The organism is Azospirillum brasilense (genome assembly GCF_001315015.1).
GTDB lineage: Bacteria > Pseudomonadota > Alphaproteobacteria > Azospirillales > Azospirillaceae > Azospirillum > Azospirillum brasilense.
In genome coordinates this window covers 1,160,172-1,272,017 of record NZ_CP012915.1, presented here as the reverse complement: position 1 = coordinate 1,272,017, position 111,846 = coordinate 1,160,172, and the positions used below count along the sequence as shown (strand labels likewise).

The following is a 111,846-nucleotide window of genomic DNA, read 5'->3' as shown; positions in this document are numbered from 1 at the left end:
TGGGGTTCAAGGTGCTGCCCTCCGCCGGCACCTATTTCGTGGTCGCCGACGTGTCGCCCTTCGGCTTCGACGGAAACGACGAGGATTTCTGCCGCCGTCTGACCGTCGAGGCCGGGGTGACGGCCATTCCCGTCGGAGCCTTCTTCGTCCAAGACGCGCCGCGAAGCTTCATCCGCTTCTGTTTCTCCAAGAGGGACGAGATCCTCGATGGGGCGGTTGAGCGGCTGAGGGCGTATTTCACGCAAAAATGACATGATGGCATTCGCTGTCAACGCTGGATGGAGAGGCTTGCCGGGGACTTCGGTGGCGTGATACCCCTTGTTCTCTAGGGTCGATACCGGGCCGGAACGGATCATCGTCCGGACCCGCCCCGGTTGACCGCCTGTGGAAAGACCGGGATGCGTCTGCCGATCTCGTTCCGCTGGTGCGTGTTCGCCATCGCCGCCGTTGCGATCACGGTGGTCTGGGGAGCCTACGCGCAGGTGGCGCGCGAACTGCTGGACGGCCAGACGCGGGAAGCGGTGGCGAAGGCCGAGATCATGGTCCGGGCCTTCGCCAAGAGCACCCACCGCGCGGTGCATGAGGTGGACATCACGCTGCGCTCCCTGGCGCTGGAGTTCGGGGAGAACGGCCTGCCCGGCATCCGCAACTTCCTCGACCAGACGCTCTACGATCCGACGCTGATCCATCACTTCACCGTGCTCGACGCCGACGGGACCGTGCTGTTGCGCAGCGAAGGGCCGGGTGGGCGGGCGAACGAGCGGGACGAGGCGGCCTTCACCTTCCATCAGGGCACCGGCCGCGACCTGATGCACATCGGAACGCCTTTTCCCGGGACGACCGGCGGCGGCCCACTGCTGCGCCTCAGCCGGCGGTTGACCGACGGGGATGGCGGCTTCGCGGGCATCGTAATCGCCAACATCGATCCCGACATCCTGGCGGAGTTCTACCAGCAGGCCAATCTGGGGCCGCAGGGGGTGGTGACCCTGATCGGAATGGACAGGATAATCCGCGCCCGCGGCGCCTCGCGGGGCGTCGAGGCGGTTGGCTTCGCCATTCCCCAATCCCGCCTGTGGGACGAGCTGGCTCGCTCGCTCGCCGGCGTCTATTGGCAGGAGTCGCAAACCGACGGCGTCCTGCGCGCCTTCGCCTACCGTTTGGTGGAGAGCTATCCGCTGGTCGCCACCGTCGGCGTCGCGCAGGTGGACATCGAGGCGGGGGTGGCCGACCTGCGCAACACGCTGTTCCTGCTGGCGGCGATCCTGACCGTGTCCATCCTGCTGGTGACGCTGTTCCTTCTGGTGCAGCACCGCACCGCGGAGCGGTTGCGCGCCGCGCTGGCGCTGAACCGCAATTTCCTGGCCCGCGTCAGCCATGAGCTGCGCACGCCGCTGAACGCCATCCTCGGCTTCTCGGAGGTCATCCGCGATCAGATGCTGGGGCCGCAGGCCGGCGGGCGTTACGCCGACTACGCCCACGACATTCATGAATCGGGGCGGCACCTGCTGGGGCTGATCAACGACATCATGGATCTGTCGCGGCTCCAGGCGGGGACGTTGTCCCTGCATCGGGAGGATCTCGACGTTGCTCCGGTCGTCGACTGGGCGTTCCGCATGGTGGCACCGCAGGCCGACGCCAAAGCCATCCGCTTGGACATGCATGTCGAGCCGGGGCACCACAGCGTCTCGGCGGACGAACGCGCTTTGAAGCAAATGCTCCTGAACCTGCTGACCAACGCCGTCACCTTCACGCCGGACGGCGGGCGCATCCTGGTGACGGTCGGCGGCGGAGCGGACGGCGGATGCCGCGTGCGGGTAACGGACAACGGCATCGGCATGACGCCGGAACAGCTCCACCAGGCTGCGGAGCCCTTCGGGCAGCCCGCGGTGCATGTGGCGCTTCCAGGGCAGGGCGGCGGGCTGGGGCTGTCCATCGTCAAGTCATTGATGGAGGCCCATGGTGGACGCCTGCGCATCGACAGCCGGCCCGGCGAGGGCAGTCAGTTCACGCTGGAATTCGCCGCCTGATCCACACCCGATCCACGTTGCGGGATTTTCCGGGCGGGGCCGCAAAGCCGTGGCGAAACCAGGGGCGCTTCGGCATACTCCGCGCCGGTTTGCCGAAAACAGTGTTTTCGCAGGCCCCAAGTTTTCGCATAGGCCCGCGCGCGCCGCGCCGGGCGGCTGGTCCAGGGAAGATCGAATGTTGCGTGCAGTGGCGCGTGTCTGTGCCGTCCTCGTCGCGTCCTCAACCCCCGTCATTGCCGCCGACGCGCCGCCCGAGCCGGTGCCCTTCGGCGTCTCCTCCGCCGAGGTGGCGGCGGAGCGCGACGTGCCGCAGGCCTGCTTCACCTTCACCGACCGGCTGGAGAAGTCGCGCGCGGTGAACTACCGCGACTATGTGGAGGTGACGCCTGCCGGGGGCGGGGCAGCCTTCGACGGGACCGCCGTCGCCCGCGACCGCACGCTCTGCGTCGAGGGGCTGAAGCACGGGCAGAGCTACCGCATCACCCTGCGCGACGGTCTGCCGGGCAGCGACGGGAAGCGCCTGCCCAACCCCGACGCGCGCGACATCGAGGTGCCGAACCGCAAGCCGGCGCTGGCCTTCCGCGGGGCAGGCTACATCCTGCCGCGCATCGGCGCCGACGGTCTGCCGCTGCGCTCCATCAACCTCGACCGGGCGAAGCTCCAGGTGCTGCGGATCAACGACCGCAGCCTGGTGGAGAAGATCTATTTCGGCCGCATCGGCCAGCAGATGTCCGACCACGAGGTCGGCGAGATCCTCGACCGCTCCGGCCAGGAGGTGTGGCGCGGGGAAATGGCGATCAGCAACAGCCGCAACCAGGCGGTGGTGACGCCCTTTCCCATCGACGCCGTGCTGGGCCGGCTGGAGCCCGGCGTCTACATCGCCGTGGCCAGCACCGAGGACATCAAGCCCGGCGGCTGGGACCACAAGGCGACCCAGTGGTTCGTCGTCTCCGACCTCGGCCTGAACGCCATCACCGGCGAGGACGCGCTGGTCGTCTTCGCCCGCTCCGTCAAGGGTGCGACGCCGGAGGCCGGCGTGGAACTGCGCCTGCTCGCCCGCAACAACGAGGAGCTTGGCAAGGCGCTGACCGGCGCGGACGGGCTGGCGCGCTTCGACCTCACCGCCCTGCGCGCCGCCGGGCGTGAGCCGGTGCAGGCGCTGTTCGCCTACCGTGGGGCGGGGGACTTCGGCTTCCTTGACCTCGTCACGCCGACGCTGGCCAACGCCCCTCCGGCGGCCGGGGCGCCGAACGCGGCGCCGGGCGGCGTCGCGGCGGCGGTCCCGGCGCGCCCGGTTCCCGGCCAGCCCGACGCCTTCCTTTACACCGAGCGCGGCATCTACCGCCCCGGCGAGACGGTGCATCTGGCGATGCTGCTGCGCGACGCCGACGCCAAGCCGGTCACCGGCCGGCCTGTCACGCTGAAGATCCAGCGCCCGGACGGCTTCGAGGTGGACCGCCGCCCGCTCGCCGAATCCGGCGGCGGCAGCTTCGCCGCCCGCGTCGAGATCCCGGCCAACGCCATGACCGGCACCTGGGCCGTCACCGCCCACGGCGAGCCGGAGGCGGGCGCGCAATCAAGCACGACGGGGCCGAACACGACGGGGCCGGTGCTGGGCCGCGCCGAATTCCTGGTCGAGGACTTCGTGCCGCCGCGTCTTGAGGTCGCCCTCGCCGCCGAGGCGGCGGAGCTTCCGGCGGACGGCAAGACGACGCTGACCGTCGACGGGCATTTCCTCTACGGCGCTCCGGCGGCGGGCCTGCCGGGCGAGCTGGCGGTGACGCTGCGCGCCGCGGCGAATCCCTATCCAAACCTGCCCGGCTACCGCTTCGGCCTCACGCAGGAGGAGGTGAAGCCGCTGCGCAGCGACCTGCCGGGCTTCACGACCAACCGCAACGGGCAGGCCAAGGCCGACCTCGCGCTGCCCAAGGCGCCGGAGAGCACCAAGCCGCTGGAGGCGGTGGTCCGCGCCACCCTGCTGGATATCGGGGGCCGCTCGGTCAGCCGCGATCTGGTCCTGCCGGTGCGCCACCAGCCCTTCGCCGTCGGCATCCGCCCGCGTTTCGAGGGCGACGGGGTGCCCGAGGGCGCCACCGCCGGATTCGACGTGGTGGCGGTCGGGCCGGACGGCCAGCCGATGGACAAGGAGGACCTCTCCTACGAGCTGTTCGAGGAGGAGTACGACTACGCCTGGTTCGAGGCCAACGGGCGCTGGGACTACAAAGTCACGGTGCGCGACCAGCGGGTGACCGGCGGCACGCTCGCCGCCCAGGCGGCCAAGCCGGGCTCGGTCGAGGCCCCGGTGACCGCCGGCCGCTACCGTCTTGAGGTGTTCGATCCCAAGACCGGCGTGGCGAGCAGCCTGCGCTTCGCCGCCGGCTGGTGGATGACCCCGACCGCCGGCGAGCGTCCCGATCAGGTGGACGTGACCGTCATGCTGCCCGCCTACAAGGGCGGTGACACCGCCTGGGTCTACGTCAAGCCGCCCTACGACAGCGAGGTGCTGATCACCGTCGCCGACCGCAAGATCCGCCACGCCTCGACCCGCCGCATCGGGCCGGAGGGCGCCTTCCTGGAGATTCCCGTCGATCCGACCTGGACCGGCGGCGTCTATGTGCTGGCGACCGCCTTCGGCGCGCCGGACGCGGCGGGTGGCCCGTCGAAGGGCGTGGCGCGCCGCGCCGTCGGCCTGTCCTGGCTGGCGGTGGACGGGGACGAGCGGGCGCTGGACGTGCGCGTCGCCGCCCCGGCCCAGACCGAGCCCCGCCGCTCCGTCACCGCGGAGGTGGTGGTTGAGGGCGCGCCGGAGGGCCAGCCGGCCTATGTGACGGTCGCAGCGGTGGATGACGCGGTGCTCCAGCTCACCGACCAGCATTCGCCGAATCCCATCGACCATTATCTGGGCAAGCGCCGCCTCGGCGTGGAGCTGCGCGACTCCTTCGGGCGGCTGATCGATCCGGCGGTCCTGGACGCCACCCGCACGCGTCCCGGCGCCGCTCCGCGGCTGCGTCAGGTCGGCGTCACCGTCCCGCAGAAGTCGGAGCGCGTCGTCTCCCTGTTCTCCGGCGTGCTGACCGTGGGGCCGGAGGGCAAGGTGGCGGTGCCGCTGGACGTCCCCGATTTCCAGGGCCGGCTGCGCCTGATGGCCGTGGCCTGGAGCGGGGACAAGCTGGGCCGCTCCGAATCCTCCATGCTGGTCGCCGATCCGGTGCTGGCCGACCTGGGCCTGCCGCGTTTCCTGGCGCCGGGGGACCGGGCGGTGGTCCCGGTGACGCTCGACAACGTCGCCGGGCCGGCGGGTGCCTACACCATCTCCCTGATCGCCAGCGGCGCCGTGTCGCTCAGCGAGGGCAGCATCGCCGTGCCCGAGCTGGGCCGGGGCAAGCGGGCCACCGCCGGGCGGGTCCTGACCGCCAACGGCGTCGGCACGGGCCACCTCGCGCTGGACGTGACCGGGCCGGACGGCCTGCGCATCACGCGCCAGTGGGAAATCCCGGTGCGTCCGGCCTCGCCGCTGGTCACCCGCCGCACCGCCTCCATGCTGGCCCCGGAGCGCAGCGTCGAGTTGCCCGCCGACCTGCTGAACGGCCTGCGTCCGGAGACCGCGACGGCGGCCCTGTCGCTCGGCAACCTGCCGGACCTCGACATTCCCGGCCTGCTGACCGCGCTGGAGCGCGGCGGCCCCGGCGGGCTGGAGATGACGGCCAGCCGCGCACTGCCCCTGCTGTCGCTGGGCGACGTGGCGGTGGCGCTGGGCGTCGCCTCGGACGAGCGGGTGAAGGCGCGGGTGCAGCGGTCGGTGGACCGGGTGTTGACCTTCCAGCGGACGGACGGCGCCTTCGCCGCCTGGTCGCCGAAGGGGGAGGCCGATTCCTGGCTGACCGCCTACGCCCTGGACTTCCTGGGCCGCGCCAAGGCCGCCGGCTACCGCGTGCCGGAGGGTCCCTACCGCAAGGGGCTGGACGGGCTGCGCGGCGCGCTCGACAACGCCTGGGTGGAGGCCGACGAGCAGCCGGCCCGCGCCTACGCGCTCTATGTGCTGGCCCGCGCCAAGATGATCGACGCCGGTGCCGTCCGCTACTTCCAGGAGACCTTCTGGGACAAGCTGCAGACCGACTTCGCCCGCGCCCAGGTGGCCACGGCCATCGCCGCGTTGGGCGACAAGGACCGCGCGGCGGAAGCCTTCGGGCGGCTGTCCGGCGCCCGCGTCGTGTCGGCCAGCCTGCGCGACTACGGCTCGTCGCTGCGCGACGAGGCCGGCGTGGTGGCGCTGATGGGCGAGAGCGGCGTGGTCGAGCGGGAGCGCCTGACCCAGGCCACCGAACGCCTGTCCAAGACCTACGCCGCCGTCCGCACCACCGGCGTGCAGGAGCAGGCGTGGCTTCTCCAGGCGGCCAAGGCGCTGATCGACCGGGCGCCGGGTATGAAGATCGCCCAGAAGGACCAGCAAGGGGCCGATCAGGTCGCCGAGGGCGTCAAGCCGCTGTTCCAGCGCATCGACCCGGCGGCTCCGCCGGCTATCCGCAACGCCGGGGGGGAGCCGCTGCGCCAGATCCTGTCGGTGTCCGGCATCGCCGACGCGGCGCCGGGGGCGGAGGAGCAGGGCATGACCGTCACGCGCAGCCTGTTCGACATGACCGGCCGCCCCGCCGATCCGGGCGCCGTCCGTCCCAATGACCGGTTGGTGGTGATTTTGGAGGGCAGCGCTTCCGATCCGGTGGACCGGCAGGTTCTGGTGTCCGACCCTCTGCCCGCCGGCTTCGAGATCGAGGCCGCCCGCTTCGCCGGGGGCGGGGCGCCGCTGGGCGACCTGTCCTGGCTGGGCGAGCTGACCGCGCCCCGCGCCGTCGATTACCGTGACGACCGCTTCGTCGCCGCGCTGGACATGACCAAGCAGGCGCCGCGCTTCCGGCTGGTCTATCTGGTGCGCGCGGTAACGCCCGGCGATTACGCCCAGCCCGGTGCGACGGTGGAAGACCTTTACCGTCCGCACCAGTCTGCCCGCACCGCCGCGTCGCGCCTGCGCGTCCTGCCGGAGTAAGCGGCCGAATGGAAAAAGCCCCATCGTCCGCCGCGCGCGGGCGAGGGGGCTTTTGCTTTTCCCGGACGGGCTCTTTCGCTGGCTTTTCCGGTTCGGCCGGTCTCAGACGATCTTTTTGTGTTCGTCGTCGCGCTGGCGGGTGACGAGCATCAGGATGGCCACCACGACCGCAAAGAAGGCGGTCAGCGCCACGTAGAACAGCAACGCGACCCCGACCGTCAGGGTGCCGATCAGCACCATGGCGAGTATCCAGACGCCCAGCGATACGATGGCGCGCGACGACATCGGCTGTCCCAACCCTGCTTGCCGTGACTCCGGTTTGTCCTGCCCTGTAACCGGCCGTTGCGTCCGAGCATTCCTGGCCCGGGTTCGTCGGCGGTTTTTTGTTGAATGCCCCGAGCCTGCCATAGCTGGGGATGTTTACTGCCCGTGGCATGCTGTCACAGCGCGCCCGCGCCGCACCCCGGATGGGCATCGGAAGTAGAGCAGGCTGCCCGCTTGACAGCAAATGGCAAGCGCCTTACCTTTACGTAAACGTCAACCAATGACGATAAAGGGAAGGGTGGGGAATGCCGCAACCCGCAAGGTTGATGGGGCTGGGCGCACGTGACGACGACGGACTCGCCTCCGGCGCGGACGGCGCCGGGCGCTCCTTCGCCATCGGTGAACTGGCCGACGAGTTCGGGCTGACTCACCGCACCATCCGCCATTACGAGGACGAAGGGCTGCTGGCGCCGCAGCGCGACGGCACCTCCCGCGTCTACGGCCACCGCGACCGCGCGCGCCTCGCGCTGATCTGCCGGGGCAAGCGGCTGGGCTTCAGCCTCGCCGAGATCAAGGAATTCCTCACCCTCTACGACGCGGACGAGATCCAGAAGGAGCAGATGCGCTTCATGCAGCGCATCGCCCGCCGCCGCATCGCCGACCTGGAACGGCAGCTTCAGGACGTCCAGCAGACGCTGGGTGAACTGCGCATCATCGACACCCAGATCTCCGACCATTTCCGCAGGAACGGAATCACGGAGACGCACTTCCCGGAGGACACGCAACCATGACCTCGGCGCCTTTGACCACGCCCGCCAATCCGGTCGTCATCGCCGGCTACGCCCGTTCCCCCTTCGCCTTCGCCAACAAGGGCGAGCTGGCGAAGGTCCGCCCCGACGACCTGCTGGCCCATGTCGTCGCGGCGCTGGTCGAGCGCACGGGCGTCAACCCGCAGGACATCGAGGATGTGGTCGTCGGCTGCGCCTTCCCCGAGGGCGAGCAGGGCATGAACATCGCCCGCACCGTGTCCTTCCTGGCGAAGCTGCCGCTGACCGCCGGGGCCACCACGATCAACCGCTACTGCGGCTCCTCCATGCAGGCGATCCATCAGGCGGCCGGCGCCATCCAGATGGGGGCGGGCGAGGTCTTCCTGTGCGGGGGCATCGAATCGATGAGCCGCGTCCCGATGATGGGTTACAACCCGCTGCCCCATCCGGGCCTGAAGGACCATTATCCGGAAGCCTACTGCTCGATGGGCGTCACGGCGGAGAACGTCGCCCGCCGCTATGAAATTTCCCGCGCCGACCAGGAGGCGATGGCCGCCGAGTCCCACGCCAAGGCCGCCGCGGCCCAGCAGGCCGGGCGCCTCGCCGAGGAGATCGTCGCCATCCAGACCGCCGCTGGCCTCGTGGAGCGCGACGGCTGCATCCGCCCCGGCACCAGCGGCGAGACGCTGAGCGGCCTGAAGCCCGCCTTCCTGGCCGACGGCTCGGTCACCGCCGGCACCTCCTCCCCCCTGACGGACGGCGCCTCGGCGGTGCTGGTGACGACGGAGGCCTACGCCAAGGCCAACGGTCTGCCGATCCTCGCCCGCATCCGCTCGGTCGCGGTGGCCGGCTGCGCGCCGGAGGTGATGGGGCTCGGCCCGGTCCCGGCGGCGCAGAAGGCGCTGGCGCGCGCCGGCCTGTCCATCCGCGACATCGACGTGATCGAACTGAACGAGGCCTTCGCCGCCCAGGCCATCGCCTGCATGCGCGACCTCGACATCGACCCGGCCAAGGTGAATCTGGACGGCGGCGCCATCGCGCTCGGCCACCCGCTCGGCGCCACCGGCGCCCGCATCACCGGCAAGGCCGCGGCCCTGCTGAAGCGCGAGGGCAAGCAATTCGCCCTGGCCACCCAGTGCATCGGCGGCGGCCAGGGCATCGCCACGGTTCTGGAAGCGGTCTGACGGCGGCGGCACAGGGAGGCACCAACCATGCAGATCAAACGCGCCGCCGTGATCGGCTCCGGCGTGATGGGCAGCGGCATCGCCGCCCATTTCGCGAACGCCGGCATCCCCGTCGTCCTGCTCGACATCCCCGCCAAGGAGGGTGACGACCGCAGCGCCATCGCCAAGGGGGCCATCCAGAGGCTCCTGAAGACCGACCCCGCGCCCTTCATGCACCCGAAGAACGCCCGGCTGGTGACTCCGGGCAATCTGGAGGACGACCTCGCCCTGCTGGCCGACGTCGACTGGATCGTCGAAGCCATCGTCGAGAACCCGGCGGTCAAGGCCGACCTCTACCGCCGCATCGACCCGGTGCGCAAGGCGGGCTCCGTGGTGTCGTCCAACACCTCGACCATCCCGCTGGGCGTGCTGGTCGAGGGGCAGTCGGACGCCTTCAAGCGCGACTTCCTGATCACCCACTTCTTCAACCCGCCGCGCTACATGCGGCTTCTGGAGATCGTCGGTGGCGAGGCCACCCGGCCTGACGCGCTGGCCGCCGTCGCCGACGTCGGCGACCGCGCGCTGGGCAAGGGCGTGGTCCGCTGCAAGGACACGCCGGGCTTCATCGCCAACCGCATCGGCGTCTATTGGATCCAGACGGCGATCAACGCCGCCGTCGATCTCGGCCTGACGGTGGAGGAGGCCGACGCCATTGTGGGCCGCCCCATGGGCATCCCGAAGACCGGCGTGTTCGGTCTGGTCGATCTCGTCGGGCTGGACCTGATGCCGCACATCGCCAAGAGCCTGCTGGCGACCCTGCCGGAGAACGATCCCTACCGCGCCGCCTTCCGCGAGCACCCCGTCATCACCAAGATGATCGCGGAGGGTTACACCGGCCGCAAGGGCAAGGGCGGCTTCTACCGCCTGAACCGGGACGGCGGCGCCAAGGTCAAGGAGGCCATCGACCTGACCACCGGCGCCTACCGCCGCTCCGACAAGCCGAAGCTGGAGAGCGTGTCCGCCGCCGGGCGGGACCTGCGGGCGTTGGCCGACTTCCCCGACAGGACCGGGCAATACGCCCGCCGGGTGCTGGCCCACACGCTGGCCTACGCCGCGTCGCTGGTGCCGGAGATCGCCGATAGCATCGTCGCGGTCGATGAGGGCATGCGGCTTGGCTACAACTGGAAGCAGGGGCCTTTCGAGCTGATCGACCGGCTGGGCACCGCCTGGTTCGCCGACCTCTGCCGCAGCGAGGGCATCCCCGTCCCGCCGCTGGTCGAGCAGGCCGCCGGGCGGCCCTTCTACCGGGTGGAGGACGGCAAGCTCCAGCATCTGACCACCGCCGGCCTCTATGACACGGTGGTGCGTCCGGACGGCGTTCTGCTGCTGTCGGACATCAAGCGGGCGTCGAAGCCGGTGTGGAAGAACGGCTCGGCCAGCCTGTGGGACATCGGCGACGGTGTGCTGTGCGTCGAGTTCACCAGCAAGATGAACGCGCTGGACGGCGATGTCATGGCCGCCTACGGCAAGGCGATGAAGCTGATCGGCGACGGAAAAGGGGATTGGAAGGCGCTGGTCATCCACAATGAGGCCGACAACTTCTCGGTCGGCGCCAACCTCGGCCTCGCCCTGTTCGCCCTGAATGTCGGGCTGTGGCCGCAGATCGAGGAGCTGGTGGAGGGCGGCCAGCGCGCCTACCGCGCCCTGAAGTATGCCCCCTTCCCGGTGGTGTCGGCGCCCAGCGGCATGGCGCTCGGCGGCGGCTGCGAGATCCTGCTGCACTCCGACCATGTGCAGGCCCACGCCGAGACCTACATGGGGCTGGTCGAGGTCGGCGTCGGGCTGATCCCCGGCTGGGGCGGTTGCACCGAGATGCTGGCCCGCCACGCCGCCAACCCGAAGACTCCCAAGGGTCCGATGCCGCCGATCGCCGGGGCCTTCGAGACCATCAGCCTCGCCAAGGTCGCCAAGTCGGCGGCGGAGGCCAAGGACCTGCTGTACCTGCGCCCCGGCGACGGCATCACCATGAACCGCGACCGCCTGCTGGCCGACGCCAAGGCCAAGGCGCTGGAACTGGCCGCGAACTACACCCCGCCCGTGAAGGTCACCTACACGCTGCCCGGCCCCAACGGGCGTGCCGCGCTGGAGCTGTTCCTCGAAGGCTTCGCGTTGCAGGGCAAGGCGACGCCGCACGACATGGTCGTCTGCGGCAAGCTGGCCGGCATCCTGACCGGCGGTCCGAAGGCCGACGTCACCCAGCCGGTGACCGAGGACCAGATGCTGGCGCTGGAGCGCAAGGCCTTCATGGAGCTGGTGCGCACCGAGGGCACCATCGACCGGGTGGAGCACATGCTGACCACCGGCAAGCCGCTGCGGAACTGATGGGGGAGGATTGAGCAATGCCGATCTACAAGGCTCCGCTGGAGGATGTCCGCTTCGTCCTCGACGAGATCGTCGGCGCGGGCAAGCTGGCCGAACTGCCGGGTTACGAGGACGCCACCCCCGACCTGATCGCCCAGGTCCTGGAAGAAGGCGCCAAGCTGTGCGAGGAGGTGCTGTTCCCGCTGAACCAGTCTGGTGACGGGGAGGGCTGTACGTTCGAGAATGGCGTGGTGCGTACGCCCAAGGGCTTCAAGGAGGCGTACAGCACGTACATCGAGGCGGGCTGGCAGGGTCTGTCCTGCGATCCGGCCTATGGCGGGCAGGGGTTGCCGAAGCTGGTGAACACTATGCTGGAGGAGTTCATCTGCTCCGCCAACCTCAGCTTCGGCATGTATCCGGGCCTGTCGCTGGGGGCCTACAACGCGCTCTCCACCTATGGCTCCGAGGAGTTGAAGCAGCGCTTCCTAGGCCGGCTGGTGGACGGCACCTGGGCGGGCACCATGTGCCTGACGGAGCCCCATTGCGGCACCGACCTGGGGCTGATCCGCACGAAGGCGGTCCCGCAGGAGGACGGCAGCCACAAGATCACCGGCACGAAGATCTTCATCTCCGCCGGCGAGCATGACCTGACCGAGAACATCCTGCACCTCGTGCTGGCGCGCCTGCCCGATGCGCCGGCCGGGACGCGCGGCATCAGCCTGTTCCTGGTGCCCAAATTCCTGCCCAAGGAGGACGGTTCGGTCGGCCCGCGCAACGGTGTCGCCTGCGGCTCCATCGAGCACAAGATGGGCATCAAGGCGTCCGCCACCTGCGTGATGAACTTCGAGGACGCCACCGGCTGGCTGGTCGGCGAGCCGCACAAGGGCATGCGGGCGATGTTCGTGATGATGAACGCGGCCCGCCTCGCCGTCGGCATCCAAGGGCTGGGGGTGGCCGAGGTCAGCTACCAGAACGCGGTGGCCTATGCGAAGGAACGGCTCCAGGGCCGCTCCCTGAAAGGCACGGCGCACCCCGACAAGCCCGCCGATCCGATCATCGTGCATCCCGACGTGCGGCGGAACCTGCTGACCGCCCGCGCCTACACCGAGGGCGCGCGCGCTCTGGGCGCCCTGGTCGGCTACAAGCTGGACGTGGCGGAGAAGCACGCCGACGAAAAGACGCGCAAGGAGGCGGACGAGTTCGTCCAGCTCATGACGCCGATCGTCAAGGCGCTGTTCACCGACATCGGCTTCGAGTCGGCCAACATCGCCGTGCAGGTGCATGGCGGCCACGGCTTCATCTGGGAAACCGGGGTGGAGCAGTATGTCCGCGACGCCCGCATCTGTCAGATCTACGAGGGCACCAACGGCATTCAGGCGCTGGACCTCGTGGGGCGCAAGCTGCCGCAGGATATGGGCCGGCTGCTGCGCCGCTTCTTCCACCCTGTCGGGGCCGAGATCGAGGCCGACATGGAGAGGGAGGAACTGGCCGAGTTCGTGCTGCCGCTGGCCAAGGCCTTCGCCAAGCTCCAACAGGCGACCGCCATCATCGCGCAGAAGGGGCTGAAGGACCCGGAGGAGGCGGGGGCCGCCGCCACCGATTATCTGCGACTGTTCGGTCTGGTGGCGCTGGGCTGGATGTGGCTGAAGATGGTCAAGGCCGCCACGGCAAAATTGGCGGCAGGGGAGGGCAATGCGATCTTCCTTGAGGCCAAGATCAGGACGGCCCGTTTCTACATGGCGAAACTGCTGCCGCAGACCAACGCCCTGTTCATCACCATCATGGCCGGGTCCAAGCCACTGATGGAGATGGAGGAGGCCGCCTTCTGAGGATCAGCCTTACGGGGTCTATGTCTTTGGGCCGGGATCGGTGTATGCTTCACCCGTTCCGGCCCTTTCGCTTCGAGAGATGCGAAAGATAGAAAGTATGAAAACCACGGTTCTTTGTCATGAGCAACCCGGTGGCCTGATACATTCGTGCTCACTTTCGTCATGGGTGGAGGTCGCATAAAATGGATATTGCTGTCACGCGGCAATGCCATTGCTCAGAGCCTGCAATGTGACAAAGGTTAAATTCGGGTTGTCCACCCCCACCGAAACGTGGTACATCTGATGTGACATTACCCTGCATAAGGACTTTCTATACCTTTTGGAATTGGGTCATATGATGCTTGAAAATGGCCTGCATTTTTTCCGAAACTGAGGGTTGGAACACTGGCCTTGTGTCAGGGCTGTACGTTCGGACCATTGAAAGCACTGAGTACGGGGGCACCACCAGATGAAAATCCTGATCGGAGACGACCATGTGCTTTTCCGGGAGGGATTGCGCAGGCTGCTTGAGCAGCTGAAGGAGGGTGCCAGCTTTGAGGAAGCCAGCAACTTTGATGAGCTTCTGGAAAAGGCTGGCAAGGGCGAGACCTACGATCTCGTTCTGACCGATCTGCGCATGCCCGGTTGGCCCGGTTTCTCCGGCATCCAAGACCTGCGGGGAAAGCAGCCCGACTCCAAAGTCGTGGTCGTGTCGGCGTCCGAAGCGCATCACGACGTCCGCGACGCGCTGGAGCATGGCGCTGCAGGCTACATCCCGAAATCCTCCAGCGTGAAAATCATGCTGAGCGCGCTGGATCTCATCTTCTCCGGTGGCGTCTATGTGCCGCCGACTGTGCTGCGCGAGTCTGGGGAGACGGAGGTGCGCGTCGGCGCCATCCCGCCCAGCGACCCGCAACTCGACCATCTGCTGACCCAGCGTCAGCGCGAGGTTCTGGACCGCCTGCGCGAAGGCAAGTCCAACAAGCAGATCGCCCATGAGCTGGGCCTGTCGGAAGGCACGGTGAAGATCCACATGACCGCGATCTTCAAGTCGCTGGGTGTGCGCAACCGCACCCAGGCCGCCATGGCCTTTCCGCAGTCGCACTCCGCCTGACCGTCCAGACTGGCTGTCCGGCTGTTCTACCTTTGAAAACGCCCGCGGGATCTCCCGCGGGTGTTTTCGTTTTTAGGCTGGTGGCGTCGCCTTATCCCATTCCGGCGACGTAGCCGCGCAGGGACTCGACCTCCAGTTCTGCGTCGTCCAGCCGCGCCTTCACGATGTCGCCGATGCTGACCAGCCCGACGAGTTCGCCGTCCTCCAGGATCGGCAGATGGCGGATGCGGCGCTGCGTCATCACGCCCATGATCTGGGACACCGTGTCGGCCGGGCTTCCGGTGACGAGGTCGCGGGTCATCAGATCGCCGACGGGCCGCTCCAGGGCGGCGGCGCCATCCGCGGCCACGGCGCGGACAATGTCGCGTTCCGACAGGATACCGGCGGGCCGGCCGTCATCCCTCATCACCAGAACGGCGCCGATTTTGTGTTGGGCGAGCTTGCGGGCGACCGCGTCGATCCGGTCCTCCGGATTGGCGGTGATGATCTCCGTGCCCTTCCTCTTTAAGACGGCGGCAATGTGCATGGCTGTGCTTCCTCCCGCGCGGATTCACGAAAGGGAATGCTCACCCACTGTTGCCGCTCTAGGAAGTCGCAAAAAGGAACAGGCCGGATACCCCTTTCGAGGTAGCCGGCCTGAATCCCATGGCCTTGCGGGGCCTCCCATGGGAGGCCCCGCAGAAGCTGATTAGAAGCGGTAGCCGACGCCGATGCCGATCAGCCACGGATCGATCTTGACGTCCGAGGTGACCGGAACGCCGCTGACGTTGGCGGTCACGTCGGTCTTCAGGAAGATCTTCTTGACGTCAAGGTTCAGCGACCAGTTGCCGGTCAGGGCGACGTCGACACCAGCCTGCAGAGCCCAGCCGAAGCGGTTCTTATAGTCGACGGTGTTGGTCGTGAAGCCGTCCGCGTTGGTGCTCCGGGCGGCGGTCTCGTCGTAGAACCAGGTGTAGTTGATGCCGGCGCCGACGTACGGGCTGACACGCTCCTTCGTGAAGAAGTGGTACTGGGCGGTCAGGGTCGGCGGCAGGAGCGAGACCTTGCCCACGTCGATGTCGTGGCCGGTGATCAGCGAACCGGAAACCTTGTGACGCGTGGTGCCGGCGATCAGCTCCAGCGCGATGTTGTCGGTGATGAAGTAGGAGACGTCGAGTTCGGGGATGTAATCGTTCTCGATATCCACGCTGCCGATGTTGCTGCCGCCGAACGGACCGCCGCCGATCAGGTCACCATTTTCCTGCGGGATCACGGCCAGGGCGCGCGCGCGCACCAGGATGTCACCGGCGGACTTGCCCTTGAAATCCTGGGCCAGCGACGGGGAGGAAACGGCGGCAAGAGCCGTGGTCGCCAGCAGGGCGGCGGCGGCGCGCTTCAGGAAAGTCATGGGATTCGCTCCAGGGCAGAATTAGCTGATGTCGTTTTTTTGGCTTAATGCCTGGAGATGTATTACCAGAGTTTTTCTAGGGTTGCTATGGCAGCTCAACCAATCCGTCATGGTGCGGCGGCTTTGCAACAGCGACGAGTTGTCGCATGGACTGGAACTCTTAACGCGCTGGGGCCATGGAGGGTTGTGGTGACTGTGAAGGGACTTGCGACAGGCAGTTCTGTACGATTGCGTAGCACTGGCCGAGTCGGCTTCCGCCGCTGGATGATCCGCCATAGACGATGCGTTCCACCGCGCCATTGCGCAGGGTGAAAGTCGCATCGCAGTCGACGCTTCTCACGTCATAGCCGTAGCCGCCCCAGGCGCCGTAGGGATAGCCCCAGTAGCCGCCATAGCCGCCCCAGGACGGGTAGGAATACAGCCGGTTGCTGCGGTAGGTGAAGAATTCCAGATCCCCGGCGGTGGTCTGTCGTTCCGGAACCCCGGCGCAGGACAGCAGCGTCTGCTTCGGCATGCCGATCAGCGCGTTCTGCGCGACCATCGCCTGATCGGCGGCTGGGTTGGCGCAGCCGCCCAGAAGGCCGGTGGTCAGAAGAACCGCAACGAAACCGCTTCCGCTCATCGTCCCGCGCATCGCCGTGTCTCCTGTCAGGGGCGCCGCAGCCGGGCCGGCGCCAGATCCTCCGCACGCACGCCGAGGGCCGCAACCTCCGGCGGCAGGCCGCGTCCGGTCGCCAGGGCCGCCGCGGTGCGGCCCATGGCCGGCGCCGTCTGGATGCCGTAGCCGCCCTGGCCGGCCAGCCAGAAGAAGCCATCCACCGACTCGTCGTAGCCCGCCACCATCACCTTGTCGGCGACGAAGCTGCGCAGACCCGCCCATTTGTGCGTGATACGTCGAACGGAAAAGCGCACCGCCTGTTCCATGCGGTCGATGGCGACGGCGATGTCCAACTCCTCCGGTTGAACGTCGCATGGCTCCACGGGCGTCTCGTCGGCGGGGGAGAGTAGCAGCCGGCCCGACTCCGGCTTCATGTAGAACCGCTCGTCCACATCGATGGTCATCGGCCAACCGGCGAGTCCCGCCCCGTCTGCCGGATCGGCGAACACGGGATCGAAGGTGATGGCGGTGCGCCGCTTCGGCACCAGCCCGACGGCGCGCGCGCCGGCCATCCCCGCCAGAACGTCGGCCCAGGCGCCAGCGGCGTTGACCAGCACCGGCGCGGCGAAATCACCCGCCGGGGTGGAGGCGATCCACAGCCCGTCGCGCCGTTCCAGCGCCGTCACTCCGGCATCGGTCACCAGCCGCCCGCCGCGCGCCTTCAGCCCCCGCAGATAACCGCTGTGGATGGCGTGGACGTCCATGTCCATGGCCTCCGGCTCCCACACCGCGCCATCCACGTAATCGGGGTTCAGGAAGGGCGCGCGGGCCAGCGTCTCGGCGCGGTCGAGGCGTTCGACGGTCGGGGTCAGGCGGCGCCCCTCGGCGAAGTCGCGGTCCAGCGCGGCGGTCTGGTCGGCCCGCCCGATCAGCAGGACGCCGCGCGGAGTCAGAAGCGGGTGCTCCGAAAAGCCGTCCGGCGGGTTGGTGTAGAAGTCCCAACTCGCCACCGTCAGCGCGCGGACCACCGGATGCCCATAGGTTTGGGTGTAGAGCGCCGCCGACCGGCCCGTGGAGTGGTAGCCGGGCTGGCTCTCCCGCTCCAGAACGGCGACGCTGCCGTGCGCCGCCAGCTCATAGGCCGCCGAGGCGCCGGCCATGCCGCCGCCGACGATCAGGAAATCCACCCGTTCCACGTCCATTCTCCCTTTCCGGCGACCGGGCCGGTCGTTCATCCGCGTCATCTTATGCGTCAGAGGGAGCGGAATGAAGCCGTGAAAGCCTGCGGATGGGAGATCGGGGCCGGTTACGCCGCGCCGCGCAGTTCCTCGGCCTTTTGCAGGTCCACGCTGACCAGTTGCGACACGCCCCGCTCGACCATGGTCACGCCGAACAGCCGGTCCACGCGGGCCATGGTCAGGCGGTGATGGGTGATGATGAGGAAGCGGGTGTTGCCCTCCCGCGCGATGTCCTCGACCAGATCGCAGAAGCGCCCGACGTTGGCCTCGTCCAGCGGCGCGTCGACCTCGTCCAGCACGCAGATCGGCGCGGGGTTGGAGCGGAAGACGGCGAACAGGAGCGACAGCGCGGTCAAGGCCTGCTCGCCGCCGGACAGCAGCGACAGCACTTGCAGCTTCTTGCCCGGCGGGCTGGCGTAGATCTCCAGCCCCGCCTGCAGCGGGTCCTCGGCGTTGACCAGCTCCAGATGCGCCTTGCCGCCGCCGAACAGGCGGATGAACAGCTCCTGGAAGTTGCGGTTCACGGTGTCGAAGGAGGCGACCAGACGCTCCCGCGCCTCGCGGTTCAGGCTGGCGATGCCCTGGCGCAGGCGGGCGATGGCGCTGACCAGATCCTCGCGCTCGGTCTGCAGCGTGCCGATCTGCGTTTCCAGCTCCGCGGCCTCGATCTCGGCGCGCAGATTGACCGGCCCCATGTTCTCCCGCTCGCGGGTCAGCTTGTCGAGGCGCGATTCCACGACCGCCACGTCGGGCATCGCCTCGTCGGCGGGAAGGTCGGCGGCGGCGCGGGTCTGTTCGGGGCGGCAGTTCAGCCGCTCGGCGATGCGCTCCGTCAGGGTCTGGCCGTTCTGCAGCGCGGCGGAGACGGCGGCCTCGGCGTGGGCGCGGGCCTCGCGGGCGTCGGCCAAACCGGACTCGGCCTGCTTCAACAGCTTTTCGGTCTCGGCCAGCCGGTTCTCGGCTTCGGCCAGGGAATCGGCGGCGCGCTTACGGGCGCGTTCGGCCTCGCTGATCCGGCCGAGCAGCGCCTGACGGTCGGCCTCGATCGCCGCCGGGCGGCTTTGCAACTGGGCGAGGTCGGCTTCGGCGGCGGCGGCGCGCTGCTTCAGTTCGGCCACGCGCCCGCCCGCACCGGCGGAGCGGGTGCCCCAGGAGGCGACGTCCTGCTGGATGGCGGCCAGACGCTGGCGGCGGGACTGCGCCTCGCGGGTCAGGCGGTCCAGCGCGTTCTGCTTCTCGGCCAGGACGGTGCGGTGTTCGGCGAGGGTGGCGCGGCGGTCGTTGACGGCGTCGCGGCCCTCGCGCGAGTCGGGCAGGGCGTCCAGCAGCTCCCGCGCCTCCTCCAGGGCGGCCTCGGCCTCCTGCCGGTCGGTTTCCAGCCGCGCGATGCCGTCGACCACGGCCGCCAGCTTCGATGCGGCGGCGTCGGCCTCGCGGGCCAGCTTGGCGTGGCGGTCGCGGGCGGCGGTCACCCCGGTGAAGGCCTCGCGCACCGCGTCGCGGGCGCGGCGGTCGGCCTGGGCGGCTTCCTCGACGGCGCGCTTGGCCTCGTCCAGGGCGTCGCGGGCGACCTCCAGCCGCTCGTCGGCGAGGTCCAACTCGCCGCGCAGCTCGTTCAGGCGGTTGCGCTGCTTCAGGCGGACGGCGGCGGCGGTTGGCGCGCCCGCTTGAACGGTCAACCCGTCCCAGCGCCATGCCCCGCCGTCGCGGCTGACCAGGGTCTGGCCGGGGGCGAGGCCGGCGGCCAGGGCCGCGCCCGCCGCGTCGTCGGCGACAACGCCGATGTGCGACAGGGCGCGGGCGGCGGCGTCCGGTCCCTGCACGCGGTCGGCCAGCGGCTCAGCCCCGGCGGGCAGGGCGGCGGCGGCCGGGTAGGGCGGCAGGCTACGCCAATGGACCGGGGCGGCCTCGTCCAGCGGAGCGGTCAGCGCGTCGCCCAGCGCTGCCGCCAGGGCGCCCTCGTAGCCCGGAGCGACGGTCACCGCATCGACCAGCGGCGGGAACAGGTCGCCCGCCCCGGCGGAGAGCAGCTCGGCCAGCGCCTTCTCCTCCGCCTTCAGCTTGGCGCGGGCGGATTCGGCGGTTTGTAGGGCCTCGCGGGCGCGGGCTTGGGCGGGCTCGGCGTCGGTCTTGGTGCGCTCGGCCCGTTCGGCGGCCTCGCGGGCGTCCTCCAACCGCTGTTCGGCCAGTTCGACGGCCAGTTCGGACTCAGCCACATCGGCGCGGGCGGCGATCTCGCGCTCCAGCGCGTCGCGCTGCGCCTGCTGTTCGGCGAGGCGCTTGGCGAGCCCGGCAGCGCGTGTTTCAAAATCAGCGACCTGCCGCAGGGTGGCGGCGCGGCGGGCCTCGTCGGCGGCGGTTTGCTCGGTCAGGCGGGTCAGCTCGCGGTCGAGCGCGTCCACCGCCTCCCGCGCGTCGGCCAGCGCGTCGCGCGCGGCCTCCTCCAGCATCTCCTCGTCGGCCTGGGCTTCGAGAAGCCGGTCGCGCTCGGCCTCCAGCCGGGCCAGGGCGTCGCCGGCGTCGGCGGCCAGAGCCTCCTCGCGGCCGAGGTCGCCGGCGATCTGCTGAAGGCGGGAGAGCAGGGCGCGCTGCTGCTCGGCGACCCGCTTCTCCTCGGCGTCGAGCTGTTCCTTGGCGATGACCAGCCGTTGCAGGGCCGCTGCCTCCGCCGCCTCGGTCTGGCGCTTCTCCGGCAACCCGGCGGCGTCATCGGTGCGGCGGGTGGTCAGTTGGGTGACCGCCAGCATCAGCTCCCGCACCGCGCCCTCGGCCTTGGCGAAGGCGCCGCGGGCGCGCGCCAGTTCGCCTTCATGGGCGATCCAGCGCAGGTGCCAGAGCACCGCCTCCGCCTTGCGGATCTGCTCCGACAGGTTGCGGTAGCGGGCGGCCTGCCGCGCCTGTTTCTTCAGGCTTTGAAGCTGGGTGTCCATGGCCCCGATCACGTCGTCGAGGCGCATGAGGTTGGCTTCGGCCGCCTTCAGCCGCAGTTCCGCCTCGTGCCGGCGGGAGTGCAGGCCGGTGATGCCCGCCGCCTCCTCCAGCAGCATGCGGCGGTCCTGCGGCTTGGCGTTGATGATCTGGCCGACCTTGCCCTGGCTGACCAGCGCCGGGGAGGCGGCGCCCGAGGCGTTGTCGGCGAAGAGGAGCTGGACGTCGCGGGCCCGCACCAGCTTGCCGTTGATGCGGTAGTCGGAGCCGTTGCCCCGCTCGATCCGCCGCGTCACCTCCAGCTCGTCGTGCTCGTTGAAGCCGGCGGGGGCGGTGCGCGTGCGGTTGTCGATGAGGAGGGCGACCTCGCCCAGATTGCGCGCCGGACGATTGGCCGTGCCGCCGAAGATGACGTCGTCCATGTCGTCGCCGCGCATGCGCTTGGCGGAGGTTTCCCCCATCACCCAGCGCAGCGCCTCCACCAGATTCGACTTGCCGCAGCCGTTGGGGCCGACGATGCCGGTCATGCCCGGCTCGATCACCAGATCGGTGGCGTCGACGAACGACTTGAAGCCGGACAGGCGGAGGCGCGTGAAGTGCACGGGATCGAAGCCTTCTGCCCGGTCCTTACTTCACCAGCTTGTCGATGGCGGCGGCGAAGGTCTCGAAGGACTGCGCGCCGCTGATGGTGGCCGCGCCCTCGTTGAGGACGAAGGTCGGGGTGGCCTCCACCTTGTACTTGTCCTGGCCGACCAGACGGCTCTGCAGGATGCCGTTTTCCAGCGCCTGATTGGCCATGCATGCGCTGATGGTCTGCTCGCTCATGCCGGCGAGTTTACCGAGTTGGGCCAGCGCCTTGACCGGATCGGCGGCGCGGCTCCACTGGCCCTGGCTCTTGAACAGCACGTCGAGCAGCGGGTAGTAACGCTCCGCCGGAGCGCAGCGGGCCAGCATGGAAGCGCGCAGCGCCGTCTGGTCGAAGGGGAAGTCGCGGAAGATCAGCTTCGCCTTGCCGGTGTCGATGTAGGCTTCCTTGATCTTCGGCAGCGTCTCGGTGTGGAAGGCGGCGCAATGCGGGCAGGTCATCGACGAGTAGTCGAGGATCGTCACCGGCGCGTTGGGGTTGCCGAGCACCCGGTCGGCCAGCAGGTCGGCGGTCGAAACGGCGGGAGCCTGCGCCATCTGCACCGGTGCCGTCTGCACGGGCAGAGTCTGCCCGTTCGACGGCCGGGAGCCGACGACGGCGAGCCCGACGATCAGCGTCATGCCGACCGCGATCAGAGCAACGATGCCCAAAAGGTTGCGGTTCACTTTGGCCTCATCCCTACCAGATGTTGATGGTATAATCGAAACTCCCCTTTTGCGGCAAGAGTATGGCCCAGCCCGAGCCGGCTCTTGCGCCAAGGGATCGCATGATGGCTAGCGGCGGCGCGGTGCCGGACGCGGGCGGGCCAGAAGCGAGCGCCCGAAGCGCTCCAGCGTGGCCCGCAACTCCTCATCCTCCACCGTCGCGGTGGTGGTCATCACCGACAGTTCCTCGTCCATGGTCAGGTCGCGCGGGCGCACCGTCGGCTTCTGTATGGTCAAAGGGGCGGCGTGGATCAGCTTGATCTTCGCCACCGCGCGGTAGCCGAAGAAGCTGTTGATCCGCTCCACGATCTGCGGTTCCAGATGCTGAAGCTCCAGCGCGATGGCGCCCATGGCGCGGATGTGCAGGACGGCGTCCTCCCGCTTGCCGCGCGGGAAGCTCAGCTTGTCGGGGGCGGTGCGAAGGCTCAGCTGGTGGCCGACGATGGACGGCCAGTCGTTGATGAGCGAGCCGAAGGCCAGCCCGCGCTTGCCCAGCGCCTTTCCGGCCACCTCGGGGACGGTCTGGCCGATACGCCGCGGTCCGTTCATGTCAAGGCTTCCTGGTCGGGGCTTTCTGGTGATCGTCCGCGCACCCTAGCGCAAGCGGACCGGACTTCGCCAGCGTGCCCGCGGGTGCCCCGTTATCGGCAGGCCTTTATCGGCGTCCCGGTTCGCCCTATGTCTTGCCGCCATGACGACGTCTCCCCACACCGCCCCAAAAAGCGCCCCCAGGGACGCCGCCCCACGGCTGCTAACTTGGTACGATCACAACCGCCGCGACCTGCCCTGGCGCGCCAAGCCGGGGGAGGTCGCCGACCCCTACCGGGTCTGGCTGTCGGAGATCATGCTGCAGCAGACCACGGTGCCCGCGGCGGCCCCCTACTTCCGCGCCTTCACGGAGCGCTGGCCGACGGTGCGCGACCTCGCGGCGGCGCCGCTGGATGATGTTCTGGTGGCCTGGGCCGGGCTCGGCTATTACGCGCGGGCGCGCAACCTGCACAAATGCGCGCAGGTGGTGGCGACGGAGCGGGCGGGGCGCTTTCCCGACAAGGAGGTGGCTCTGCTGGAATTGCCGGGCATCGGCGCCTACACCGCGGCGGCGATCACCGCCATCGCCTTCGGCCACAAGGCGACGGTGGTGGACGGCAACGTGGAGCGGGTGGTCTCCCGCGTGTTCGCCGTCGAGGAACCGCTTCCCGGCGTGAAGCCCAAGCTGCGCGCGCTGGCCGCCCTCCTGACGCCGGACGAGCGGCCCGGCGACTACGCCCAGGCGATGATGGATCTGGGCGCCACGGTCTGCACGCCGCGCAAGCCGAAATGCATGCTCTGCCCCTGGTCGGACTGGTGCGCCGCCCGCGCCGCCGGCATCCAGGAGCAGCTTCCACGCAAGGTCGCCAAGGCGGACAAGCCGACCCGGCGCGGCGTCGCCTTCTGGCTGCTGAACCCGGAGGGGGACGTGCTGCTGCGCCGCCGGGCGGAGGAGGGGTTGCTGGGCGGCATGACCGAGGTCCCCTCCACCCCCTGGGCCGGCCATGCGCCGAGCGATGCCGAGATCGCGGCGGCGGCCCCGCTGGATTTGACCTGGCGCCGCCTGCCGGGCGTGGTCCGCCATACTTTCAGCCATTTTCACCTCGACCTTGAGGTGGTCACGGGCAAGGCCGGCGACGGCTGGCGGATGGCCGAGGGGCTGTGGGTTCCGGTGGACCGACTGGGCGGGCAGGCTCTTCCCTCCGTCATGATGAAGGTGGTGCGTCACGCGCTGGCACACGCATAGACGGAAGGTGGACTGAGCGACATGAGGCGGCGATCGATCCTGGCCCTGCCGGCATTCCTGGCCGGGGTGTGGCTTGCCGGACCCCTGCGGGCGGAGCCTAAGGCGAAGAAGGCTCCGGCCCCCGGCGGGCGTCGTGTCGCCCTGGAGCTGGTGCTGGCCGTCGACGGGTCGGCCTCGATCACCGATGGGGATCTGGAGTTCCAGTTGCAGGGCCACGCCGCGGCCTTCCGCGATCCGGATGTCAGCGATGCGGTGACCGCGGGTGGAACCGCGGCGACCCTGGTGGTCTTTTCCGGCCCGCACAGCCTGCGCGTCCTGGTGCCCTGGACTCCGCTGACCAGCGCGGAGGAGGTCGCCGCCTTCGCGACCCGGATCGACAAGGCGCCGCGCGGTTTCCAGGGCGACTCCACGGCGTTGGGCAGCGCCATCGAAGAATCGGCGAAGCTGTTCGCCGGCAACGGCTTCGACGCCGCGCGCAAGGTTATCGACATCGTGTCGAACGGCTTTTCCAACAGCGGCCCGGACCCTGCGGGCGTCCGCGACCGGGTCGAGCGGCAGGGGATCACCATCAACGCCCTGGCCATCCTCGACGAGTTTCCGTGGCTGGAAGAGTATTACCAGGAAAACGTCGTCGGTGGAGTGAACGGATTTGTGAAGACGGCGATGGACCGCAGCAGCTTCGTCGAGGCGCTCCGGCAAAAGCTCATCCAGGAAATCGCCGCTTTTCCAGCCCCGCACTCGGTTATCGCCGCAGCTAATTTCTGAGCGCCGCCGCTCAACACCCCCCGAATTTTGGAAAATCGTCTGGAGGAACAACGCCGGGTCGGGCTAATTTACCGTTGCGTGCACAATGTCGATAGAAAACCCCCTTGGGGTGTTTTCCGTCGCACGTTGCGTCCCGAATGGTGCGCTGGAACGGTGGCATGGACGATCATAGGCCGGTGGAGCCGGGCGACATCGGGGTAGCGGACATCGTAGCGGCGGCCGGCGCGGCTGTTAGCGGAAAAGCCATCGCCCATGATGCGGCTCTCATTCCCGACGTTCAAACGGCTGCGGTGGCCGACCGCTCCAGGGGGAAGCCCCGTTTGCAAGCTGTGGCGATGATGCTCGCCGCCATCCTCGTCCTGGTGTTGGGGGTGCTGACGGCCGTGGTGGGTTCGGCCTTCGTCGGCATCGTCGGAATTGCGGAGGAGGCACGCACCGTCACCGTGCCGCGTGTCGACGCTCAACACCGCGATGCCCTGACCGCCGCCGAGCTGAGCCGGCTGGCCGAGGTGATCCTCAACAGCCGGGACCGCACCCGCCGCGCCGCCGCCCTGGAGGAGGCGGAGGCGTTGGCCAGTCGATTCGCCCTGGTGGTCGATGCCGATGTTTTGGACAAGCTCGATCGCGCTCTGGACGCCGTGCGGCGCAGCAACCATCGCGCCGACCTGATCGACGCGCTGTCCGCCAGCATCCGCGAACAGATGGCCGGGGCGGACGACGCGCTGGCCGGCGCCACCGCGCTGCTGGCCGAGCCGGACAAGGCGGTCCAGGATTATGCCTTCCTCAGCAACCTGTACCATCTGCGCCGGCTCTATGGGCAGGCGGCGGCCAGCGAAACGGCGGAGCAGCTCGCGCTGGTGGACAGCGAGATCATCGGGCTGCTGCGCAACCAGCAAGCCCTGCTGGGCAGCCTCTCCAGCATGAGGACGGGGCCGGCGGCTCAGCCCAACCGGCTCGCCATCCTCCTGGACCAGTTCACGGCGGCACACGCGGTGATCGACCTGCAGCGTGGGCGTCTCTCCGTGCTGGCCCAGGTTCGGCAGGACGGCGATCTCGCCTATCGTCAACTGAAGACGCTGGCCGGCAGTCTATCCAGCGACGCCGCCGTGACCACCCTGTTGATGGCGGACCGCATCGTCGCGGACGGCTGGCGCGGCTTGTGGACCGGGGTGGCCGGGGTCGCCGCGGCCGTCCTGCTGCTGGGCATCGCGACGGCGCTGCTGCGCCGCCATGTGGTGGCTCCGGTGCTGCGCGTCAGCGACACGCTGCACGCCTTGCAGGGAAACCCGCAGGCGGTGGCTCTGCCGCCCGCCTTGCTGGAGGAGTTCGACCGCATCGGCGCGGGGGTGGAGCGGTTCGCCGGAGTGATGACCACGCTGCGCCGCCAAACCGCGGCTTTGCAGGCGAGCGAGGGGCGGCTGAACGCCATTTTGCTGTCCTCGCCTTTTCCCATCGTCATCGCGCGGCGTGGCGACGGACGCATCCTGTTCTCCAATGCTTCCGCTGCAGAACTTCTGGAGATCACCGGTTCCGCTCTGCTGGAGCGTACGGTGCCGGATTTCATGGAGGTGGCGGCCGATTGGGAGGTATTCGCCGACGGTGTGTTCCGCCCTGGACGGCGGCCGGATGTCGAGACGCGTCTGAGAACCGCGGAGGGGCGTCCCTTTTGGGGCGTGTTGTCGGCGATGGCGATGGATCACGACGGCGTGGAATCGCTGTTCGTGGCGCTTCACGACATCTCCGCGCGCAAATACGCCGAAAAAGCGCTGGTCGCCGCGAAGGAAAAGGCGGAACGCGCGCTGCACGACCTCCGGCGGACTCAAAGAAGCCTCGTCCAGGCGGAGAAGCTGGCGTCGCTGGGGGCGCTGGTGGCCGGAGTGGCGCATGAGATCAACACGCCCGTGGGGGTCGGCGTGACCGCCGCCAGCCATCTTTGCGAGCAGGCGCGGCAGTTCAAGGCCGGCCTCGCGGATGGACAGCTGCGCCGCCGCGACCTGGAGGAGTTCGTGGACCGGGTCGAGGAGGGGGGCTCGATCATCCTGGGCAACCTGGAACGCGCCTGCACGCTGGTGCAGAGCTTCAAGCAGGTGGCCGTGGACCAGACGTCGGAGGTGCGGCGGCCCTTCGAGCTTCGCGGCTATCTGGACGGCGTGCTGGGCAGCTTGGCTCCGCAGATGAAAGGCACCGGGCATCGGGTGACGCTGGACTGTCCGGACGGGCTGCTTATGGACAGCTACCCCGGCGCCCTGTCTCAGGTCGTGTCGAATCTGGTCATCAACGCGCTGCTGCACGCCTTCCGGCCCGACATGCCGGGCACCATCGCCATCACCGTGCGCGCCGACGGTCCGGCCTCCGCCAGCGCGACGAGCGTCGTGCTGGACATCGCCGACGATGGCCGCGGCATTCCTCCCGACCACATCGAGCGCATCTTCGAGCCCTTCTTCACCACGCGCCGCGCCGAAGGCGGCAGTGGGCTCGGTCTGCACATCGTCTACAACATCGTCACGGGGACTCTCGGCGGGCGCATCGCCGTGGCGTCGCAGCCGGGGGCCGGCTGCCGCTTCACCATCCACCTTCCGCTGACTGCGTCACCCATTGCGCCGCCCGCCGTCACCGCCGGCCGCGTCGCGGTGGAGAAGAAGGAGCCCGCCTGACGGGTCAGGCCCGTGCGCGTTCGATTTCGACGCCGACGCTGGCGGCATCGGGGAACACGTCAAGCTTCTCCACCCGCACCTTGACGCTGGCGATCCGCTCGTCGGACAGGCAGCGTTCGGCGATCCGTTCGGCCAGTGTTTCGATCAGTGTGACGTGCCCCTGGCTGACCAGCCCCTTCACCACCGCCGCCATGTCCTCGCCGGTGACGCCGGGGGCGGCGACGTCCAGGTCGAGGCTCAGGCGGATGCGCTGCGGCTTGATCCGTTCGTGGGCATAGACGCCGATCAGCGCATCCATGACCAGATCGCGCACGAAGCAACGGGTGGAAAGCGCCGTCGGGGCCGAACGGGGCGCCGGAGCGGTGACGGTGGCGAAGAGCTTGTTCATGGCGCACACGCCTATCACGCCGTCCCCGTCCTGCCAAGGCATGCGGGCGGCGTTCGATGAGGGGCTCCAATGCCGAACTTGCGGGAGCGGGGCGGCGCGATCGGCCGCCCAGCCCCAAGCCCGGCGCCGGACGTCAGGCGGAGGCTTCGGAGCGGATGCGCTCGCGCAGCACGTCGATGGGGCGCAGGTCGCCGCCGTCTTCGTAGTGCCAGAAGGTCCAGCCGTTGCAGGCCGGCAGCCCGGCCATGGCGGCGCCCACCTGATGGATGGAACCGCGATGCTCGCCGCGCGGGCCGGCCCCGATCAGTGTGCCGTCGGCGCGCACGCGGGCGACCACGCGGCGGCGCAGGTCGAACAGCGACGTGCCGGGGCGCAGCAGGCCACGCTCCACCACCCAGCCGAAGGGAATGCGCGGCGCCGACCGCTTCGGCGGCGTGTCGAGGACGGCGGCGTCGGGCGCCTCCTCCACCGCCGCGATGCGGGCGGTGGCGGCCTTGGCGTAGGTCGGGTCGCGCTCCAGCCCGATCCAGTTGCGGCCCAGCCGCTTCGCCACCGCCCCCGTGGTTCCGGTGCCGAAAAAGGGGTCCAGCACCGTGTCGCCGGGGCGGGAGGAGGACAGGATGACGCGGTAGAGGAGCGATTCCGGCTTCTGCGTCGGGTGGGCCTTGCGGCCGTCCTCGTCGCGCAGGCGCTCCGCGCCGTTGCAGATCGGCAGCAGCCAGTCGCTGCGCATCTGCAGATCGTCGTTCAGCGCCTTCATGGCGTCGTAGTTGAAGCGGTAGCGGGCGTCCTTCTCGCGCGAGGCCCAGATCATGGTCTCATGCGCGTTGGCGAAGCGCGTGCCGCGGAAGTTCGGCATCGGGTTGGTCTTGCGCCACACGATGTCGTTCAGAATCCAGAAGCCCAGATTCTGCAGCGTGGCGCCGACACGGAAGATGTTGTGGTAGCTGCCGATCACCCACAACGATCCTTCGGGCTTGAGGATGCGGCGGGCCGCGGCGAGCCAATCCCGCGTGAAGCGGTCGTAGGTCTCGAAATCCTCGAACTTATCCCAGTCCTCTTCCACTCCGTCGACACGGGAGTGGTTCGGGCGCAAGAGTTCGCCCCCCAATTGGAGGTTATAAGGCGGATCGGCAAAGACAAGGTCCACCGATTCAGCCGGCATTTCATTCATGAGGGCGATGCAATCGCCCACGAGAATTTTGTTCAGGGGGAGCATTGACGAAACCAAAACAGCGAATCAGTCGTTGGGACAATGATTCGCCGCCGAGTCGCCGTCAACTGATTTCTTGTCCGGGAATCGCGGCGTTCAGCCCGCCCCTTCGATTTGGGCGCGGACTGGTGCAAAAGTGACTCGGTGGTGGGGCGTCACGCCGTGGCGGCGCAGCGCCTCCAGATGCTCCGGCGTCGGGTAACCGGCGTTGCGGTCCCAACCATACTGCGGGTGAAGCTCCGCCAGCCGGATCATCTCGCGGTCGCGCGCCACCTTGGCAACGATGGAAGCGGCGGCGATCGACTGGCTGCGCCCGTCGCCCTTGACGATGGCCTCCATCAGGCAGGACAGGTCGGGCTTGAACTTCCCATCGATCAGCGCGACCGCGGGCGCCTCACCGGGCAGCGCCTCGTAGGCGCGCTTCATGGCCAGCAGCGTGGCCTTGTGGATGTTCAGGTCATCGATCTCCGCCGCGGACGCCTCGGCCAGCGCGACGGCCAGGGCGTGGGCGCGGATTTCCGGCTCCAGCGCCTCGCGGGCGCGCAGGCTCAGCGCCTTGCTGTCGTTGATGGCGCGGGCCAGCGCGTCGGGCAGGCCGCCGGCCGGCAGCACCACGGCGGCGGTGACCACCGGGCCGGCGAGCGGGCCGCGTCCCACCTCGTCGATTCCGCAGACCAGCCGCCCCTGGCCCAGCGCGATTTCGAAGGACAGGTCGGGTTGCGGGCGGGGGGCTTTGACGCGGACGGCTTTGGTGGTGGTCTTGGAGGTCATGGGGAGTCGGTTCTTGCGGGTTCGGCGTGGCGGGGCAGGAGCCGTCCGCCGGACAGCTGCTCGATGTAGATGCGGGTCAGCGAGCGCAGGATGGGCGGCATCGTCTCGATGGCTTTGGCGAACTGGTCCTTGCGGATGATTTCGCAGACCGTGGCTTCCAGCGCAACGACGGTGGCGGCGCGGGGGCGGTTGGCGAGGAGGGCAAGTTCCCCGAAGATACGCCCCGGCCCCAACACGCCGAGGTCGGCCCCGTCGCGCCGAACGCCGACCGAGCCGGACTGGATCAGGTAGGCCGCCGTTCCCTCGTCCCCCTGGCGGAAGAAGCTGTGGCCGAGGCGGAACATGCGCCGGTCCGCCACCGTGGCAAAGGAATCGGAGGAGCGGATGCCGGCGCCGCCCTCCTGCCGCTCGGGCTGGGGCAGGCCGTAGCTGCGGCGGATCGCGGCGACGAGGCTTTCCAGCAGGTAGGAGGCCAGCGGCGGGCAGCGGCCGCGCAACGCGCGGAATGTCCCGCGCGACAGCTCCACCGCCTCGACGGTGGTCAGTGCACGCACCGTGGCGCTGCGCAGCCCGTCGTCCAGCAGCGCCATCTCCCCGACTATGGCGTTGGCGCCGACGGTGCCCAGGCGGATGGGGCCGTCCGGGCCGTCCAGCAGAACCTCCAGCTCGCCCGACTGGATCAGCCATGCGCAGTCCCCGGCCTCGCCCTGGCGGAGCAGCACGGTGTCGGCGGCGATGCGCCGCGTGGGAAGATCGGGTCCGCTTCTGCTCATCGCCGGTTCCATCGCTCCGGGCCGGGTGCCCCTGTTTTGTAAAGGTTAGCGCGAATGCCGGTCCGGTTCAGGCGAATTTCCCGTGGCCCATATCGTGGTGGCGGTGACGCTTGGCGGAGGGCGCCGGCTGCGCTATGCATGGCGCCCTCAAATCGAGAGGCCGGAAGTCATGACCACCATCGCCACCACCGAATGCCCCTGCCGTTCCGGCAAACCCCTGGACGCCTGCTGCGGCCCCTATCTGGACGGCACCGCGCCGGCGCCGACCGCCGAAGCGCTGATGCGGTCGCGCTATTCGGCCTTTGCCTGCGGGAGGATCGATTACCTGCAGGAGACGCTGCTGCCGGAGACCCGCGAGGACTTCGACCGCAAGGAGATCGAGGCTTGGGCCGCCAACAGCCAGTGGACCGGCCTGGAAGTCCGTGCCACCGAGGCCGGCCGGGCGGAGGACGAGGACGGCGTGGTCGAGTTCGTCGCCCACTTCACCATGAACGGCAAGCCGCAGAAGCATCACGAGACCAGCCGTTTCACCAAGCGGGACGGCCGCTGGTACTATGTGGACGGCACGCTGGGTGCCCGTCCGCGCAGTGGCCCCAAGGTCGGCCGGAACGATCCCTGCCCCTGCGGCAGCGGCAAGAAGTACAAGAAGTGCTGCGGGGCGGCCTGACGGCCCAATCTTGAAGGGGCAGTCTTGGAGCGCCCGGACTTGACCGGGAATCCGCCGATTCTCGCAGCAATTGCGATATTTTTGGTCGCCCGGTGACCATCGGGCGGCCTTCGGCCGTGTTTTGGCCGAATCTTTCTTTCCGACGCGCGCGATCTCAATTGAAAAGCGCGGCGGAACGGATCATCTTCGGGGGGCCATGTTCCGCCGGTTGGGGCATGGCCTATCACGACAGATGAGACCACGTATGTTCGACCGTCCGCAGCGCAACAGCTTCCGCGCTCCCGAGATCACCCAGCGCAACATCCGCGCCACCGTCAAGTGGTTCAACGCGACCAAGGGCTTCGGCTTCGTCACGCCCGAAGACGGCTCGCCGGATGCCTTCCTGCATTCCACGGTTCTGCAGTTCTGCGGACACGACAGCCTGCCCGAGGGTGCCACCATCACCTGTGACCTGTCCCGCGGCCCGAAGGGCCCGCAGGTCGCCACCATCCACGACGTCGACACCTCGACCGCCAGCGAGTCCCCGCGCCCGGCGGCGCGTGCTCCGCGCGGCGACAGCTACGGCGGCGGCTACGGCGGTGGCAGCAGCTACGGCGGCGGCGCCGGCGGCGCCGAGGAGACGGTCGACGGCACCGTGAAGTGGTTCAACGTGTCGAAGGGCTTCGGCTTCATCGCCCCGTCGACCGGCGGCAAGGACATCTTCGTCCACATCCGCGCTCTGGAGCGTTCGGGCCTGGACGTGCTCGCCGACGGCGAGCAGGTGCGGGTGACCGTCCGCCAGGGCGTCAAGGGTCCGGAAGCGCAGCGCGTCGAAGTGGTCTGACGTCGAACAGCCGGGTGTGAGGGGGCGGGGCGGACCCATCCCCACACGTCCGGTCGCGGAAGCAGCACCATTCCCATCACCGTCACGATCCGCCAATAGGGTCTGAAACGGTGCGCGGGGCACAAAGAAAAGCCCGCCGTTCCATTGGAGCGGCGGGCTTTTTTGTTAGGCATCGTTGAAAGGGGTGGGGTTTACGGCCGCCCGATCAGCGTGCCCATCAGGCGGGTGCGGATGGCGGCGACGGCGCAATCCAGCGGGCGGTCGGCGTCGGGCTTCGACGGGGCGGCGGCCACATCCGGGCACAGATCCTCGATCCGCCAGGCGCGAGGCGGCGGCGGCGGGGTGGCGTGCGGGTCGCAGGTCGCCGGGTCGGGATGCGTTTCCTCGCTGTTGTCGTTGGCCGGCTTGATCTCCAGGTTCGGCGACACGCCGAAGCAGTCGACCAGCCCGCCCGACGGGCGGAAGTAGCGCGCCGTGGTCAGGCGGATGCCGATGTCGCCGGACAGCGACGAAATCGTTTGCACCGAGCCCTTGCCGTAGCTGCGCGTGCCGAACAGAAGCGCGCGGCTGTGGTCCTGAAGGGCGCCCGCGACGATCTCGGAGGCCGAGGCCGACCCGCTGTTGATCAGCAGAACGATGGGCAGCCCGGCCAGCAGGTCGCCCGGCGTGCCGGTGTAGCGGCGGTTCTCGTCCGGGTCACGGCCGCGCACCGACACGATGTCCACCGCCTCCAGGAAGCGGTCGGCGACGTTCACCGCCTGATCGAGCAGGCCGCCGGGGTTGTTGCGCAGATCCAGCACCGCCCCGGCCAGCCGGCCGTGAGCCTGCCGGCGCATCTCCTCCACCGCCTCGTCCAAGGCGTGGGAAGTCTGCTGGTTGAAGGCGGCGATGCGGATGTAGGCGACGTCGCCCTCCAGCCGGTAGCGGACAGGCTGGATCTTTACGATCGCGCGGGTCAGCGACACGCGGAAGGGAGCGTCGGGGCCACCGTTCCCGCTGTTGCCGCCGTTGCGCCGCATGGTCAGAGCGACCGAGGTGCCGACCGGGCCGCGCATGCGGGCCACCGCGTCGCGCAGGTTCATGCCCTTGACCTGGGCCTCGTCGATCCGGGCGATCAGATCGCCGGTGCGCAGCCCGGCGCGGGCGGCGGGGGAGCCGTCGATGGGGGACACGACGCGGATCAGGCCGCTGTCCTCGTCCATCGTCACCTCGATTCCCAGCCCGCCGAACTCGCCCTGGGTCTGCTCCCGCATGTAGCGGAAATGCTCCGAATCGAGGAAGGCCGAATAGGGGTCGAGGGAGGTCAGCATGGCGTCCAACGCCGCCTCGGTCAGAGCCCGGTCAGTAACCCCCGGCTCCTCCTTCTTCTTTTTCTGGAGGCCGGCGACGGCCTTTTCGACCAGAACCTGCGGCGTGCCCGGCTTCACATGCTCAGCCAGCACGCGGCGCAGGACGTCGGAGAAGAGAAGGTAGTTGCGGTCCGCCGGGGAGGGGAGGGCGGAGGTGCCCTTGGCCTTCGCGAACTCCTGCCGGTAATGCTCCAGCGCGATGCTGGTGTCGGCGCGGGAGGCGGGCACAACCGCGCAGGCGGGTCCCATCGCCACCATCAGCAGCAACAGCGCCGCCAGCAGTTTCGCCATCCTGCGCCCCTCTTGACTGACCGGCCCGGCCGGCGGAATCAAAGCCATCAACGCGACTGCAAGCCTTATTGTACCAGGGGTTTCGCCTGCCGGACGCCCGAGGCCGGTGCATATGTGCGTCTGTACAGCGGAACATGGCCTTCCGGCCGGTCCCGCCGGTCGTCCATCCGCAACCTAGCACGTTGACCGGGCAATCTCAAATCCTGCCCCCTGGTGCCGCGGGGCCCGTCGCCTCGCGCAGGATAGGATATATGTCTCCACCCGCCGCGCCGCCACTCTCCGGGCGGGGGAGGGCGGCGGCGCGGGGATTCTACGCCTTAATAGGCACCTTTTCCGCTGAGCATCACGCCGACCGTGCGCAGCAGGATGCGGATGTCGCCCCAGAAGCTCCAACCCAGCAGATAGGCGGTGTCGAGCTGGACGCGCCGGCCATAGTCCACGTCGTTGCGGCCGCTGACCTGCCACAGCCCGGTCAGGCCGGGACGGCAGCGCGTGTAGAAGGGGAAGCAGACGTGATAGCGCGCCACCTCCTCCTGCACGATGGGGCGCGGACCGACCAGACTCATGTCGCCGGTCAGGACGTTGAAGAGCTGCGGCAGCTCGTCCAGGCTGGTGCGGCGTAGGAAGCGGCCGATCCAGGTGATGCGGGGATCGTTGCGCAGCTTGCGCGTGGCCTCCCACTCGGCGCGGGCCTCCGGGTCGGATTCGATCAGCGTTTCGAACACTTCCGGCGCGTTGACGACCATGGAGCGGAACTTCCAGCAGGTGAAGTCGCGGCCCTCCGTCCCGATGCGCCGGTGGCCGAACACCGCGGGGCCGCCGTCCAGCGTGATGAGGAGCCCGACGATCAGCATCAGCGGTCCGAAGAACAGAATCAGCCCGACCGCCCCCACGAGGTCGAAGGCCCGTTTCACCCGGTTGCGGTGCAGCGGTACCATCGCCGGCAGACGCGCGACCAGTTCCGCGGCGGACGCCGTGCCGGCGAGCGTCGCCGGCTCCAGCGGTGCAGCACCCAACTGGATGGACTGCGGAATACCCATCGATCCCCCGTACTCGCAATTCGGCTGGCGGAAACACGACCGCCTTCCGGGGGAGGCAACGCGTGAGGCGCGTCCGGGGTCCCCCGGCTGGGCCGATCCGCCGCAGTTCCATTGCGGTACGCCGGGTGGTGCGAGCGAAGCCGACGGAGTGCCCCTTTCAGCGCAAGCGGAGGCTCAGCAGATGCGAGGAAGCTGCTCGCCGGACAGCCAATCGACGATGCGCTTGCCGCCGAAGCGCGTTTCCATCTGCACGAAGCGGTGCGAATCCTCGACCACCCGGCCGACGACTGCGGCATCGACCCCCAGCGGATGGGCGCGCATGGCCGCGAGAAGGCGTTCGGCGTCCTCGGCTGCGCAGATGGCGATCAGCTTGCCCTCGTTGGCGACGTAGAGCGGGTCGAGCCCCAGGAGTTCGCAGGCCGCGGCGACCTCCGCCTTCAACGGGATGTCGGCCTCGCGCAGCAGCATGCCGACTCCCGACTGGTGGGCGATCTCGTTCAGCGTCGTCGCCAGACCGCCGCGGGTCGGGTCGCGCAGCACATGCACGTCCGGCACCGCCGCGACCATGCCGGCGACCAGCCCGTGCAGCGCGGCGCTGTCCGACCGGATGTCCGTCTCGAAACTCAGATTCTCGCGGGTGGACATGATGGCGACGCCGTGGTCGCCCAGGGTGCCGCTGACCAGGATCGCGTCGCCGGGCCGCGCCCGCTCGCCGGACGGGGCGACGCCGGGTGGCACCACGCCGATGCCGGTGGTGGTGATGAAGACGCCGTCGCCCTTGCCGCGCTCCACCACCTTGGTGTCGCCGGTCACGATGGACACGCCGGCCTCGTTCGCGGCGCGCGCCATGCTGTCGACCAGCCGCTTCAGGTCGGCCAGGGGAAAGCCTTCCTCCAGGATGAAGCCGGCGGTCAGATAAAGCGGCACCGCCCCGGCCATGGCGACGTCGTTCACCGTGCCGTGCACCGCCAGCGAGCCGATGTCGCCGCCGGGAAAGAACAGCGGCGAGACGACGAAGCCGTCGGTCGTCACCACCATGCGCCCGGCGGGCGGGTCGAAGGCCGCCTGATCGTTGCCCTGGTCGAGCAGGGGGTTGGCGAAGGCGGCGGCGAACAGTTCCCGCACCAGCTGGGCCATGGCCTTGCCGCCCGATCCGTGGCTCATGTCCACGGCGCCGCGGGCGAGGTCGAGCTTGCGCGTGAAGAGACGGCGGTCGGTCATGTCGGAGTCCTCAAAGTCAGGCGGCGTCCGAGGCGGGCGGCACGGTGCCGGTTTCGGCGAGCAGGACGAGCGTGCGCTCCGCCTCCTCCGGGTCGAGCTTGGACAGGGCGTAGCCGACATGCACGATGACGTAGTCGCCCACCGCCACCCCCTCGACCAATGCCAGGGAGCAGGCGACCTTCACCCCGCCCAGGCTGACGGTGGCGCGGTCGTCCTCCAGAAGCTCGATCACGCGGGCGGGAACGGCGAGGCACATGGGGGCGGTCCTTCCTCAAGCAAACTCTGCATGGCGACCCAGGCCTGTCCCAGGCTGAGCCCGCCGTCGTTGGCCGGTGCCTGGCGCGGCAGCAGCGCGGTGACGCCGCGCGCCGCGAAGCAGGCGCTCAGCTCCTCCGCCAGGACGGCGTTCATCAGGCAGCCACCGGACAGGGCGACATGGTCGAGACGGCGCGCCGCCAGTTCGGGCATGGCCCAAGCGACGAGCGCCGCGGCCAGGGTGCCATGGAACCGGTCGGCCCCCTCCTGCGCATTGATCTGCAACAAGTTTTCCAGAAGGGGGGTGAGGTCCAGCACGCCGCCCTCGATCCGCCAGCCGCCTTTCAGCACCGTGGGGCGGCGGACCAGCGATTCCAGCGCCATCGGCGCCTCGCCTTCGAAGCCGGCGACGGCGCGAACCCCCAGCAGGCCACAGGCGGCGTCGAACCAGCGCCCGCAGGAACTGGTGGGCGGTGCGTTGATGCCGCCCTCGATCATTCGACGCACGCCGTCCGCCGGGCCGCAGGCGGCGAAGCGCCCGGTGATCTCCACGCCGCGCCCCATGCGGGCCAGTGCTGCCGCCGCCATGCGCCAGGGCTGACGCGCCGCCACGTCGCCGCCCGGCTGGGCCAGCGGCGCCAGATGGCCGAGGCGCGTGAAGCCGGCGCCCTTTACCAGCAGCATTTCCCCACCCCAGGACCCGCCGTCCGCCCCAAGCCCGAACCCGTCCAGCGCCAGTCCCAGAGCCGGGCCATCCACCCCGTGTTCGGCCAGCACCGCGGCGATGTGGGCATGGTGATGCTGCACTGGCAGCGTCGGCAGGCCGAGCGATTCGGCGAAGCGGGTGCTCTGGAAATCGGGATGCAGGTCGTGGGCGACGGCCACCGGCTCCACCGCCAGAATGCGGCGCAGATGGGCGACGCTCTCCTCGAGAAAACCTAGAGTCGCGGCGTTGTCGAGGTCGCCGATGTGCTGGCTGAGGAAAGCTTCGTTGCCGCGGGTCAGGCAGACGGTGGCCTTCAGATGCCCGCCGACCGCCAGCACCGACGGTCCGGAGCGCGGCAGGCGGATGGGCGCCGGTGCATGGCCGCGCCCCCGCCGCAGGAGCGCCGGCGCCCCCGCCACCACCCGCATCACGCTGTCGTCGGCGCGGATCAGGATGTCGCGGTCATGGTCGACGATCAGGTCGGCGAAGCCATGCAGCCGTTGCCTGGCTTCGTCGTTGTCGATGGCGAGCGGTTCGCCGCCGGGGTTGGCGGAGGTCATGACCAGGGTGAGGTCCTGCGGCCGCTCCAGCCACGCTGTGCCGTCCGGGCGTCCGGCGGCCTCGTGGAACAGCAGATGATGGATCGGCGTGTAGGGCAGCATGACGCCCAACCAGGCGAGGCCGGGGGCGATGGAATCGGGAAGCGTCGTGGCGCCGTCCCGCCGCCGCAACAGCACCACCGGCCGCACCACACCTTCCAACAATGCCCGTTCCGCCGCTCCGACCTCCACGAACCGTTCCGTGGAGGCAATGTTGGCGACCATCAGGGCGAAGGGCTTGCCGTTGCGCTGCTTGCGCGCGCGCAGCCGCTCCACCGCCGCCGCGTTGAACGCGTCGCAGGCGAGGTGGAAGCCGCCCAGCCCCTTGATGGCGACGATCCGTCCGCCACGCAGCGCGGCCAGCACCTCCGCGATGGAATGGGACAGTCGTGGACCGCAGGCCGGGCAGGCGGTCGGCTGGGCGTGGAAGCGGCGGTCGGTGGGATCGGCATATTCGGCGGAGCAGTCCGGGCAGAGCGGAAAGCCCGCCATGGCGGTCTGCGGCCGATCGTAGGGCAGGGCGCGCGTGATGGTGAAGCGCGGCCCGCAATGGGTGCAATTGAGGAACGGATAGCGGTAGCGCCGGTCCGCCGGGTCGAACAGCTCGGCCAGACAGGCTGGGCAGATGGCAGCGTCGGGGGCGACCCCGGTGGTCACTGCGCCGTGATGCGACGCAAGGATGGCGAAACCCGCCTCGTCGCGGCGGATGGGGCAATCCTCCGCTTCGACCGCGTCGATCCGCGCCAACGGCGGGGCGTCTTCCGCGAGCGCCGTCAAAAAGCGCTCCAGAGCATCGCCCTGCACTTCCGCCAGCACCCCGGCCCCGTCGTTCAGCACCCAGCCGGTCAAGGCGAGGCGGTGCGCCAGCCCATGCAGGAAGGGCCGGAAGCCGACCCCCTGCACCTGCCCGCGGACCCGGAGGCGAAGCCGCTTCACCGCGCGGCGACCGCCACGCCTGCGCCGATCATCAAACTGCCGGCGCCCTGATTCAGCGCCTTCATGGCCCGCTCGCTGCGGAACAGATGACGGGTGCGCGACGCCGCCATGGCGTAGGTCAGCAGGACGGTGCTCAACACGCCCACCACGATGCCGGCCATCAGCATGGCCTCGGTGGCGGAGACGCGGGTCAGGTCCACGAAGGCCGGGAGAAAGGCCATGTAGAACAGAATGGTCTTCGGGTTGGAGAGGGTCAGGGCCAACCCGCTCGCGAAGCCCCGCAATTGTGCACCTTCGGCCTCCGGCAGATGTCCACCGAGGGTGACGGGGGCGCGCCACGTGCGGATGCCCAGCCAGATCAGGTAACCGGCGGCGGCGAAGCGCAGCAGCGTGAACAACTCCTCGAAGGCGTGGGCGACGGCGGCCAGCCCACCAAGGGCGAGCGCCAGCAGCACAAGGTCTCCCACCACCATTCCGGCGAGGAAGCCCAGATTGCGCCGCCATCCCAGGGCGAGGGAGCGGGCGACCACGGCGAAGATGCCGGGTCCGGGGGTGGCCATGAAATACAGGCAGGCCCCGGCCATCAGAAGGAAATCGGCGGGGCTCATGCGCCGCGTCCCGCCACGGCCGTCGCAAGCCCCTCCTCGATCCAGCCGTACCAGTCCTCGAGCCCCTGGCCGGCGGTTGCGGAAACCTCGATCACGCGCAGGGTCGGCTTCAACCGACGGGCGTAGGCGATCATGCGCGCCACGTCGAAGGTCAGGTGCGGCAGCAGATCGACCTTGTTGACCAGGAGCAGGTCGGCGCCGGCGAACATCGCCGGGTATTTCAGGGGCTTGTCCTCCCCCTCCGTCACCGAGAGCACGACGACCTTGTGCGCCTCGCCGAGGTCGAAACCGGCCGGGCAGACGAGATTGCCGACATTCTCGATGAACAGCACGCTGCCCGTTGCAACCGGCAGGCGTCCGACCGCCTGGGTGACCATCTGGGCGTCGAGGTGACAGCCCTTTCCGGTGTTCACCTGGATGGCCGGCGTGCCGGTGGCGCGGATGCGGTCGGCGTCGAAGGAGGTCTGCTGATCGCCCTCGATCACCGCCATCGGGAAGCGTCCCTTCAGGTCGGTCAGAGTGCGGGTCAGCAGGGTCGTCTTGCCCGAACCGGGGCTGGACATCAGGTTCAGCACGAACACGCCCTTTGCCGCGAACAGCTGGCGGTTCACCGCGGCGAAGCTGTCGTTCTTGGCGAGGATGTCCTGTTCGATGGCAACCAGCCGGGTCTGCGACATGCCCGGAACCTCCGTCCCAGCCGGACCGCGGCCGAGGTCGATGGTCCCGTGGCCATGCCCATGGCCGTGGTCGTCGCCGTGGGTGTGCCGGTAGACCTTGCCGTCCGGGCCGACATGCTCGTGGCTGTGGTCGTGATGATGGTGGTGGTCATGATCATGTTCGTGAGGATGGTCATGACCATGGTGGTGATGATGATGGCCGTGCGCGTGGCCGGCTTCGATTTTCGTTTCGCCTTCGGCGCAGCCGCAGACCGTGCACATCACTCCACCTCCAGTTCCTTGACGCGCATTTCCTCGCCGCCGGTCACCATCAGCTGGTGGCCGCCGCATTCCGGGCAGGGGGCCGACCGCTCGGGCAGCGGGACCGGCTTCTCGCAGGACAGGCAGAAGGCCTGACCGGGCGGGCGTTCGATGTCCAGCACGGCGCCCTCCGCGATGGTGCCGCGGCTGACCGCATCGAAGCCGAAGGCAATGGCCTCCGGTTCGACATGGGACAGGGTGCCGATGACCAGCCGCACCGTCTTCACCGTCGTGAATCCCTGGGCGGCGGCCTGATCGCGGATCACGTCGATGATGCCTTGGCTGAGCGCCAGCTCGTGCATGAGTCAGTCCTCGTCCTGAATCGTGATGGCCGGGGCCACGCAGGGGTCGAGCGCCCCCACCAGCAGAGCCGTGCGCTCGGCCAGCGCGCCGTCGGCCGAGGCGTCGGCCAAGCCCTGAGCCAGCGGTCCGTCCGCTGCGAAGTTCCATTCGGTCGGTGCTGCTATGCGGTAATCCGCGATGCGGCCATCCTCAAGCCGCAGCCAATGCGCAAGGCGACCGCGGGCCGTTTCGACGACACCGTTTCCCGCGCCGCGCCGCGTGGCGCCGGTGTTCGGCGCCGGTTCGGCGTCGTCGAGGCGGTCCGCCCAGGATGCCAAACGCTCCGCCAGTCCCGCCAACTCCACCAGCCGGGCGGCAGCGTGAGCGGCGAGGCCGGAGCCGTGCCGGGCCAGCAACGCGGCGACCAGCGGATGCGCGGTCCGGCGGGCCAGCGGGCCGGTGTGGGCCGGGGCACCGCCCTGTCGGGGGGTCTTGGAAAAGGCCGCGTCGGCGGACAGCCGCTCCCCGAACCAGTCGGCCGGATGCGGCTCCAGAGCCGGCACGCCGCAGGCGCCGAAACCCGCCATGCCCGGCGTCAGGAGGCGGCGCATCAGCCGGGCCGCAGGCGTCGCACCGGCACCGGCCCAGCGCTCCAACGCCGCCTCGTCGGTCGGGGCTGGGGAGGCGAAGACGGCGCGCTCCACCCCCTCGCGCAGAGCCGCGATGGCGGCGGTTAGGGCGGTGCGGTCGGGCCGCAGCGAGCCGCCGCCGAGGCGCAGTCCGTCGCGGGCTGGGTAGAGCGCGGGATGGATCGCCGCCGCCGCAGCGCGCAGGCCCGCCAACTCCCTGGGCTGCGGCGCTTCGCCCTGCCGCGCCGGCCAGTCCATCAGAACCTGCCACGCGTGGTTCGTCGCGGCTTCCGCCTCGGCCAGCAGGGCGCGGGCGGTGGAGTGCGGGCGGGCGTCGAAACCGAGCGCATCCTCCAGAGCCTCAAGCGCGGCCAGCGACTGGGCGGTGCCGCACAGGCTGAACAGCAGCGGCACGAGACGCATCGCCTCGTCGGGCGTGCGTCCGCACAGCGCGCGGGCGGCAGCCGGACGTCGGACCTGCACCGACACGGCGCGCATCCGCCCGGAGGCGGTTTCCAGCCGCACCGACACGGCGCCTTCCAGCCCGGCGCCCGTCCCACTCATCGGCGCGCCCTTCCGAAAAGGGAACGGCGGGACAGGGCGGGCTTGGTCGCCTCTCGGTTGCTTGCGTCCGGCCGATCGGACTGCGGCGCCGGCTGTGGCTCCCGCATCAGATGGTCGAGCGCCAGGACGGCGGCGGCGCGGGCGTCCTCCTGATCGGTGAACACGTTCATGGCCGAGGCCAGCGGGATTACTGCCAGCGTTCCCAGAACGCCCACCCGCGCCGCGGTGAAGCGGTAGGCGCCGGAGGGCAGGTCGATCTCCACTTTGTCGCCGTCGCGCCGATCCGCCCACAAGGCCGGATCGCGCGGGATCAGCACGGCATTGAGGAACCAGGGAGCGGTGATGCAGCCGATCCAGCCCGGCCCATGGGGGCGGAACCCCAGCGCCTCCACCGCCAGGGCAGCGTTGCAGATGGGAACGCCGGCCATGTCGCGCTCCGCGATCAGGCGATAGCTGGCGGTCAGGGCGGCGACGCGCGTGCCCATCGCGTTGCCGCCGGGCGGCACCGCGACGGTGAAGCCATGCTGCGGACCGCCGCAACCTGGACAGCGCCAATAGTCGGGCAGACCGCCGAAGGGCGTTCCCGGCGGCACCTCCCGTCCCGGATCGCCCGCCGTGGGATCGTAGACCACGCCGCAGGACCCGCAAGTGGGACGCGCGTCGGCGGCGAAGCCCGCCTCGGGGCCGCCGGGGGTCATGCTGTTGCCTTTTCCATGAGATCGGCGAACAGGTGGTCCACATTCTCCCCCTTCGCGGCCAGCAGGATGGCGTCGAGCGCGCGGTTCAGCGGCTCCACCTCATCGACTTCCAGCGGACGGACGGCGCGGTCGAGATGGACGAGGACCCAGCCGCCTTCCGGCACCTCCTCGATCAGCATGACGTTGACGCGCCGCTCCTCGCCGCGGCCGGTGCAGCGCGCGGTGAAGCCGTCGGTCTCCAGGACCTGCATCGGAATGCCGAGACACATGCGCGCGCCCTCACGCGGGGAAGGCCGGTTCATCGGGGCGATGTCCGTTCAACTGCGGCATCTTGACCGGGGGTTGAATTCGCACATTGATATGCGTCAAACATGCGGTCCGACGTAATTTCATGGCGCTCCGCCATTTCCAATCGGAACGGTTCTGCTAAAGTGGCGACCGCTTCGCGCGCGATGGGGTAGGGGTCGGTCGTGCGCCGCTCAACGATACAGCAGGGGTTTTCACGGATGAAACGTTTCGCTCTCGCGTCGGTCACCGCGGCGGCGGCCCTGGCCGCGCTGCCCAACGCGGCGCTCGCCCACACCTTCGGCGCTCACGACGCCGGGTTCGTCCATGGGTTCATGCACCCGGTCGGCGGCTGGGACCACCTGCTGGCGATGGTCGCCGTCGGCCTGTGGGCCGCGCAGCGTGGCGGCAAGGCCCTGTGGGCGTTGCCGACGGCTTTCGTCGGCGCGATGATCGGCGGCGGCCTGCTCGGTCTGGCCGGTATCGATCTGCCGCAAGTCGAGCTTGGCATCGTCCTGTCCGTGGTCGCTCTGGGCGCCCTGATCGCCCTGCAGTCCCGCCTGCCGCTTCTGGCTTCCGCCGGTGTGGTCGCCCTGTTCGCCGTGTTCCACGGCCACGCCCACGGCGCCGAGATGCCGGAGGCGGCGCAGCCGCTGCTCTACGGCCTGGGTTTTGCCCTGTCGACTGCCCTGCTGCACGGCGCCGGCATCGGCGCCGCCCTGTCGCTGCGCCGTTTCGTCGAGGACCGCAAGGGTGCCCTGGCGTTGCGCGGCACGGGCGCCGTGGTCGGTCTGGCCGGCGTGGCGCTGCTCGCGCTGGGCTGATCGTCGAAAGAATGAAAGGGGGTGGCTGGGCGGCCATTCCCATGGGAAGGCTCGGCGACGCGGTTCGCCGGGCCTTTTTTATGGGTTTTGGAAAATTTAACGAAAATACGCTCTTCTCCTGCTGCTCTGTTTTGCCGCCGCTCCTATATTTGGTTGCCGGTTTTGGCGGAATTCCAATCAGGAGTCGTGCGTTGCCGATGATGCCGCCAACCTTTGTCACCCTGCGCAACGCCCTCCGCGCGCTGGCCCTCGCCCTTCCTGTCGGCGCCGCCCTGCTTCCGGCGGCACCGGCGCTGGCGGAGGTGCCGGTACAGCAGCGGACCCAGGCGCCGGGCTTCTACCGCATGGCCATCGGCGAATTCGAGATCACCGCGCTGTTCGACGGTTTCATCGACCGCGACCGCAAGTATTTCGTCGGCGCCAAATCCGAGGACATCATCGGCCTGCTCGACCGCATGTTCCTGGCGGAGCGGCCGGAAATCCAGACGGCGGTGAACGCCTATCTGGTGCACACCGGCGCGAATCTGGTCCTGGTGGACGCCGGAGCGGCCAAGTCGCTGGGGCCGACGCTCGGCTTCATCGCCGACAACATCCGGGCCGCCGGCTACAGCCCGGATCAGATCGACACCGTCCTGATGACCCACCTGCATCCGGACCACGCCAACGGCCTGCTGCGCCCGGACGGGACCATCCTGTTTCCCAACGCCGAGGTCCGGGTTGCCAAGGCCGAGTTCGATTTCTGGCTGGGCGGGGAGGCGGTGGCCAAGGCCCCGGCGCCGCTCAAGCCCTTCTTCGCCATGGCCCGCGCGGCGGTGGCCCCTTACGAGGCGGCGGGCAAGCTGAAGCCCTATCAGCCCGGCGACGGCCTCCTGCCCGGCGTGGAGTCGGTGGCAGCTTACGGCCATACACCGGGGCACAGCGGCTACCTGTTCCGCTCGAAGGAGCAGAGCATTCTGCTGTGGGGAGACACCGTGCACAGCCACGCCCTTCAGTTCGCCCGTCCGGAGGTCGTCATCGAGTTCGACGTCGACAAGGACGAGACCATCGCCTCGCGCCGACGGCTGCTGGCCGAGGCGGCTGCGCAGAAGCTGTGGGTGGGCGGCGCCCATCTGCCCTTCCCCGGCATCGGCCATGTCCGCACCGAAGGGGACGGCTACGCCTGGGTTCCCGTGGAATTCGGCCCGATCCGCAGCGATCGCTGAGCGGCCCGATTCGGTGCCATGGTTCGGCGGGACCCCCGCCGAGCCGCTTCCGCGTGTGTAAAAGTCACAAAATCTCAGAATTATTCCAATCGGTTGGCGCATTCCTCCCGGGACACTTCCCCGGCGCGTCCAGGACGGCCATGCTGGGCGCCGACCGTCCTGAAGGGGAACCACGCCGATGACACCGCCGACCTTCGCCTCTCTGCGCAACGCCCTGCTCGCCTTGGCGATCGCTTTTCCCGCCGGTGCCGTCCTGGCCCCCGCGGCGCCGGCGCTGGCGGAGGTTCCGGGCCAGCAGCGGACCCAGGCGCCGGGCTTCTACCGCATGGCCATCGGCGACTTCGAGGTCACCGCGCTCTATGACGGCTTCATCGACCTCGACCGCAAGATCCTCAGCGGCGCCAGCGCCGACGACATCCAGAGCCTGCTCGCCCGCATGTTCCTGGCCGACACGCCGGGCGTCCAGACGGCGGTGAACGCTTTCCTCGTGCACACCGGCACGAACCTCGTCCTGGTGGACACCGGGACGGCCAAAGCCTTCGGTCCGGCGCTGGGCTTCATCGCCGACAACATCCGCGCCGCCGGCTACAACCCGGAACAGGTCGACACGGTTCTGCTGACCCACCTGCACCCGGACCATGCCAACGGCCTGCTGCGCCCGGACGGCGCCATGCTGTTCCCCAACGCCACGGTGCATGTCGCCAAGGCCGACGCCGATTTCTGGCTGAGCGAGGAGGTGGCGGCCAAGGCCCCGGCGGACAGCCAGCCCTTCTTCGCCATGGCCCGCGCGGCGGTGGCCCCCTACGCGGCGGCGGGCAAGCTGAAACCCTACCAGCCCGGCGACAGCCTCGTGCCGGGCGTTGAGTCGGTGGCGGCCTATGGCCACACGCCGGGGCACAGCGGTTACCTGTTCACGTCGGGGGAGCGCAGCATCCTGATGTGGGGCGACATCGTGCACAGCCACTCCGTGCAGTTCGCCCGCCCGGAGGTCGTCATCGAGTTCGACGCCGACAAGGAGCAGGCCGTCGCGTCCCGCAAGAAGCTCTTCGCCGACGCCGCGGCGCAGAAGCTGTGGGTGGCCGGCGCCCATCTGCCCTTTCCCGGCATCGGCCATGTCCGCACCGAAGGCAAGGGCTACGCCTGGGTCCCGGTGGAGTTCGGGCCGATCCGCGCCGACCGCTGACGTGAGGTGAACAGCGCCGCCACGCTCAGTTTCGGGGCGTGGCGGTCACACCGAGGCGGGCCAGCTCCTCGACGATCATCGTCACCATCCGCGGGATCACCGCCTCGATCTCCGGCGACATCATCAGGCCGGTGCCCAGCGCCATCGGCACGCAGCCGACCACCGTCACGCTCTCCGGCGCCTCGTCCTGCAGGCGCAGCGAGGCCAGCAGGTCGCTGAGGCCGAGCTGGTGGGGCGACAGCTTGCCCTTGAAATAGGCCGGAACCTCGTCGCCGCGCAGCACGGTCAGGCTGGCCGGCGGCGCGCCGGTCTTCACCGCGTCAACGGCAATCAGGTGCCTGTGGCTGGCGATCAGGTCCAGCATGTCCATGCCGCAGGTGCCGCCGTCCACCACGCTGACATGGTCGGGCACGCTCCAGGCGGCGTCGAAGGCTTCCATGGCGCGCACGCCCACCCCTTCGTCCATCAGGAGGATGTTGCCGAGGCCGAGGACGAGGATGGACATGGGCGTGGACATGGGACGCGCGCTCCGTTCGCAGATTTTGAAACAGCAGGATGAAACGGGACCGGCGCCGGGCGCCGTGAACTGGATCAATCGCCCGGCCTGGGGGACGCGAAAAGCCCCTCTTCCACGGGGAAGAGGGGCTTTCGGCCGGTCAGAAGGCTTGGATCAAACGACCTTCACCTGATAGTGCGACTTCGTTTCCGTGTCGGTCAGGTGCACGGCGCAGGCCAGGCACGGGTCGAAGCTGTGCAGGGTGCGGATGATCTCCAGCGGCTGGTCGGCGACCGCCACCGGGTTGTCGATCAGCGCCGCCTCGTAGGCCGAGATGTTCCCGTCCTCGTCGCGCGGGCCGGCGTTCCAGGTGGTCGGCACGACCGCCTGGTAGTTCTTGATCTTGCCGTTCTCGATCACGACCCAGTGCGAGAGCATGCCGCGCGGCGCCTCGTGGAAGCCGAAGCCGCGGATCTCGCCCTTCGGGAACACCGGCTTGTTGAAGGTCTTGGTGTCGCCCTTCGCGATGTTCTCCATCAGCAGTTTCCACTGGTTCTGCAACTCCTCGTGCAGGACCACGCAGCGCACCGCGCGGGCGGCGTGGCGGCCGATGGTGGAGTGCAGCGCGTCGACGCCGACCTTGCTGCCGAGATGGCCCGACACCGCGTCGAGCACCGCGTTGACCCAGAACTGCGTGCGCTGGTGGCCCGACGCGTACATGCCCAGAACGTTGGCCAGCGGGCCGACCTGGGCGCGCTTGTCGTAGAAGGTCGGCGACTTGATCCAGCTGTACTTGCCGTCGTCCTGCCAGTCGGTGAAGTTCGGGATCGTCTCGCCGTCATAGGGGTGCAGGGGACCCTTGCCGCCCTGGTACCAGGAATGCTTCACGCTCTCCTTCACGCCCTTCTCGAAGTAGGGGTCGTGGAAGTCCTTGATCGGGGTGAACTTGGTGAGGTCGCCGCCGTCGATGTAGCCGGCGGGCAGGGCGAAGGTGGTGCCCTTGGTGTCCAGCGGCATGTCCGGGATGGACAGGTAGTTCACCACGCCGCGGCCGTACTGCGTCCAGTCGGCGTAGAAGGCCCCGATGGCCGCCACGTCGGGGATGTAGACCTGGGTGATGAAGTCGCCCACCTCGTCGATCAGCTGCTTGATGTACATCAGCTTTTCGAGCGTCAGGGTGGACTGGCTGTCCATGTTGATCGGGTTGGTGACGCCGCCGACCGCCATGTTCTGGATGTGCGGGGTCTTGGAGCCGAGGATCGCCACCACCTTGTTCATGCGCCGCTGGTAGTCGAGCGCCTGGAGGTAGTGGGACGCCGCCATCAGGTTGGCTTCCGGCGTCAGCTTCATCGCCGGATGGCCCCAATAGCCCGAGCCGAAGATGCCGAGCTGGCCGGAGTTGATGAAGGCCTGCAGCTTCTTCTGCGCGGTGGCGAATTCCTGCGTGCTGTTCTTCGGCCAGCCGGAGATCGACTGAGCCAGCTTGGCGGTCGCCGCCGGGTCGGCCTTCAGCGCCGAGACGATGTCCACGAAGTCGAGCGCGGACAGGTGATAGAAATGGACGATGTGATCGTGGACGTTGTGGGCGCCCTGGATCATGTTGCGGATGTACTGGGCGTTGAGCGGCACCTCCAGCTTCAGCGCGTTCTCCACCGCGCGGACGGAGGTGATGGCGTGCACCGTGGTGCAGACGCCGCAGATGCGCTGGGCGAAGACCCAGGCGTCGCGCGGGTCCTTGCCCTGGAGGATCAGCTCGATGCCGCGCCACATCTGGCCCGACGCCCAGGCGTTGGTGACCTTGCCGCCGTCCACTTCACAATCGACCCGCAGGTGACCCTCGATGCGGGTGACCGGATCTACAACAACTCGCTGAGCCATAATGAAACTCTCCTAAACTCAGCCGTGCTCGGGATGGACGGCGTGCATGACGGGCAGCTTCTTCACGAAGAGGAGATACAGCGCGATCTCCAGCGCGAAGACGCCGACGGTGACCATGATTTCCTTGACCGAGGGGAAGTAGTGCCAAGGACCGACCGCCGGCGTGAAGCCGATGAGATAGACGTTCAGGCGGTAGAGGATGCCCGCCGCCAGCAGGAGCGAGGCCGACAGGAACAGCGCCCGCGACCGGTTGCGGTTGGCCTTGGGGATCAGCAGCGCGAGGCCGGAGATCATCAGCGCCATCTCCGCCACGAACCAGCCGGACTGCGGCCCGCCGAAGATCTGGCCGATCTGGCCGCGCACGATCAGGTCGACGAAGCGCAGCACGACGAACAGCGAGGCGACGACCAGCATCAGGCCCGACAGCTTCGACAGCACCGGCGTTTCCATCGGGCGGCGGAAGTTCAGCGAGGCCATGACCGATTCCCACACCACGATGGCGAAGCCCATCAGGATGGCGGTCAGCAGGAAGAAGACCGGCAGCATCTGCGACTGCCACAGCGGCGACAGCTTGTGCCCGACGATGACCATCATGGTGCCGAGCGACGACTGGTGCATCGTCGGAAGCAGGACGCCCAGCGCGATGAAGACCCACAGCACCTTGTTCAGCTTGGCGCGCAGCCCCTCGATGCCGAAGCGCTCCAGGAAGGCCGGGGCGAACTCCACCACCAGCACCAGCGTGTAGGTCGCCACGCACAGGCCGACCTCCAGCATCACCGAGTTGGGCTGCGCGTACCACGGCAGCATCATGTGGTAGAAGTTCCAGTAGCGGCCGAGATCGACCAGCACCGCCAGACCGGCGAGGCCGTAGCCGAACAGGCTGGCCAACACCGCCGGACGGACCAGCGGGTGGTACTCGCCGCGGTTCAGGATGTAGCAGAGCAGAGCGATGACGTAGCCGGCGCAGCCGAAGGCCGAGCCGATCACCACGTCGATGGCGACCCAGATGCCCCAGGGATAGCCGTCGTTCAGGTTCGACGCGGCGGCCAGCCCCTGCGTGTAGCGCTGGAACAGGATGACGCCGGCGATGGCGACCAGCGCGGCGCAGATCAGGAAGGGAAGGGTGAGGACCCTACCGCCGAGCGGTTGATGCTCATGAGCTTGCGAAGACATGGCGTGGCCCCCTCACTCGTCGGTGTGGTTCTTGGTGTTGCGGTGCGCCAGATAGGCGAGACCGGCGAACACCGTGGCGGGGGCGATCATGCCCGCGTAGAGCGTGTGCTGGATGCCTTCCGACAGGGTCGGATAGCCGTTCTCCGGCACGTTGGTGGGCAGGTTCAGCTTGTCGAACGGCACGGCGGACACCGCGAGGCACTGGGTGCCGCCCAGCTCCTTCTCGCCGTAGATGTGCGTCTGGTAGGCCGCCTCCACGAGCTTCTCATGGCCGGACCGCGGGCCGCCGACCTTGCCGGCGATGTCGCCGCGCGGGAAGTGCGCGTATTCGCCCACCTTCAGCGCGGTGCGGCGCCTGGCCTCCGCCTTCAGGTCCTCCGTGCGGCCGAACAGGGTCGCCCCGGTCGGGCAGACGTCGGCGCAGCCCGGAAGCTCGTTCTTGGCGAGCTGCTGCTTGCAGAGCTGGCACTTTTTGATCTCGCCGAAGGCGTCGTTGTAGTCGTACTTCGGCACGCCGAACGGGCAGGACAGCACGCAGTAGCGGCAGCCGATGCAAGCGCTCGGGTCGTGGTTGACGATTCCGGTCTTGGCGTCCTTGGTCATCGCCGACACCGGGCAGACCGACACGCAGGACGGATCGGCGCAGTGCAGGCACTGCCGCTTGATGAAGGCGAAGCCGTTCTCCGCGGAGTCCTTGGTGGCGCCGGTGCCGTGGCTGTAGGCCTTGATGACGTTCAGCGTCTTCGCCGACAGCTCCACCGGGCTGTCGTAGATCGGCTTGTCGCCGCCGCCGGCGTTCCAGCCCTGCTGGGCCGGGCCGACGTCGGGCGGCATGTGGTTGACCTCCTTGCAGGCGGTCACACAGGCCTTGCAGCCGATGCACAGCGTGCTGTCGTAGAGCAGGCCGACGGCGTCGGGCGGCAGCGGCTTGGGCGGGCGGACCAGCGCGTTGGCCTCCGGCGGGGCGGCGACCACGGTGGTGCAGGCCGCTGCGGCGGCGGCCGCGCTGCCCTTGACCGCGTTCCGCAGGAAGCCGCGCCGCGAGACCGATGTCTTGTTCTTTGACATCATGACCTCACTCGGCGGCGGTGGAGGAGGATTCGGTCTTCGCGTCCTGCTTGCCGAGCCGGCTGGAGATGACGGCGCCGGCGCCGACCGCCGCGCCGGCGATGCCGGCGACCACCGCCGCGGCCCCGGCCGACATGCCCTCGCCCTTGTCCACGGCGACTGCCGGGTAGGTGTTCGGCGGCGCCACCGACTTCAGCGAGGCCAGTTCATGGATGCCCTTGGTGAAGCCGACGCCCTTTTCGGTGCAGCCGAAGCAGGGATGGCCGGTGCCCACCGGCCAGGTGCCCTGGCCGACGTCGTTGAAGCCGATGGACGGACAGTTCGCATAGGTCTCCGGACCCTTGCAGCCGAGCTTGTAGAGACAGTAGCCCTGGCGGTGGCCGTAGTCGCCGAACTCCATGGCGAAGCGCCCGGCGTCGAAATGCGGGCGGCGCTCGCAGTTCTCATGGATCAGGCGGCCGAAGGCGAACTTCGGGCGCATCTTGTCGTCCAGCTCCGGCAGCTTGCCGAAGGCGACGAAATGCAGGACCAGCGACAGGAAGTTGTAGGGGTTTGGCGGGCAGCCGGGGACCGAGACGACCGGCTTGTCCTTGATGATCTCGTTCAGCCCGACGGCGCCCGTGGGGTTGACGCCGGTCGACGGCCAGCCGCCCCAGGAGGAGCAGGAGCCCATGGAGATGACCGCGGCCGCACCCTTGGCGCACTCCAGCACGGCGTCCTTGTAGGTCTTGCCGGCGACCTTGCAGTAGACGCCCCCGTCCTTCGTCGGGATGGAGCCGTCGGTGACCATCAGGTACTTGCCCCAATTGTCCTTCATCGCCTGCTGCTTCCAGTTCTCGGCCTGGTGGCCGGAGCCGGTCATCAGCGTCTCGTTGTAATCGAGCGAGATGGTGTCGAGGATCAGCGTCTCGAGCGACGGGTGGTGGGTGCGCAGCAACGATTCGGTGCAGCCGGTGCAGGCTTGGCCCGACAGCCAGATCACCGTCGGGCGCGGCGCAGCCACGGCGGCGTTGGCGATCTTCACGCCGAAGGCGGGGGAGAGACCCAGCGTGGCGGCCACGCCCGTGCAGTAGGCCAGGAATTCCCGGCGGGACAGGCCGGCCAGCGCACCCTCATACTCGTCGAGATCGCCGATGTGCTCGGCGTCGAGATCCACATGTCCGTCGGGCATGATTTCCCCCAAAGACCCTTTTGCATTGATCCGCTGGCCGCCCGGTTGCCGGACGCCGGATGCGCAGCACGCCACGGCGCGTCCTGGGGAACCCGAGGCGGGAAACCCACGGCGCGGCGTAATCCCTATCGATTGTAGGGGTATTTGGGCGCGAAACGCTCGCCGGCATTGCACCAGTTTCGATGCGGGCGTGGCATTGATCTACATCAAATGGGGTATCTGGCGGGTAAGCTTCGAACGCTCGGGGGGCATCAGTGGAAAGGATGCGTCGGGAAAAGCCTCCTCCCCGGCATAAAGTCCGGGGAGGAGGGGGAGAGGATCAGACCGCCTTCATCTGGCGGGTGAAGTCGTCCACGTCGCTCTGCAGGGTGCGCGCGTGGACCGACAGGCCCTTGGCGGCGCTCAGCAGGCCGCCGGCGGCTTCGCCGGTGTGGTCGGCCGACTGCGACACGCCGGAGATGGTCGACGAGACCTCCTGCGTGCCGATGGCGGCCTCCTGGACGTTGCGGGCGATTTCCTGGGTGGCGGAGCCCTGCTGCTCGACCGCGGCGGCGACGTTGGTGCTGATGTCGCTGATCCGCTCGATGGTGCCGACGATGCCGCTGATCGCGCCGACCGCTTGCTGGGTCTCGTTCTGGATGGCGACGATCTGGGCGGAAATCTCCTCGGTGGCGCGGGCGGTCTGGTTGGCGAGGCTCTTCACCTCCTGCGCCACCACGGCGAAGCCCTTGCCAGCCTCGCCGGCGCGCGCCGCCTCGATCGTCGCGTTCAGCGCCAGCAGGTTGGTCTGGCTGGCGATCTCGGTGATGAGGTTGACCACCGCGCCGATCTTCTCCGCCGCCTGGGCGAGCCCCTGGATGGTGCTGTTGGTGCGCTGGGCCTCCCGCTCCGCCTCGCTGGCGATGCGGGCGGCCTCGCCGAGGCGCTGGCTGATCGAGCCGATGGAGGTGGACAGCTCCTCGGTCGCCGCCGCCACGGTCTGGACGTTGCCGGTGGCCTGCTCCGCCGCCGCGGCGACGGTCGAGCTGCGGCGCGAGGCGTCGGCGGCGGAGTGGGTCAGCGATTCGGCGCTGTTGCGGATGCTATCGGCCTCCCCATTCAGGGTGCGGCACAGACCCTCGATCTTCTGGGTGAAGCCGTGGGTCAGGGCTTCCAGCCGCTCCTGACGCTGGCGGCGGACGTCGATCTCGCGGCGTTCCTGCTCGGCCAGATCGGTGGCGCGGCGCAGCCCGTCGCGGAAGACCAGCACGGCCTCCGCCATGTCGCCGACCTCGTCGCCCTGGCCGGTGCCGGGCACCTCGGCTCCGGTGTTGCCGGCGGCAATGGTCTTCATCGCCGCGGTCATGCGGGCGATGGGGCGCGCGATCATGTCGCGGGCGACCAGGACCGCCAGCAGGATGCCGAAGAGCACGCCGCCGACGCCGATGGCGAGCATCAGGGTGGTCCAGTGGTTCCGGGCCGACACCAACTCGTCGTGCAGGCGGTCGATCATGCCGTCCTGGTCGGCGCTGAGCGTTTGGATCGCGGCGTTGAGCGCCTGGCGGTTGCTGCGGTTGGCGTCGTTGTCGCCGTAGGTCCGGGCTTCGGCCGGACTTTTCTCGCGGGCGAGGCGCACCGTTTCGGTGCGGAAGCGGATGAAATCCTCGGTTTTTGTCGCCACCGGAGCCAGTGCGGCCTGTCCTTCCGCCGGGGTGAGGCGCTTCAGGGTGCCGAGCCGCTCGCCGAGGGTGTTCAGGTTGTCCAGCAGGGGCTTGCCGAACTTGTCCACTTCGGCCCGGTCGCGGGCCATGTAGACGCCGCGCGAATCCATGACGACGGCCAGGACGAGGCCGTTGAGCTGCTCGCCCAGCACCTGCCGGTCCGACGCGCGTTCGATGGCTTCCGACTTGCCGGCCAGATCCTGCATGGCGGCCAGCCCCATCAGGCCGGTCACCGCGGCCACAACCGCCTGCAGACCCACGAGAAGATAGACCTTCGGTCCGATCTTTAGATTCCTAAGCGCTTTCAACATGCTGGACGTCCCCATTACGGCGGTCTTGGGCCGCCTCTGCGTCTGACGATAATGAGGCACCCATTGGTTTCCGAAGTGTTAAATCGTTCCATGACACGTTGCCGCGCCGCCTTTTGGCCAGAACTGGACGAAACGCATATTGTTTTTGGAGCGAACCAATTTTTTCAGGAATAGCCAAAGTCACGGCGTGTTTGTCTTCATGAGGGTGCAACGCGTCGGAGCGGGTGGGTGGATCATGAAAACCATCGCAGCCATCATCGGAACGCTCACGCAATTGTTCATTGCCGCTCTTCTGCTGGCGCTGACGGCTTGCGGAGACGACGGTGGAGCCCGCCGGGCGGATTACGGCATCGGCTACGGCATCGGCTACGGCGGAAGCGGGCCGGTCTACACGTTGGGAGGCGGCCTTCCGGCCTACCGGCTGGAGCCGCGCACCTACTGGAACTACCCGGACTACAGCGGCACCGGACCGATGATCGAGTTGGCGAGTCGCCCGAGTGACCGACCGCGCAATTTGATGTTACGGAAAATCCGATTGAAGGGTCCCGCCCGGCCATTTACCTAAAGAAGAATGGGAATGGTCAGGACGAGGCGAAGCGATGGCAGTCACCCGGGACGAACTGAAGACGCGCATCGGCCAGGCCCTGGGCGAGACGAAGGCCGATCTGGTCATCAAGAACACCCGTTTCCTCAACGTCGTCACCGGAGAGACCGCCGCGGGCGACATCGCCCTGTGCGGCGACCGGATCGTCGGCACCTACGAGTCCTACGACGGGACGGAGGAGATCGACGGGTCCGGTTTGACCGTCGTGCCGGGCTTCATCGACACCCACGTCCATTGCGAATCCACTTGCGTCACGCCGATGGAGTTCGATCGCTGCGTCCTGCCGCGCGGCACAACCACGGCCATCTGCGACCCGCACGAAATCTGCAACGTGCTGGGCGATAAAGGCCTGCGCTATTTCCTCGACTGCGCCGAGGGAACGGCGCTGGACCTGCGTGTGCAGCTCTCCTCCTGCGTGCCGGCAACGGAGCTTGAAACGTCCGGCGCGCGGCTGGAGGCGGCGGACCTGCTGCGCCACAAGGACCACCCGAAGGTGCTGGGGCTGGCCGAGTTCATGAACTTCCCCGGCGTCTTCCACAAGGTGGACGGGGTTCTCGAAAAGCTGGCCGCCTTCGACGGGCGCCACATCGACGGCCACGCCCCGCTGCTCAGCGGGCGGGAACTGAACGCCTATCTCTCCTGTGGCATCCGCAACTGCCACGAGACGACCAGCGCGCCGGAGGCGATGGAAAAGCTGCGCAAGGGCATGCAGGTGCTGATCCGCGACGGGTCGGTGTCGAAGGACGTGCACGCCCTGGCCCCGGTGATCCAGCCGGAAACCTCACCCTTCCTCGGCTTCTGCACCGACGACCGCAACCCCCTCGACATCGCCGAGGAGGGGCACATGGACCATCTGATCCGCAGCGCGATCCGGCTCGGCGCCCCGCTGTCCCATGTCTACCGCGCGGCCACATGGTCGGCGGCGCGCGGCTTCGGTCTGTTCGACCGCGGCCTGATCGCGCCTGGGCAGCGCGCGGATCTCGTTCTGCTGGACGATCTGGAGGACTGCGCGGTCAACCGGGTCATCCGCAACGGGCGCGTGGTGTCGCCGGAGACCTTCGCCGGCCGGCCGGCGGTCAGCCCGGTGGGGCTGCGCTCCGTCAAGCTCCACCCGGTGACCGCGGAGGATTTCGCCGTGCCGGCCCGCGGCTCGGTCCAGTCGGTGATCGGCGTTCTGCCCGGCAAGATCATCACCGCCCATTTGCGGCTGGAGGTGCCGGCGAAGGATGGAAAGCTGGTGGCCGATCCCGACCGCGACATCCTGAAGATCTGCGTCTTCGCCCGCCACGGCACCAACCAGAATGTCGGGCGCGGCTTCGCCAGCGGCTTCCATTTCCGCGAGGGCGCGCTGGCCTCCTCGGTCGGGCACGACAGCCACAACATCTGCGTGGTCGGCGCGTCGGACGAGGATATGGCCATCGCCGTCAACCGCCTGATCGAGCTTCAGGGCGGCTTCGTCGCGGTGCGCAACGGCAAGGTCGTGGGTGAACTGGCCCTGCCGCTGGCCGGGCTGATGAGCCTGGAACCCTTCGAGACGGTGGAGCGCCATCTGCGCAGCCTGCGCGCCTCGGTGAAGGAGATGGGCTGCCCGCTGGCCGAGCCCTTCCTGCAACTGGCCTTCCTGCCGCTGCCGGTGATCCCGCATCTGAAGATCACCGACCGCGGGCTGGTGGACGTCGACAAATTCGCGATGGTGGAAGCGTGACCCCGGCAATTCTTGCCGGACGAGGTGCGGATCTTGCCGGCCCCTCTGATGGGAGCCCCGGATCAACCCTTTGAAAATCATGGAAAGCCTTTTGGCCCGCCGCCTGCAAGGGGTCGCCCGACAAACGCGAAGAATGCCGGTCGGAGGGGCGTGCCATGGTTGGAATGAGCGACATCAGCGGCTTGGCGCAGAGCATCCAGACGTCCATCGACGCGGCGATGAAGCGCGTCCAGGAGCAGGCCAAGCAGGCGACCGACGCCAAGCCCAGCGGCGAGGTCAAGGAGTATGAGCAGACCGTCCGCAAGTCGGCCCTGAACGCCGCGCCCTTCGCCACCAACGTCGGCACGCTGGTGAAGGACACCAGCCGCCTCAACGTGCTCAGTACGCTGGCCGCCAACGATCCGGCGGACTTCTACAAATTCAACCTGGCGACGCCCGGCGAGGTCGCCCTCGGCCGCGTCGGCGACACAGGCGTTCGTGTCCAGCTGATGGACAAGCAGGGCAAGATCGTCGCCGACAGCAACAGCGAGGCCGGCTCCACCTACGACGCCTACAAGAAGTTCGAGGCGGGCACGCTGTCGCTCGACCGCGGCGACTACACGCTGCGCGTCTCCCGCGACAAGGGCGTGGCGGCGAAGGAAGAGAAGAACTACGGCCTCCAGCTCCGCATGGGCGACTACAGCAAGGATTACGACACCATCGCCAAGCAGCCGGCCAAGGGCGACAATCCGCTCCAGCAGACGCCGCAGCTCCAGCGTCTGACCTCCCTGCTGACCGGCGGCACGACGGCCAGCTCCGGCGCGCTGGGCATCCTCACCGGGGGAAGCAGCGGCTACAGCGGGCGCGGCTCCCTGCTCAACGGGCTTTTCTGAGGCGCGAGGGGCCGGCGGCGGCTACACTGCCGGTCCGCCGAAGCCGGAGACCACGCCGCCATGACCCCTGAAGAGCTGTTTCGCGCCGTCGCCGATTATGTGGCGGAGCATCAGGGACAAGCCGGTCAGCAGGACTTCTTCCGGGCGATCCACCGGCAGGCCTTGAAGGGCATGGGCCTGGTCAACGACGCCGACATCCAGGCCACCGGCGAGGCCGGAGTCCTCCGCTACATCCAGGGCGAGTTGAAGCGGCGCGGCGTCGCCGACGCCGAAGTTGTGATCTTTGACGTCGGCGCCAACGTCGGGGTTTACACGGCGGCGGCGCTCGACCGCTTTCCCGCCGCAACCGTCTGGTCCTTCGAGCCGTCGCCGACGGCGTTCCGCGCGCTGCAGGAGACGGCCGCGCGGTACCCCGGCCGTTGCCGCCCCGTCAACTTTGGCCTGTCCGACCGCACTGGTGCGGCGACCCTGCGCGGCGACCGGCCCGGCTCGACCCTGGCCTCCCTCCACGACCGCGCGATCCGGGAGTTTCAGCAGGGCGGGAGCGGCGAGACCGTTCGTCTGGCGACGCTGGACGGGTTCTGCGCGGAGACCGGCATCGACCGCGTCCATTTCCTCAAGATCGACGTTGAGGGCCACGAGATCGCTGTGCTGGATGGGGCGCGCGGCTTGCTCGACCGGCGCGCCGTCGATTTCATCCAGTTCGAATTCGGTGGCTGCAACCTCGATTCCCGGACCTTCCTGCGCGATTTCTGGAGCCGGCTGGACGGTTTCGCCGTCTGCAAGATCGTCAAGGACGGGCTGTACCGGCTGTCCGCTTATTCCGAGTTCGACGAAATTTTCGCATACCAGAACTTCCTGGCCATCCGCCAGTAGGGTTCGGACTGCCAGGCCTCAGGCTGCGAGGCGCAGCGACGCGGCGCCGAGCACGATGACCGCGCCAGAGGCCAGACGCACCGGACCGACCCGCTCCTTGAGCACCAGCGCGGCCAGCGCCATGGCGAACAGAATCGAGGTTTCGCGCAGCGCCGCCACCACGGCGACCGGTCCGAGGGTCATCGCCCAGAGCGCGAGCCCGTAGGAGGCGATGCTGGCCGCCCCGCCGCACAGCGCCACCATCCAGCGCCGGCGGGCATGGCTCAGAAACCCCCTGGCGTCGCGCAGCAGCGCACCCCCCACCATGGGCACGCTCAACAGCAGGAAGCACCACAGCGTGTAGCCGGCCGGCGCACCGGACAGCCGCACGCCGATGCCGTCCACCACCGTGTAGGCGGCAATCACAAGGGCGTTGGCGAGCGCGCAGGCGGTGCCCCGCCACGATCCCGACGGGCCCGATCTCCGCCCCAGCAGGGTCAGCCCAAGAATGCCGCCGCAGACCATCACCGTTCCGGTCCAGGCACCGCTGGACAGCCCCTCGCCCAGCAGGGCGCCGCTGCACAGCGCCACGATCAACGGCGGTGTGCCGCGCATCAGGGGATAGGCGTGGCTCATCGCCCCCTCGCGATAGGCGGCGGCAAGGAGACGGAAATAGGCGACGTGCAGCACCGCCGTCACACAGAGGTAAGGCGCGCTGGCGAGCGACGGCGCCGGAACGACGGGAAGCAGCAGCAGGGCGATGAAGGCGGATCCGGCGACGACCAGGACCGCGTCGGAGGCGTTGCCGCCGCCGGCCTTCAGCACAGTGTTCCAGCTGGCATGGAGAAGAGCGCCGGCCAGGACGGCGATAAGGGCTTCGGTGGGCAAAGCGGGAGCCGTGATTGGGGAGGGGACGACACGGACGGAGGGCGGCATGCTGCCCGCCGGACGGCAGGATACACGCATAGGTCCGGTGTCCCACAGTCCAATTGCCCAGCCCAATTGCTCAACGGCGTTCTTTGAGTTAAGCGTTCGCCATGTCGACCGATAGCTTCCCGCCCCAGAGTCTCCCGGCTGCCGCGGCGTCAGCCCCGTCCGCCGTCCGCCGCGCCACCGCCATCGGCGGTCTGGCCATCCTGATGTGGTCCACGCTGGCGCTGCTGACGGCGCTATCGGGAACCATTCCGCCGTTCCAACTCGTTGCGATGTCCTTCGGCGTTGCCTTCATCATCGGGACGGCGGCGGGGGCTGCGCGGGGCAAGGACGTGATCGGCGTGCTGCGCCAGCCCTGGCGGGTCTGGCTGCTCGGCGTCGCCGGGCTGTTCGGCTACCATTTCTTCTATTTCCTGGCCTTCCGCCTCGCTCCCGGTGCGGCGGTCGAGGTCAATCTTCTGAATTATCTTTGGCCGCTGCTGATCGTCCTGTTCTCCGCCCTGCTGCCGGGGGAACGGCTGAAGCGCGGCCATGTGTTGGGCGCGCTGTGCGGACTGGCCGGGACGGTGCTGATCGTGACGGGCGGCGCGCGCGGCCTGTCGCTCGACGCCGGGGACACGCCTGGCTACCTGTCGGCCATGGTCGCGGCGGTGCTCTGGGCCTCCTATTCGGTGCTGTCGCGCCGTTTCGGCGATGTCCCGACCGAGGCGGTCGGCGGCTTCTGCCTTGCCACGGCGGTGCTGGCCGGGCTGTCGCACCTGCTGTTCGAGACGACGGTGGCGCCGTCCGGAGGGGAATGGCTGGCGGTGCTCGCCATGGGGGTCGGGCCGGTCGGCGCCGCCTTCTTCGTCTGGGACCACGGGGTGAAGCGCGGCGACATCCGGGCGCTGGGCGTGCTGTCCTACGGCACGCCGCTGACCTCCACGCTGCTGCTGATCCTGTTCGGGCAGGCGGCGGGGGGGTGGACCGTCTGGGCGGCCTGCGCGCTCATCATGGCCGGCGCCGTGCTGGCCAGCCGCGATATGCTGCGCAGCGATCGGTAGGGCGCTGAACTGGGGAGCGTAGACGGGAGATATGTTCTCTCCCGCCGGAGGTTGGAAGGGTCGGGGAAAGGCCCGCCCGACCGCTTCCAATCGACCTCATCACCCCGGCTCCCATCCTTTCGGCGCCATTTCGAATCCGGCGAATTCGAAGGCCGGGGACACGGTGCAGCCCACCAGAACCCAGCCCTCCAGCGGGCGCGCCGCCTGCCACGCGTGCGCTGGAACGACCCCCTGCGGGCGTTGGCCACCCGCGAGGTCCATCCCGAGGATCAAGCGCTCCACCGACCGTCCATCGGTGGAAATGGACAACTCCAGCGGCCCGCCGGCGTGCCAGTGCCACATCTCCACCGCGTCCACCCGGTGCCAGTGGGAGCGCTCCCCCGCCTGCAGCAGGTAGTGGATGCCGGTCTTGACCCCGCGTCCGCCGTCCGGCGGGGCGTCCCGGAAGGTCTCCACATAGTGGCCGCCTTCCGGATGGGGCTGCATGCCCAGCGTCGCAATGATGCGCTCGGGCGTCAGGGACTCCATGGCGTCGTCCTTTCCCACGCCGGCCTTCAGGCCGGCGGCGGCGCGGTGCGGCGGAAACTGTCGAGGTCGGAGGCCGAGGCGAACCACGCTGCCAGCTCCAAACGGCCCGCCCGCCAATCCTCGTGCCCGAACCGGAAGTCGAGGTAGCCGAGCGCCACCAGGATGGACAGCGTGCCGATGGTCAGCGTGCCGTCGAGGGCCGGCGCCTCCGCCTCCAGCACGTCGAGCGCGCGGGCGACGGCGCGGCGCTGGCGGTCCGCCCAGGAGTCGGAGCGCTCGCCGTCCGGTCGCTGAAGCTCCAGGCGGCGCAGGATGGCGGCGTCGCAGATGCCGTCGGCCAGCGCCTGCTGGCGCAACGCCGTCCAGCGCGCCGGGCCGGAGATCGGGAACAGGCGCGGGCCGTCGTGCAGCGAGTCCAGATACTCGGCGATCACCGGGCTGTCGTAGAGCGCCGAGCCGTCGTCCAGGATCAGGGCCGGGACCTTGCCCAGCGGGTTGTCCGCCGGCAGGTCGGTGTCGGGCGCCCAGGCGTTGGTCACCTGCTTCTCGACCGCCGAGTCCAGCCCGCATTCGATGAGGACCATCGCGACCTTGCGGACGTAGGGCGAGGTCGGGCTCCAGCGCAACTTCATAGAAATCTCTCCTCCCGTTTTGTGGGCGTCAGCGTAGCGCGAGGGCATGCATCCTTAAAAGCGGTCCTTGCGGCCGCGGATCTCGGCGAAGACCGCCACCGGGTCGGCCCCGGCCATGCCGAGGGCGGCCTGGACCTCCGGCCGGTCGGCGCGCAGGAAGGGGTTGGTGGCCTTCTCGACGCCCAGCGTGGAGGGGATGGTCGGCTCGCCGCGCTCGCGCTGTGCGGCGATCTCCGCCGCGCGGGACCTCAGGGCGGCGTTGTCCGGCTCCACCGTCACGGCGAAGCGGGCGTTGGACAGGGTGTATTCGTGGCCGCAATAGACGCGCGTGTCGTCCGGCAGGCCGCGCAGCTTGACCAGAGATGTCCACATCTGGGCCGGCGTGCCTTCGAACAGCCGCCCGCAGCCGAGCGCGAACAGCGTGTCGCCGCTGAACAGGGCCTTGGCCTCTGGAAACCAGAAGGCGATGTGGCCGGAGGTGTGGCCGGGAACGAAAAACACCTGTGCGGTGAGCGATCCGAACGAAATGGTCTCGCCTTCGCCCAGGCACGTCTCCATATCGGGAATGCGGGCCGCGTCGGCGCGCGGGCCGATCACGTCGGCGCCATAGCGCGCCTTCAGCGCGTGGTTGCCGCCGATGTGGTCGTTGTGATGGTGGGTGTTGAAGATGTGCGTCAGCGTCCAGTTGCGCCGCTCCAGTTCCGCCAGCACAGGCTGTGCGTCGCCGGGGTCGACGACACCCACGGCGCCGCTGGCCGGGTCGCGCAGGAGGTAGATGTAATTGTCGGCGAAGGCCGGAATCAGGTGGATGTCCATGGCTTTGGGCCCCTCCCGCATGAATGGACGTTTGATCGAAACGTGATAGCCTGGGATGACCATGTACACCGATATCGTCGATCTTCGTGAATTCTACGAGTCCGGGCTTGGTCAGGCTGCGCGGCGGATGATCCGTCGGCGCATCCGCACCATATGGCCCGACCTGCGCGGGCAGATCGTGCTGGGGGTCGGCTACACGACGCCCTATCTGCAACCCTTCCGCGACGAGGCGGAGCGGGTGTTCTCCATCATGCCGGCGACCCAGGGCGTGACCTTCTGGCCGCCGGGCGGGCCGGGGCTGGTGGCGCTGGGCGACGAGGCGGACCTGCCGCTCGCCGACATGTCGGTGGACCGTGTGCTGCTCGTCCATGGGCTGGAGGGGACGGAGCAACTCCGCCCGATGATGCGGGAGATCTGGCGCGTGCTGGCCGGCGGCGGGCGGGTGCTGGTGGTGGTGCCGAACCGCCGCGGCCTGTGGGCGCGGGCCGACTGGACGCCCTTCGGTCATGGCTTTCCCTATTCGGCCTCGCAACTGAAGCAGGTTCTGCGCGACACCATGTTCGTACCGGAGCGCACCGGGCACGCCCTGTTCCTGCCGCCGCTGCGCTCCCGCTTCCTGATGAAGACAGCACCGGCCTGGGAAGAGGTCGGCTGCCGCTGGTTCAAAGCCTTCGCCGGCGTCACCATGATCGAGGCGTCCAAGCAGATCTTCGCCGGGGTGTCGCGCAAGACCCAGCAGCCGGCCAAGCGCCGCCTGATCGTCCCGCTTCCCGGCGGCGCGGCCCCGGCCCGCCGCCCGGCGGGGTCCGGCGCGTGGCGGGTGTCGGAGGAACCGTAAGCCTTGCTCCGGGGCCGTTGCGGTTTGTAACCTTTCTGGTCACCGCAGCGGATCGGACCCCATGACGAAGGCGAGTGTTCTCATCGTCCCCGGACTCGGCAATTCCGGCCCGGACCACTGGCAAAGCTGGCTGCAGCAGCGCCACCCGTCCTTCTCGCGGGTCGAGCAGGCCGACTGGGACGCGCCGGCCCTGGAGGACTGGGTGCGGTCGCTGGAACAGGCGGTGGCCGCCGCGGCCGCCCCGGTGGTGCTGATCGCCCACAGCCTGGGCGGCATGACGGTGGCCCATTGGGCCGTGCGGAGCGGCTCGTCGGTCGGCAGGGTCGCCGCCGCCCTGCTGGTCGCTCCGCCCGACGTCGAATCGGCGGAGCGCACGCCGCCGGAGGTCCACGGCTTCGCCCCGGTGCCCACCGATCCGCTGCCCTTCCGCGCGCTGGTGCTGGCCAGCCGCAACGACCCTTACGCCGCGATCGAGCGTTCCTGCGCCTTCGCGGTGGGGTGGGGCGCCGACTTCATCGATGCGGGCGATCTCGGCCACATCAACACCGCCGCCGGCTACGGACCCTGGCCGGACGGCGAGCGGCTTGTTCTCGACCTGCTGCGCGCGGTGGACGGCGGCGCTTGAGCCGTCACTGCGGCTGGCCGCTCACCGTCTTCACGCCCTCGCCGTAGGTGAATTCCGGTGCCCGCACGAGTTCGGCCGCCGGCAGGTCCAGCGTCGGCGGCGTGGAGCCGTCGCTGCTGGCGGCCGCGCCCGCGATGTCGGTGCGCAGCATGCTGACCGGCAGGGACCGCAGCTTCCCGTCCGCCCCGCTGCCCTCGGCGGGAGCCAGCACGATCCGTTCGATCGAAGCGGCGCTGCCGTCCAGCGTGAAATCCTTGATGGAGCCGCCGGGCTGACCGTCGCGGGTCCGCACCTCCTTGCCGATCAGGGTCCGCGCCTCCTCCGGGGTCAGCAGATGGGGAATCGCGGCGACGGAGGGGGCCGCGCGCTGCATCTCGTCGGAGGGTGCGTCGCCGCCGAGCCCCTCCGGCGAGGCGGCGGGTGGGGTGGCCGGGGTGTCGTCCGGGCGCGGCGCCGTCATCAGCGGGGGACGCGCGGCGTCCGGTGACGCTTGCGGCGTTTGCGCGTAGGCGGTGCCGGACAGCAGCAGGGCGACGGCCGATGCGGCGAGGACGGAGGAAGGGATGAGGCGCATGGTGCGTGGCTCCCGCTGGTCTGTTGTTGAACGGACTTTGCCTATCAACAGCGCCAGCGGGGCAGGGGTTGCATTGCCGGGAAGCGGCGGGGTCCGCTCAGTCCCGGCGCAGCAGGAAGACGCCCTGCTCGCCCAGCAGGTTCGCGAGCCCGGAATGGGCATGGCCGGTGATCCTGCCGGCGCGGTTCACGATCATGCAGCGCTCGATGCGGATGCCCATCTCCTCCGCCAGGACGACGAAGTCCTTGATCGTGCAGAAATGGATGTTGGGGGTTTCCCACCACTGGTAGCCCAGTTTCTCCGTCACCGGCATGCGCCCGGTCAGCAGAAGCTGCACGCGGATGCGCCAATAGCCGAAATTGGGCACCGACACGATGGCCCGCCGCCCGATGCGGGTCATCGTCTCCAGCACCGTCCGCGGTTCCCGCATCGCCTGGAGGGTCTGGCTGAGGATCACGTAGTCGAAGGCGCCCGGCGGGTAGTCCTTCAGGTCAGTTTCGGCGTCGCCCTGGATGACCGACAGGCCCTGGGCCACGCACTGGTGCACGCCGTCCATCGACAGCTCGATCCCGCGCGCGTCCACCCCCTTCTGCCGGGACAGGAAGGCGAGCAGGGCACCGTCGCCGCAGCCGACATCGAGCACGCGGCTGCCCGGCTCCACCATCTCCGCGATCAGCTTCAGGTCGGTGCGGATGCCGTTGCCGGAGGCGGCGCGGGCGGCGGCTTGATTCTCGTCGAGGGGGCTCATGGCCGGGGCGTCATGGTCTGGAGGGGCGTGTCAGGCCGCGGTGCTCGGCGCAGCCGTCCAGGAAGCCGCGGACCACCTGATGGAATTCCGGCTCGTCGAGCAGGAAGGAGTCGTGCCCCTTGTCGGTGCGGATCTCCACGAAGCTGACGTTGGCGGCCACGGCGTTCAGCGCGTGCACGATGGCCCGCGATTCGGAGGTCGGGAACAGCCAGTCGCTGGAGAAGCTGGCGAGGCAGAAGCGCACCGGGGTGCCCTTGCCGTCCTTGCGGAAGGCGTTGGACAGGGTGCCGCCCCCGTAATCCGCGGCGAGGTCGAAATAGTCCATCGCCCGCGTGATGTAGAGGTAGGAGTTGGCGTCGAACCGCTCGACGAAGGTGATGCCCTGGTGGCGCAGATAGCTCTCCACCTGGAAATCGGCGTCGAAGCCGTAGGTGACGGTCTGGCGGTTCTGCAGGTTGCGCCCGAACTTGCGGTGCAGCGCCGGCTCCGACAGGTAGGTGATGTGCGCGGCCATGCGCGCCACCGCCAGCCCGCGGTGGGGGCGGGTGCCCTCCAGCAGGTAGTTGCCGCCGGCCCAGTCCGGGTCGGCCATGATCGCCTGCCGGCCGACCTCGTGGAAGGCGATGTTTTGCGCCGAGTGGCGGGCCGCCGTGGCGATCGGCACCGCGGCGAAGACCGACTCCGGATAGGCGACGGCCCATTGCAGGACCTGCATGCCGCCCATCGAGCCGCCGATCACGCAGAAGAGTTGGTCGATCCCGAGATGCTCCACCAGCAGCTTCTGCGCGCGCACCATGTCGCCGATGGTGATGACAGGAAAGCCGAGGCCGTAGGGCTTGCCGGTCGCCGGATCGGTCTCCTTCGGGCCGGTGGAGCCCATGCAGCCGCCGATCACGTTGGAGCAGATGACGAAATAGCGGTCGGTGTCGACCGGCTTGCCGGGTCCGACCAGCATCTCCCACCAGCCGGGCTTGCCGGTCACCGGATGCTGGTCGAGCACATAATGGTCGCCGGTCAGCGCGTGGCAGATCAGGACGGCGTTCGACCGGTCCGCGTTCAGCGCGCCGTAGGTCTGGTAGGCGACCTCGAAGGGGCCCAGTTCCGCCCCGCTGTCCAGCCGCATAGGCCGGTCCACCCCGAGCGTGACCCGGTGGCCGGGCATCGTCGCGGGCTCGGCAGGCACGGCGGCAGACACGGCGGCAGCGGGGTTCGGCGCGGACATGACGGGTTGGGAGCCTCCGGAAAACGGGAGCTCATAGCTACGGACCGGCGGTTGGGAGTGTCAACGTTTTCTTTGATTTCGCGTCGCTTGCGGACTACTACTATCCGGCTTTGGATTCGCCCTGGATTTGACGGTTTCCCGCCCCATGCCTCCGCCCAAGTCCCCGCTCGACGATCTGCGCCGCGAGATCGATCACATCGACGATACGATCCACGACCTGCTGATGCGCCGCACCGCGGTGGTGGAGCGCGTCGGTGTCGTGAAAAGCCAGATCGAGGCCGCGGAAGGCCAGATCAGCGGGAACCCCCAGACCCCGATCTATCTGCGCCCGGCGCGCGAGGCGGTCATCCTGCGCCGCCTGATGGCGCGCCACGCCGGCTCCTTCCCGGCGATGGCCGTCGCCCGCATCTGGCGGGAGATGATCACCGCCTTCACCCGGCTCCAGGGCCCCTTCGCCGTCGCGGTCTACGCGCCGGAGGACCGCCGCGGATTCTGGGACGTGGCCCGCGACCATTTCGGCAGCGTCGTTCCGATGACCGCCGTCAACTCCCCCGCCGCGGCCATCCGCGCGGTGTCGGAGGGCACGGCCACGGTCGGCGTCGTTCCCTACCCGGCGGAGGACGACGCGGACCCCTGGTGGCGCTTCCTGGTGTCGTCCGACGCGCGCACGCCGCGCGTGGTGGCGCGGCTGCCCTTCGCCGGGCGCGGCAACGCCCGCGGCGAGGACCGCGACGCGCTGGCCATCGCGCTGGTCCCGCACGAGCCGACCGGCGACGACCGCACCCTCCTGGGGATCGAGCTGGGGCATGACCTCAGCCGCGGCCGGCTCAAGGATCATCTGGAGACGAGCGGCCTCGCCCCGACCTATTTCTGCACATGGCACGCCCGCGACCCGTCCGGCCCGTCGATCCATCTGGTCGAGGTTGCCGACTTCGTCGACCACACCGACCCGCGCCTCGCCGCCTTCGCCGGCCGGCTGGGCGACATCCCGGTGCGGATCAACATCGTGGGCGGCTACGCCGTCCCGCTTCATTTCTCCCACGACGCCCGCAAGGTCTGAGACCTGACATGACCCAGCCGAACAACGGCCCGGCGCCCCGCCCGGGGATTCTCGACATCGCCCCCTATGTCGGCGGCGAGCATGCGGGGCACATCCGCCTCGCCTCCAACGAAGGCGCGCTCGGCCCGAGCCCGCGCGCCGTGGAGGCCTACAAGGCCGCCGCGGGCGAGCTGCACCGCTACCCGGACGGCGGCTCCGCCAAGCTGCGCAAGGCCATCGCCGAGCGCTTCGGCCTGGACGCCGACCGCGTGGTCTGCGGCGCCGGCTCCGACGAGCTGATCGCCCTGCTGATCCGTGCCTACGCCGGACCGGGGGACGAGGTGCTGTACTCGCAGCATGGCTTCCTGATGTACCCGATCGGCGCCAAGTCGGTCGGCGCCACGCCGGTCCAGGCGCCGGAGACGAACCTGACCACCGACGTGGACTCGCTGCTGGCCCACGTTACGCCGCGCACCCGGCTGGTCTTCGTCGCCAACCCGAACAACCCGACCGGCACCTACATCACCGCCGACGAGATGGCCCGCCTGCACGCCGGCCTGCCGGAAAACGCCATCCTGGTCATCGACGCGGCCTACGCCGAGTACATGAACCACAACGACTATTCGGCGGGGCAGGAGTTGGTGGACCGCTTCCCCAACGTGGTGATGACCCGCACCTTCTCGAAGATCTTCGCGCTGGGCTCGGTCCGGCTCGGCTGGGCCTATTGCCCGGCGGGGATCGCCGATGTGCTGAACCGCGTGCGCGGTCCCTTCAACGTCTCCTCCGCGGCGCAGATCGCCGGGGTGGCGGCGCTGGAGGACACCGCGTTCCTGGAGCGCTCGCGCAGCCACAACACCGAGTGGCGGGAGTGGTTCGTCCAGCAGGTCCAGGGGCTGGGGCTGAAGACCCATCCCAGCGTGACGAACTTCGTTCTGGTCGATTTCGCCGGCCAGACCGCCGGGAAGGACGACGCCGAGGCGGCGCGCCTGTTCCTGAAGGGACGCGGCATCCTGGTCCGCCAGATGCCCGCCTACGGCCTGCCGAGCTGCCTGCGCGTCACCATCGGCACGGAGGCCGAGATGCGCGAGGTGGTGCAGGCGCTGAAGGACTTCCTGACGGCGTAACAGGGCCGTCGAATCGAACTGAAACAGGCCGGGCCTCGCGTCCGGCCTTTTCGTTTGGGCCGTTGCAAGCGTCCGGCTGACCAAACTTTCCCTTGGTCACGCGGCGGCTTGGTGCTTTATAGCGGGGCGTTCTGCAACCCATCCGCAGCCGGTGCCTTGAGATCATGAGCGAGACCGCCACTCCCTTGTTCGACCGCGTCGCCATCGTCGGCGTCGGTCTGATCGGTTCGTCCCTGGCGCGGGCGCTCACGCATTACGGGGTGGCGCGTCAGGTCGTCTGCGCGGACCGCAGCCCCGAGCATTGCGCTAAGGCGATGGAGCTGGGCATCGTCGAGCGCGCCACCACCGATCTGGCGGAAGCGCTGGAGGGTGCGGACGTGGTGGTCCTGGCGACTCCCGTTGGCGCCTTCGCCGAGGTGGGAGAGCAGCTCGGGCCGCTGCTGCGCCCGGGCATGATCGTGACGGACGTCGGCTCGGTGAAGCAGGCGGTGCTGCGCGACGTCGGGCCGCACATCCCGGACGGCGTGCACCTGATTCCCGGCCACCCGGTGGCGGGGACCGAGCATTCGGGGCCGGAGGCCGGCTTCGCCACCCTGTTCCAGGGCCGCTGGTGCATCGTCACCCCGCCGCCCGGCGCCAACGAGGGCGCGGTGGACAAGGTGGTGACGATGTGGCGCCGCATCGGTTCCACAGTGGAACTGATGGACGCCAACCACCATGACCGCGTGCTGGCCATCACCTCGCACCTGCCGCACCTGATCGCCTACACCATCGTCGGCACGGCGTCCGACCTGGAGGACGACACCAAGTCCGAGGTCATCAAATTCTCGGCCGGCGGTTTCCGCGACTTCACCCGCATCGCCGCCAGCGACCCGGTGATGTGGCGCGACGTGTTCCTGAACAACCGGGAAGCGGTCCTGGAAATCCTCCAGCGCTTCACCGAGGACCTGACCGCCCTCCAGCGCGCCATCCGCTGGGGCGAGGGGGAGCAGTTGCAGGACCATTTCACCAAGACCCGCGCCATCCGCCGCGGCATCATCGACGCCAAGCAAGCCTGACCGGTCCGGTTGCGCCGTATGGCTGGCGCAACCGTTTGACGTCCTATTTTCACATTAAAATTGCGATAAATAATAATCGCACATATGTGAATTACACATCAGGCAGCAAAAGACGACTTGCCTGATAGGGATCGCCCGTGTTCAATAATCCCCGGCACCGCGCCATCGACCGTCAGCTTGGGGAACACCGTTCATGCCGTCGCGCTTCAGCCAGAGCCTCATCGCCATCGGGCTGGTGACATTGGCCGCCCTGGCGACCGCCAGCGCCGCGAGCCGCAGCACGATCCTGAACGTTTCCTACGACCCGACGCGGGAGCTGTACGAGGAGTTCAACCCGGCCTTCGCCCGCACCTGGTCGGAGGCGTCGGGGGAGACGGTGGTCATCCACCAATCGCACGGCGGATCGGGCGCGCAGGCGCGCTCGGTCATCGACGGGCTGGACGCCGACGTGGTGACGCTGGCTCTGGGCTACGACGTGGACGCCATCGCCGACGCCGGGCTGATTGCCAAGGATTGGCGGACGCGCCTGCCGAACAACAGTTCCCCCTACACCTCCACCGTCGTGTTCCTGGTCCGCAAGGGCAACCCGAAGCGGATCAAGGACTGGGACGATCTGGTGAAGCCGGACGTGGAGGTGGTCACGCCCAACCCGAAGACCTCGGGCGGGGCGCGCTGGAACTACCTCGCCGCTTGGGCCTATGCGCTGAAGAGCAACGGGAACGACGAGGCCAAGGCCAGGCAGTTCGTCGCCGAGCTGTACCGGCATGTTCCGGTGCTGGACAGCGGCGCCCGCGGGGCTGCGCTGACCTTCGCCCGCAAGGGTGTCGGCGATGTTCTGCTGACCTGGGAGAACGAGGCTTTCCTGTCGCTCCGGGAGTTCGGTGCCGATCAGTTCGAGATCGTCGTGCCGTCCCTGTCCATCCTCACCGAGCCGCCGGTCGCCGTGGTGGACAGCGTGGTCGACCGCAAGGGCACCCGCAAGGTGGCCGAAGCCTATGTGCAGTATCTCTACACCCGCGAGGGGCAGGAGATCGCCGCGCGGAATTTCTACCGGCCCCGCCACCCCGAGTTGGCGCGGCAATATGCCGGACGCTTCTCCCCGGTGGCGCTGGTGACCGTGGACGACGTTTTCGGCGGCTGGCGCAAGGCCCAGGCGACCCATTTCGCGGAGGGCGCCCTGTTCGACCAGATCCAGGCGGCGCCCCGCTGAGTCCCAGGAATTCAACGCTTATTCACAGAACGGGAGGGCCAGACACCATGAGCACGACATCAACCCCCCGGACCACGGACTCCCGGAGCACGGATGGCGACGCCAACCCGCTGACCGGCGTGATCGCCGAGAACATCCGCAACTTTCGGCTCCGCCAGGGGCTGTCCGTCGATGCGCTTGCCAAGCTGTCAGGGAACAGCCGGGCGGAGCTGACGGCGGTGGAGGCCGGGCAGGGGCCGTCCAGCATCGATTTCCTGTGGACCATCGCCCGCGCGCTCGACGTGCCCTTCTCCAGCCTGCTCAGCAGCGGGGGCAGCGGCGGGACCACGGTGATCCGGCGGGCGGACAGCCGGCCGCTGGCCTCGCGCGACGGGCGGTTCAGCTCGCGGGCGCTGTTCCCCTTCCGCGGCGAGCGGCAGGTGGAGTTCTACGAACTGCGCCTCGCCCCCGGCACCGACGAGCGGGCTGACGCCCACACCATCGGCACCGTGGAGAACATTCTGGTCGGGCGCGGCGTGGTCGAGATCGAGACCGGCGACGGCACCCACCGGCTGGAGGAGGGCGACACGATCCAGTTCGACGCCGACGCCCCCCACGCCTACCGCAACGTGGGCGACGGCGAGGCGCTGCTGTATCTCGTGATGACCTACGTCTTCTGATTCTGGCGTTCTCTGGCCCTGGATCAGGCGGCGGTCCGCACGCTGGCGTCGCCGTTGGCGGGGGCCTGCGGTCCACTGTCGCGGGACATCTCCGTCTTCAGGGCGGCGGCGAGCTGCCGGAAGGTCTCCTTGCGGCCGGAGGTGCGGCGCCAGACCAGCCCGATCCGGCGGAACGGCCGCTCCCCGCCCAGCGGGCGGACCACCACATCCAAACCGCGCAGAATCCCCGAGTCGAGCGCCATCTGCGGCAGCAGCGTCACCCCCAGCCCGTTGGCCACCATCTGGACCAGCGTGTGCAGGCTGGTGCCCTGGAACGCGGCGCTTTGCCGCGCCCCTTCCATGGAGCAGGCGGCCAGCGCGTGGTCGCGCAGGCAGTGCCCGTCCTCCAGCAGCAGCAGATCGTCCAGTGCGACGTCGGACGGGCGGGGCGTCGTGACGTCGCTCAGCCGGTGCTCGGGCGTGCAGACCACGGAAAAGCGGTCTTCGGCGATGTCGATCGATTCCACGTCGCCGGACGGATAGGGCAGGGCGAGGATGGCCGCGTCCAGTTCCCCCGACTCCAGCCGGTCGAGCAGCCGGGCGGTCTGGTCCTCGCGCAGGAACAGCTTCAGCTTGGGAAAGCTGTCGCGCAGGGCCGGCATCACGCGGGGAATCAGGAAGGGGCCGATGGTCGGGATCACACCCAGATGGAGCGGTCCGGACATCGGGTCCTCCACCGAGCGGGCCATGTCCACCAGTTCCTCCGCCCCCTTCAGGACGAGGCGGGCGCGGTCGGCGATCTCGCGGCCCAGCGGGGTCGGCAGGACGGTGCGCCGCGTGCGCTCCAGCAGCGGGGCGCCCAGCAGATTCTCCAATTCCTGGATGCCGGCGCTGAGCGTGGACTGGCTGACGAGGCACGCCTCCGCCGCCTTGCCGAAATGGCAGCGATCGACGACGGCGACGAGGTAGTGGAGCTGACGCAAGGTGGGGAGGGGCTTCATGCACCGCACAATAATCGGTTTTATCGATCAAAGCGATTGGTATTTTTCGCTTCCATCGCTGACCCATTGCCCCTAACTTCCCTGGTGTCAAGCGACCAACGAGGGGGGAGCAGACTTCCGGCAGGGATGCCGCGGCACCGGTAGCCCATATGGGACACCATTGGGAAGACGGGGCCAAGCGGGCAGGACACCGGAGTGACGCTTGCTCCAATCATTCAGACTGATGGAGAAATCATGTCCTTGATCAACACCGAGATTAAGCCGTTCAAGGCGACCGCTTTCAAGGGCGGCAAGTTCATCGACGTCAGCGACGCCGACCTGAAGGGCAAGTGGTCGGTCGTCTTCTTCTACCCGGCGGACTTCACCTTCGTGTGCCCGACCGAGCTGGAAGACCTGGCCGATAACTACAGCGAGTTCCAGAAGCTCGGCGTTGAGATCTACAGCGTTTCGACCGATACCCACTTCTGCCACAAGGCCTGGCACGACACCTCGCCGGCCATCGGCAAGATCGCCTACACCATGGTCGGCGACCCGACCGCCACGATCTGCCGCAACTTCGAGATCCTGATCGAGGAGAAGGGCCTCGCCGACCGCGGCACCTTCGTCGTCGACCCGGACGGCAAGATCCAGATCGTCGAGATCACCGCCGGCGGTATCGGCCGCGACGCCCGCGAGCTGCTCCGCAAGGTGAAGGCCGCCCAGTACGTCGCCTCGCACCCGGGCGAGGTCTGCCCGGCCAAGTGGGAAGAGGGTGAGAAGACGCTCGCCCCGTCGCTCGACCTCGTCGGCAAGATCTAAGCCTCTCCGGCTTGATCCTCTGGGAACCGCCGGCCGCACAACCGCGGCCGGACGGTTCGGCCGCGGCCACGCCGGCCGCGGCGCCACGGCTTCGGGCCCGGATCGATTCCGGGCCCGGATCACGAGTGGCCTTCATCCGTTCAAAAAAAGTCTGTTCAAAGACACCCTGCTGCCCGGACCCGCCCTGGCGCCACCGGGCTCGCTTCGAAAAACCACTTTCGGGAGCCCTCGCCGTGTTGGATAGCAACGTCAAAGGCCAGCTCAAGGCCTATTTCGACAAGATCACGCAGCCCATCGAACTGGCCGCCTCCCTGGACGACGGCGCCAAGTCGCAGGACATGCAGGCTCTGCTGCAGGACATCGCGTCCCTGTCGGACAAGATCACCTTCGTCCGCACCGACGACGATGCGCGCAAGCCCTCCTTCGCGATCAAGCGCACCGGCACCGACATCGGCGTCCGCTTCGCCGGCCTGCCGATGGGCCATGAATTCAATTCCCTCATCCTCGCCCTGCTGCAGGTTGGTGGCCACCCCTCCAAGGAGTCGGCGGAGGTCATCGAGCAGGTGAAGGCGCTGGAGGGTGAGTACCGCTTCGAGACCTACTTCTCGCTGTCCTGCCAGAACTGCCCCGACGTGGTGCAGGCCCTGAACCTGATGAGTGTCCTGAACCCGCGGATCAAGCATGTCGCCATCGACGGCGCGCTGTTCCAGCAGGAGGTCGACTCGCGCAAGATCATGGCCGTGCCGTCCATATTCCTGAACGGCGAGCCGTTCGGCCAGGGCCGCATGGGGCTGGAGCAGATCCTCGCCAAGATCGACACCGGCGCCTCGCAGCGCGACGCGGAGAAGATCAAGGCCAAGGACGCCTTCGACGTGCTGGTGATCGGTGGCGGCCCGGCCGGCGCCGCGGCGGCGATCTACGCGGCCCGCAAGGGCATCCGCACCGGTGTGGCGGCGGAGCGCTTCGGCGGTCAGGTGCTCGACACCATGGCCATCGAGAACTTCATCTCCGTCTCCCACACCGAGGGTCCGAAGCTGGCCACCGCGCTGGAGCAGCACGTCAAGGAGTATGAGGTCGACGTGATGAACCTGCAGCGGGCGGACAAGCTGATCCCCGCCGAGGGTCCGGGCGGCCTGATCGAGGTCCAGCTCGCCAACGGCGCCTCGCTGAAGTCCAAGACGGTGATCCTGTCCACCGGCGCCCGCTGGCGCCAGATGGGCGTCCCCGGCGAGGACGAGTACCGCAACAAGGGCGTGGCCTACTGCCCGCACTGCGACGGCCCGCTGTTCAAGGGCAAGCGCGTGGCGGTCATCGGCGGCGGCAACTCCGGCGTGGAAGCGGCCATCGACCTCGCCGGCATTGTCGCCGAGGTGACGCTGATCGAGTTCGACAGCCAGCTCCGTGCCGACGAGGTGCTCCAGCGCAAGCTGCGCAGCCTGCCCAACGTGCGCGTCATCACCTCGGGCCTGACGACCGAGGTGCATGGCGACGGCACCAAGGTGACCGGCCTCAGCTACAAGAACCGCAACACCAGTGAGGTGCACCGCATCGACCTGGAGGGCATCTTCGTGCAGATCGGCCTCGTGCCCAACACAGAATGGCTGAAGGGCGCTGTGGCGCTGAGCCCGCGCGGCGAGATCGAGGTGGACGCCCGCGGCCAGACCTCCGTCCCCGGCGTGTTCGCGGCGGGCGATGCGACGACGGTGCCCTACAAGCAGATCGTCATCGCCATGGGCGAGGGCTCGAAGGCGGCCCTATCGGCCTTCGACTACCTGATCCGCATGGCGCCGGTCGAGGCCGTCGCCGCGGCGTAAGGGGGACGGATGGTTTGGGAGGTGGCCGTGTATGGCCCCCCTCCCGGCCTCCCCCCGCTATCGCAGGGGGAGGAGAAAAGCCCTCCCCTGCGAAAGCGGGGGAGGGTTGGGTGGGGGCCCGTCGCGTGCCCCCGCTCCCGTCAGCGCAGTCCCGCCAGCACCTTGTCCAACGTGATCGGGAAATCGCGCACGCGCACGCCGGTCGCGTGATGGATGGCGTTGGCGATGGCGGCGGGAACGCCGACGATGCCGATCTCGCCGACCCCCTTGGCGCCCAGCGCGTTGACCATGTCGTCATGCTCCTCGACGAACAGCACGTCGATGTCCGGCACGTCGGCGTTCACCGGGACATGGTACTCGGCGTAGTCGTGGTTCATCACGCGGCCCAGCCGGTGGTCGGTGAAGGCCTCCTCCTCCAGACCCATGCCGATGCCCCAGACCACGGCGCCCTGGATCTGGCTGCGCGCCGTCTTGGGGTTGATGATGCGTCCGGCGGCGATGGCGCTGACCACGCGCGATACCCGGATGGTGCCGAGATCCTCATCCACCCGGACCTCCACGAAGACCGCGGAGTGGGTGGCGAAGGTGTGCCGCGCCCGCGCCAGCAGATAGGGCAGGGCGCGCGCCTCCTCCTCGATGCTGAGGGTGCCGGAGCCGCGCATCACGTCGGTGATGGACAGCCGCCGCGCCCGGTCGTTCCGGACGATCAGATGGCCGTCGGCGAAGAGAATATCCTCCTCCGCCACGCCCTTCAGCGGGCTGTCGTCCCGCTTGCCGGCCAACGTCACCAACTGTGACCGCACCCGGTCGCACACCGCCTTCACTGCCGACCCGACGGTGGAGACGGTCCAGGACCCGCCTTCGATGGGGGCGGTGGGCAGCGAGGAATCGCCCAGGCAGAAGGTCACCTCCCCGATCGGCAGGCCCAGCACGTCGGCGGCGATCTGCGTCATGACGGTGTAGGTGCCGGTGCCGATGTCGGCGGTGGCGCTGGACACCACCAGCTTGCCGTCGACGCCCAGGACGGCCTTGGCGGCGGCCTGCCCCTGCATGGCGTCCCACACGCCCGCCGCCATGCCCCAGCCGATCAGTTCGCGCCCGTCCCGCATGGAGCGCGGCGCGGGGCTGCGCTTCGCCCAGCCGAACCGCTCCGCCCCCTGCTGGAAGCAGGCCCGCAGCTCCTTGCTGGAGAAGGGGTTTCCGGTGTTGGGGTCGGTCTCCGTGTAGTTCCTCAGGCGAAGCTCCAGCGGGTCCATGCCGAGTTTGCCGGCCAACTCGTCCATGGCGATTTCCAGCGCCGTGACACCGGTCGCCGCCCCCGGCGCGCGCTGGTCCAGCGGCGTGTGCACGTCCAGCCGCGTCAGCGTGTAGTCCAGCCGGACGTTGTCGCACTTGTACTGCTGGCCCGACCAGTTGACGACGATCTCCACATAGTTCTCGTTCCGCGAGCTTTCCTGCACCGCCTCATGGATCAGCGCCCGCAGCGTGCCGTCGCGGTCGGCGCCCAGCGCCACCCGCTGGATGGTTTCGGGCCGGTGGCCGAAGCTGAACATCTGCGGGCGCGACAGCTCCACCCGGACGGAGCGTTTCAACTGCGTCGCCGCCAGCATGGCCATGAAGAGCTGGTGCTGCGGCCGCAAGCCGGAGCCGAAGGCGCCGCCGACGAAGGGCGACATCACCCGCACCGCGGATTTGGCCAGGCCGAAGACGTTGCAGATGTAGGTGTGGCAGTTCTGCGCGCCCTGGGTCTTGTCGTGGACGGTCAGCGTGCCGTCGTCGTGGTGTAGGACCGTGGTGGCGTGCATCTCCATCGGGTTGTGGTATTCCGCGGCCTGGGTGAACTCCGCGTCCACCTTGACGGGCGAGTCGAGGAAGGCCTGCTCCGAGTCGCCGCGCGGCTTCGGCGGGGGTTGGAAACCGCCCTTGTCCTTGCCGGGGGTGAAACTGTCCGCGCGGTTGGCGCGCAGGTCGGTCTGGTGGGGCGCCGCCTCATACTCGATGTGGACGAGGCGGGCGGCGTAGCGGGCCAGTTCGAAGCTCTCGGCGATCACCAGCGCCACCGGCTGGAGCGCGTGGTGGATCTCCGCGTCGTAGAGCGGGCGGAAGGGCGCCCCCTTCGGCGCGTCGTCGTCCTTCCACTTGCGGTCGAACCAGGCGAGGCTCGGCCGGTTCTCATGGGTGAAGACGTGAATGACGCCGGGCAGGGCGAGTGCCGCCGCCGTGTCGATGCGGGTGATCCGCCCACGCGCGATGGCGCTGGAGACGATGTAACCGTGAGCGAGGTCCGGCAAGCTGAACTCGGCGGCGTAATGGGCGTCACCGGTCACCTTTTTCCGCCCGTCCACCCGGCTGACGGGCTTGCCGATGGGGCCGTTGGGCTCCGTCAGGAAGCCGGGGATGCTGGGAATGGCGATCATGGACGGGGCGCTCCCTTGCGCTCGGCGGCTTCGGTCAGGGCGCGGACGATGGCGCGCTCGGCGAGGTCGATCTTGAAGCTGTTGTGCTCGTGCCCCTTGGCGTCGCGCAGCAGCACGCGCGCGGCGGCGCGGAAGCTGTCGGGCGTGGCGGGCTTGCCGACGAGGGCGGCCTCCGCCTCCGGGTCGCGCCAGGGCTTGTGGGCGACGCCGCCCAGCGCCAGACGGGCGTTGCGGACGGTGCCCCCGTCCATCTCCAGACCCGCCGCCACCGACACCAGCGCGAAGGCGTAGGAGGCGCGGTCGCGGACCTTCAGATAGGTGGAGTGTTCGGCGAAGCCCCTGGCCGGCAGGTCGATGGCCGTGACGAGGTCGCCCGGCTGCAAGGTGGTGTCGATCTCCGGGCGGTCGCCGGGCAGGCGGTGGAACTCGGCGAAGGGGATGCTGCGCTCGCCGTCCGGCCCGGTCACCTGGACCACCGCGTCGAGCGCCGCCAGAGCGACGCAGAGGTCGGAGGGGTGGACGGCGATGCACCGGTCGCTGGCGCCCAGGATGGCGTGGATGCGGTTGACCCCGCCGATCGCGCCGCAGCCCGACCCCGGCTCCCGTTTGTTGCAGGGGGTGGCCGTGTCGTAGAAGTAATAGCAGCGCGTCCGTTGCAGCAGGTTGCCGCCGTTGGTCGCCATGTTGCGGAGCTGCGCCGAGGCGCCGGCGAGGATCGCCATGGACAGCATGGGGTAGCGGGTCTGCACGCGCTCGTCGTAGGCGGTGTCTGCGTTGCGGGCCAGCGCGCCCAACCGCAGGCCGCCCTCCGCCGTCTCCTCGATCCGGTCCAGCGGCAGGCGGGAGATGTCGACCAGCCCCTCCGGCCGCAGCACATCGGCCTTCATCAGGTCGAGCAGGTTGGTCCCCCCGGCGACGAAGGCGGTTCCGGAGGCGCCGGCCCGTCCGACCGCGTCCGCCGCGCTCTCGGCGCGGGCGTAGGTGAAGGATCTCATGGCGCGCCCTCCGTCTTCGGGGCGGCGGTGGCCATGGCCTGCCGGATCGCCGCGACGATGTTGGGATAGGCCCCGCAGCGGCAGAGGTTGCCGCTCATCAACTCGCGGATCTCGTCGTCGGTGGTGGCCTTGCCTTCGGCGATCAGCCCGGCGGCGGAACAGATCTGGCCCGGCGTGCAATAGCCGCACTGGAAGGCGTCATGCTCGATGAAGGCTTCCTGGAGCGGGTGGAGCGCGTCGCCGGTGGTCAGCCCCTCGATGGTGGTGACCTTGCGGCCGTCCTGCATCGCCGCCAGCGTCAGGCAGGAATTGATGCGCCGCCCGTCCACCAGCACGGTGCAGGCCCCGCACTGGCCGTGGTCGCAGCCTTTCTTGGTGCCGGTCAGGTCGAGGTGCAGGCGCAACGCGTCCAGCAGCGTCGTCCATGGCGCGAGGTGAAGCGTCCGCTCCACCCCGTTGACGTTCAGCGTGACGGGAATTGGTTCGGGCGGCGGGGCGGGGGCCGGGCGCAGGCTGGCCTTGAGCTGTGCCATGGAGACTCCGGATCTGCGGGGGAGCGCCGGACGCCGCCACGATCAAGGACGGCGCCGGCTTCACATGTCCGGACAACAGGAGGCTGGCACCGCCGTTCCGCAGCCGGAACGAACCGGCCGGCAACGGGTGCCTGGCATCCTGGCACAAGCTGAAACGGTGGAATGTCGGTGGGGTGCCGTTACTTCTTCGTGGGACCGGCGATGCCGGACTTTTCCGCGGCGTCCAGCAAGGTGACGACCTCCGGAGCGACCCACCAACGGCAGCGCTTGCGCTCGTCGCTCGACACGGCGATGACGCGGTCGATCAGGCGGGTTTCGGCAGCGCCAAACGTCTGCTGCTGCCGCAAGGCCGCCTCGATCACCCCGGCAAGCGCGATGTCGAGCGCGGTGATCTCGATGGGATAGCTCAGCATGTCCGCCAGATCGGCGAGCTGACCGAGCGTCCGCAGCCCTTCCGCGGCGCCGGTGGAGGACAGGCGGCGGAAGACCGTGGCGACGTGGTTGCCGTCCTCGGTCCGCCACGGCTTGCCCGACGACACGATGCCGCGCCGCGCCAACTGCGCCTGGAACTCGTTGACGAAGCGCACGCGCTCCATCAGCGGGTCGAGCACGCTGTGCATGGTCAGCGCCTCGATCCGCCGGGCCAGCACGGGAGCAAGGTCCTCGTGCACCGCGTTGCTCAGCTCGCGGAAGGCCTGATGGACCATGTTGCGTTCGCGGTCGGTGGTGTCCAGCTCCAGCGCGTGGACGGCGTCGTACCAGGCCAGGAAATGCTGGAGCTGGGCGGAGGGATGGTCGCGGTCGTCCACCGCGTCCGCCACCAGCAGGCCCGGCTTGCTGAGGAAGCTGCCGGTCAATGTGGCCTTCAGCGCCTCCGCGGCGACCAGAAGGCGGCCGATGATGGCGTCCTTGGCCACAGCGACGGGGAAGGCTTCGAAGAGGCGGGTCGCCAGGGCGGCGTCGTCGCGCCTGTGCAGGCCGGCCACCGCGAACATGGCCGCCCCGTCGCGCGTGCAGTCGCCGCGGCGCACCATCTCCCGCGCCAGACGCACCGGGTCGCCGTGCAGCAGCGACGGCAGGGGCTGGTCCGCCCAGGCGGGGGCCGCCAGAAGGATGGTTTCCATCCGCTCCAGCTCCGCACGGGCGACGCCCTCGCGCTGGCGGACGCCGTGGCGTTTCAACATCTGCGCGCGGAAGCCCGACACCTCGGCCAGGAAGGCGGTCGCCGCCGCCGGCGTCGCGCGCAGGCGGGCCAGCACGGCGAGGCTGCGCTGGCGCAGCTCGTCTGCCCAGCCCTGCGCCTCGGCGGAAGCGAAGATCTCGTTGAGCGGTTGGTCCTTGGCGAGCCGGGCCACCGTCTCCTGGACGCGGCCGACCAGCGGTTCCATGCGCGGAGCCAGGGCGAACCACCAGGCGCTGACGTCCGCCAGATGCAGCGCGCCGGCCAGCCGGACCCCGCTGGTCAGCAGGGAATCGTCGCGCAGGATCAGCGCGTCGAACAGGCCGGTCCAGACGCGCCGCGCGTGCTCGGACCGCCGCCCGTTCAGCATGGTGACCAGCATCTGGGCGACCGGCTCGGCCATGTCCTCCAGATAGCCGTCGCGGATCATCTTGTAGAGCTGGAGCTTCTGCCCATGATCCAGCGGGGCCAGCACGTCGGACACACGCTTCAGGCTGTTGTCCTGCCCGCCGGGCAGATCGGGCAGGGCGAGATGGAGCGGAAGCGCCGTCGCCGCATCGGGAGGGGCGCCGTCGGCCGCCTGCGTCTCTTTCGACATCCGGAGCTTTGCCATGGTCGGATCCGTCCGCATCGAAGCGTGTGGAAATTCAATCTAAGATCGATTGGATATGGTTGTTAGAATATGCCTAAAAAGCCTAACGAATCGCTAAGCGGTGACAAAGACAGATTTTCACGGTCTCTATGACGAAATGCAACAAGGTTGGCGAAACTGAAAGCAAAGATAAGTCATTGACCGTTACATTTAAAACACAACCCAAACACTCATGCCTCATCCTTTCAACGGGCGGGTCTTCGCCGGCTCAGCGGGCTTGCGCGCGGGAATCGGCGGCGCACTGCGTTCCCGCCCTTCCTCTCCAAGGAATCCTTGCGCCGCGACGACGGCGGAGCGCCACGGGCGGTCCATCGCCATCCAGTTCTCGAAGGGCAGGCGGTCGAGGGGCAGGCCCGGCCAGGATGCGGAAAACAGGCCGGAGATCATCCAGCCGGCCAGCAGCGTGACCGCCAGCTGCTCCGAGAATCCGCCGGTCTTCAGGATGGGCAGCGCGAAGTTGCGCCGCCGCTTGATCGGCCAGAGCAGCGGCAGCCCCGCCGGGGTCAGCAGGTCGCCCGCCAGATGGGTCAGATAACCGATCAGGAAGGGCAGGATCAGGTGCGAGTAGTCCGCGTACTCGTGCAGGACCCAAAAGCATCCCGCGATGGCCAGCGTGGAATGGGTGACGCCGCGATGCCCGAAGACGGCGGAGATCACGTTCGACAGGGGCCGCATCAACTGGCCGAGCGTTGATTTGGGATGGTCGATGTCCGGCGCCAGCGACCCGATCACCGCCGCCCCGAACGCCACCACGTCAAAAGGCAGGCCGAAGCGCGCCGAGGCGTAGAACCACGCCGCCCCGCCGACGATCATGTGGGAAGAGGCCATCATGGGCGGTCACCGCAGGGCGAGCGATGAGGCACAGGGCGTCAGAACGCGCGAAGGCTGTGCCTGGGTGACGGCCACTCTGTCGGATGCTCCCGGATTCCTGGATCCTAACATTAGGACAGAAGTCGCGCCCACACAATCCCGGCCTGATCAAGAGGGATTCCGAAATGACATGGCGCCCATGCGTTCACGATGGAGGTACGCTTTCAGCCCGCCGGGCCGCGGGTGCAGGTTGCGCCGATGGCGCGCAGGGCGTTGCGCACCCGCCCGACGCTCTCGCGGTCCGGCAGGCTGTACCACGTGATGGTGAGGGCGACCGGCGCGGCGCGGCGCAGGCCGTGGACGTCGCCGGGGGCGGCCTCGACGACGCGGCCCTGGCTGCCGACGAACCAGCGCCAGCGCTGCCCCTCCCCGTCGGCCAGCGACTGCCAGACCTCGCGGGAGTCCCGGTAATAGGCCCCGCCCCCGGCGTCCGCCGCGTCGGCGTAAAGGTAGAGCGGATTCTCGGGCGACAGCGAGAGCAGCAGGTGCTGGACGGACCGCGGCCCGCCGGAACGGATGACGGCGTCGGGGAGCGGCTCGTCGCCGTCCTGGCCATAGTCGAACATGGTGGAACCGCGGTGCATCGGTCGGTCGGATCGGGCTTGTAAGGGGTCAGCCGGGCTGGAGGAATTCGACCTCGACGAAGACGATGTCGCTGTCGCCGTCGTTGATGACGTTGTGGCTGACGCCGGCCTTGCGGAAATAGGAGCGGCCCGGCTCCAGCGGGAATTGGCGGGCGTTGCCGTCCGGAGCGACGATGGTAAAGGCGCCGGCCGTCACCGGAACGATCACATAGTCGTAGCCATGCACATGGGCGCCGGTCTCCGCCCCCGGCACCAGACGCCATTCGGTGACGCGGGTGCGCTCGTTCTCGACATGCTGGGTGGAAACCGCCTGCGGACGGGTGCTCATGTCTTGGTGCCCTCCTTGCTCTTCTCATTGGGGACTTTTCAAAAGAACAATTCGTGTACCACGAAGCCCGAGCCGCGCCCAGACCGAAGCGCATCCGACACCTTTCCTTGGGACTCCTTTGGCGAGCGGCCCCCCTCCTTTGGGGGATGTCTACCTACGATTGAATCCGTGACCCGGTGACTCCCCGCAGCTTAGCCTTGCCGGTCCATACCGCGGAAACCGTCAGGGAGGGGCGTCAGGCCGGCATGCCAGCGTTGAGGAGCCACCAGACCATGGTTGCCGGCGTCGCCGCGGCCATCGCCCAGCGGCAGACGGACGTGCGGGACGTTCTGGCCGCGGTGACGCCGGGTGGGGGAAAGTCGCTGCTGCCGGTCATCATGGGGGCGGCGCTGATGCGCGCCGGGCTGATCGACCGCATCTGCTGGATCGTGCCACGCGACAGCCTGCGCCGACAGGCCGAGGAAGCCTTCGCCGATCCGCGCTGGCGCGAGGCGCTGGGGCACGGAGTCGCGCTGCGGGCGGCCGAGAACGGGCGCGATCCCTGCCGCGGTCTGCAAGGCTACGTCACCACTTATCAGGCGGTCGCCGCGGCGCCGGACCTGCATCTTCAGGAGTTCCGCCGCCACCGTTACCTGTTGGCGGTGGACGAGTTGCATCATCTGCCCGCCGTCGCCGACAGCGGAGCGGCGACCACGGCGGAGGACGAGACGGCCTGGAGCCGCTCCATCCTGCCGCTGTTGGAAAGCGCCGCCGCCCGGCTGCTGATGAGCGGCACGCTGGAGCGGGCGGACGGGCGCCCCATCCTGTGGCTGCCCTACCGCGCGCCGACGGGGGTGCGGCGGGTGCGCGAGATCGACTTCAAGGCGCCGGGCTGGGCCATCGTCGGCTATTCGCGGCGCCAGGCGCTGGCCGAGAAGGCGATCCTGCCGGTGACCTTCGGGGCGATGGACGGCACCGCCACATGGCTGGACGCGGAGCGGACGACGCGCAGCGTCGATGCGCTGTCCCGCGCCGGGGAGAACACCCGCGACGCCCTGTTCACCGCGCTGCGCACCGGCTTCGCCCAGGCCATGCTGCGCGAGGCCTACCGCTCTTGCCGCGAGCACCGGGCGAAGCGGCGCGCGGCGGCGAACGGTCGGGAGGGCGCGGGGCATGAGGGCGCCGGGTTGGGCAAGCTGCTGGTGATCGCGCCGGACCAGGAGACCGCCCGCAACTACCTCGACACGCTGCGCGGCTGGATGCCCGGCGCGCAGGCGGCGCGGATGGCCCAGATCGCCATTTCCGAACGGCGCGACGCTCAGGAGGTGGTGGCCGCCTTCCGCCTGCGCCCCGAGCCCGCCGTTCTGGTCTCCGTCGCCATGGCCTATGAGGGGCTGGATGCGCCGGCCATCTCGCACGTCGCCTGCCTGACCCACATCCGCTCCCGCCCCTGGCTGGAGCAGGCCATCGCGCGGGCCACCCGCGTCGATCCCCACGCCGGCGCCTACGAGCAGCAGCGGGCGGTGATCTACCATCCCTCCGACATGATGTTCGAGCGGTTCCGCCAGATGGTCGAGACCCAGCAGGGCACGCGGGCCATGGTCAAGACGCGGCGCCAGCACGAATTGCCCTTCGAGCGCACGGTGGAGGCGGAGCCGGAGATCATCCCGCTGGAGTCCAACGCGACGGCCCTGCGCTTTGCCGTGGTGGCTCCCGGCCCCGATTTCGGCAATCCGTCGCCGGGGCGCGATTCGGCCGACCGCCCCTCGGCCGAGCGCCCGTCAAAGGACGGGGTGCAGGTGCCGAGCGCGGTGGAGCACCATCTACGCCAGCGCATCGGCCAGATCGTGGCGGCCCAGGTGATCGAGGACCAGGACAACAACCTCGTCGCCGAGGGGCCGGTCAGCTACCACACCTACAACGCCGTGCTGAAGCGCTGCATGAACAAGGCGCGCTCGGAAATGACCCTGTCGGAGCTGGAGGCCGCCCTCGGCTGGCTGGAGCGCAACCGCATCTCCGACCACCTGCACCTGATCGCCGACGATCCCCAGTACCGCTGGTCGAGCCGCCGCAAGGCGCGGGGGGCGGGGTCGGTCACGGCCTTTTCAAAACCATCCCGCCGGCCCTCACACCATGGTACGGTGAAGCCGACGTCCTAAATAACGCACGCCGACACACTTTTTTGCAGGAGCGAAGACACCGGCCTTCGTAGAATGTGTCGGCCCGTTCGCCACCCGTGGAGGTTACCGGTGCGTTTCGCGAGGCCGCTCAATATTCTTCTCGTGGAGGATGATTCGCTCACCGCCATGGCAATGGCCCGCATGCTGGAAATGGCCCATTGCACGGTCACCACCGTGACGGACGGCGAAGCCGGGCTGAGCGCCTTGGCCGGGGGCGCCTTCGATGCGCTCATCACCGATCTGGTGATGCCCCGGCTGGGCGGCGAGGCGATGATCCGGCAGTTGCGGCTCGATTGGCCTGACCTGCCCATCGTTGTCCTGTCCGCCTCCCCGCCGGAGGACGGAATCCCCGGACTGCAGGACGGGGAGGGCGGACCGCTGGTGATCCTGCGGAAGCCCGTCCTGGCGGGGGAACTGTTGACGGCGATGGATCAGGTGTTCCTGAAGACCTGAACGGAGGTCGGTCAGGCCTTCTTCTTGCCGAAGCTGATCTTCGGCTCCTCGCCCTTCAGCAGGCGCTGAATGTTCGCGGAATGGCGGATGGCGACCAGCGCGGCGATGAACAGGCACAAACCCGCTACCAGCGGCCCGCCGAAGATCCAGCCGAAGATCGGGCTGAGGCCGAGAGCGGTCAGCGCCGAAAGCGACGAGATCTTGAACAGGAAGGCCATGGCGAGCCACGTCGCGCAGGCGATCACGCCGACCGGCCAGGACACCGCCAGCAGCACGCCGAGCGCGGTCGCCACGCCCTTGCCGCCCTTGAAGCCGAGCCAGACCGGGAAGCTGTGCCCTAGCATGGCGCCGCCCGCCGCGAAGACCGCCGCCTCCGGCCCGGCCCAGGCGAGGGCGAGCAGGGCGGCGATGGCGCCCTTGCCGCTGTCCAGGAGCAGGGTGGCGGCGGCCAGCGGCTTGTTGCCGGTGCGCAGCACGTTGGTGGCGCCGATGTTGCCGGACCCGATCTGGCGGATGTCGCCCAGACCGGCCAGCCGCGTCAGCACCAGCCCGAAGGGGATCGAGCCCAGCAGATAGCCCAGCAGGGCCGAGATGAGCAGGGTCACCGCGTCAGCCCTCGAACTGCCAGACGGTGCGCCCGTCGACCACGGTGCGCAGCGGACGGCCCTGGACGGGGCGGTCCTCGAAGGGGCTGTTCTTCGACTTCGACTTGAAGGCCGCCACGTCCACCTTCCACGGCACGTCCAGGTCGAAGGCGATGAGGTCGGCGGGCGCCCCCTTGGCGATGCGGCCGAGCGGCAGGCCGAGGAGTTCGGCCGGCTTCACGGTCACGCAGGCCAGCGCCTTCAGCAGCGGCATGGCGCCCTTGTGCACCAGCTCCAGCGTCAGCGGGAACAGTGTCTCCAGCCCGATCACGCCGCAGGCGGCCTGGGCGAAGGGCAGACGCTTCTGGTCTTGGTCCTGCGGCGTGTGGTCGGACGCGATGGCGTCGATGGTGCCGTCGGCCAGACCTTCCACGATGGCCCGCCGGTCCATCTCGCCGCGCAGCGGCGGGGAGACCTTGGCGAAGGTGCGGTAATCGCCGACGTCCGTCTCGGTCAGGGCGAAGTAATGCGGGGCGGTGTCGCAGGTGACCTTCAGCCCGCGCGCCTTGGCGCGGCGGATCAGGTCCACCGACTCGCCGGTCGAGACATGCGCGAAGTGCAGCCGGCCGCCGGAGAGTTCGAGCAGGCGCAGGTCGCGCTCGATCATGATGATCTCGGCCTCCCGCGGGATGCCGACGAGGCCGAGGCGGGTCGCGCGCTCGCCCGAATTCATCATGCCGCCGCTGGCGAGGCTCGGCTCCTCCGGATGCTGGACGATCAGCTTGTCGAAGGTGCGGGCGTAGCTGAGCGCGCGGCGCATCGCCTTGGCGCTGGCAATCGCCTTGGTGCCGTCGGTGAAGGCCACGGCCCCGGCGCGGGACAAGAGGCCCATCTCGGTGATCTCATTGCCGTCCGTCCCGCGGGTGGCGGCGGCGTAGGCGAAGACCTTGACCAGACGCACTTCGCGGGCGCGCCGGGCGATGAACTCCAGGCTCGCCACCTCGTCGGTCACCGGGTCGGTGTTGGGCAGCAGGACCACGGCGGTGATGCCGCCGGCCACCGCGGCGCGCGACGCGCTCTTGATGGTGTCCTTTTCCTCCTCGCCGGGCTCGCCGATCAGGACGCGCATGTCGACGAGACCGGGGGCGAGGCACTGGCCCTGGAGGTCGACGACCTCGATCCCCTCCGGCACGCCGTCGGCGAACAGGGACGGGCCGAAGTCGGCGATCTTCGCGCCTTCGGTCAGCAGGTCGCCCCGCTGGTCCAGGCCGCTGGCGGGGTCGAGCAGGCGGGCGTTGCGGTAGGCGACGCGGGCGTTGGCGTTAGACATCGGTGCCCCGGCGGTCTCGGGTGAGAAGGTCGAGCACGGCCATGCGGACGGCCACGCCCAGCTCCACCTGATCGAGGATCATGGAGCGCTTGAGGTCGTCGGCGACCTCCGAATCGATCTCGACGCCACGGTTCATCGGGCCGGGATGCATCACCACCGCGTGCGGCTTCGCCACCGCCAGCTTCTCGTAGTCCAGTCCGTAGAAGTAGAAGTATTCGCGGGTCGAAGGGACATACTGGCCGCTCATCCGCTCGGTCTGGAGGCGCAGCATCATCACCACGTCGGCGTCCTTCAGGCCCGTCGCCATGGAGTGGTGGATCTCGACGCCCAGCCGGTCGATCTGGGAGGGGATTAGCGTCGGCGGCGCCACGCAGCGCACCCGCGCGCCCATGGCGTTCAGCAGGTGGATGTTGGAGCGCGCGACGCGGCTGTGCAGGATGTCGCCGCAGATCGCCACGATCAGACCGTCCAGACTGCCCAGGCGGCGGCGGATCGCCAGCGCGTCCAGGAGCCCTTGCGTTGGGTGTTCGTGGTGGCCGTCGCCGGCGTTGATGACCGAGCAGTTGACCTTGTCGGCCAGCAGCTTCACCGCCCCCGAATCGGCGTGGCGAACGACCAGCGCGTCGAGGTGCATGGCGTTCAGCGTCATCGCCGTGTCGATCAGCGTCTCGCCCTTCTTCACCGAGCTGCCGTCCGACGACATGTTGATGACGTCGGCGCCGAGCCGCTTGCCGGCCAGCTCGAAGCTGGTGCGGGTGCGGGTCGAATTCTCGAAGAAGAGGTTGACGATCGTCCGCCCGTCGAGAAGCGACGACTTCTTCGAAGGCTGGCGGTTCTGCTCGACGTAGCCGTCGGCGAGGTCGAGGATGGTGGTGATCTCGCTTGCCGTCAGCCCCTCGATGCCAAGGAGGTGGCGGTGCGGGAAAACCGTCGTGGAATGGGGCGATCCGGTCATGGGCCGCGACTATAGGAGCGGTCCCGGACGCCCGCAAGCGCGCCCTACGGCTTTCCTTCAGACATAGGCGATGAGCCGCCCGCAGGCCAGAATCCCGACCCACAGCGCGAGCGAGGCCGCGCCCGCGAAACGGGCGCCCGGCGGGGGCCGGTCCGCAAGGCTCCAGTCCGCCATCCGACGGTCGCCGAGCCCGTGGAAGGCCAGGATGTTCAGCAGGGCCAGACCGATCAGCGCCAGCTTCGCCAGGAAGGCCGGGTTGCCGGCCAGCGCCGTCGCCTCCGTCGTGAAGAGAAGGAGGCCGGTCGGCACCGCCAGCACGAAACCGGTCACCGCCACCGGCAGAAGCAGCCGCGCCAGCGCGTCCGCCGGCAGCAGCGGTGCCCGAACCCCCATCAGCCGAAGGTCGAAGGCCAGGATCGACCCGACCAGAAGCGCGAAGCCGAGGATGTGGGCGATCTCGACCAGCGGGTAGAGCCAGACCGACTGGCGCAGCGACTCGCCGAGCCCAGACGTCTCCAGCGCAACGAGCCAGCCGGGGCCGGCGGGGGCGAGATCATGGTCCATGGGGCGACCGGGCGCGGGGGCCGCCGTCAGCGCAGCTCGATGGTCTTGTCGGCGGCGGTGATGCGCTCCGCCCGCAGCTCCGCCGGATCGGACTTGGCAGGATAGCCGACCACCGTCACGGTCTGGCCGGGCTTGATCGAATCGGCGGGGAGGCCGCGCGTGCTCATGCGGCTGGGCGGGGCGAGCACGACGTGCCAGACTTTGCCGTCGGCCTGGAGATTGAGCATGGCGTGCGGGTTGTTGAAGGCGATCTGCTGCACGGTGCCGGTCAGCGTCATCTCCTGGCCCGACTCATAGCCGCCCCAGCCATGGTGGGCGGCCGCGGGCCATGCCAGCGAAGCGGACAGCAGGGCGGCGAGGGCGAGTGGGCGTGCGGGCGTCATGGCGCAACCTTTCCCCGGTCAGGAGTCTGGGGAAGAGGTTGTGGCGGACTCCGCCGCGGACAAGGCCCGGCTGTGTCCGGCCGCAGGATCGGCGGCGGCTTCCTCGAACAGCCAGTCGCGGAACGCCTTCACCTTCGGGCGGGAGAAGTAATGGGGCGGGGCGGCGACGTAATAGGCGTAGTTGCCCGGCAAATGGACGTCGAACAGACGGACCAGCCGCCCGGCGGCCACGTCGTCCGCCACCAGGACACCGCGCGCCAGCGCGACGCCGCCGCCCTCCGCCGCGACCTGGAGCAGCAGCGCCGAATCGTCGAAGCGCGGGCCGCGGGCGTGGTCCAGCCCGTCGATCCCCGCGGCCTCGCCCCAGGTGCCCCAGGTGATGAAGTAGTCGTCGTGGAGCAGCGTGTGGTGGCGCAAATCCTCCGGACAGCACAGGGGACGGGGGCCGGTCAGGAGCGAGGGGCTGCACACCGGGTAGATGTCCTCGGTCATCAGCCGCTCGCAGCGCAGGCCAGGCCAGTTGCCGGCGCCGAAGCGGATGCCGATGTCGACGTCCTGCTGGGTGAAATCCACGAGTTGCGGGGTGGTGTGCAGCCGCACCTCCAGCTCCGGATGGCGGGCCTGGAAGCGGCCGAGCCGCATGACCAGCCACTTCGCGGCGAAGCTGGGCATGGTGGAAATGGTCAATGCGCCGGACCCGTCCATGCGGAACAGCCGCTCCGTCGCGTGCGACAGCGTGTCGAGCGCGTCGCGCACCGGCGGCAGGTAGGATTGCCCCGTCTCCGTCAGGATCAGCGCGCGGTTCATCCGGCGGAACAGCGGCATGCCCAGCCATTCCTCCAGCCCCTTGATCTGGTGGCTGACGGCGGCCTGGGTGACGTGAAGCTCCTCCGCCGCCTTGGTGAAGGACAGGTGGCGGGCGGCGGATTCGAAGGCGCGCAGCGCGTTCAGCGGCGGCAGGCGGCGGGCCATGGAACGACTCCGGGATGCGGGCTTCGGATTAGGTTTTCTAATCCAAACTATGAGAAAGCGTCGTTTGTGCGCAAGGACCGGGTGGCCCATCCTCCAGTCACGGAACACAGTCCGGAACGTCGGGCGACAGGCACCGATGAAGACCGGACACAAGAGGAGACGCGGTCATGGCCCAGAGCATGAAGAGCGGCATGAATGGCAGCATGAGCACCCGCACGGACGCGCGGGAGCGGTCCGGCCAAGGGGTCGGCGGTGCGCTGGTCACCCTGTTCGACACCGTGGCGACCTGGAACGAGCGGCGGCGCCAGCGGCGCGCGCTGGAGGCCTTGCCCGACCACCTGCTGCAGGACATCGGCCTGTCCCGCGCCGACGCGGTGACCGAGGCCGACAAGCCCTTCTGGCAGGGCTGATCTCATGACGGACGGCCCCATGACGGACGGCCCTATGACGGATGGCGGGAGCGGGCGGGTCTGGACCGGTGGTTGCGCCTGCGGTGGCGTGCGCTATGAAATCATGGCGACGCCGTCGCCGGTGTCCTTCTGCCATTGCGGCCAGTGCCGGCGCCAGCACAGCCATGTCGGTGCCTACACCACCTTCCCGCGGGACGCGCTTCGCCTGGTGGCGGACGACACCTTGGCCTGGTACGCGTCGTCGGAACGCGCACGGCGGGGCTTCTGTTCACGCTGCGGAACCGGCCTGTTCTGGGACCCGGCGGCGGAACCCCGCATGGATGCCACGGCGGGCAGCCTGGACGAACCGACCGGATTGCAGGCCGACCGTCACATCTGGGTGGACTTCAAGGGTGACTATTACAGCCTTTGCGACGACGGCCTGCTCCGCCGGACCAGCACGGAGCCCGGCAACCAGACCCTCTTCAACGACCCGACGGAGGATTGAGGCATGAGCGGCGACGCGACGTTGACCGGTGGCTGCCTGTGCGGCGCCGTTCGGTACGAGGTGGCCGAGCGGCCCATGGGGGTGGTCAACTGCCATTGCGGCCAGTGCCGGCGCTTCCACGGCCATTTCGGCGCCTACATCACCATCCTGCGCGAGACGGTCGTCATCAAGGCGCAGGACACCCTGTCCTGGTACCGTTCCTCGGCGAAGGCGCAGCGGGGCTTCTGCTCGCGCTGCGGTTCGTCGCTGTTCTGGAGTGGCGACGAGTCGGGGCTGTTCGACATCGCCGCCGGCACGCTGGACCAGCCGACCGGCTTGACGACGCTGCGGCATATTTATGCTGAGGACCAGGGCGATTACTACGCCATCGACGACGGGCTGGAACGCTTCCCGCAGGGCGCTCCGGAACCGCCGTGAACGGTCGCGCAAAGCCTCAGCCAAGGAGGCTGTGGATGGTTTCCAATATGGTCTTGGTATTCACCCTCGCGTATTCGTCGGCGTTGTTGGAAATGACCATGCCGAAGACTTCGGCGTCGCCGCCGTTCTTGCCGCTGGTGAGAGCGTAGGCGTTGGCCGTGCCGCCTGGACTCCACCCGCCCACGCTGTCCAGCGACGCGCCAAGCGCCGAGGTCTTGATTTTGGCCAAGGCGCCTTGAGCGTTCGCGCCGCCGTTCTTCAAATCGACCAGAGAGCTGTCGGCGCCGGGCTTCTTGCTGCTGTCGAACAGGATGCGGAGGTTGCCGCCTTTCTCTGCGCCATTCGGCAGGAAAGCGATGTCGAACATGCCGGTGGTTCCGCCGCTTTTATCGGTCCACATGCTTTCACCCGTCGTTTGCAGCATGTTGGCTACGGCCGGAGGCATTGTCGGTTCGATCAGCCCATTCTTCTCCGCCAGATTCTTTATGGCGGTCAGCGCGGCTCCGCCCGCCGCCCAACCGTTCCTGTCTGCGCTGAGGCCGAAGGTCTGGTCGACGAGATCGCGCACCCTGCCCGTATAGTCCGTGTGCTTCTCCCGCCACTCGGCATGGGCCGCCATCGCTTCGGGCGTGAAGCGTTCCGCGTCGGCGTTCAGTCCGGGCACCGTCTTCGCGGCCGTCACGGCTTGCGCCAGCGAATCGGCGGTTACGGTGAACCTCGTCGCGTTGCTCATCCGGAATTGCGCCTCGGTGGAGAGGCTGACCGTGTCCACAGGCCCGGAGGCCGGCGGTTCCGCCGACGGGGAGGCCGCCGCAACCGGACCGTGTCCTGAAACCTTCCCCAACGCCGCAAAGGAAGGGCTTGGGCTGTGAGACGCTGCGGGAGGGATGGTCATGGCTGAGCAAGTCCATGAGATGAACTATCCAGGGTAGTGTTTGCGCTCGGTTCCTAACGAACCATTAAAGGCGACCGACCGTCATCCCGCCAAGGCGACGACCAGGGGCAGCGTGGCGGCGGAAGCGAGCGTCTGAACGGTGATGATGCCGGCGACGAGCGCGTGGTCGCCGCCCATCTGCCGGGCCAGGACATAGGAACTGGCCGAGCAGGGCAGGGCGTTGAACAGCACCGCGATGGTCAGCGGCAGCCCGTCCACCCCCAGCCACAGCCCGGCGAGCGCCGTCGCGGCGGGGACCAGCAACAGCTTCAGGACGCTGGACAGCGCCACGCCGAGCCCGGCGCCACGCGCCGCGGCGAGGTCCAGCCCGGCGCCGACCGACAGCAGCCCCATCGGCAGGGCGGCCCGCGCCAGGATGCCGACCACGTCCCCGACCACCGGAACACGGCCGATCCCGCCCAGGTTCAGGGCGGCGCCGATGGCGACGGCGATGATGATCGGGTTGCGCAGGATGCCGGAGACGACCGCGCCGACACCGCTGCGCTGCGGCGCGCCGTCCGCCACGCGCCCATACTGCACCATCGCCGTGACGCAGAGCAGGTTGACCAGCGGCACCACCACGGCGATGCCCACCGCCGTCAGCGTCAGCCCGGCGGACCCATAGAGCGCGCTGGCCCCCGCCAGCCCCACATAGGTGTTGGGTCGGATCGCCCCCTGGAAGACCGAGGTGAAGGCCGGACCCTCCAGTCCGATCGGGCGCCGGACGGCGAGCGCCAGGGCGGCCCCGGCAAAAATCCCCGCGGCCATCGTCCCGCCCATGGACCCCATGGACAGGGCGCGCAGGTCGGTGCGCGTCAGCTCGTCCACGATCAGGCAGGGAAAGAACAGAAGATAGGTCAGCCGGTCGAGCGACGGCCAGGCGGTCTCGGGGATCACGGCGCGGCGACGCAATCCCTGTCCGAACAGGATCAGCAGGAAGATCGGGGCCAGCGCTCCGGCGATGGGCAGCATGGGGCCGTCAGGCGTCCCCGTTGTCGCCGCTGTGGCCGCCAATATCGTTGTCGTATTCGTCGCGCTCCCGCTGCTCCCGCTCCATGCGGCGGATGTGGGCGAGCGCGTCCAGGGCGCCCTGCAGGATGTAGGCGGCGGCCATCTTGTCCACCACCTCGTCCCGGCGCTTGCGGGTCATGTCGGCCTCGCCGATCATGAAACGCTCGACCGCGGAGGTCGACAGCCGCTCGTCCCAGAAGGCGATCTCGGCGTCCCAGCCCAGCAGATCGGACCGCTCCATCAGGTTCTTGGCGAAGGCGCGGGTGGATTCGGCGCGCGGCCCCTCCGACCCGTCCATGTTCAGCGGCAGGCCGATCACCAACCCGCCGATCCCGTAATCGCGCAGCGTCCGCGACAGCTCGCGGGCGTCCTGGGTGAACTTCGTGCGCTTCAGCGTGCCGATCGGCGAGGCGACGACGAAATTCGGGTCGGACACGGCCATGCCGACGGTCTTGGTGCCGACGTCGAGGCCGAGCAGGCGTTGGCCCCGGCCCAGGCGGGCGGCCAGTTCGGGAAGCGTATGGATCATGCCGCGAACCATAGAAGCCGTCTGCCGGAACGGCAAGCCCGGCGGAGATGTTGGGCGATGCGACGGCGCGGCGAAGCCGCTTGAGTTGTTTTTTGGCATATTTATTCTAGTGGTTGCGAATTCCGGAGTTCATCCATGCCCACCGCCGCCCCCGTTCCGACTCCCGCGGCTGTGTTCAGCCACCGCCCCTTGACCGACGCCGATATTCCCCACATCTGCCGGTTCGCCCGCAATCGGGAGGAGCTGTATTTCCTGTTCCCCCGCGCGACATGGCCGTTGACTCCGGAACAGGTGCGCGCCTCGTTGGCCGTGCGCCGCGATCCCACGGTGGTGCTGCGCGGCGGCGAGGTGGTCGGCTATGCGAATTTCGCCACCTTCGAAGAGGGATGCAGCGCCAGCCTGGGCAATGTCAGCGCGGCGCCCTGGGTCCGGCGAACCGGCGTGGCGAAGCATCTGGTGCGCATCATGATGGACCGCGCCTTCGACCATCACGGCTTGCCCGAACTTGTGCTGCGTTGCTTCAACACCAACACTCCGGGACTTCTTCTCTACGCCGCGATGGGATTCGTCCCAATCGCCATCGAGGAGCGGACGGCGCCCTGGGGCGACCGGCTTGCCCTGCTCACCCTGCGCATCGACCGGGCACGTTGGGATGCGGGTCGCGGCGAAGGTTGACGCGGCCCAACGTTCGGCGTCGGGCGCCTTCGCGAGTTCAGGCGCTGTGGATGCGCTGGACGAACTCGTCCACCGACCGGCGCATCGTCTGGGCGTGGTCGCCCAGACTGTTGACGGCCGGCAGCGGAACCTGTTGCCGCGCTTTATCCTCCCGGCGTTTTTCCGCCGTCGGTCCGGAGGGGTGTGCCGGTGGACAGGATATCCCTGAATCATTGCGGTAATAGAATTCGGGTGATAGCTTCCAAGCCGTTTTTCCAGACGTTTCGGAAGAGAGTGGAAGGCATGTCGCTCGACAAGGCCACCGTGGCCAAGATCGCGCATCTGGCCCGCATCAAGGTGCCGGACGATGAACTGGATCACCTGGCGGGTGAGCTGAGCCAAATCCTGACCTTCGTCGAACAGTTGGGCGAGGTCGACACGCAGGACGTGCCGCCGATGACCAGCGTGGCCGCGCAAACCCTGCGCCGCCGCAAGGACGAGGTGACCGATGGCGGTTACCGCGACGCCGTCCTCTCCAACGGCCCGGAGACGGCCGAAGGCTTCTACGTCGTTCCGAAGGTGGTCGAGTGATGACGGGACTTACGCATCTGACCATGGCGGCGGCCCTCGACGGCCTCGCCAAGAAGGAATTCACCGCGGTCGAGCTGACCGAGGCCCACGTCAAGGCGGTGGAGACGATCCGCCCGCTGAACGCCTTCATCACCGAGACGCCGGAACAGGCGCTGGCCATGGCCAAGGCGTCCGACGCCCGCCGCGCCAAGGGCGAGGCCGGCCCGATGGAGGGCCTGCCCATCGCGGTGAAGGACCTGTTCTGCACCAAGGGCGTGCTGACCACCGCGGCCAGCCACATCCTCGACGGCTTCAAGCCGGAGTATGAGTCCACCGTCACCAGCAACCTGTGGCGCGACGGCGCCGTCATGCTGGGCAAGGTGAACCTGGACGAGTTCGCCATGGGCTCGGCCAACATCACCTCCCACCACGGCAACGTGATCAGCCCGTGGAGCCCGGGCGAGGTCGGCAATTGGTCGCGCCAGATCGTCCCCGGCGGCTCGTCGGGCGGCTCGGCCGCGGCGGTGGCCGCGCGCGCCGCTCTGGGCGCCACGGGCACGGACACCGGCGGCTCGATCCGCCAGCCCGCCGCCTTCACCGGCATCGTCGGCATCAAGCCGACCTACGGTCGCTGCTCGCGCTGGGGCGTGGTCGCCTTCGCCTCCTCGCTGGACCAGGCCGGGCCGATGACCCGCACGGTCGAGGACGCGGCGATCATGCTGCGCTCGATGTGCGGCTTCGATCCGAAGGACTCGACCTCGGTCGACATGGCGGTGCCGGATTTCCGCGCCGCGCTGACCGGCGACATCCGCGGCCTGAAGGTCGGCATTCCCAAGGAATACCGGGTGGAGGGCATGCCCGCCGAGATCGCCGCGATCTGGGACCAGGGCATCGAATGGCTGAAGCAGGCCGGCGCCGAGCCGGTGGAGATCAGCCTGCCGCACTCCAAGTACGCGCTGGCCACCTATTACATCGTCGCCCCGGCCGAGGCGTCGTCGAACCTCGCGCGCTACGACGGCCTGCGCTACGGCCTGCGGGTCGAGGGCGCCAGCCTGAAGGACATGTACGAGAACACCCGCGGCGCCGGCTTCGGCAAGGAGGTCCGCCGCCGCATCCTGATCGGCACCTACGTGCTGTCGGCGGGCTATTACGACGCCTACTACAACAAGGCCCGTCAGGTGCGCACGCGCATCAAGTGGGACTTCGACGAGGCGTTCAAGACGTGCGACGTCATCCTGACGCCGACCGCGCCGAGCACCGCCTTCGCCATCGGCGAGAAGATGGACGATCCGATCCAGATGTACCTGAACGACGTGTTCACGGTGCCGGCCTCGCTGGCCGGCCTGCCGGGCATGTCGGTCCCGGCCGGCGTCGGGTCGGACGGGCTGCCGCTGGGGCTCCAGCTCCTCGGCCGGCCCTTCGATGAGGAGACCGTCCTGCGCGTCGGTCAGGTCATCGAAAAGGCCGCCGCCGTCACCGCCACCCCGCCGTTCATGGCCTGAGCCGGACGAGAGAAGAGACCGATGTCGTACATTCAGGGCGAAACGGGCGATTGGGAAATCGTGATCGGGCTGGAGGTCCACGCCCAGGTCATCTCGAACGCCAAGCTGTTCTCCGGCGCCGCCACCGCCTTCGGCGCCGAGCCGAACAGCCAGGTCAGCTTCGTCGACGCCGCCTTTCCCGGCATGCTGCCCGTCATCAACGAGCACTGCATCGAGCAGGCGGTGCGCACCGGCCTGGGGCTGAAGGCGCAGATCAACCTGCACTCGGTGTTCGACCGCAAGAACTACTTCTACGCCGACCTGCCGCAGGGCTACCAGATCAGCCAGTATCTGCAGCCCATCGTCGGCAAGGGCGAGATCGTTCTGGACCTGCCGGACGGCTCCTCCCGCACGGTCGGCGTCACGCGCCTGCATCTGGAGCAGGACGCCGGCAAGTCGCTGCACGACCAGCACCCCGCCAAGACCTACATCGACCTGAACCGGTCGGGCGTGGCGCTGATGGAGATCGTGTCGGAGCCGGACATGCGCACCGCGGAGGAGGCCGGCGCCTATGTGCGCAAGCTGCGCTCCATCCTGCGCTACCTCGGCACCTGCGACGGCAACATGGAGGAAGGCTCCATGCGCTGCGACGTCAACGTGTCGGTGCGCAAGCCGGGCGCGCCCTTCGGCACGCGCTGCGAGATCAAGAACGTCAACTCGATCCGCTTCGTCATGCAGGCGATCGAGTACGAGGCGCGCCGCCAGATCGAGATCATCGAGGACGGTGGGAAGATCGACCAGGAGACGCGTCTGTGGGACACGACCAAGTTCGTGACCCGCTCCATGCGCTCCAAGGAAGAGGCGCACGACTACCGCTACTTCCCCGATCCGGACCTGCTGCCGCTGGAGCTGGACGCCGACTGGGTCGAGGGCATCAAGCGCACCCTGCCGGAGCTGCCGGACGACAAGAAGGCCCGCTTCATCAGCGAGTACAAGCTGTCGCCCTACGACGCCAACGTGCTGGTGTCTGAGAAGGCCCGCGCCGACTTCTACGAGGCGGTGGCCAAGGGCCGCGACCCGAAGCTGGCCGCCAACTGGGTCACCGGCGAGCTGTTCGGCTATCTGAACAAGGCCGGCAAGGAGATCGAGGAGAGCCCCGTTTCGGCGGAAAACCTCGGCGGCCTGATCGACCTGATCGCCGACAACACCATCTCCGGCCGAATCGCCAAGGAGGTGTTTGAGGCGATGTTCGAAACCGGCGAGAAGCCGGCCGACATCGTCGAGAAGAAGGGCCTGCGCCAAGTCACCGACACCGGGGCCATCGAGTCGTCCATCGACGCCGTGCTGGCCGCCAACGCCGACAAGGTGGCGGAGTTCCGCTCGGGCAAGGACAAGCTGTTCGGCTTCTTCGTCGGTCAGGTGATGAAGGCGACGCAGGGCAAGGCCAACCCGGCCCTGGTCAACGAAATCCTGATGGCCAAGCTGAAGGGCTGATCGGCAACGGCTGTGACGCCACGCCGGAAGACGGTGCGGCGTCATAACCGTTGATTTTATTCTCCCGTCGGTTTCAAGTGAGGCCGGCGGGAGGCCCTTATGATTGCAGTTTCGCTGACGGTGGCGCTGTTTGCGCTGTTCGCCGGTCTCCTGGCCGGGTTTCTCGCCGGTTTGCTGGCGGCGCGGCGCATTGGGCGAAGGCCCTTGGCGGAAAACACGGCTCCTCCCCCCGTCGTGACGGAAGAGCGGTTGCGGGCCATCCTGGACACCGCCCCTATCGGCGTCCTCATCAACACGCGCGACGGCGACAACCTCTACCACAGCCCCAGTGCCGCAACCTGTTTCAAAGTCAGCGGCGAGCAACTCCAGCGCGACGGCATGTGGCCGCTCTATCATGACCCGCGGGACCGTCGGGCCGCCATTGATCGGCTCTACGCCGATGGTCTCTTCGATGGACAGGAGGTGTTGCTGCGTCGCGGCGATGGCGACACCTGCATGGGCTCGCTGAGTTCGACCGTCATCGACTTCGAAGGGCAGCGCTGTCACATCAGCTGGTTCTATGATCTGACGGAACAGAAGAAGGCCGACGCGGTTCGCCGCGATCTGGCCGATCGTCTGGAAATGGCGCTGGACGCCACCGGGGCGGCGGTGTGGGACACCGATATCCCGCGGGGGACCTGCTGGTGGTCCGACAGCTTTCCGCGCATGCTGGGCTACGCCGAGCGACCGGAGATGCCGGCCGACTTCTGGAATGTGCGCTTGCATCCTGACGACCGCCAGCGCGTGCTGACCACCATCGATGCCCACCTGCGGGGCGAGACCGCAGCCTATGCCTATGATTACCGGCTGCGACGCGCCGATGGCGATTGGATGTGGATCGCAGCGCAGGGGCGGGCGATCCGCGACGCCGCCGGGCAGGCGGTGCGCTATGTCGGCATCATGACCGACATCACCGAGCGCCGCCGCCAGGAGGAAGAGGTCCGTGCCGGCAAGGAGCGGCTGCTGCGGATCCTGGAGGCCAGCCCCATCGCCGTGAACATCACGCGCCGCGACGGCCTGCTGGTGTTCTGCAACACGCAGTCGGAGATCATTCTGGGCCGGTCGCGCGACGACCTGCTGCCGATGCCCGCCGAACGGCTGTACGCCGATCCGGCGGACCGCCAAGCCCTGATCGAACGTTTCGAACGGGAAGGCCCTTTCCGCGACGCCGAGGTGCGCTTTCGCAAGCCGGACGGAACGATCGTCTGGGTGTTGTCGAGCTGGGGTGAGATCGAGATGGACGGAGAGCCGGCGCTGCTGACCTGGCTCTACGACATCAACGACCGCAAGGCGGCGGAAGCCGCCATGGAGGCCGCCCGCGACGAGGCGGAACGCGCGCTTGCCGACCTGCGCGCCGCCCAGGAGAGCCTGATCCAGGCGGAGGCCATGGCCTCGCTGGGCCAGCTGGTCGCCGGGGTCGCGCACGAGATCAACACGCCGATCGGCATCGGCCTCACCGCCGCCAGCCACATCGCCGAACAGGCCCGTGACCTGCGCGTCCGTTTCGATTCGGGCGCGCTGAAGAAAACCAACTTGGCCGAGTATCTGGATGCGGTGACGGAGGCCGCCCGCCTGCTGGTGTCGAACATGAACCGGGCGGCGGCGCTGGTGCAGAGCTTCAAGCAGGTGGCGGTGGATCAGACCTCCGGCGAGCGGCGAGCTTTCGATCTGCGGACCTACATCGACGAGGTGCTGTTCTCCCTGCGGCCTCGTCTGAAGCGCACGCTGGTGACGGTCGAAGTGGATTGTCCGGATGGGTTGGAGATGGACAGCATTCCCGGCGCGCTGAGCCAGGTGCTGACCAACCTCGTGATCAACGCGTTGATCCACGCCTATGGTGAGGAGCAGCGGGGAACCATACGGATCGCCGTCCATCCGGACGGTGGCGATCACGTGATCATCGACTTTTCCGACGATGGGTCCGGCATTCCCGAAGACCATCTGTCCAAGGTTTTCGAACCCTTTTTCACGACCAAGCGTAGCGAGGGCGGTTCGGGTCTTGGACTGCACATCGTGCAAAGCACCGTGACGGGCGTGCTGGGCGGTACGGTGGCTGTGCGGTCGGTAACCGGGCAGGGCACGGGCTTCACCCTGCGTCTGCCACGCCGCATCGCGCGGGAGGCCGCCGTGCCGAATGCCCAGCCGCCTCAACCGGGATCGGTGTCGGGGTTGGTCATGCCGGTCTGACGGACGCCGAGAGATTGCTTCAGGCGTGCAGATCCTGGAGCTGCAAATGCTTGGGCCGGCGGCCGCGCCGCTTGGGCGCCGCGAACGCGGCCGTGGTCCCGTTCTCGCCGCGAACCTCGGCTTTCAATTCCTGAACGCAACGCAGCAGCAGTTCCTTCTCACGAAGGTCTTCGCGGTCGGTGATCTCCAGGCAGCTCAGCTTGATCTCGACCAGATCGATCAGCGTTTCGGCGCAGCGGCGTGACAAGCTCATGGCGTCCCCCTGACCAAAGATTGCTATCGCGTTCTGGTGGTAAACTACCTCCAATTTTCTAAAAAGTATATAAAATTTTATACAGATTTCGTTCCTTTCGGCCTTGCTCCAAATTTTTGGCGAGTAAGCGTTGACAGGCCCCATCCGGATCGTTAGAACGCACCCACGCCAGCGGCGCCACAGAGCGCCGACCCGGTAGGAGGGGTGGCCGAGAGGCTGAAGGCGGCGGTTTGCTAAACCGTTATAGGGGCTCAAACCCCTATCGTGGGTTCGAATCCCATCCCCTCCGCCACCCTCTCCGTTCTGAATTTTTGCAGCGTTTGCAAATTTTGCAGCAGCAGCTTGAGGCGAACCTGTTCGGCCACTTGGCGCCACTGCGTTTTGGCGGCGTCGGCGTTGTTCTGGGTGAAGGCGGTGGCGATGAAGGCCGACACTGAACTGGACTGGCCGCTCCCTGCGCGGTTCCGGTGGCCGATCTTTCGCGGCTGGCGAGAAGCTGCTTACGATCAGCCTGACGATGGGACACACCCGCGCTACTGTGCGCAGCTACGTCCACGCGCAGCAATTTCCTGAGCGGGCCGCACGGGAATCCGGGCTTGGCATCCTCGCTCCGTACCGTGAGCACCTCGAAGCCCGCCTTGCCGCGGGCAACGAGAATGCCGCGGCGGGAACTCCAAGACCGCGGCTTTTCCAGATTGACCAAGCGGGTGCGCCACTGGCTGAGCCAGCGGCGCACCACCCCGGCCAAGGTCACGCCGCACACGTGGCGCCCCAGTCCCATAGAATCCGCGTCAGCCTCGTCTGCTGGTCTGTTCCCTGGCCTGATGTCGTCCCGGCAACTGGGATGGCGGCTGGTGCAAGCGCCGCAGAACCTTGACGCTGCCGCAACTGAGGCCATCGCCCGGATTTCTCAGGACCCGGAGGTCGCCAAAGGTCGCGGCTTGATACGCCGCTTTGCTGAACTGATCAGACGCTACGGAGTGCGATCGGATCCGACTCCCGCCACTCCCTCCACCGTTTTGGGCGCTTGGCTCACCGACGCGCTGTCCTGCGGCATCCCAGCCGTCGAACCCTTCTGCCGGCGTGAGGCAGGACAAGGCAGCCGTCAAAGCAGCGCTCACCATGCCCTGGAGCAGCGGGCAGGCAGAGGCGCAGGTCAACAAGCTGAAGCTGATCAAGCGTCAGATGTACGGACGCGCCAGCTTCGATCTGTTGCGCCGTCGCGTCCTCCTCCCAGCCTGATCCATGAAAACTATGGGAGAACCCGTTTCCCGGGCGAAGCTCATTCGCTTACTCGCCCAGGGCGAAGGCCACCGCGGCGTCGGTGTGGAGCGCCGTCGTGTTGAACATCGGGAAATCCGGCCGGTCGGCCTGATCGACCAGCAGAAAGATCTCCGTGCAGCCGAGGATCACCCCCTGCGCTCCGTCGGCGGCCATCCGGTCGATGATCTCCAGGTATTGGGCCTTGGACTCCGGGCGCAGGTCGCGCCGGACCAACTCGTCGAAGATGATGCGGTCCACCGTCGCCTTGTCGGCGTCGGACGGCACCATGATCTCGACCCCAAAGCGCTCCTTGTAACGGCGGCGCAGGTCCTCGGAGAGCATCGTCGCCATCGTGCCGAGCAGCGCGACCCGCGACAGGCCGGCGGCCCGCATTGCGGCGCCGGTCGGGTCGGCGATGTGGATGAAGGGGGTGGCGCGCTCCGCCATGATCGGCTCGACCACGCGGTGCATGGTGTTCGACACGCACAGGATCACGTCGGCCCCGGCGCGCTCCAGCGCGTCGACCTTGCCGGACAGATACCGCTGCGCGGCGTCCCATTCGTTCTGGCGGACGAAATGCTCGATGTTGCCGAAGTTGACGCTGACGATGACGATCTCGCCGTTGTCCCAGCCGCCGAACTGGGCATTCAGCCCCTCGTTCAGCAGGCGGTAATATTCGGCGGTGGCCTGGTTGCTCATGCCGCCGAGGACGCCGATGGTCTTCTGGGGCAGGGGCCGGGCGGTGGGCGTCGTCATGTCGTGATCCTATCGGTTGGCCCGCGGATGATAGAGCGGCCGTAGCGGAATCGCCAACCGTTCAGGCCTTCTCCACGGACCGACCCTCCTGGGTGAACAGGTAGGGGACGAAGCTGCGGTGGTGCTCGTCCACCGACAGCTGGCTGCCGATGGGCGGGAAGGCGCGCTGCTGGCAGTCGGTGCGCTCGCAGATGCGGCAGTTCACGCCGATCGGTACGGCGGCGGCCTCGTTGGAGGTGTCGATGCCGGCGGCGTAGACGATCTCGTTGGCGTGGGTCGCCTCGCAGCCCAGCCCGACGGCGAACTGGCGCGACGGCTTCAGATAGGCGCCGCCGCGCTTGGTCACCGTGCGGGCGATGCCGATGTAGGTGGTGCGGTCGGGCATCGTGGCGAACTGCACGAGGATCTTGCCGGGCTGGGCGAAGGCCTCGTGCACGTTCCACAGCGGGCAGGCGCCGCCGAAGCGCGCGAAGTGGAAGCGCGTGGCGGAATGGCGCTTGGTGATGTTGCCGGCCATGTCCACCCGCACGAAGTAGAAGGGCAGGCCCCGCGCCCCCGGCCGTTGCAGGGTGGACAGCCGGTGGCAGACCTGCTCGAAGCTGGCGCCGAAGCGGCTCTGCAACTGCTCCACGTCGTGGCGCAGCGCGCGCGCCTGGGCGGCGAAAGCGCGGTAGGGAAGGACCAGCGCCCCCGCGAAGTAGTTGGCGAGCCCGACCCGGCAGATCGACTGGGCATCCTCGCTGGAGAACTTCGCCTGGACGACCAGATCCTCGATGACGTCGCCGAAGCCCAGCAGGGCGATCTGGTGGGCCATGTGGAAGGCGCGGCTGGGGCCGTTCAGCAGGGCCGAGAGGCGCAGTGTGCCGGTGCTGCCGTCGTAGCTGCGCATGGCCGTCTCGCCATCGTCGGCGACGATCTTCACACGGACGTCGTGCCGCCGCTTCAGATAGGCGGCCAGCTCGTTCAGCAGGGCGCCGGAGTGGATCTTCTCCGTGTTCCAGAGATTTTCCGCCGCCTCGTCCAGCGGGCCGATGTAGTTGTTGCAATAGTGGAAGTAGTCGCGGACCTCCTCGTAAGGGAACTGCGGCCCGGCGAAGGCGTCGCTCGGCTCCTGGTTGGACAGGCTGTCGGCCAGCGACTGCACCCGCTCGTGAAGCTTCTGGTAGGCCTGGTGCAGGCTCAGCACGCGGCGGGCCAGCTCCGGGCTGGAGCCGACGGCGCTGCGCAGTTCGGCGTTGGTCAAGGGCGCCCCGGCGAACAGCGGGTCGGCCAGGGCCTCGCGCAGGTCGGCGACCAGACGGCTGTCCTCGTCCTCCACGAAGTTGGACAGGTCCACCTCGAACACGGCGGAGATCTTCAGCAGCACCGGCAGGGTCAGCGGGCGCTGGTTGTTCTCGATCTGGTTCAGGTAGCTCGGCGACAGGTCCAACGTCTTGGCCAGCGCCGCCTGGGTCAGCCCGCGCTGTTCGCGCAGGCGGCGGAGCTTGTAGCCGAGGAAGAGCTTCTGCATGGACCCGCCTATCACCCGAAGATTATGCCGAAGTGCATATTTGCAATCTTGGCAAACCGCGCGCTGCGTTTGCAAAGATGTTCGCAACTTCGCACATTTTTCCCGCCCGGCCAATTGCCCTGTTGCAAATCTTGTGAATAATCCAGGCGTTCCGGTGAGGGGACCGCTGCCACAAGGTTCGCAAGGTCCTCCGCCGCTCGCCAAAGTGGGAAACGCCTGATGCAAGAAATTCTGGCCAAGTTGGACGCCATGCGCTCCGGTGCGCGGCTGGGCGGCGGCGAAAAGCGCGTCGCCGCGCAGCACGCCAAGGGCAAGCTGACCGCGCGGGAGCGCATCGAACTCTTCCTCGACGAAGGCTCGTTCGAGGAGTTCGACATGTTCGTGCAGCACCGCTGCAACGACTTCGGCATGGAAGGCCAGAAGGTTCCCGGCGACGGCGTGGTCACCGGTCACGGCACGGTGAACGGGCGTCTCGTCTTCGTCTTCAGCCAGGATTTCACCGTCTTCGGCGGCTCGCTGTCGGAAGCCCACGCCGAGAAGATCTGCAAGATCATGGATCAGGCGATGAAGGTCGGCGCGCCGGTCATCGGCCTGAACGATTCCGGCGGCGCCCGCATCCAGGAGGGCGTGGCCTCGCTCGGCGGCTACGCCGAGGTGTTCCAGCGCAACGTCAATGCCTCGGGCGTCATCCCGCAGATCTCCCTGATCATGGGGCCGTGCGCCGGCGGTGCGGTCTATTCGCCGGCCATGACCGACTTCATCTTCATGGTGAAGGACAGCTCCTACATGTTCGTGACCGGCCCGGACGTGGTGAAGACGGTCACCCACGAGGTGGTGACGGCGGAGGAGCTGGGCGGGGCGATCACCCATTCCAGCAAGTCCGGCGTCGCCGACATGGCCTTCGAGAACGATGTCGAGGCGCTGCTCCAGCTCCGCCGCTTCATCGACTTCCTGCCGGCCTCCAACCGCGAGCGGGCGCCGGAGCGTCCCTGCACCGACCCGATCGACCGCGACGACCTGTCGCTCGACACGCTGGTGCCGGAGAACCCGAACAAGCCCTACGACATGAAGGAGCTGATCCTCAAGACGGTCGACGAGGGCGACTTCTTCGAGCTTCAGCCCGATTACGCCAAGAACATCATCATCGGCTTCGGCCGCATGAACGGCAGCACGGTCGGCATCGTCGCCAACCAGCCGATGGTGCTAGCCGGCTGCCTGGACATCGACAGCTCCAAGAAGGCCGCGCGCTTCGTGCGCTTCTGCGACGCCTTCGAGATTCCGATCCTGACCCTGGTGGACGTCCCCGGCTTCATGCCCGGCACCTCGCAGGAATACGGCGGCATCATCAAGCACGGTGCCAAGCTGCTGTTCGCCTACGCCGAGGCCACCGTGCCGAAGATCACCGTCATCACGCGCAAGGCCTACGGCGGCGCCTATGACGTGATGGCGTCCAAGCACCTGCGCGGCGACATCAACTACGCCTGGCCGTCGGCGGAGATCGCGGTGATGGGGCCGAAAGGTGCTGTGGAGATCATCTTCCGCGGCGACATCGGCGACACCGCCAAGATCGAGGCGCGCACCGAGGAGTACCGGCAGAAGTTCGCCAACCCGTTCGTGGCGGCGTCGCGCGGCTACATCGATGACGTCATCATGCCGCACGGCACCCGCCGGCGCGTCATTAAGGCGCTGTCCATGCTGAAGAACAAGCAGCTCCAGAACCCCTGGCGCAAGCACGACAACATCCCGCTCTGAAGGCGCGCCGCCCCATGACGACCCTGTTCTCCAAGATCCTGATCGCGAACCGCGGCGAGATCGCCTGCCGCGTCATCCGCACGGCGCGCCGCCTGGGCATCAAGACGGTCGCCGTCTATTCGGACGCCGACAAGAACGCCCTGCATGTCGAGATGGCCGACGAGGCCGTCCACATCGGCGCCGCCCCCTCGGCGCAGAGCTACCTGCTGATCGACCGCATCGTCGACGCCTGCAAGAAGACCGGCGCCCAGGCCGTCCATCCCGGCTACGGCTTCCTGTCGGAGAAGCGCGAGTTCCAGGAGGCACTGGCCGCCGCCGGGATCGCCTTCATCGGCCCGGACGCCCACGCCATCCAGGCGATGGGCGACAAGATCGAGTCCAAGAAGTTGGCCAAGGCCGCGGGCGTCAGCACGGTGCCCGGCTATCTGGGCGTCATCGCCGACGACAGCGAGGCGGTGACCATCGCCCGCGACATCGGCTATCCGGTGATGATCAAGGCATCGGCCGGCGGCGGCGGCAAGGGCATGCGCGTGGCCTGGAACGACGAGGAGGCCCGCGAAGGCTTCCGCTCGGCCCAGAACGAGGCGCGCTCCTCCTTCGCCGACGACCGCGTCTTCGTCGAGAAATACATCCAGCAGCCGCGCCACATCGAGATCCAGGTGCTGGCGGACGGGCAGGGCACGGCCCTCTATCTGGGCGAGCGCGAATGCTCGATCCAGCGCCGCCATCAGAAGGTCATCGAGGAGGCGCCGTCGCCCTTCCTCGACGCCGCCACCCGCAAGGCGATGGGCGAGCAGGCCGTGGCGCTGGCCCGCGCCGTGGACTACAAGTCCGCCGGCACGGTGGAGTTCATCGTCGATGCCGAGCGCAACTTCTACTTCCTGGAGATGAACACCCGCCTCCAGGTGGAGCATCCGGTCACCGAGCTGGTCACCGGCCTCGACCTCGTCGAGCTGATGATCCGCGTCGCGGCGGGCGAGAAGCTGACGCTTCGCCAGGAAGACATCAAGCTGCACGGCTGGGCCATCGAATCCCGCGTCTACGCCGAGGACCCGTTCCGCAACTTCCTGCCCTCCACCGGCCGGTTGACCCACTACCGTCCGCCGTCGGAGGACCCGCATGTCCGCGTCGACACCGGCGTCTACGAGGGCGGCGAAATTTCCATGTACTACGACCCCATGATTGCCAAGCTGTGCAGCTGGGGGTCGACGCGCGACGCCGCCATCGCCCGCATGCGCGAGGCGCTGGACCAGTATTACATCCGCGGCGTCAGCCACAACATCCCGTTCCTCGCTTCGCTGATGGCCAACCAGCGCTTCGTCGACGGCCGGCTGACCACCAACTTCATCGCCGAGGAATACCCGACCGGTTTCCACGCCACCGACCTGCCGCCGGACGACCCGGCGATCCTGATCGCCGTCGCTGCGGTGATCCACCGCTGCCTGAACGACCGCGACATCCAGATCTCCGGCAAGATGCCGGGCAACAAGGTCCGGGTGCGTGACGACTGGGTTGTCGTGATGGACGGCGCGCAGCACCCGGTCCATGTCCACCCGACGGACGGCAGCCCGCAGCGCATCGGCTACACCGTCGATTTCGAGGGCAGGCACCATGTGGTGTGGAGCGACTGGACGCTCGGCCAGCCGCTGTTCCGCGGCACGGTGAACGGCGCGCATGTCTGCGTCCAGGTGGACCGCGTCGGCGTCGGTTACCGCCTGTCCCACTCCGGCGCCCAAGCGCTGGTCAAGGTGTTGACGCCCAACGCCGCGCGGCTCGACGCGCTGATGCCGGTAAAGGCGCCGCCGGACATGTCGAAGTTCCTGCTGTCGCCGATGCCCGGCCTGCTCGTCTCGGTCGCCGTGACCGAGGGGCAGGAGGTCAAGGCCGGCGAAGTGCTGGCCGTGGTCGAGGCGATGAAGATGGAAAACATCCTGCGCGCGGCGCAGGATGGCACGGTGTCCAAGGTGCACGCGACGCCCGGCTCCAGCCTGGCGGTCGATCAGAAGATCCTGGAGTTCGCGTGAGCCAAGCGGGCTCCGACATATAGGGAAAGGTAAGGACGATGGCTTTCGCAAACACGCTTTCGCAGCGTGCCGCTTCGCTTCTCGAGACGGTCGCCCCGCGGGGCGGCCTGCTCACCGCCGCCACCGCGGCGGTTCTGGGCAGCCTGCTCCTGGCCGCCTCGGCCAAGGTCCAGGTGCCCTTCTGGCCGGTGCCGATGACGATGCAGAGCATGGTCGTCATCCTGCTCGGCATGGCCTACGGCAGCCGCCTCGCCACGGCGACGGTCCTGCTGTACCTGCTGGAAGGCCTCGCCGGTCTGCCGGTCTTCGCCGGTCCGGGCGCCGGCCCGGCCTACATGGCCGGCCCGACCGCCGGTTACCTGCTGGGCTTCGTCCTGGCCGCCGGCGTCACCGGCTTGCTGGCCGAGCGCGGCTGGGACCGCAGCCCGCTCAAGGCCGTCGGCGCCCTGGCGATCGGCCATGCCCTGCTGTTCGTTCCGGGCGTGGCCTGGATGGCCGTCCTGTTCGGCGGCGAGAAGGCTGTCGCTCTCGGCCTGACGCCGTTCCTGGCCGCCACGGTCCTGAAGACCGCACTGGGTGCCGCGATTATGCAGGCCGCCTGGAAGGTCGTCGCCCGCCGGTCGCAGGCTTAATCAGGCTGGGTTTGCCCCCTCCCTAACCCTCCCCCGCCTTTGGCGAGGGAGGGGACTGGTCTCCCTCCCCTGCGAAGCGGGGGAGGGCCGGGGTGGGGGCAAGCGCCCCATCCATTTCATTGATCGTTCCAAATCATTCGAACCAAGAAGCCGTGTCGAGGAGACGTCCCATGAGCGAGTTCCCGAAGAAGACCCAGGCCGACTGGCAGACCCTGGCCACCAAGGACCTGGGCGCCAACGGGACGCTCGAAGACCTCGTCTGGAAGACTCCGGAAGGGCTGGACGTCAAGGCCCTCTACACCGCCGACGATCTGGAAGGGCTGGAGCTGGACAGCCTGCCCGGCTTCCCGCCCTTCACCCGCGGCCCGCGCGCCACGATGTACGCGGTGAAGCCCTGGACCATCCGCCAGTACGCCGGCTTCTCGACCGCCGAGGACTCCAACGCCTTCTACAAGGCGAACCTGAAGGCCGGGCAGATGGGCCTGTCGGTCGCCTTCGACCTCGCCACCCATCGCGGCTATGACAGCGATCACCCGCGCGTGGTCGGCGACGTGGGCAAGGCGGGCGTCGCCATCGACAGCGTCGAGGACATGAAGATCCTCTTCGACGGCATCCCGCTCGACAAGATGTCGGTGTCGATGACCATGAACGGCGCGGTGCTGCCGATCCTTGCCGGCTACATCGTCGCGGCGGAGGAGCAGGGCGTCAGCCAGGACAAGCTGAGCGGGACCATCCAGAACGACATCCTCAAGGAGTTCATGGTCCGCAACACCTACATCTACCCGCCCGAACCCTCGATGCGGATCATCGCCGACATCATCGAGTACACGGCGCTGAACATGCCGAAGTTCAATTCGATCTCGATCTCCGGCTACCACATGCAGGAGGCCGGGGCGACCGCGGTGCAGGAGCTGGCCTTCACCATCGCCGACGGGCTGGAATACGTCCGTGCCGCCATGTCCAAGGGGCTGCCGGTCGACAAGTTCGCGCCGCGCCTGTCCTTCTTCTTCTCCATCGGCATGAACTTCTTCATGGAGATCGCCAAGCTGCGCGCCGCGCGCCTGCTGTGGTCGACCCTGATGAAGCAGAAGTTCGACCCGAAGGACGCCCGCTCGCTGGCCCTGCGCACCCACTGCCAGACCTCCGGAGTCAGCCTGACCGAGCAGGACCCCTACAACAACGTCATCCGCACCACCATCGAGGCGATGGCCGCGGTGCTGGGCGGCACCCAGTCGCTGCACACCAACGCCTTCGACGAGGCGCTGGGCCTGCCGACCAAATTCTCCGCCCGCATCGCCCGCAACACCCAGCTCATCATCGCCGAGGAGTCGGGCGTCACCAACGTGGTCGATCCGCTGGGCGGCTCCTACTACATCGAGAATCTGACCCACAGCCTCGCCAACGCCGCGCTCGACCTCATCAACAAGGTCGAGGATCTGGGCGGCATGACCAAGGCCGTGGACAGCGGCATGCCCAAGCTGCTGATCGAGGAGGCCGCCGCCCGCCGTCAGGCCCGCGTCGACCGCGCCGAGGAGGTGATCGTCGGCGTCAACAAGTACCATCCGGAGAACCCCGAGATGGTCGACGTGCTGGACATCGACAACACGGCGGTCCGCGAATCCCAGATTGCCCGCCTGAACAGCGTGCGCGCCAATCGTGACGACGCCAAGTGCCGCGCCGCCCTGGAGGCGCTGACCAAGGCCGCCACGGAGAAGTCCGGCAACCTGCTGGCCCTGGCGGTGGAGGCCACCCGCGCCCGCGCCACGGTCGGCGAGATTTCCGACGCGCTGGAGAAGGCCTTCACCCGCCATGTGGCGGTCATCCGCTCGGTTTCCGGCGTCTACGGCGCCGCCTACGAGGGCGACGAGGGCTTCAAGAGGATTCAGGAGGAGGTGTCCGCCTTCGCCGCCGAGGAGGGCCGCCGCCCGCGCATCCTCGTCGTGAAGATGGGCCAGGACGGTCATGACCGCGGCGCCAAGGTGATCGCCACCAGCTTCGCCGACATCGGCTTCGACGTGGACATCGGGCCGCTGTTCCAGACCCCGGAGGAGGCCGCCCGTCAGGCGGTGGAGAACGATGTGCACGTCATCGGCGTGTCGTCCCAGGCCGCCGGCCACAAGACGCTGGTCCCGCAACTGGTCGAAGAACTGCGCCGCCAAGGCGCCGGGGACATCCTCGTCGTCTGCGGCGGCGTGATCCCGCCCCAGGATTACGATTATCTCTACAAGGCGGGCGCCGCGGCCATCTACGGCCCCGGCACCAACATCCCGAAGGCCGCCTCCGACATCCTGGCCATCCTGCGCAAGCAGAAGGCCGCGGCGTAGAGCGGCGCCAGCACTTTTCCCTCCCCCGCCCAGCGGGGGAGGGCTAGGGTGGGGGCCCCTTCAAGAACGCGCTCCACTTCCCTTGCCCATCACCGCCGAAACCGACCTCTACGCCCCCGTCAAAGCCTTCCTCGAAGCCCAGGGTTACGACGTGAAGGCCGAGATCCACGGCTGCGACCTCGTCGCGGTGCGCGGAGCCGAGCCGCCGCTGATCGTCGAACTGAAGAAGCGCTTCACCCTGGACCTGCTGCTTCAAGGGGTGGACCGGCTCGCCCTGACGGACATCGTCTATCTCGCCGTGCCGCAGCCGGGACGCAAGGCCAGCGGCGCGTCGCCCTACGACAGCGGGGTGCGCAAGCTGTGCCGGCGGCTGGGCGTCGGCTTGCTGATCGTCGACACCGGCCGGGCGGCGGGGCATGAGGTGGAGGTTCTGCTCGACCCCGTTCCCTACAGCCCGCGCAAGGACAGGACGCGCGCCGCCCGGCTGCTGGGCGAACATGCGCGGCGCCGCGGCGATCCCAACCGCGGCGGCTCCACCCGCGTGCCGATCGTCACCGCCTACCGCCAGGATGCGCTGCGCTGCGCCCGGATGTTGCAGGCCGGGCCGCTGTCGCTGAAGGCGCTGCGCGCCGCCGGGGCGCCGAAGGACGCCGCGGCCATCCTTCAGCGCAACGTCTACGGCTGGTTCGAGCGCATCGCCAAGGGCACATACGGGCTGACCGAGGCCGGCGTCCAGGGTGTGGAAACCTTCGCCCACGCGCTCGCCGCCGAATAGGCGTGCTTTACCGCGCCGTCGCGCACCAGCGCCGCCAGAGCGTGCGGAAGGCGGCTTCGTAGGCACGGGCCAGAGCCGCGACGTCGCCGAGCGGGGAGGACGCGACATGGCCCCGCAAACCCGAGCGTAGGGCAGTCAGCGCGTTGAGGTCGGCGGACAGCGCCACCGCGCGGGCGGCGTAGGCGTCGGCATCGGGCGCGATCAGGTCGGGCAGTCCGGCCGAGACCATCATGGCGGACCCCACCCGCGCGATTCCCAGGTCTCGGGGACGGCCCGCCGGCACGATCACCGGCACCCCCATCCACAGAGCCTCGCAGGTCGTGGTGTGGCCGTTGTAGGGGTGGGGGTCCAGTCCGATGTCCACGTCGTTGTAGTCGGCGAGGTTGGCGCGGATGCCGGCCGGCGGGCGGCGAAGCTCCAGCCGGTCCGAGGCCACGCCGTGGCAGGCGAACAGTGCCGTCAGGTGGGCGCGCGAGGCCGGATCGCGCATCGCCTTGTACTTCAGCAGCAGGCGGGAGTTCGGGACGGCCCTCAGCACGCCGGCCCACAGGGCCGCCGTTTCCTCGGTGATCTTGCTGAGGTTGTTGAAGGAGCCGAAGGTGATGAAGCCGTTGCGCAACGCCGGCAGTGGGCCGACCTCCGGCGCTTCCGGCGGCCCCTGATAGGCCCAGGAGAAGCGTGGCAGCCGCAGCAGCGGCTCGGCGTAATGGGCCTCCTCCCCTGGCGGGGCGAGCAGGGCGTCGGTGATGCAGGCGTCGAAGCGGTCGATGCCGGTCGTCACGATGTTCACCGCCGTGGTCACCTGCACCGGCGCCGGGCGCCGGGTGAAGACGCCCAGCCGGTTGCCCGCCGTGTGGGAGGCCAGATCCACCAGAACGTCCACCCCGTCCCGCCGGATCCGGGCGGCCAACTCCTCCTCGGTCAGGGCGGCCGCGTCGCACCAGCGGTCGGCGAGGGCGCGGAAGCGCTCCGTCTTGGCATCGGTGGCGGTGGCGGTCGAATAGAAGAACAACTCCACCACCGACCGGTCGAAGGCGCGGAACAGCGGCTCCATGTAGAAGGAGAAGGCGTGGTTGCGGAAGTCGCCGGACACCAGCCCGATGCGCAGGCGGCGGTCCGGGTCGGGATCGTTCGCCGGGCGCGGCAGGGGCGCCGCCACGGCGAAACGCTCCGCCCAGCGCCGTGATTCCTCCAGCAGGCCCGCGCCGTCCTGACCGCTGCGGTAGAGCAGGGCGCACAGGTATCGGCTGCGCGCGTCGCGGTCGTCGGGGTCGAGCCGGACAGCCCGCTGGAGCAGCGGCAGCGATTCCTCCACCCGCCCCATCAGACCCAGCGCCCCGGCGAGGTTGCTGAACGCCCCGGCATGGCCGGGCTGCACGGTCAGCGCC

104 protein-coding genes and 1 tRNA gene (2 of these 105 running past the window's edge) are annotated in these 111,846 nt (G+C 68.6%); 47 read left to right on the top strand and 58 right to left on the bottom strand.

Translation table 11 applies throughout. The features are described 5' to 3' along the window. The 3 genes from AMK58_RS19475 to AMK58_RS19465 all read left to right on the top strand — a co-directional run. On the top strand, positions 1 to 251 hold the 3' end of the coding sequence (locus tag AMK58_RS19475) for an aminotransferase (protein ID WP_035678564.1). 937 nt of this gene lie to the left of the window's left edge; only the last 251 of its 1,188 coding nucleotides appear in the window; its start codon lies off the left edge, out of view; the stop codon is at positions 249 to 251. 147 nt (positions 252 to 398) lie between these two features. After that, on the top strand, positions 399 to 2,027 hold the full coding sequence (locus tag AMK58_RS19470) for a sensor histidine kinase (RefSeq protein WP_035678566.1): 1,629 nt from the start codon (positions 399 to 401) through the stop codon (positions 2,025 to 2,027). Between the two features lie 175 nt (positions 2,028 to 2,202). After that, the gene (locus AMK58_RS19465) at positions 2,203 to 7,068 is read left to right on the top strand and encodes an alpha-2-macroglobulin family protein (protein WP_059399314.1); all 4,866 of its coding nucleotides are present in this window, start codon (positions 2,203 to 2,205) and stop codon (positions 7,066 to 7,068) included. Positions 7,069 to 7,170: 102 nt separating this feature from the next. Here AMK58_RS19465 and AMK58_RS19460 read toward each other — a convergent pair whose 3' ends face one another. Next, a complete protein-coding gene (locus tag AMK58_RS19460; RefSeq protein WP_035678585.1) occupies positions 7,171 to 7,353 on the bottom strand; it encodes a hypothetical protein in 183 nt (60 codons plus the stop codon). A 284-nt stretch (positions 7,354 to 7,637) separates the two neighbouring features. Between AMK58_RS19460 and AMK58_RS19455 the strand changes: the two genes are divergently transcribed. The 5 genes from AMK58_RS19455 (at position 7,638) to AMK58_RS19435 (ending at position 14,545) form a co-directional block, all read left to right on the top strand. Further along, positions 7,638 to 8,123 carry a MerR family transcriptional regulator gene (locus AMK58_RS19455; protein ID WP_059399313.1) on the top strand — a complete coding sequence of 162 codons (486 nt, stop codon included), beginning with the start codon at positions 7,638 to 7,640 and terminating at the stop codon, positions 8,121 to 8,123. Then, entirely contained in the window at positions 8,120 to 9,283 is a 1,164-nt protein-coding gene (locus tag AMK58_RS19450) for a thiolase family protein (RefSeq protein WP_014198340.1), read from the top strand. Before AMK58_RS19455 ends, AMK58_RS19450 begins: the two co-directional genes overlap by 4 nt. Positions 9,284 to 9,310: 27 nt before the next feature. Beyond that, a complete protein-coding gene (locus tag AMK58_RS19445; protein ID WP_059399312.1) occupies positions 9,311 to 11,644 on the top strand; it encodes a 3-hydroxyacyl-CoA dehydrogenase/enoyl-CoA hydratase family protein in 2,334 nt (777 codons plus the stop codon). 17 nt (positions 11,645 to 11,661) lie between these two features. Continuing rightward, on the top strand, positions 11,662 to 13,452 hold the full coding sequence (locus AMK58_RS19440; protein WP_035678592.1) for an acyl-CoA dehydrogenase C-terminal domain-containing protein: 1,791 nt from the start codon (positions 11,662 to 11,664) through the stop codon (positions 13,450 to 13,452). Between the two features lie 448 nt (positions 13,453 to 13,900). Beyond that, positions 13,901 to 14,545: a response regulator gene (locus AMK58_RS19435; protein ID WP_035678594.1), complete on the top strand. Its 645-nt coding sequence runs from the start codon at positions 13,901 to 13,903 to the stop codon at positions 14,543 to 14,545. Positions 14,546 to 14,636: 91 nt separating this feature from the next. Here the strand turns inward: AMK58_RS19435 and AMK58_RS19430 are convergent, their stop codons facing one another. From AMK58_RS19430 to AMK58_RS19400, 7 genes are all read right to left on the bottom strand, one after another. Further along, a complete protein-coding gene (locus AMK58_RS19430; RefSeq protein WP_035678595.1) occupies positions 14,637 to 15,071 on the bottom strand; it encodes a CBS domain-containing protein in 435 nt (144 codons plus the stop codon). 162 nt (positions 15,072 to 15,233) lie between these two features. Further along, positions 15,234 to 15,932: an OmpW/AlkL family protein gene (locus tag AMK58_RS19425; protein WP_014198347.1), complete on the bottom strand. Its 699-nt coding sequence runs from the start codon at positions 15,930 to 15,932 to the stop codon at positions 15,234 to 15,236. Between the two features lie 160 nt (positions 15,933 to 16,092). Next, the gene (locus AMK58_RS19420; RefSeq protein ID WP_035678597.1) at positions 16,093 to 16,566 is read right to left on the bottom strand and encodes a hypothetical protein; all 474 of its coding nucleotides are present in this window, start codon (positions 16,564 to 16,566) and stop codon (positions 16,093 to 16,095) included. A 14-nt stretch (positions 16,567 to 16,580) separates the two neighbouring features. After that, the gene (locus AMK58_RS19415; protein WP_059399311.1) at positions 16,581 to 17,732 is read right to left on the bottom strand and encodes an NAD(P)/FAD-dependent oxidoreductase; all 1,152 of its coding nucleotides are present in this window, start codon (positions 17,730 to 17,732) and stop codon (positions 16,581 to 16,583) included. A 104-nt stretch (positions 17,733 to 17,836) separates the two neighbouring features. Further along, on the bottom strand, positions 17,837 to 21,298 hold the full coding sequence (locus tag AMK58_RS19410) for a chromosome segregation SMC family protein (RefSeq protein WP_059399310.1): 3,462 nt from the start codon (positions 21,296 to 21,298) through the stop codon (positions 17,837 to 17,839). Positions 21,299 to 21,323: 25 nt separating this feature from the next. Beyond that, complete coding sequence (locus AMK58_RS19405) at positions 21,324 to 22,007, bottom strand: DsbA family protein (protein ID WP_236778244.1); 684 nt, start codon at positions 22,005 to 22,007, stop codon at positions 21,324 to 21,326. 108 nt (positions 22,008 to 22,115) lie between these two features. Beyond that, entirely contained in the window at positions 22,116 to 22,595 is a 480-nt protein-coding gene (locus AMK58_RS19400) for a DUF721 domain-containing protein (RefSeq protein ID WP_014198352.1), read from the bottom strand. Between the two features lie 142 nt (positions 22,596 to 22,737). Between AMK58_RS19400 and mutY the strand changes: the two genes are divergently transcribed. The 3 genes from mutY to AMK58_RS19385 all read left to right on the top strand — a co-directional run bounded on the left by mutY (position 22,738) and on the right by AMK58_RS19385 (position 27,239). Then, a complete protein-coding gene (gene mutY, locus AMK58_RS19395; protein WP_035678609.1) occupies positions 22,738 to 23,820 on the top strand; it encodes an A/G-specific adenine glycosylase in 1,083 nt (360 codons plus the stop codon). Between the two features lie 21 nt (positions 23,821 to 23,841). Continuing rightward, a complete protein-coding gene (locus AMK58_RS19390) occupies positions 23,842 to 24,585 on the top strand; it encodes a DUF1194 domain-containing protein (protein ID WP_035678612.1) in 744 nt (247 codons plus the stop codon). Positions 24,586 to 24,743: 158 nt separating this feature from the next. Then, a complete protein-coding gene (locus tag AMK58_RS19385; RefSeq protein ID WP_079285417.1) occupies positions 24,744 to 27,239 on the top strand; it encodes an ATP-binding protein in 2,496 nt (831 codons plus the stop codon). Positions 27,240 to 27,243: 4 nt separating this feature from the next. Here AMK58_RS19385 and AMK58_RS19380 read toward each other — a convergent pair whose 3' ends face one another. From AMK58_RS19380 to AMK58_RS19365, 4 genes are all read right to left on the bottom strand, one after another. Further along, positions 27,244 to 27,627, bottom strand: coding sequence for a dihydroneopterin aldolase (locus AMK58_RS19380; RefSeq protein ID WP_236778243.1), 384 nt, complete (start codon positions 27,625 to 27,627; stop codon positions 27,244 to 27,246). Between the two features lie 133 nt (positions 27,628 to 27,760). Continuing rightward, complete coding sequence (locus tag AMK58_RS19375; RefSeq protein ID WP_035678616.1) at positions 27,761 to 28,846, bottom strand: site-specific DNA-methyltransferase; 1,086 nt, start codon at positions 28,844 to 28,846, stop codon at positions 27,761 to 27,763. Between the two features lie 90 nt (positions 28,847 to 28,936). Further along, positions 28,937 to 29,611, bottom strand: coding sequence for a ribonuclease HII (locus AMK58_RS19370; protein WP_035678617.1), 675 nt, complete (start codon positions 29,609 to 29,611; stop codon positions 28,937 to 28,939). Then, positions 29,608 to 30,384, bottom strand: coding sequence for a cyclic nucleotide-binding domain-containing protein (locus AMK58_RS19365; RefSeq protein WP_059399309.1), 777 nt, complete (start codon positions 30,382 to 30,384; stop codon positions 29,608 to 29,610). Before AMK58_RS19365 ends, AMK58_RS19370 begins: the two co-directional genes overlap by 4 nt. Before the next feature lie 169 nt (positions 30,385 to 30,553). Between AMK58_RS19365 and AMK58_RS19360 the strand changes: the two genes are divergently transcribed. Both AMK58_RS19360 and AMK58_RS19355 read left to right on the top strand, forming a co-directional pair. Further along, entirely contained in the window at positions 30,554 to 31,051 is a 498-nt protein-coding gene (locus AMK58_RS19360) for a YchJ family protein (RefSeq protein ID WP_059399308.1), read from the top strand. 244 nt (positions 31,052 to 31,295) lie between these two features. Further along, positions 31,296 to 31,874, top strand: a complete 579-nt coding sequence (locus tag AMK58_RS19355; RefSeq protein WP_059399307.1) for a cold-shock protein — start codon at positions 31,296 to 31,298, stop codon at positions 31,872 to 31,874. A gap of 191 nt (positions 31,875 to 32,065) precedes the next feature. Here the strand turns inward: AMK58_RS19355 and AMK58_RS19350 are convergent, their stop codons facing one another. The 11 genes from AMK58_RS19350 to AMK58_RS19300 all read right to left on the bottom strand — a co-directional run bounded on the left by AMK58_RS19350 (position 32,066) and on the right by AMK58_RS19300 (position 42,331). After that, the gene (locus tag AMK58_RS19350; protein ID WP_035678629.1) at positions 32,066 to 33,514 is read right to left on the bottom strand and encodes a S41 family peptidase; all 1,449 of its coding nucleotides are present in this window, start codon (positions 33,512 to 33,514) and stop codon (positions 32,066 to 32,068) included. A gap of 317 nt (positions 33,515 to 33,831) precedes the next feature. Then, the gene (locus tag AMK58_RS19345; protein WP_051140586.1) at positions 33,832 to 34,554 is read right to left on the bottom strand and encodes a sugar transferase; all 723 of its coding nucleotides are present in this window, start codon (positions 34,552 to 34,554) and stop codon (positions 33,832 to 33,834) included. Between the two features lie 174 nt (positions 34,555 to 34,728). Continuing rightward, on the bottom strand, positions 34,729 to 35,775 hold the full coding sequence (gene hypE, locus AMK58_RS19340; protein WP_035678631.1) for a hydrogenase expression/formation protein HypE: 1,047 nt from the start codon (positions 35,773 to 35,775) through the stop codon (positions 34,729 to 34,731). 16 nt (positions 35,776 to 35,791) lie between these two features. After that, positions 35,792 to 36,031, bottom strand: a complete 240-nt coding sequence (locus tag AMK58_RS19335; RefSeq protein ID WP_035678633.1) for a HypC/HybG/HupF family hydrogenase formation chaperone — start codon at positions 36,029 to 36,031, stop codon at positions 35,792 to 35,794. Then, positions 36,004 to 38,271, bottom strand: a complete 2,268-nt coding sequence (gene hypF, locus AMK58_RS19330) for a carbamoyltransferase HypF (protein WP_059399306.1) — start codon at positions 38,269 to 38,271, stop codon at positions 36,004 to 36,006. Before hypF ends, AMK58_RS19335 begins: the two co-directional genes overlap by 28 nt. Next, positions 38,268 to 38,879, bottom strand: a complete 612-nt coding sequence (locus AMK58_RS19325; RefSeq protein ID WP_051140587.1) for a LysE family translocator — start codon at positions 38,877 to 38,879, stop codon at positions 38,268 to 38,270. The genes hypF and AMK58_RS19325 overlap by 4 nt, the downstream gene beginning before the upstream one ends. Continuing rightward, positions 38,876 to 39,817: a hydrogenase nickel incorporation protein HypB gene (gene hypB, locus AMK58_RS19320; RefSeq protein ID WP_035678636.1), complete on the bottom strand. Its 942-nt coding sequence runs from the start codon at positions 39,815 to 39,817 to the stop codon at positions 38,876 to 38,878. Before hypB ends, AMK58_RS19325 begins: the two co-directional genes overlap by 4 nt. Beyond that, complete coding sequence (hypA, locus tag AMK58_RS19315) at positions 39,817 to 40,158, bottom strand: hydrogenase maturation nickel metallochaperone HypA (protein WP_035678638.1); 342 nt, start codon at positions 40,156 to 40,158, stop codon at positions 39,817 to 39,819. The genes hypB and hypA overlap by 1 nt, the downstream gene beginning before the upstream one ends. Before the next feature lie 3 nt (positions 40,159 to 40,161). After that, entirely contained in the window at positions 40,162 to 41,331 is a 1,170-nt protein-coding gene (locus tag AMK58_RS19310) for a nickel-dependent hydrogenase large subunit (RefSeq protein WP_059399305.1), read from the bottom strand. Next, on the bottom strand, positions 41,328 to 42,029 hold the full coding sequence (gene hybE, locus AMK58_RS19305; protein WP_051140588.1) for a [NiFe]-hydrogenase assembly chaperone HybE: 702 nt from the start codon (positions 42,027 to 42,029) through the stop codon (positions 41,328 to 41,330). The genes AMK58_RS19310 and hybE overlap by 4 nt, the downstream gene beginning before the upstream one ends. Beyond that, the gene (locus AMK58_RS19300; RefSeq protein WP_236778242.1) at positions 42,026 to 42,331 is read right to left on the bottom strand and encodes a HypC/HybG/HupF family hydrogenase formation chaperone; all 306 of its coding nucleotides are present in this window, start codon (positions 42,329 to 42,331) and stop codon (positions 42,026 to 42,028) included. Before AMK58_RS19300 ends, hybE begins: the two co-directional genes overlap by 4 nt. Before the next feature lie 204 nt (positions 42,332 to 42,535). On the opposite strand from AMK58_RS19300, the gene AMK58_RS19295 reads away from it, so the two are divergent. From AMK58_RS19295 to AMK58_RS19285, 3 genes are all read left to right on the top strand, one after another. Next, positions 42,536 to 43,138 carry a HupE/UreJ family protein gene (locus AMK58_RS19295; RefSeq protein WP_035678654.1) on the top strand — a complete coding sequence of 201 codons (603 nt, stop codon included), beginning with the start codon at positions 42,536 to 42,538 and terminating at the stop codon, positions 43,136 to 43,138. 197 nt (positions 43,139 to 43,335) lie between these two features. After that, positions 43,336 to 44,340 (top strand): MBL fold metallo-hydrolase, encoded by a 1,005-nt coding sequence (locus AMK58_RS19290; protein ID WP_175424481.1) that lies wholly within the window; start codon positions 43,336 to 43,338, stop codon positions 44,338 to 44,340. 178 nt (positions 44,341 to 44,518) lie between these two features. Continuing rightward, on the top strand, positions 44,519 to 45,523 hold the full coding sequence (locus AMK58_RS19285; RefSeq protein ID WP_051140589.1) for an MBL fold metallo-hydrolase: 1,005 nt from the start codon (positions 44,519 to 44,521) through the stop codon (positions 45,521 to 45,523). 25 nt (positions 45,524 to 45,548) lie between these two features. Here AMK58_RS19285 and AMK58_RS19280 read toward each other — a convergent pair whose 3' ends face one another. The 6 genes from AMK58_RS19280 to AMK58_RS19255 all read right to left on the bottom strand — a co-directional run bounded on the left by AMK58_RS19280 (position 45,549) and on the right by AMK58_RS19255 (position 53,320). Continuing rightward, a complete protein-coding gene (locus tag AMK58_RS19280) occupies positions 45,549 to 46,040 on the bottom strand; it encodes a HyaD/HybD family hydrogenase maturation endopeptidase (RefSeq protein WP_236778241.1) in 492 nt (163 codons plus the stop codon). A 153-nt stretch (positions 46,041 to 46,193) separates the two neighbouring features. Next, the gene (locus AMK58_RS19275) at positions 46,194 to 47,897 is read right to left on the bottom strand and encodes a nickel-dependent hydrogenase large subunit (RefSeq protein ID WP_035678657.1); all 1,704 of its coding nucleotides are present in this window, start codon (positions 47,895 to 47,897) and stop codon (positions 46,194 to 46,196) included. Between the two features lie 18 nt (positions 47,898 to 47,915). After that, entirely contained in the window at positions 47,916 to 49,070 is a 1,155-nt protein-coding gene (gene hybB, locus AMK58_RS19270; protein WP_035678660.1) for a Ni/Fe-hydrogenase cytochrome b subunit, read from the bottom strand. 12 nt (positions 49,071 to 49,082) lie between these two features. Beyond that, positions 49,083 to 50,141, bottom strand: coding sequence for a hydrogenase 2 operon protein HybA (hybA, locus tag AMK58_RS19265; RefSeq protein ID WP_199228234.1), 1,059 nt, complete (start codon positions 50,139 to 50,141; stop codon positions 49,083 to 49,085). 4 nt (positions 50,142 to 50,145) lie between these two features. Continuing rightward, positions 50,146 to 51,309 carry a hydrogenase small subunit gene (locus tag AMK58_RS19260; RefSeq protein ID WP_035678661.1) on the bottom strand — a complete coding sequence of 388 codons (1,164 nt, stop codon included), beginning with the start codon at positions 51,307 to 51,309 and terminating at the stop codon, positions 50,146 to 50,148. A 319-nt stretch (positions 51,310 to 51,628) separates the two neighbouring features. Beyond that, positions 51,629 to 53,320, bottom strand: coding sequence for a methyl-accepting chemotaxis protein (locus AMK58_RS19255; protein WP_035678663.1), 1,692 nt, complete (start codon positions 53,318 to 53,320; stop codon positions 51,629 to 51,631). 235 nt (positions 53,321 to 53,555) lie between these two features. Here AMK58_RS19255 and AMK58_RS29820 point away from each other — a divergent pair, with 235 nt between their 5' ends. The 4 genes from AMK58_RS29820 (at position 53,556) to AMK58_RS19235 (ending at position 57,377) form a co-directional block, all read left to right on the top strand. Next, positions 53,556 to 53,885 carry a hypothetical protein gene (locus tag AMK58_RS29820; RefSeq protein ID WP_175424482.1) on the top strand — a complete coding sequence of 110 codons (330 nt, stop codon included), beginning with the start codon at positions 53,556 to 53,558 and terminating at the stop codon, positions 53,883 to 53,885. Positions 53,886 to 53,919: 34 nt separating this feature from the next. Beyond that, positions 53,920 to 55,629 (top strand): adenine deaminase, encoded by a 1,710-nt coding sequence (gene ade / locus AMK58_RS19245; protein ID WP_035678666.1) that lies wholly within the window; start codon positions 53,920 to 53,922, stop codon positions 55,627 to 55,629. A 155-nt stretch (positions 55,630 to 55,784) separates the two neighbouring features. Continuing rightward, positions 55,785 to 56,501, top strand: coding sequence for a hypothetical protein (locus tag AMK58_RS19240; protein ID WP_035678672.1), 717 nt, complete (start codon positions 55,785 to 55,787; stop codon positions 56,499 to 56,501). Between the two features lie 60 nt (positions 56,502 to 56,561). Next, complete coding sequence (locus AMK58_RS19235; protein ID WP_051140591.1) at positions 56,562 to 57,377, top strand: FkbM family methyltransferase; 816 nt, start codon at positions 56,562 to 56,564, stop codon at positions 57,375 to 57,377. Between the two features lie 18 nt (positions 57,378 to 57,395). Here AMK58_RS19235 and AMK58_RS19230 read toward each other — a convergent pair whose 3' ends face one another. Next, entirely contained in the window at positions 57,396 to 58,292 is an 897-nt protein-coding gene (locus AMK58_RS19230; RefSeq protein WP_079285431.1) for a DMT family transporter, read from the bottom strand. 101 nt (positions 58,293 to 58,393) lie between these two features. On the opposite strand from AMK58_RS19230, the gene yddG reads away from it, so the two are divergent. After that, positions 58,394 to 59,332 (top strand): aromatic amino acid exporter YddG, encoded by a 939-nt coding sequence (gene yddG, locus AMK58_RS19225; protein ID WP_035678677.1) that lies wholly within the window; start codon positions 58,394 to 58,396, stop codon positions 59,330 to 59,332. A gap of 99 nt (positions 59,333 to 59,431) precedes the next feature. Here the strand turns inward: yddG and AMK58_RS19220 are convergent, their stop codons facing one another. From AMK58_RS19220 to gloB, 3 genes are read right to left on the bottom strand one after another with little or no spacing between them, the layout of a single operon-like run. After that, a complete protein-coding gene (locus AMK58_RS19220; RefSeq protein WP_035678680.1) occupies positions 59,432 to 59,860 on the bottom strand; it encodes a cupin domain-containing protein in 429 nt (142 codons plus the stop codon). A 26-nt stretch (positions 59,861 to 59,886) separates the two neighbouring features. Next, complete coding sequence (locus tag AMK58_RS19215; protein ID WP_059399303.1) at positions 59,887 to 60,492, bottom strand: glutathione S-transferase N-terminal domain-containing protein; 606 nt, start codon at positions 60,490 to 60,492, stop codon at positions 59,887 to 59,889. Positions 60,493 to 60,546: 54 nt separating this feature from the next. Further along, entirely contained in the window at positions 60,547 to 61,308 is a 762-nt protein-coding gene (gene gloB, locus AMK58_RS19210) for a hydroxyacylglutathione hydrolase (protein WP_059399302.1), read from the bottom strand. 61 nt (positions 61,309 to 61,369) lie between these two features. Between gloB and AMK58_RS19205 the strand changes: the two genes are divergently transcribed. Beyond that, positions 61,370 to 62,146, top strand: coding sequence for a class I SAM-dependent methyltransferase (locus AMK58_RS19205; RefSeq protein ID WP_035678754.1), 777 nt, complete (start codon positions 61,370 to 61,372; stop codon positions 62,144 to 62,146). A 61-nt stretch (positions 62,147 to 62,207) separates the two neighbouring features. Continuing rightward, positions 62,208 to 62,771, top strand: a complete 564-nt coding sequence (locus AMK58_RS19200) for an RBBP9/YdeN family alpha/beta hydrolase (RefSeq protein ID WP_035678711.1) — start codon at positions 62,208 to 62,210, stop codon at positions 62,769 to 62,771. Between the two features lie 4 nt (positions 62,772 to 62,775). Here AMK58_RS19200 and AMK58_RS19195 read toward each other — a convergent pair whose 3' ends face one another. The 3 genes from AMK58_RS19195 to metX all read right to left on the bottom strand — a co-directional run bounded on the left by AMK58_RS19195 (position 62,776) and on the right by metX (position 65,315). After that, the gene (locus AMK58_RS19195) at positions 62,776 to 63,345 is read right to left on the bottom strand and encodes a PRC-barrel domain-containing protein (RefSeq protein WP_059399301.1); all 570 of its coding nucleotides are present in this window, start codon (positions 63,343 to 63,345) and stop codon (positions 62,776 to 62,778) included. 97 nt (positions 63,346 to 63,442) lie between these two features. Beyond that, entirely contained in the window at positions 63,443 to 64,093 is a 651-nt protein-coding gene (metW, locus tag AMK58_RS19190; RefSeq protein WP_051140593.1) for a methionine biosynthesis protein MetW, read from the bottom strand. 10 nt (positions 64,094 to 64,103) lie between these two features. After that, a complete protein-coding gene (metX, locus tag AMK58_RS19185) occupies positions 64,104 to 65,315 on the bottom strand; it encodes a homoserine O-acetyltransferase MetX (RefSeq protein ID WP_051140594.1) in 1,212 nt (403 codons plus the stop codon). Positions 65,316 to 65,460: 145 nt separating this feature from the next. Here metX and AMK58_RS19180 point away from each other — a divergent pair, with 145 nt between their 5' ends. From AMK58_RS19180 to AMK58_RS19160, 5 genes are all read left to right on the top strand, one after another. Further along, positions 65,461 to 66,375: a chorismate mutase gene (locus tag AMK58_RS19180; protein WP_059399300.1), complete on the top strand. Its 915-nt coding sequence runs from the start codon at positions 65,461 to 65,463 to the stop codon at positions 66,373 to 66,375. A gap of 8 nt (positions 66,376 to 66,383) precedes the next feature. Continuing rightward, positions 66,384 to 67,478, top strand: coding sequence for a histidinol-phosphate transaminase (gene hisC, locus AMK58_RS19175; protein ID WP_035678717.1), 1,095 nt, complete (start codon positions 66,384 to 66,386; stop codon positions 67,476 to 67,478). A 164-nt stretch (positions 67,479 to 67,642) separates the two neighbouring features. After that, positions 67,643 to 68,536: a prephenate/arogenate dehydrogenase family protein gene (locus AMK58_RS19170; protein ID WP_104675395.1), complete on the top strand. Its 894-nt coding sequence runs from the start codon at positions 67,643 to 67,645 to the stop codon at positions 68,534 to 68,536. Positions 68,537 to 68,729: 193 nt separating this feature from the next. Further along, positions 68,730 to 69,746, top strand: a complete 1,017-nt coding sequence (locus tag AMK58_RS19165) for a sulfate ABC transporter substrate-binding protein (RefSeq protein WP_035678723.1) — start codon at positions 68,730 to 68,732, stop codon at positions 69,744 to 69,746. A gap of 47 nt (positions 69,747 to 69,793) precedes the next feature. After that, positions 69,794 to 70,405, top strand: a complete 612-nt coding sequence (locus AMK58_RS19160; protein WP_079285414.1) for a helix-turn-helix domain-containing protein — start codon at positions 69,794 to 69,796, stop codon at positions 70,403 to 70,405. Positions 70,406 to 70,428: 23 nt separating this feature from the next. Here AMK58_RS19160 and AMK58_RS19155 read toward each other — a convergent pair whose 3' ends face one another. After that, on the bottom strand, positions 70,429 to 71,385 hold the full coding sequence (locus AMK58_RS19155) for a hydrogen peroxide-inducible genes activator (RefSeq protein ID WP_035678724.1): 957 nt from the start codon (positions 71,383 to 71,385) through the stop codon (positions 70,429 to 70,431). Positions 71,386 to 71,619: 234 nt separating this feature from the next. Between AMK58_RS19155 and ahpC the strand changes: the two genes are divergently transcribed. Both ahpC and ahpF read left to right on the top strand, forming a co-directional pair. Continuing rightward, complete coding sequence (gene ahpC / locus AMK58_RS19150) at positions 71,620 to 72,183, top strand: alkyl hydroperoxide reductase subunit C (RefSeq protein WP_059399299.1); 564 nt, start codon at positions 71,620 to 71,622, stop codon at positions 72,181 to 72,183. 233 nt (positions 72,184 to 72,416) lie between these two features. After that, positions 72,417 to 73,997: an alkyl hydroperoxide reductase subunit F gene (ahpF, locus tag AMK58_RS19145; RefSeq protein ID WP_059399298.1), complete on the top strand. Its 1,581-nt coding sequence runs from the start codon at positions 72,417 to 72,419 to the stop codon at positions 73,995 to 73,997. A 140-nt stretch (positions 73,998 to 74,137) separates the two neighbouring features. On the opposite strand, the gene AMK58_RS19140 is transcribed toward ahpF, so the two are convergent. The 7 genes from AMK58_RS19140 to AMK58_RS19110 form a co-directional block, all read right to left on the bottom strand. Continuing rightward, positions 74,138 to 76,414: a xanthine dehydrogenase family protein molybdopterin-binding subunit gene (locus AMK58_RS19140; RefSeq protein WP_104675394.1), complete on the bottom strand. Its 2,277-nt coding sequence runs from the start codon at positions 76,412 to 76,414 to the stop codon at positions 74,138 to 74,140. Further along, positions 76,411 to 77,409, bottom strand: coding sequence for an FAD binding domain-containing protein (locus tag AMK58_RS19135; RefSeq protein WP_035678726.1), 999 nt, complete (start codon positions 77,407 to 77,409; stop codon positions 76,411 to 76,413). Before AMK58_RS19135 ends, AMK58_RS19140 begins: the two co-directional genes overlap by 4 nt. Then, positions 77,406 to 77,942 (bottom strand): (2Fe-2S)-binding protein, encoded by a 537-nt coding sequence (locus tag AMK58_RS19130; protein WP_051140596.1) that lies wholly within the window; start codon positions 77,940 to 77,942, stop codon positions 77,406 to 77,408. The genes AMK58_RS19135 and AMK58_RS19130 overlap by 4 nt, the downstream gene beginning before the upstream one ends. Positions 77,943 to 78,121: 179 nt before the next feature. After that, on the bottom strand, positions 78,122 to 79,735 hold the full coding sequence (locus AMK58_RS19125; protein ID WP_079285413.1) for a hypothetical protein: 1,614 nt from the start codon (positions 79,733 to 79,735) through the stop codon (positions 78,122 to 78,124). A gap of 216 nt (positions 79,736 to 79,951) precedes the next feature. Continuing rightward, positions 79,952 to 80,605, bottom strand: a complete 654-nt coding sequence (locus tag AMK58_RS19120) for a metal-dependent hydrolase (RefSeq protein WP_035678729.1) — start codon at positions 80,603 to 80,605, stop codon at positions 79,952 to 79,954. A 203-nt stretch (positions 80,606 to 80,808) separates the two neighbouring features. Continuing rightward, on the bottom strand, positions 80,809 to 81,228 hold the full coding sequence (locus tag AMK58_RS19115; RefSeq protein WP_059399296.1) for a hypothetical protein: 420 nt from the start codon (positions 81,226 to 81,228) through the stop codon (positions 80,809 to 80,811). Positions 81,229 to 81,256: 28 nt separating this feature from the next. Next, complete coding sequence (locus AMK58_RS19110; protein WP_035678732.1) at positions 81,257 to 81,556, bottom strand: cupin domain-containing protein; 300 nt, start codon at positions 81,554 to 81,556, stop codon at positions 81,257 to 81,259. 245 nt (positions 81,557 to 81,801) lie between these two features. Between AMK58_RS19110 and AMK58_RS19105 the strand changes: the two genes are divergently transcribed. Beyond that, positions 81,802 to 83,694 (top strand): DEAD/DEAH box helicase, encoded by a 1,893-nt coding sequence (locus AMK58_RS19105; RefSeq protein ID WP_079285412.1) that lies wholly within the window; start codon positions 81,802 to 81,804, stop codon positions 83,692 to 83,694. 90 nt (positions 83,695 to 83,784) lie between these two features. Continuing rightward, entirely contained in the window at positions 83,785 to 84,168 is a 384-nt protein-coding gene (locus AMK58_RS19100) for a response regulator (protein WP_079285411.1), read from the top strand. 11 nt (positions 84,169 to 84,179) lie between these two features. On the opposite strand, the gene plsY is transcribed toward AMK58_RS19100, so the two are convergent. From plsY to AMK58_RS19070, 6 genes are read right to left on the bottom strand one after another with little or no spacing between them, the layout of a single operon-like run. After that, positions 84,180 to 84,773: a glycerol-3-phosphate 1-O-acyltransferase PlsY gene (gene plsY / locus AMK58_RS19095; protein WP_035678734.1), complete on the bottom strand. Its 594-nt coding sequence runs from the start codon at positions 84,771 to 84,773 to the stop codon at positions 84,180 to 84,182. 4 nt (positions 84,774 to 84,777) lie between these two features. Then, complete coding sequence (locus tag AMK58_RS19090; protein WP_035678736.1) at positions 84,778 to 86,082, bottom strand: dihydroorotase; 1,305 nt, start codon at positions 86,080 to 86,082, stop codon at positions 84,778 to 84,780. Continuing rightward, the gene (locus tag AMK58_RS19085; protein WP_035678737.1) at positions 86,075 to 87,037 is read right to left on the bottom strand and encodes an aspartate carbamoyltransferase catalytic subunit; all 963 of its coding nucleotides are present in this window, start codon (positions 87,035 to 87,037) and stop codon (positions 86,075 to 86,077) included. The genes AMK58_RS19090 and AMK58_RS19085 overlap by 8 nt, the downstream gene beginning before the upstream one ends. Positions 87,038 to 87,094: 57 nt before the next feature. Continuing rightward, positions 87,095 to 87,601, bottom strand: coding sequence for a hypothetical protein (locus AMK58_RS19080; protein WP_035678738.1), 507 nt, complete (start codon positions 87,599 to 87,601; stop codon positions 87,095 to 87,097). Positions 87,602 to 87,627: 26 nt separating this feature from the next. Beyond that, positions 87,628 to 87,984, bottom strand: a complete 357-nt coding sequence (locus AMK58_RS19075) for a DUF6152 family protein (protein WP_035678739.1) — start codon at positions 87,982 to 87,984, stop codon at positions 87,628 to 87,630. 18 nt (positions 87,985 to 88,002) lie between these two features. Continuing rightward, a complete protein-coding gene (locus tag AMK58_RS19070; RefSeq protein WP_035678740.1) occupies positions 88,003 to 88,956 on the bottom strand; it encodes a transcriptional regulator GcvA in 954 nt (317 codons plus the stop codon). Between the two features lie 167 nt (positions 88,957 to 89,123). Between AMK58_RS19070 and AMK58_RS19065 the strand changes: the two genes are divergently transcribed. From AMK58_RS19065 to AMK58_RS19055, 3 genes are read left to right on the top strand one after another with little or no spacing between them, the layout of a single operon-like run. Continuing rightward, positions 89,124 to 89,366: a DUF1127 domain-containing protein gene (locus tag AMK58_RS19065; RefSeq protein ID WP_035678742.1), complete on the top strand. Its 243-nt coding sequence runs from the start codon at positions 89,124 to 89,126 to the stop codon at positions 89,364 to 89,366. Between the two features lie 19 nt (positions 89,367 to 89,385). Then, on the top strand, positions 89,386 to 89,853 hold the full coding sequence (locus AMK58_RS19060; protein WP_236778240.1) for a GFA family protein: 468 nt from the start codon (positions 89,386 to 89,388) through the stop codon (positions 89,851 to 89,853). Positions 89,854 to 89,856: 3 nt separating this feature from the next. Then, positions 89,857 to 90,270 carry a GFA family protein gene (locus tag AMK58_RS19055; RefSeq protein WP_035678744.1) on the top strand — a complete coding sequence of 138 codons (414 nt, stop codon included), beginning with the start codon at positions 89,857 to 89,859 and terminating at the stop codon, positions 90,268 to 90,270. Between the two features lie 16 nt (positions 90,271 to 90,286). Here the strand turns inward: AMK58_RS19055 and AMK58_RS19050 are convergent, their stop codons facing one another. The 3 genes from AMK58_RS19050 to ruvX all read right to left on the bottom strand — a co-directional run bounded on the left by AMK58_RS19050 (position 90,287) and on the right by ruvX (position 92,744). Continuing rightward, a complete protein-coding gene (locus AMK58_RS19050) occupies positions 90,287 to 91,003 on the bottom strand; it encodes a hypothetical protein (RefSeq protein WP_137165223.1) in 717 nt (238 codons plus the stop codon). Between the two features lie 243 nt (positions 91,004 to 91,246). Then, on the bottom strand, positions 91,247 to 92,176 hold the full coding sequence (locus AMK58_RS19045; protein WP_035678748.1) for an AEC family transporter: 930 nt from the start codon (positions 92,174 to 92,176) through the stop codon (positions 91,247 to 91,249). Between the two features lie 7 nt (positions 92,177 to 92,183). After that, positions 92,184 to 92,744 carry a Holliday junction resolvase RuvX gene (ruvX, locus tag AMK58_RS19040; protein WP_035678774.1) on the bottom strand — a complete coding sequence of 187 codons (561 nt, stop codon included), beginning with the start codon at positions 92,742 to 92,744 and terminating at the stop codon, positions 92,184 to 92,186. Between the two features lie 135 nt (positions 92,745 to 92,879). On the opposite strand from ruvX, the gene AMK58_RS19035 reads away from it, so the two are divergent. The 5 genes from AMK58_RS19035 (at position 92,880) to AMK58_RS19015 (ending at position 99,169) form a co-directional block, all read left to right on the top strand. Further along, complete coding sequence (locus AMK58_RS19035) at positions 92,880 to 93,419, top strand: GNAT family N-acetyltransferase (RefSeq protein ID WP_051140600.1); 540 nt, start codon at positions 92,880 to 92,882, stop codon at positions 93,417 to 93,419. Positions 93,420 to 93,701: 282 nt separating this feature from the next. Then, a complete protein-coding gene (gene gatC / locus AMK58_RS19030; RefSeq protein ID WP_014198426.1) occupies positions 93,702 to 93,989 on the top strand; it encodes an Asp-tRNA(Asn)/Glu-tRNA(Gln) amidotransferase subunit GatC in 288 nt (95 codons plus the stop codon). After that, positions 93,989 to 95,470, top strand: a complete 1,482-nt coding sequence (gatA, locus tag AMK58_RS19025) for an Asp-tRNA(Asn)/Glu-tRNA(Gln) amidotransferase subunit GatA (protein WP_059399295.1) — start codon at positions 93,989 to 93,991, stop codon at positions 95,468 to 95,470. The genes gatC and gatA overlap by 1 nt, the downstream gene beginning before the upstream one ends. Before the next feature lie 21 nt (positions 95,471 to 95,491). Then, the gene (gene gatB, locus AMK58_RS19020) at positions 95,492 to 96,943 is read left to right on the top strand and encodes an Asp-tRNA(Asn)/Glu-tRNA(Gln) amidotransferase subunit GatB (protein ID WP_035678783.1); all 1,452 of its coding nucleotides are present in this window, start codon (positions 95,492 to 95,494) and stop codon (positions 96,941 to 96,943) included. Positions 96,944 to 97,042: 99 nt separating this feature from the next. After that, complete coding sequence (locus AMK58_RS19015) at positions 97,043 to 99,169, top strand: PAS domain S-box protein (protein ID WP_035678784.1); 2,127 nt, start codon at positions 97,043 to 97,045, stop codon at positions 99,167 to 99,169. 19 nt (positions 99,170 to 99,188) lie between these two features. Here the strand turns inward: AMK58_RS19015 and AMK58_RS19010 are convergent, their stop codons facing one another. Then, complete coding sequence (locus AMK58_RS19010) at positions 99,189 to 99,422, bottom strand: hypothetical protein (protein ID WP_035678791.1); 234 nt, start codon at positions 99,420 to 99,422, stop codon at positions 99,189 to 99,191. 198 nt (positions 99,423 to 99,620) lie between these two features. Between AMK58_RS19010 and AMK58_RS19005 the strand changes: the two genes are divergently transcribed. Next, positions 99,621 to 99,714: transfer RNA gene (locus AMK58_RS19005), tRNA-Ser, on the top strand. Here the strand turns inward: AMK58_RS19005 and AMK58_RS29815 are convergent. After that, positions 99,674 to 99,856 carry a hypothetical protein gene (locus tag AMK58_RS29815; protein WP_079285410.1) on the bottom strand — a complete coding sequence of 61 codons (183 nt, stop codon included), beginning with the start codon at positions 99,854 to 99,856 and terminating at the stop codon, positions 99,674 to 99,676. The two genes, AMK58_RS19005 and AMK58_RS29815, sit on opposite strands and share 41 nt — an antisense overlap. A gap of 649 nt (positions 99,857 to 100,505) precedes the next feature. Between AMK58_RS29815 and AMK58_RS30595 the strand changes: the two genes are divergently transcribed. Then, on the top strand, positions 100,506 to 100,664 hold the full coding sequence (locus AMK58_RS30595; protein ID WP_156355538.1) for a hypothetical protein: 159 nt from the start codon (positions 100,506 to 100,508) through the stop codon (positions 100,662 to 100,664). Between the two features lie 48 nt (positions 100,665 to 100,712). On the opposite strand, the gene AMK58_RS19000 is transcribed toward AMK58_RS30595, so the two are convergent. After that, entirely contained in the window at positions 100,713 to 101,441 is a 729-nt protein-coding gene (locus AMK58_RS19000; protein WP_035678797.1) for an aspartate/glutamate racemase family protein, read from the bottom strand. A gap of 61 nt (positions 101,442 to 101,502) precedes the next feature. Further along, the gene (locus AMK58_RS18995; RefSeq protein ID WP_059399294.1) at positions 101,503 to 102,951 is read right to left on the bottom strand and encodes a helix-turn-helix domain-containing protein; all 1,449 of its coding nucleotides are present in this window, start codon (positions 102,949 to 102,951) and stop codon (positions 101,503 to 101,505) included. A gap of 219 nt (positions 102,952 to 103,170) precedes the next feature. Between AMK58_RS18995 and AMK58_RS18990 the strand changes: the two genes are divergently transcribed. From AMK58_RS18990 to AMK58_RS18970, 5 genes are all read left to right on the top strand, one after another. Continuing rightward, on the top strand, positions 103,171 to 104,703 hold the full coding sequence (locus AMK58_RS18990; protein WP_035678801.1) for an acyl-CoA carboxylase subunit beta: 1,533 nt from the start codon (positions 103,171 to 103,173) through the stop codon (positions 104,701 to 104,703). A 23-nt stretch (positions 104,704 to 104,726) separates the two neighbouring features. Next, positions 104,727 to 106,727, top strand: a complete 2,001-nt coding sequence (locus tag AMK58_RS18985) for an acetyl-CoA carboxylase biotin carboxylase subunit (protein WP_035678823.1) — start codon at positions 104,727 to 104,729, stop codon at positions 106,725 to 106,727. 38 nt (positions 106,728 to 106,765) lie between these two features. Continuing rightward, positions 106,766 to 107,359: a biotin transporter BioY gene (locus AMK58_RS18980; protein ID WP_079285409.1), complete on the top strand. Its 594-nt coding sequence runs from the start codon at positions 106,766 to 106,768 to the stop codon at positions 107,357 to 107,359. Between the two features lie 170 nt (positions 107,360 to 107,529). Next, on the top strand, positions 107,530 to 109,683 hold the full coding sequence (scpA, locus tag AMK58_RS18975) for a methylmalonyl-CoA mutase (RefSeq protein ID WP_059399293.1): 2,154 nt from the start codon (positions 107,530 to 107,532) through the stop codon (positions 109,681 to 109,683). Between the two features lie 82 nt (positions 109,684 to 109,765). Continuing rightward, positions 109,766 to 110,458, top strand: a complete 693-nt coding sequence (locus AMK58_RS18970) for a DUF2161 domain-containing phosphodiesterase (protein ID WP_035678803.1) — start codon at positions 109,766 to 109,768, stop codon at positions 110,456 to 110,458. Positions 110,459 to 110,465: 7 nt separating this feature from the next. Here AMK58_RS18970 and AMK58_RS18965 read toward each other — a convergent pair whose 3' ends face one another. Then, positions 110,466 to 111,846 carry the 3' portion of a tetratricopeptide repeat protein gene (locus tag AMK58_RS18965; protein ID WP_059399292.1) on the bottom strand. It continues 782 nt past the right edge of the window, so 1,381 of the gene's 2,163 nt are visible here — the last part of the coding sequence; its start codon lies off the right edge, out of view; it ends in the stop codon at positions 110,466 to 110,468.

Bases quoted from the DNA above. Each gene is read 5' to 3' on its own strand.
- AMK58_RS19470 (WP_035678566.1), top strand. From the start codon at position 399: ATGCGTCTGCCGATCTCGTTCCGCTGGTGCGTGTTCGCCATCGCCGCC.
- AMK58_RS19465 (WP_059399314.1), top strand. From the start codon at position 2,203: ATGTTGCGTGCAGTGGCGCGTGTCTGTGCCGTCCTCGTCGCGTCCTCA.
- AMK58_RS19460 (WP_035678585.1), bottom strand. From the start codon at position 7,353: ATGTCGTCGCGCGCCATCGTATCGCTGGGCGTCTGGATACTCGCCATG.
- AMK58_RS19455 (WP_059399313.1), top strand. From the start codon at position 7,638: ATGCCGCAACCCGCAAGGTTGATGGGGCTGGGCGCACGTGACGACGAC.
- AMK58_RS19450 (WP_014198340.1), top strand. From the start codon at position 8,120: ATGACCTCGGCGCCTTTGACCACGCCCGCCAATCCGGTCGTCATCGCC.
- AMK58_RS19445 (WP_059399312.1), top strand. From the start codon at position 9,311: ATGCAGATCAAACGCGCCGCCGTGATCGGCTCCGGCGTGATGGGCAGC.
- AMK58_RS19440 (WP_035678592.1), top strand. From the start codon at position 11,662: ATGCCGATCTACAAGGCTCCGCTGGAGGATGTCCGCTTCGTCCTCGAC.
- AMK58_RS19435 (WP_035678594.1), top strand. From the start codon at position 13,901: ATGAAAATCCTGATCGGAGACGACCATGTGCTTTTCCGGGAGGGATTG.
- AMK58_RS19430 (WP_035678595.1), bottom strand. From the start codon at position 15,071: ATGCACATTGCCGCCGTCTTAAAGAGGAAGGGCACGGAGATCATCACC.
- AMK58_RS19425 (WP_014198347.1), bottom strand. From the start codon at position 15,932: ATGACTTTCCTGAAGCGCGCCGCCGCCGCCCTGCTGGCGACCACGGCT.
- AMK58_RS19420 (WP_035678597.1), bottom strand. From the start codon at position 16,566: ATGCGCGGGACGATGAGCGGAAGCGGTTTCGTTGCGGTTCTTCTGACC.
- AMK58_RS19415 (WP_059399311.1), bottom strand. From the start codon at position 17,732: ATGGACGTGGAACGGGTGGATTTCCTGATCGTCGGCGGCGGCATGGCC.
- AMK58_RS19400 (WP_014198352.1), bottom strand. From the start codon at position 22,595: ATGAACGGACCGCGGCGTATCGGCCAGACCGTCCCCGAGGTGGCCGGA.
- mutY (WP_035678609.1), top strand. From the start codon at position 22,738: ATGACGACGTCTCCCCACACCGCCCCAAAAAGCGCCCCCAGGGACGCC.
- AMK58_RS19390 (WP_035678612.1), top strand. From the start codon at position 23,842: ATGAGGCGGCGATCGATCCTGGCCCTGCCGGCATTCCTGGCCGGGGTG.
- AMK58_RS19385 (WP_079285417.1), top strand. From the start codon at position 24,744: ATGGACGATCATAGGCCGGTGGAGCCGGGCGACATCGGGGTAGCGGAC.
- AMK58_RS19380 (WP_236778243.1), bottom strand. From the start codon at position 27,627: ATGAACAAGCTCTTCGCCACCGTCACCGCTCCGGCGCCCCGTTCGGCC.
- AMK58_RS19375 (WP_035678616.1), bottom strand. From the start codon at position 28,846: ATGCTCCCCCTGAACAAAATTCTCGTGGGCGATTGCATCGCCCTCATG.
- AMK58_RS19370 (WP_035678617.1), bottom strand. From the start codon at position 29,611: ATGACCTCCAAGACCACCACCAAAGCCGTCCGCGTCAAAGCCCCCCGC.
- AMK58_RS19365 (WP_059399309.1), bottom strand. From the start codon at position 30,384: ATGAGCAGAAGCGGACCCGATCTTCCCACGCGGCGCATCGCCGCCGAC.
- AMK58_RS19360 (WP_059399308.1), top strand. From the start codon at position 30,554: ATGACCACCATCGCCACCACCGAATGCCCCTGCCGTTCCGGCAAACCC.
- AMK58_RS19355 (WP_059399307.1), top strand. From the start codon at position 31,296: ATGTTCGACCGTCCGCAGCGCAACAGCTTCCGCGCTCCCGAGATCACC.
- AMK58_RS19350 (WP_035678629.1), bottom strand. From the start codon at position 33,514: ATGGCGAAACTGCTGGCGGCGCTGTTGCTGCTGATGGTGGCGATGGGA.
- AMK58_RS19345 (WP_051140586.1), bottom strand. From the start codon at position 34,554: ATGGGTATTCCGCAGTCCATCCAGTTGGGTGCTGCACCGCTGGAGCCG.
- hypE (WP_035678631.1), bottom strand. From the start codon at position 35,775: ATGACCGACCGCCGTCTCTTCACGCGCAAGCTCGACCTCGCCCGCGGC.
- AMK58_RS19335 (WP_035678633.1), bottom strand. From the start codon at position 36,031: ATGTGCCTCGCCGTTCCCGCCCGCGTGATCGAGCTTCTGGAGGACGAC.
- AMK58_RS19325 (WP_051140587.1), bottom strand. From the start codon at position 38,879: ATGAGCCCCGCCGATTTCCTTCTGATGGCCGGGGCCTGCCTGTATTTC.
- hypB (WP_035678636.1), bottom strand. From the start codon at position 39,817: ATGTGCACGGTCTGCGGCTGCGCCGAAGGCGAAACGAAAATCGAAGCC.
- hypA (WP_035678638.1), bottom strand. From the start codon at position 40,158: ATGCACGAGCTGGCGCTCAGCCAAGGCATCATCGACGTGATCCGCGAT.
- AMK58_RS19310 (WP_059399305.1), bottom strand. From the start codon at position 41,331: ATGAGTGGGACGGGCGCCGGGCTGGAAGGCGCCGTGTCGGTGCGGCTG.
- hybE (WP_051140588.1), bottom strand. From the start codon at position 42,029: ATGACCCCCGGCGGCCCCGAGGCGGGCTTCGCCGCCGACGCGCGTCCC.
- AMK58_RS19300 (WP_236778242.1), bottom strand. From the start codon at position 42,331: ATGAACCGGCCTTCCCCGCGTGAGGGCGCGCGCATGTGTCTCGGCATT.
- AMK58_RS19295 (WP_035678654.1), top strand. From the start codon at position 42,536: ATGAAACGTTTCGCTCTCGCGTCGGTCACCGCGGCGGCGGCCCTGGCC.
- AMK58_RS19290 (WP_175424481.1), top strand. From the start codon at position 43,336: ATGATGCCGCCAACCTTTGTCACCCTGCGCAACGCCCTCCGCGCGCTG.
- AMK58_RS19285 (WP_051140589.1), top strand. From the start codon at position 44,519: ATGACACCGCCGACCTTCGCCTCTCTGCGCAACGCCCTGCTCGCCTTG.
- AMK58_RS19280 (WP_236778241.1), bottom strand. From the start codon at position 46,040: ATGTCCACGCCCATGTCCATCCTCGTCCTCGGCCTCGGCAACATCCTC.
- AMK58_RS19275 (WP_035678657.1), bottom strand. From the start codon at position 47,897: ATGGCTCAGCGAGTTGTTGTAGATCCGGTCACCCGCATCGAGGGTCAC.
- hybB (WP_035678660.1), bottom strand. From the start codon at position 49,070: ATGTCTTCGCAAGCTCATGAGCATCAACCGCTCGGCGGTAGGGTCCTC.
- hybA (WP_199228234.1), bottom strand. From the start codon at position 50,141: ATGATGTCAAAGAACAAGACATCGGTCTCGCGGCGCGGCTTCCTGCGG.
- AMK58_RS19260 (WP_035678661.1), bottom strand. From the start codon at position 51,309: ATGCCCGACGGACATGTGGATCTCGACGCCGAGCACATCGGCGATCTC.
- AMK58_RS19255 (WP_035678663.1), bottom strand. From the start codon at position 53,320: ATGTTGAAAGCGCTTAGGAATCTAAAGATCGGACCGAAGGTCTATCTT.
- AMK58_RS29820 (WP_175424482.1), top strand. From the start codon at position 53,556: ATGAAAACCATCGCAGCCATCATCGGAACGCTCACGCAATTGTTCATT.
- ade (WP_035678666.1), top strand. From the start codon at position 53,920: ATGGCAGTCACCCGGGACGAACTGAAGACGCGCATCGGCCAGGCCCTG.
- AMK58_RS19240 (WP_035678672.1), top strand. From the start codon at position 55,785: ATGGTTGGAATGAGCGACATCAGCGGCTTGGCGCAGAGCATCCAGACG.
- AMK58_RS19235 (WP_051140591.1), top strand. From the start codon at position 56,562: ATGACCCCTGAAGAGCTGTTTCGCGCCGTCGCCGATTATGTGGCGGAG.
- AMK58_RS19230 (WP_079285431.1), bottom strand. From the start codon at position 58,292: ATGCCGCCCTCCGTCCGTGTCGTCCCCTCCCCAATCACGGCTCCCGCT.
- yddG (WP_035678677.1), top strand. From the start codon at position 58,394: ATGTCGACCGATAGCTTCCCGCCCCAGAGTCTCCCGGCTGCCGCGGCG.
- AMK58_RS19220 (WP_035678680.1), bottom strand. From the start codon at position 59,860: ATGGAGTCCCTGACGCCCGAGCGCATCATTGCGACGCTGGGCATGCAG.
- AMK58_RS19215 (WP_059399303.1), bottom strand. From the start codon at position 60,492: ATGAAGTTGCGCTGGAGCCCGACCTCGCCCTACGTCCGCAAGGTCGCG.
- gloB (WP_059399302.1), bottom strand. From the start codon at position 61,308: ATGGACATCCACCTGATTCCGGCCTTCGCCGACAATTACATCTACCTC.
- AMK58_RS19205 (WP_035678754.1), top strand. From the start codon at position 61,370: ATGTACACCGATATCGTCGATCTTCGTGAATTCTACGAGTCCGGGCTT.
- AMK58_RS19200 (WP_035678711.1), top strand. From the start codon at position 62,208: ATGACGAAGGCGAGTGTTCTCATCGTCCCCGGACTCGGCAATTCCGGC.
- AMK58_RS19195 (WP_059399301.1), bottom strand. From the start codon at position 63,345: ATGCGCCTCATCCCTTCCTCCGTCCTCGCCGCATCGGCCGTCGCCCTG.
- metW (WP_051140593.1), bottom strand. From the start codon at position 64,093: ATGAGCCCCCTCGACGAGAATCAAGCCGCCGCCCGCGCCGCCTCCGGC.
- metX (WP_051140594.1), bottom strand. From the start codon at position 65,315: ATGTCCGCGCCGAACCCCGCTGCCGCCGTGTCTGCCGCCGTGCCTGCC.
- AMK58_RS19180 (WP_059399300.1), top strand. From the start codon at position 65,461: ATGCCTCCGCCCAAGTCCCCGCTCGACGATCTGCGCCGCGAGATCGAT.
- hisC (WP_035678717.1), top strand. From the start codon at position 66,384: ATGACCCAGCCGAACAACGGCCCGGCGCCCCGCCCGGGGATTCTCGAC.
- AMK58_RS19170 (WP_104675395.1), top strand. From the start codon at position 67,643: ATGAGCGAGACCGCCACTCCCTTGTTCGACCGCGTCGCCATCGTCGGC.
- AMK58_RS19165 (WP_035678723.1), top strand. From the start codon at position 68,730: ATGCCGTCGCGCTTCAGCCAGAGCCTCATCGCCATCGGGCTGGTGACA.
- AMK58_RS19160 (WP_079285414.1), top strand. From the start codon at position 69,794: ATGAGCACGACATCAACCCCCCGGACCACGGACTCCCGGAGCACGGAT.
- AMK58_RS19155 (WP_035678724.1), bottom strand. From the start codon at position 71,385: ATGAAGCCCCTCCCCACCTTGCGTCAGCTCCACTACCTCGTCGCCGTC.
- ahpC (WP_059399299.1), top strand. From the start codon at position 71,620: ATGTCCTTGATCAACACCGAGATTAAGCCGTTCAAGGCGACCGCTTTC.
- AMK58_RS19140 (WP_104675394.1), bottom strand. From the start codon at position 76,414: ATGATCGCCATTCCCAGCATCCCCGGCTTCCTGACGGAGCCCAACGGC.
- AMK58_RS19135 (WP_035678726.1), bottom strand. From the start codon at position 77,409: ATGAGATCCTTCACCTACGCCCGCGCCGAGAGCGCGGCGGACGCGGTC.
- AMK58_RS19130 (WP_051140596.1), bottom strand. From the start codon at position 77,942: ATGGCACAGCTCAAGGCCAGCCTGCGCCCGGCCCCCGCCCCGCCGCCC.
- AMK58_RS19125 (WP_079285413.1), bottom strand. From the start codon at position 79,735: ATGGCAAAGCTCCGGATGTCGAAAGAGACGCAGGCGGCCGACGGCGCC.
- AMK58_RS19120 (WP_035678729.1), bottom strand. From the start codon at position 80,605: ATGATGGCCTCTTCCCACATGATCGTCGGCGGGGCGGCGTGGTTCTAC.
- AMK58_RS19115 (WP_059399296.1), bottom strand. From the start codon at position 81,228: ATGCACCGCGGTTCCACCATGTTCGACTATGGCCAGGACGGCGACGAG.
- AMK58_RS19110 (WP_035678732.1), bottom strand. From the start codon at position 81,556: ATGAGCACCCGTCCGCAGGCGGTTTCCACCCAGCATGTCGAGAACGAG.
- AMK58_RS19105 (WP_079285412.1), top strand. From the start codon at position 81,802: ATGCCAGCGTTGAGGAGCCACCAGACCATGGTTGCCGGCGTCGCCGCG.
- AMK58_RS19090 (WP_035678736.1), bottom strand. From the start codon at position 86,082: ATGTCTAACGCCAACGCCCGCGTCGCCTACCGCAACGCCCGCCTGCTC.
- AMK58_RS19085 (WP_035678737.1), bottom strand. From the start codon at position 87,037: ATGACCGGATCGCCCCATTCCACGACGGTTTTCCCGCACCGCCACCTC.
- AMK58_RS19080 (WP_035678738.1), bottom strand. From the start codon at position 87,601: ATGGACCATGATCTCGCCCCCGCCGGCCCCGGCTGGCTCGTTGCGCTG.
- AMK58_RS19075 (WP_035678739.1), bottom strand. From the start codon at position 87,984: ATGACGCCCGCACGCCCACTCGCCCTCGCCGCCCTGCTGTCCGCTTCG.
- AMK58_RS19070 (WP_035678740.1), bottom strand. From the start codon at position 88,956: ATGGCCCGCCGCCTGCCGCCGCTGAACGCGCTGCGCGCCTTCGAATCC.
- AMK58_RS19065 (WP_035678742.1), top strand. From the start codon at position 89,124: ATGGCCCAGAGCATGAAGAGCGGCATGAATGGCAGCATGAGCACCCGC.
- AMK58_RS19060 (WP_236778240.1), top strand. From the start codon at position 89,386: ATGACGGACGGCCCTATGACGGATGGCGGGAGCGGGCGGGTCTGGACC.
- AMK58_RS19055 (WP_035678744.1), top strand. From the start codon at position 89,857: ATGAGCGGCGACGCGACGTTGACCGGTGGCTGCCTGTGCGGCGCCGTT.
- AMK58_RS19050 (WP_137165223.1), bottom strand. From the start codon at position 91,003: ATGAGCAACGCGACGAGGTTCACCGTAACCGCCGATTCGCTGGCGCAA.
- AMK58_RS19045 (WP_035678748.1), bottom strand. From the start codon at position 92,176: ATGCTGCCCATCGCCGGAGCGCTGGCCCCGATCTTCCTGCTGATCCTG.
- ruvX (WP_035678774.1), bottom strand. From the start codon at position 92,744: ATGATCCATACGCTTCCCGAACTGGCCGCCCGCCTGGGCCGGGGCCAA.
- AMK58_RS19035 (WP_051140600.1), top strand. From the start codon at position 92,880: ATGCCCACCGCCGCCCCCGTTCCGACTCCCGCGGCTGTGTTCAGCCAC.
- gatC (WP_014198426.1), top strand. From the start codon at position 93,702: ATGTCGCTCGACAAGGCCACCGTGGCCAAGATCGCGCATCTGGCCCGC.
- gatA (WP_059399295.1), top strand. From the start codon at position 93,989: ATGACGGGACTTACGCATCTGACCATGGCGGCGGCCCTCGACGGCCTC.
- gatB (WP_035678783.1), top strand. From the start codon at position 95,492: ATGTCGTACATTCAGGGCGAAACGGGCGATTGGGAAATCGTGATCGGG.
- AMK58_RS19015 (WP_035678784.1), top strand. From the start codon at position 97,043: ATGATTGCAGTTTCGCTGACGGTGGCGCTGTTTGCGCTGTTCGCCGGT.
- AMK58_RS19010 (WP_035678791.1), bottom strand. From the start codon at position 99,422: ATGAGCTTGTCACGCCGCTGCGCCGAAACGCTGATCGATCTGGTCGAG.
- AMK58_RS19000 (WP_035678797.1), bottom strand. From the start codon at position 101,441: ATGACGACGCCCACCGCCCGGCCCCTGCCCCAGAAGACCATCGGCGTC.
- AMK58_RS18995 (WP_059399294.1), bottom strand. From the start codon at position 102,951: ATGCAGAAGCTCTTCCTCGGCTACAAGCTCCGCCGCCTGCGCGAACAG.
- AMK58_RS18990 (WP_035678801.1), top strand. From the start codon at position 103,171: ATGCAAGAAATTCTGGCCAAGTTGGACGCCATGCGCTCCGGTGCGCGG.
- AMK58_RS18980 (WP_079285409.1), top strand. From the start codon at position 106,766: ATGGCTTTCGCAAACACGCTTTCGCAGCGTGCCGCTTCGCTTCTCGAG.
- scpA (WP_059399293.1), top strand. From the start codon at position 107,530: ATGAGCGAGTTCCCGAAGAAGACCCAGGCCGACTGGCAGACCCTGGCC.